The organism is Algoriphagus sp. A40 (assembly GCF_002002735.1).
Taxonomy (GTDB): Bacteria; Bacteroidota; Bacteroidia; order Cytophagales; family Cyclobacteriaceae; genus Algoriphagus.
Genome location: NZ_MUNY01000078.1, coordinates 171,890 through 287,232, shown reverse-complemented (window position 1 = coordinate 287,232; position 115,343 = coordinate 171,890). Strand labels below are relative to the sequence as shown.

The 115,343-nt window shown below is 43.2% G+C and carries 118 protein-coding genes, 1 tRNA gene and 1 pseudogene (2 of these 120 running past the window's edge); 35 read left to right on the top strand and 85 right to left on the bottom strand.

Features of this window, described 5'->3' with window-relative positions; genetic code table 11:
• The 19 genes and pseudogenes from B0E43_RS21240 to B0E43_RS21145 all read right to left on the bottom strand — a co-directional run.
• Positions 1–23, bottom strand: partial view of an efflux RND transporter periplasmic adaptor subunit gene (locus B0E43_RS21240; protein ID WP_077353388.1) — the start only. The gene continues 1,747 nt to the left of window position 1, outside the view; the window shows 23 of its 1,770 coding nt (coding positions 1–23); the start codon lies at positions 21–23; its stop codon lies off the left edge, out of view.
• Positions 24–29: 6 nt separating this feature from the next.
• Positions 30–1,487, bottom strand: coding sequence for a TolC family protein (locus B0E43_RS21235; RefSeq protein WP_077353387.1), 1,458 nt, complete (start codon positions 1,485–1,487; stop codon positions 30–32).
• Positions 1,477–5,322 carry an efflux RND transporter permease subunit gene (locus B0E43_RS21230; RefSeq protein ID WP_077353386.1) on the bottom strand — a complete coding sequence of 1,282 codons (3,846 nt, stop codon included), beginning with the start codon at positions 5,320–5,322 and terminating at the stop codon, positions 1,477–1,479. Before B0E43_RS21230 ends, B0E43_RS21235 begins: the two co-directional genes overlap by 11 nt.
• 89 nt (positions 5,323–5,411) lie before the next feature.
• Positions 5,412–5,825 (bottom strand): hypothetical protein, encoded by a 414-nt coding sequence (locus B0E43_RS21225; protein WP_217349192.1) that lies wholly within the window; start codon positions 5,823–5,825, stop codon positions 5,412–5,414.
• A gap of 170 nt (positions 5,826–5,995) precedes the next feature.
• Complete coding sequence (locus tag B0E43_RS31435) at positions 5,996–6,241, bottom strand: hypothetical protein (RefSeq protein WP_371454735.1); 246 nt, start codon at positions 6,239–6,241, stop codon at positions 5,996–5,998.
• 1,328 nt (positions 6,242–7,569) lie between these two features.
• Positions 7,570–8,475: an ArdC family protein gene (locus B0E43_RS21215; RefSeq protein ID WP_077353383.1), complete on the bottom strand. Its 906-nt coding sequence runs from the start codon at positions 8,473–8,475 to the stop codon at positions 7,570–7,572.
• 829 nt (positions 8,476–9,304) lie between these two features.
• Positions 9,305–11,257 carry a heavy metal translocating P-type ATPase gene (locus B0E43_RS21205; RefSeq protein WP_077353381.1) on the bottom strand — a complete coding sequence of 651 codons (1,953 nt, stop codon included), beginning with the start codon at positions 11,255–11,257 and terminating at the stop codon, positions 9,305–9,307.
• A 13-nt stretch (positions 11,258–11,270) separates the two neighbouring features.
• The gene (locus B0E43_RS21200) at positions 11,271–11,888 is read right to left on the bottom strand and encodes a hypothetical protein (protein ID WP_077353380.1); all 618 of its coding nucleotides are present in this window, start codon (positions 11,886–11,888) and stop codon (positions 11,271–11,273) included.
• Between the two features lie 14 nt (positions 11,889–11,902).
• Positions 11,903–12,217 (bottom strand): annotated as a pseudogene (locus B0E43_RS21195) (DUF3703 domain-containing protein).
• A gap of 163 nt (positions 12,218–12,380) precedes the next feature.
• Positions 12,381–12,797 carry a Fur family transcriptional regulator gene (locus B0E43_RS21190; RefSeq protein WP_077353379.1) on the bottom strand — a complete coding sequence of 139 codons (417 nt, stop codon included), beginning with the start codon at positions 12,795–12,797 and terminating at the stop codon, positions 12,381–12,383.
• 14 nt (positions 12,798–12,811) lie between these two features.
• Positions 12,812–14,014, bottom strand: coding sequence for an efflux RND transporter periplasmic adaptor subunit (locus B0E43_RS21185; RefSeq protein ID WP_077353378.1), 1,203 nt, complete (start codon positions 14,012–14,014; stop codon positions 12,812–12,814).
• 13 nt (positions 14,015–14,027) lie between these two features.
• Positions 14,028–18,404: a CusA/CzcA family heavy metal efflux RND transporter gene (locus tag B0E43_RS21180; RefSeq protein WP_077353377.1), complete on the bottom strand. Its 4,377-nt coding sequence runs from the start codon at positions 18,402–18,404 to the stop codon at positions 14,028–14,030.
• Between the two features lie 148 nt (positions 18,405–18,552).
• Entirely contained in the window at positions 18,553–18,984 is a 432-nt protein-coding gene (locus B0E43_RS21175; RefSeq protein WP_217349191.1) for a hypothetical protein, read from the bottom strand.
• A gap of 24 nt (positions 18,985–19,008) precedes the next feature.
• Positions 19,009–19,218 carry a GDCCVxC domain-containing (seleno)protein gene (locus B0E43_RS23225; protein ID WP_077353375.1) on the bottom strand — a complete coding sequence of 70 codons (210 nt, stop codon included), beginning with the start codon at positions 19,216–19,218 and terminating at the stop codon, positions 19,009–19,011.
• Positions 19,219–19,818, bottom strand: coding sequence for a mercuric transport protein MerTP (gene merTP / locus B0E43_RS21165; protein ID WP_077353374.1), 600 nt, complete (start codon positions 19,816–19,818; stop codon positions 19,219–19,221).
• Positions 19,815–20,183 carry a metalloregulator ArsR/SmtB family transcription factor gene (locus tag B0E43_RS21160; RefSeq protein WP_217349190.1) on the bottom strand — a complete coding sequence of 123 codons (369 nt, stop codon included), beginning with the start codon at positions 20,181–20,183 and terminating at the stop codon, positions 19,815–19,817. The genes merTP and B0E43_RS21160 overlap by 4 nt, the downstream gene beginning before the upstream one ends.
• A 98-nt stretch (positions 20,184–20,281) precedes the next feature.
• On the bottom strand, positions 20,282–21,508 hold the full coding sequence (locus B0E43_RS21155; protein ID WP_077353372.1) for a hypothetical protein: 1,227 nt from the start codon (positions 21,506–21,508) through the stop codon (positions 20,282–20,284).
• On the bottom strand, positions 21,505–21,945 hold the full coding sequence (locus tag B0E43_RS21150; RefSeq protein ID WP_077353371.1) for a Rieske (2Fe-2S) protein: 441 nt from the start codon (positions 21,943–21,945) through the stop codon (positions 21,505–21,507). Before B0E43_RS21150 ends, B0E43_RS21155 begins: the two co-directional genes overlap by 4 nt.
• A gap of 12 nt (positions 21,946–21,957) precedes the next feature.
• Positions 21,958–23,142 carry a di-heme oxidoredictase family protein gene (locus B0E43_RS21145; protein ID WP_077353370.1) on the bottom strand — a complete coding sequence of 395 codons (1,185 nt, stop codon included), beginning with the start codon at positions 23,140–23,142 and terminating at the stop codon, positions 21,958–21,960.
• 490 nt (positions 23,143–23,632) lie between these two features.
• Between B0E43_RS21145 and B0E43_RS21135 the strand changes: the two genes are divergently transcribed.
• The 8 genes from B0E43_RS21135 to B0E43_RS21100 all read left to right on the top strand — a co-directional run bounded on the left by B0E43_RS21135 (position 23,633) and on the right by B0E43_RS21100 (position 32,813).
• Positions 23,633–23,830, top strand: coding sequence for a helix-turn-helix transcriptional regulator (locus tag B0E43_RS21135; protein ID WP_077353368.1), 198 nt, complete (start codon positions 23,633–23,635; stop codon positions 23,828–23,830).
• Positions 23,823–26,819: a type I restriction endonuclease subunit R gene (locus B0E43_RS21130; protein ID WP_077353367.1), complete on the top strand. Its 2,997-nt coding sequence runs from the start codon at positions 23,823–23,825 to the stop codon at positions 26,817–26,819. The genes B0E43_RS21135 and B0E43_RS21130 overlap by 8 nt, the downstream gene beginning before the upstream one ends.
• Positions 26,812–27,861 (top strand): YhcG family protein, encoded by a 1,050-nt coding sequence (locus B0E43_RS21125; RefSeq protein WP_077353366.1) that lies wholly within the window; start codon positions 26,812–26,814, stop codon positions 27,859–27,861. Before B0E43_RS21130 ends, B0E43_RS21125 begins: the two co-directional genes overlap by 8 nt.
• A complete protein-coding gene (locus tag B0E43_RS21120; RefSeq protein WP_077353365.1) occupies positions 27,854–29,152 on the top strand; it encodes a restriction endonuclease subunit S in 1,299 nt (432 codons plus the stop codon). Before B0E43_RS21125 ends, B0E43_RS21120 begins: the two co-directional genes overlap by 8 nt.
• Positions 29,152–30,762 carry a type I restriction-modification system subunit M gene (locus B0E43_RS21115; protein WP_077353364.1) on the top strand — a complete coding sequence of 537 codons (1,611 nt, stop codon included), beginning with the start codon at positions 29,152–29,154 and terminating at the stop codon, positions 30,760–30,762. Before B0E43_RS21120 ends, B0E43_RS21115 begins: the two co-directional genes overlap by 1 nt.
• Positions 30,763–30,884: 122 nt before the next feature.
• Complete coding sequence (locus B0E43_RS21110; protein WP_077353363.1) at positions 30,885–31,232, top strand: hypothetical protein; 348 nt, start codon at positions 30,885–30,887, stop codon at positions 31,230–31,232.
• On the top strand, positions 31,229–32,161 hold the full coding sequence (locus B0E43_RS21105; RefSeq protein ID WP_077353362.1) for an MvdC/MvdD family ATP grasp protein: 933 nt from the start codon (positions 31,229–31,231) through the stop codon (positions 32,159–32,161). The genes B0E43_RS21110 and B0E43_RS21105 overlap by 4 nt, the downstream gene beginning before the upstream one ends.
• Entirely contained in the window at positions 32,148–32,813 is a 666-nt protein-coding gene (locus B0E43_RS21100) for a hypothetical protein (RefSeq protein WP_077353361.1), read from the top strand. Before B0E43_RS21105 ends, B0E43_RS21100 begins: the two co-directional genes overlap by 14 nt.
• 156 nt (positions 32,814–32,969) lie before the next feature.
• Here the strand turns inward: B0E43_RS21100 and B0E43_RS21095 are convergent, their stop codons facing one another.
• From B0E43_RS21095 to B0E43_RS20945, 33 genes are all read right to left on the bottom strand, one after another.
• Positions 32,970–33,191: a hypothetical protein gene (locus B0E43_RS21095; RefSeq protein WP_077353360.1), complete on the bottom strand. Its 222-nt coding sequence runs from the start codon at positions 33,189–33,191 to the stop codon at positions 32,970–32,972.
• Positions 33,192–33,439: 248 nt separating this feature from the next.
• Positions 33,440–33,703, bottom strand: a complete 264-nt coding sequence (locus B0E43_RS21090; RefSeq protein ID WP_077353359.1) for a hypothetical protein — start codon at positions 33,701–33,703, stop codon at positions 33,440–33,442.
• Positions 33,704–33,840: 137 nt separating this feature from the next.
• Positions 33,841–34,014, bottom strand: a complete 174-nt coding sequence (locus B0E43_RS23040) for a hypothetical protein (RefSeq protein WP_168171993.1) — start codon at positions 34,012–34,014, stop codon at positions 33,841–33,843.
• 1 nt (position 34,015) lies between these two features.
• Positions 34,016–36,133: a copper-translocating P-type ATPase gene (locus B0E43_RS21085; RefSeq protein ID WP_077353358.1), complete on the bottom strand. Its 2,118-nt coding sequence runs from the start codon at positions 36,131–36,133 to the stop codon at positions 34,016–34,018.
• Positions 36,130–36,687 carry a DUF2911 domain-containing protein gene (locus tag B0E43_RS21080; protein ID WP_077353357.1) on the bottom strand — a complete coding sequence of 186 codons (558 nt, stop codon included), beginning with the start codon at positions 36,685–36,687 and terminating at the stop codon, positions 36,130–36,132. Before B0E43_RS21080 ends, B0E43_RS21085 begins: the two co-directional genes overlap by 4 nt.
• 147 nt (positions 36,688–36,834) lie before the next feature.
• The gene (locus B0E43_RS21075) at positions 36,835–38,283 is read right to left on the bottom strand and encodes a multicopper oxidase family protein (protein WP_077353520.1); all 1,449 of its coding nucleotides are present in this window, start codon (positions 38,281–38,283) and stop codon (positions 36,835–36,837) included.
• A gap of 19 nt (positions 38,284–38,302) precedes the next feature.
• Positions 38,303–38,896, bottom strand: a complete 594-nt coding sequence (locus B0E43_RS23220; RefSeq protein ID WP_254423474.1) for a hypothetical protein — start codon at positions 38,894–38,896, stop codon at positions 38,303–38,305.
• A 1-nt stretch (position 38,897) separates the two neighbouring features.
• Positions 38,898–39,392 carry a hypothetical protein gene (locus B0E43_RS23115; RefSeq protein WP_217349189.1) on the bottom strand — a complete coding sequence of 165 codons (495 nt, stop codon included), beginning with the start codon at positions 39,390–39,392 and terminating at the stop codon, positions 38,898–38,900.
• Positions 39,393–39,478: 86 nt separating this feature from the next.
• Complete coding sequence (locus B0E43_RS21065) at positions 39,479–40,600, bottom strand: hypothetical protein (RefSeq protein ID WP_077353355.1); 1,122 nt, start codon at positions 40,598–40,600, stop codon at positions 39,479–39,481.
• A 39-nt stretch (positions 40,601–40,639) separates the two neighbouring features.
• Positions 40,640–41,305: a hypothetical protein gene (locus B0E43_RS21060; RefSeq protein WP_077353354.1), complete on the bottom strand. Its 666-nt coding sequence runs from the start codon at positions 41,303–41,305 to the stop codon at positions 40,640–40,642.
• Positions 41,283–42,209 carry a DUF4099 domain-containing protein gene (locus B0E43_RS21055; protein ID WP_077353353.1) on the bottom strand — a complete coding sequence of 309 codons (927 nt, stop codon included), beginning with the start codon at positions 42,207–42,209 and terminating at the stop codon, positions 41,283–41,285. The genes B0E43_RS21060 and B0E43_RS21055 overlap by 23 nt, the downstream gene beginning before the upstream one ends.
• Before the next feature lie 10 nt (positions 42,210–42,219).
• A complete protein-coding gene (locus tag B0E43_RS21050; protein ID WP_077353352.1) occupies positions 42,220–42,852 on the bottom strand; it encodes a M23 family metallopeptidase in 633 nt (210 codons plus the stop codon).
• A gap of 12 nt (positions 42,853–42,864) precedes the next feature.
• Positions 42,865–44,856 (bottom strand): type IV secretory system conjugative DNA transfer family protein, encoded by a 1,992-nt coding sequence (locus B0E43_RS21045; protein WP_077353351.1) that lies wholly within the window; start codon positions 44,854–44,856, stop codon positions 42,865–42,867.
• 32 nt (positions 44,857–44,888) lie between these two features.
• On the bottom strand, positions 44,889–45,725 hold the full coding sequence (gene traN / locus B0E43_RS21040; RefSeq protein ID WP_254423473.1) for a conjugative transposon protein TraN: 837 nt from the start codon (positions 45,723–45,725) through the stop codon (positions 44,889–44,891).
• 6 nt (positions 45,726–45,731) lie between these two features.
• Positions 45,732–46,955 carry a conjugative transposon protein TraM gene (traM, locus tag B0E43_RS21035; RefSeq protein WP_077353350.1) on the bottom strand — a complete coding sequence of 408 codons (1,224 nt, stop codon included), beginning with the start codon at positions 46,953–46,955 and terminating at the stop codon, positions 45,732–45,734.
• A complete protein-coding gene (locus B0E43_RS21030; protein WP_077353349.1) occupies positions 46,945–47,376 on the bottom strand; it encodes a hypothetical protein in 432 nt (143 codons plus the stop codon). The genes traM and B0E43_RS21030 overlap by 11 nt, the downstream gene beginning before the upstream one ends.
• Positions 47,354–47,962, bottom strand: coding sequence for a conjugative transposon protein TraK (traK, locus tag B0E43_RS21025; RefSeq protein WP_077353348.1), 609 nt, complete (start codon positions 47,960–47,962; stop codon positions 47,354–47,356). Before traK ends, B0E43_RS21030 begins: the two co-directional genes overlap by 23 nt.
• Positions 47,963–47,964: 2 nt before the next feature.
• Positions 47,965–49,119 (bottom strand): plasmid transfer protein, encoded by a 1,155-nt coding sequence (locus tag B0E43_RS21020; RefSeq protein ID WP_077353347.1) that lies wholly within the window; start codon positions 49,117–49,119, stop codon positions 47,965–47,967.
• Positions 49,116–49,898, bottom strand: a complete 783-nt coding sequence (locus B0E43_RS21015) for a hypothetical protein (protein WP_077353346.1) — start codon at positions 49,896–49,898, stop codon at positions 49,116–49,118. The genes B0E43_RS21020 and B0E43_RS21015 overlap by 4 nt, the downstream gene beginning before the upstream one ends.
• Positions 49,895–50,557 carry a hypothetical protein gene (locus B0E43_RS21010; protein WP_077353345.1) on the bottom strand — a complete coding sequence of 221 codons (663 nt, stop codon included), beginning with the start codon at positions 50,555–50,557 and terminating at the stop codon, positions 49,895–49,897. The genes B0E43_RS21015 and B0E43_RS21010 overlap by 4 nt, the downstream gene beginning before the upstream one ends.
• Positions 50,554–51,207, bottom strand: coding sequence for a hypothetical protein (locus B0E43_RS21005; RefSeq protein ID WP_077353344.1), 654 nt, complete (start codon positions 51,205–51,207; stop codon positions 50,554–50,556). Before B0E43_RS21005 ends, B0E43_RS21010 begins: the two co-directional genes overlap by 4 nt.
• Positions 51,204–51,866 carry a hypothetical protein gene (locus tag B0E43_RS21000; protein WP_077353343.1) on the bottom strand — a complete coding sequence of 221 codons (663 nt, stop codon included), beginning with the start codon at positions 51,864–51,866 and terminating at the stop codon, positions 51,204–51,206. Before B0E43_RS21000 ends, B0E43_RS21005 begins: the two co-directional genes overlap by 4 nt.
• An 11-nt stretch (positions 51,867–51,877) precedes the next feature.
• Positions 51,878–54,370, bottom strand: coding sequence for a TraG family conjugative transposon ATPase (locus B0E43_RS20995; protein ID WP_077353342.1), 2,493 nt, complete (start codon positions 54,368–54,370; stop codon positions 51,878–51,880).
• A 2-nt stretch (positions 54,371–54,372) separates the two neighbouring features.
• Entirely contained in the window at positions 54,373–54,654 is a 282-nt protein-coding gene (locus tag B0E43_RS20990; RefSeq protein ID WP_077353341.1) for a DUF4133 domain-containing protein, read from the bottom strand.
• Positions 54,654–54,959, bottom strand: a complete 306-nt coding sequence (locus B0E43_RS20985; protein WP_139352843.1) for a DUF4134 domain-containing protein — start codon at positions 54,957–54,959, stop codon at positions 54,654–54,656. The genes B0E43_RS20990 and B0E43_RS20985 overlap by 1 nt, the downstream gene beginning before the upstream one ends.
• Positions 54,960–55,015: 56 nt before the next feature.
• Entirely contained in the window at positions 55,016–55,345 is a 330-nt protein-coding gene (locus B0E43_RS20980; protein WP_077353340.1) for a DUF4134 family protein, read from the bottom strand.
• A complete protein-coding gene (locus B0E43_RS20975) occupies positions 55,342–55,734 on the bottom strand; it encodes a hypothetical protein (RefSeq protein ID WP_139352842.1) in 393 nt (130 codons plus the stop codon). The genes B0E43_RS20980 and B0E43_RS20975 overlap by 4 nt, the downstream gene beginning before the upstream one ends.
• A 2-nt stretch (positions 55,735–55,736) precedes the next feature.
• Positions 55,737–56,081 carry a hypothetical protein gene (locus B0E43_RS20970; protein WP_077353338.1) on the bottom strand — a complete coding sequence of 115 codons (345 nt, stop codon included), beginning with the start codon at positions 56,079–56,081 and terminating at the stop codon, positions 55,737–55,739.
• Complete coding sequence (locus tag B0E43_RS20965) at positions 56,060–56,737, bottom strand: ParA family protein (RefSeq protein WP_254423472.1); 678 nt, start codon at positions 56,735–56,737, stop codon at positions 56,060–56,062. The genes B0E43_RS20970 and B0E43_RS20965 overlap by 22 nt, the downstream gene beginning before the upstream one ends.
• The gene (locus tag B0E43_RS20960) at positions 56,721–58,049 is read right to left on the bottom strand and encodes a relaxase/mobilization nuclease domain-containing protein (protein WP_077353337.1); all 1,329 of its coding nucleotides are present in this window, start codon (positions 58,047–58,049) and stop codon (positions 56,721–56,723) included. The genes B0E43_RS20965 and B0E43_RS20960 overlap by 17 nt, the downstream gene beginning before the upstream one ends.
• Entirely contained in the window at positions 58,046–58,411 is a 366-nt protein-coding gene (locus B0E43_RS20955; protein ID WP_077353336.1) for a hypothetical protein, read from the bottom strand. Before B0E43_RS20955 ends, B0E43_RS20960 begins: the two co-directional genes overlap by 4 nt.
• A gap of 146 nt (positions 58,412–58,557) precedes the next feature.
• The gene (locus B0E43_RS31340; protein ID WP_077353335.1) at positions 58,558–59,484 is read right to left on the bottom strand and encodes a helix-turn-helix transcriptional regulator; all 927 of its coding nucleotides are present in this window, start codon (positions 59,482–59,484) and stop codon (positions 58,558–58,560) included.
• On the bottom strand, positions 59,481–60,050 hold the full coding sequence (locus B0E43_RS20945) for a GNAT family N-acetyltransferase (RefSeq protein WP_077353334.1): 570 nt from the start codon (positions 60,048–60,050) through the stop codon (positions 59,481–59,483). Before B0E43_RS20945 ends, B0E43_RS31340 begins: the two co-directional genes overlap by 4 nt.
• Before the next feature lie 688 nt (positions 60,051–60,738).
• Here B0E43_RS20945 and B0E43_RS20940 point away from each other — a divergent pair.
• The 3 genes from B0E43_RS20940 (at position 60,739) to B0E43_RS20930 (ending at position 62,238) form a co-directional block, all read left to right on the top strand.
• The gene (locus tag B0E43_RS20940; protein ID WP_077353333.1) at positions 60,739–61,146 is read left to right on the top strand and encodes a helix-turn-helix domain-containing protein; all 408 of its coding nucleotides are present in this window, start codon (positions 60,739–60,741) and stop codon (positions 61,144–61,146) included.
• Positions 61,147–61,214: 68 nt separating this feature from the next.
• Positions 61,215–61,961, top strand: coding sequence for a ParA family protein (locus B0E43_RS20935; protein ID WP_077353332.1), 747 nt, complete (start codon positions 61,215–61,217; stop codon positions 61,959–61,961).
• Positions 61,962–61,968: 7 nt separating this feature from the next.
• Positions 61,969–62,238, top strand: coding sequence for a hypothetical protein (locus tag B0E43_RS20930; RefSeq protein ID WP_254423471.1), 270 nt, complete (start codon positions 61,969–61,971; stop codon positions 62,236–62,238).
• A 51-nt stretch (positions 62,239–62,289) separates the two neighbouring features.
• Here the strand turns inward: B0E43_RS20930 and B0E43_RS20925 are convergent, their stop codons facing one another.
• From B0E43_RS20925 to B0E43_RS20890, 8 genes are all read right to left on the bottom strand, one after another.
• Positions 62,290–63,003 carry a hypothetical protein gene (locus B0E43_RS20925; RefSeq protein ID WP_139352841.1) on the bottom strand — a complete coding sequence of 238 codons (714 nt, stop codon included), beginning with the start codon at positions 63,001–63,003 and terminating at the stop codon, positions 62,290–62,292.
• Positions 63,004–63,115: 112 nt separating this feature from the next.
• On the bottom strand, positions 63,116–63,586 hold the full coding sequence (locus B0E43_RS20920; protein ID WP_077353330.1) for a RadC family protein: 471 nt from the start codon (positions 63,584–63,586) through the stop codon (positions 63,116–63,118).
• Between the two features lie 323 nt (positions 63,587–63,909).
• A complete protein-coding gene (locus B0E43_RS20915; protein WP_168171996.1) occupies positions 63,910–64,926 on the bottom strand; it encodes a toprim domain-containing protein in 1,017 nt (338 codons plus the stop codon).
• A 193-nt stretch (positions 64,927–65,119) separates the two neighbouring features.
• A complete protein-coding gene (locus B0E43_RS20910) occupies positions 65,120–66,142 on the bottom strand; it encodes an AAA family ATPase (RefSeq protein ID WP_077353328.1) in 1,023 nt (340 codons plus the stop codon).
• 277 nt (positions 66,143–66,419) lie between these two features.
• Positions 66,420–66,722, bottom strand: coding sequence for a hypothetical protein (locus B0E43_RS20905; RefSeq protein WP_077353327.1), 303 nt, complete (start codon positions 66,720–66,722; stop codon positions 66,420–66,422).
• 70 nt (positions 66,723–66,792) lie between these two features.
• On the bottom strand, positions 66,793–67,488 hold the full coding sequence (locus tag B0E43_RS20900) for a hypothetical protein (protein WP_077353326.1): 696 nt from the start codon (positions 67,486–67,488) through the stop codon (positions 66,793–66,795).
• A 2-nt stretch (positions 67,489–67,490) separates the two neighbouring features.
• Positions 67,491–68,747, bottom strand: a complete 1,257-nt coding sequence (locus B0E43_RS20895; RefSeq protein ID WP_077353325.1) for a tyrosine-type recombinase/integrase — start codon at positions 68,745–68,747, stop codon at positions 67,491–67,493.
• 183 nt (positions 68,748–68,930) lie between these two features.
• Positions 68,931–69,003, bottom strand: a tRNA-Met gene (locus B0E43_RS20890).
• A 66-nt stretch (positions 69,004–69,069) separates the two neighbouring features.
• Between B0E43_RS20890 and era the strand changes: the two genes are divergently transcribed.
• The 4 genes from era (at position 69,070) to B0E43_RS20870 (ending at position 72,236) form a co-directional block, all read left to right on the top strand.
• Positions 69,070–69,963, top strand: a complete 894-nt coding sequence (gene era, locus B0E43_RS20885; protein WP_077353324.1) for a GTPase Era — start codon at positions 69,070–69,072, stop codon at positions 69,961–69,963.
• Positions 69,964–69,965: 2 nt separating this feature from the next.
• Positions 69,966–71,279, top strand: coding sequence for a ribosome biogenesis GTPase Der (gene der, locus B0E43_RS20880; RefSeq protein WP_077353323.1), 1,314 nt, complete (start codon positions 69,966–69,968; stop codon positions 71,277–71,279).
• Positions 71,280–71,355: 76 nt separating this feature from the next.
• Positions 71,356–71,544 (top strand): hypothetical protein, encoded by a 189-nt coding sequence (locus B0E43_RS20875; protein ID WP_077353322.1) that lies wholly within the window; start codon positions 71,356–71,358, stop codon positions 71,542–71,544.
• 68 nt (positions 71,545–71,612) lie between these two features.
• Positions 71,613–72,236: a SprT-like domain-containing protein gene (locus B0E43_RS20870; RefSeq protein WP_077353321.1), complete on the top strand. Its 624-nt coding sequence runs from the start codon at positions 71,613–71,615 to the stop codon at positions 72,234–72,236.
• Between the two features lie 4 nt (positions 72,237–72,240).
• On the opposite strand, the gene scpB is transcribed toward B0E43_RS20870, so the two are convergent.
• The 4 genes from scpB to B0E43_RS20855 form a co-directional block, all read right to left on the bottom strand.
• A complete protein-coding gene (scpB, locus tag B0E43_RS20865) occupies positions 72,241–72,801 on the bottom strand; it encodes an SMC-Scp complex subunit ScpB (protein WP_077353320.1) in 561 nt (186 codons plus the stop codon).
• Between the two features lie 2 nt (positions 72,802–72,803).
• Positions 72,804–73,187: a TraR/DksA C4-type zinc finger protein gene (locus tag B0E43_RS20860; protein ID WP_077353319.1), complete on the bottom strand. Its 384-nt coding sequence runs from the start codon at positions 73,185–73,187 to the stop codon at positions 72,804–72,806.
• A gap of 265 nt (positions 73,188–73,452) precedes the next feature.
• Complete coding sequence (locus B0E43_RS23035; protein WP_168171995.1) at positions 73,453–73,623, bottom strand: hypothetical protein; 171 nt, start codon at positions 73,621–73,623, stop codon at positions 73,453–73,455.
• 63 nt (positions 73,624–73,686) lie between these two features.
• Positions 73,687–76,200 carry a lamin tail domain-containing protein gene (locus B0E43_RS20855; protein WP_077353318.1) on the bottom strand — a complete coding sequence of 838 codons (2,514 nt, stop codon included), beginning with the start codon at positions 76,198–76,200 and terminating at the stop codon, positions 73,687–73,689.
• Positions 76,201–76,358: 158 nt separating this feature from the next.
• Between B0E43_RS20855 and B0E43_RS20850 the strand changes: the two genes are divergently transcribed.
• Together B0E43_RS20850 and B0E43_RS20845 are read left to right on the top strand one after the other, a co-directional pair.
• Positions 76,359–77,348: an aspartate-semialdehyde dehydrogenase gene (locus B0E43_RS20850; RefSeq protein WP_077353317.1), complete on the top strand. Its 990-nt coding sequence runs from the start codon at positions 76,359–76,361 to the stop codon at positions 77,346–77,348.
• Positions 77,348–78,535, top strand: coding sequence for a class I SAM-dependent methyltransferase (locus B0E43_RS20845; protein ID WP_077353316.1), 1,188 nt, complete (start codon positions 77,348–77,350; stop codon positions 78,533–78,535). The genes B0E43_RS20850 and B0E43_RS20845 overlap by 1 nt, the downstream gene beginning before the upstream one ends.
• Before the next feature lie 12 nt (positions 78,536–78,547).
• On the opposite strand, the gene B0E43_RS20840 is transcribed toward B0E43_RS20845, so the two are convergent.
• Both B0E43_RS20840 and carB read right to left on the bottom strand, forming a co-directional pair.
• On the bottom strand, positions 78,548–78,805 hold the full coding sequence (locus tag B0E43_RS20840) for a DUF4834 family protein (RefSeq protein ID WP_077353315.1): 258 nt from the start codon (positions 78,803–78,805) through the stop codon (positions 78,548–78,550).
• Positions 78,806–78,831: 26 nt separating this feature from the next.
• Positions 78,832–81,651 (bottom strand): carbamoyl-phosphate synthase large subunit, encoded by a 2,820-nt coding sequence (gene carB / locus B0E43_RS20835; RefSeq protein ID WP_077353314.1) that lies wholly within the window; start codon positions 81,649–81,651, stop codon positions 78,832–78,834.
• Between the two features lie 180 nt (positions 81,652–81,831).
• On the opposite strand from carB, the gene B0E43_RS20830 reads away from it, so the two are divergent.
• Positions 81,832–82,506, top strand: a complete 675-nt coding sequence (locus tag B0E43_RS20830) for a peptidoglycan DD-metalloendopeptidase family protein (RefSeq protein WP_077353313.1) — start codon at positions 81,832–81,834, stop codon at positions 82,504–82,506.
• Between the two features lie 12 nt (positions 82,507–82,518).
• On the opposite strand, the gene B0E43_RS20825 is transcribed toward B0E43_RS20830, so the two are convergent.
• Both B0E43_RS20825 and B0E43_RS20820 read right to left on the bottom strand, forming a co-directional pair.
• The gene (locus tag B0E43_RS20825; protein WP_077353312.1) at positions 82,519–82,809 is read right to left on the bottom strand and encodes a hypothetical protein; all 291 of its coding nucleotides are present in this window, start codon (positions 82,807–82,809) and stop codon (positions 82,519–82,521) included.
• A 78-nt stretch (positions 82,810–82,887) separates the two neighbouring features.
• Positions 82,888–83,157, bottom strand: a complete 270-nt coding sequence (locus B0E43_RS20820; protein WP_077353311.1) for a hypothetical protein — start codon at positions 83,155–83,157, stop codon at positions 82,888–82,890.
• Positions 83,158–83,291: 134 nt separating this feature from the next.
• Here B0E43_RS20820 and B0E43_RS20815 point away from each other — a divergent pair, with 134 nt between their 5' ends.
• Together B0E43_RS20815 and B0E43_RS20810 are read left to right on the top strand one after the other, a co-directional pair.
• Entirely contained in the window at positions 83,292–83,546 is a 255-nt protein-coding gene (locus B0E43_RS20815) for a type II toxin-antitoxin system Phd/YefM family antitoxin (RefSeq protein WP_077353310.1), read from the top strand.
• Entirely contained in the window at positions 83,543–83,800 is a 258-nt protein-coding gene (locus B0E43_RS20810; RefSeq protein WP_077353309.1) for a Txe/YoeB family addiction module toxin, read from the top strand. Before B0E43_RS20815 ends, B0E43_RS20810 begins: the two co-directional genes overlap by 4 nt.
• A 77-nt stretch (positions 83,801–83,877) precedes the next feature.
• Here the strand turns inward: B0E43_RS20810 and xerD are convergent, their stop codons facing one another.
• Complete coding sequence (xerD, locus tag B0E43_RS20805; RefSeq protein WP_077353308.1) at positions 83,878–84,774, bottom strand: site-specific tyrosine recombinase XerD; 897 nt, start codon at positions 84,772–84,774, stop codon at positions 83,878–83,880.
• Positions 84,775–84,950: 176 nt separating this feature from the next.
• Between xerD and B0E43_RS20800 the strand changes: the two genes are divergently transcribed.
• The 3 genes from B0E43_RS20800 to B0E43_RS20790 are packed head-to-tail and all read left to right on the top strand — an operon-like array spanning position 84,951 to position 86,532.
• Positions 84,951–85,433, top strand: coding sequence for an RNA polymerase sigma factor (locus B0E43_RS20800; protein WP_077353307.1), 483 nt, complete (start codon positions 84,951–84,953; stop codon positions 85,431–85,433).
• A complete protein-coding gene (locus B0E43_RS20795; protein ID WP_077353306.1) occupies positions 85,430–85,759 on the top strand; it encodes a hypothetical protein in 330 nt (109 codons plus the stop codon). The genes B0E43_RS20800 and B0E43_RS20795 overlap by 4 nt, the downstream gene beginning before the upstream one ends.
• Positions 85,760–85,794: 35 nt before the next feature.
• Entirely contained in the window at positions 85,795–86,532 is a 738-nt protein-coding gene (locus tag B0E43_RS20790; protein WP_077353305.1) for a Spy/CpxP family protein refolding chaperone, read from the top strand.
• Positions 86,533–86,823: 291 nt separating this feature from the next.
• Here B0E43_RS20790 and B0E43_RS20785 read toward each other — a convergent pair whose 3' ends face one another.
• Positions 86,824–88,506, bottom strand: coding sequence for a DUF885 family protein (locus B0E43_RS20785; protein ID WP_077353304.1), 1,683 nt, complete (start codon positions 88,504–88,506; stop codon positions 86,824–86,826).
• 228 nt (positions 88,507–88,734) lie between these two features.
• Between B0E43_RS20785 and B0E43_RS20780 the strand changes: the two genes are divergently transcribed.
• Complete coding sequence (locus B0E43_RS20780) at positions 88,735–89,622, top strand: ABC transporter ATP-binding protein (RefSeq protein WP_077353303.1); 888 nt, start codon at positions 88,735–88,737, stop codon at positions 89,620–89,622.
• Between the two features lie 10 nt (positions 89,623–89,632).
• Positions 89,633–93,277: a M1 family aminopeptidase gene (locus B0E43_RS20775; RefSeq protein ID WP_077353302.1), complete on the top strand. Its 3,645-nt coding sequence runs from the start codon at positions 89,633–89,635 to the stop codon at positions 93,275–93,277.
• Positions 93,278–93,366: 89 nt separating this feature from the next.
• Here the strand turns inward: B0E43_RS20775 and B0E43_RS20770 are convergent, their stop codons facing one another.
• The 3 genes from B0E43_RS20770 to B0E43_RS20760 form a co-directional block, all read right to left on the bottom strand.
• Positions 93,367–93,591, bottom strand: a complete 225-nt coding sequence (locus tag B0E43_RS20770) for a hypothetical protein (RefSeq protein ID WP_077353301.1) — start codon at positions 93,589–93,591, stop codon at positions 93,367–93,369.
• A 17-nt stretch (positions 93,592–93,608) separates the two neighbouring features.
• A complete protein-coding gene (locus B0E43_RS20765) occupies positions 93,609–94,157 on the bottom strand; it encodes a hypothetical protein (protein ID WP_077353300.1) in 549 nt (182 codons plus the stop codon).
• Between the two features lie 210 nt (positions 94,158–94,367).
• A complete protein-coding gene (locus B0E43_RS20760; protein WP_077353299.1) occupies positions 94,368–95,228 on the bottom strand; it encodes an AraC family transcriptional regulator in 861 nt (286 codons plus the stop codon).
• 175 nt (positions 95,229–95,403) lie between these two features.
• On the opposite strand from B0E43_RS20760, the gene B0E43_RS20755 reads away from it, so the two are divergent.
• From B0E43_RS20755 to B0E43_RS20740, 4 genes are all read left to right on the top strand, one after another.
• Positions 95,404–96,294, top strand: a complete 891-nt coding sequence (locus tag B0E43_RS20755) for a dihydrodipicolinate synthase family protein (protein WP_077353298.1) — start codon at positions 95,404–95,406, stop codon at positions 96,292–96,294.
• A 70-nt stretch (positions 96,295–96,364) separates the two neighbouring features.
• Positions 96,365–97,810, top strand: coding sequence for an aldehyde dehydrogenase (NADP(+)) (locus B0E43_RS20750; RefSeq protein ID WP_077353297.1), 1,446 nt, complete (start codon positions 96,365–96,367; stop codon positions 97,808–97,810).
• Positions 97,811–97,950: 140 nt separating this feature from the next.
• Positions 97,951–98,955: a 4-hydroxyproline epimerase gene (locus B0E43_RS20745; protein WP_077353296.1), complete on the top strand. Its 1,005-nt coding sequence runs from the start codon at positions 97,951–97,953 to the stop codon at positions 98,953–98,955.
• 85 nt (positions 98,956–99,040) lie between these two features.
• The gene (locus B0E43_RS20740; RefSeq protein WP_077353515.1) at positions 99,041–100,288 is read left to right on the top strand and encodes an FAD-binding oxidoreductase; all 1,248 of its coding nucleotides are present in this window, start codon (positions 99,041–99,043) and stop codon (positions 100,286–100,288) included.
• Between the two features lie 117 nt (positions 100,289–100,405).
• Here the strand turns inward: B0E43_RS20740 and B0E43_RS20735 are convergent, their stop codons facing one another.
• Positions 100,406–100,936, bottom strand: a complete 531-nt coding sequence (locus tag B0E43_RS20735) for a DinB family protein (protein ID WP_077353295.1) — start codon at positions 100,934–100,936, stop codon at positions 100,406–100,408.
• Positions 100,937–101,012: 76 nt separating this feature from the next.
• Between B0E43_RS20735 and gldD the strand changes: the two genes are divergently transcribed.
• Positions 101,013–101,588: a gliding motility lipoprotein GldD gene (gene gldD, locus B0E43_RS20730; RefSeq protein WP_077353294.1), complete on the top strand. Its 576-nt coding sequence runs from the start codon at positions 101,013–101,015 to the stop codon at positions 101,586–101,588.
• Between the two features lie 137 nt (positions 101,589–101,725).
• Here gldD and B0E43_RS20725 read toward each other — a convergent pair whose 3' ends face one another.
• A complete protein-coding gene (locus tag B0E43_RS20725; RefSeq protein WP_077353293.1) occupies positions 101,726–103,501 on the bottom strand; it encodes a sodium:solute symporter family protein in 1,776 nt (591 codons plus the stop codon).
• Positions 103,502–103,667: 166 nt separating this feature from the next.
• Between B0E43_RS20725 and B0E43_RS20720 the strand changes: the two genes are divergently transcribed.
• On the top strand, positions 103,668–104,738 hold the full coding sequence (locus tag B0E43_RS20720; RefSeq protein WP_077353292.1) for a phosphotransferase enzyme family protein: 1,071 nt from the start codon (positions 103,668–103,670) through the stop codon (positions 104,736–104,738).
• 77 nt (positions 104,739–104,815) lie between these two features.
• Positions 104,816–106,909 (top strand): ATP-dependent DNA helicase RecG, encoded by a 2,094-nt coding sequence (gene recG, locus B0E43_RS20715; RefSeq protein WP_077353291.1) that lies wholly within the window; start codon positions 104,816–104,818, stop codon positions 106,907–106,909.
• Positions 106,910–106,914: 5 nt separating this feature from the next.
• On the opposite strand, the gene B0E43_RS20710 is transcribed toward recG, so the two are convergent.
• From B0E43_RS20710 to pdhA, 7 genes are all read right to left on the bottom strand, one after another.
• A complete protein-coding gene (locus B0E43_RS20710; protein ID WP_077353290.1) occupies positions 106,915–107,298 on the bottom strand; it encodes a hypothetical protein in 384 nt (127 codons plus the stop codon).
• A 6-nt stretch (positions 107,299–107,304) separates the two neighbouring features.
• Complete coding sequence (locus B0E43_RS20705; RefSeq protein WP_077353289.1) at positions 107,305–107,487, bottom strand: type II toxin-antitoxin system HicA family toxin; 183 nt, start codon at positions 107,485–107,487, stop codon at positions 107,305–107,307.
• A 90-nt stretch (positions 107,488–107,577) separates the two neighbouring features.
• Positions 107,578–107,913 carry a DUF6787 family protein gene (locus B0E43_RS20700; protein ID WP_077353288.1) on the bottom strand — a complete coding sequence of 112 codons (336 nt, stop codon included), beginning with the start codon at positions 107,911–107,913 and terminating at the stop codon, positions 107,578–107,580.
• A 121-nt stretch (positions 107,914–108,034) separates the two neighbouring features.
• The gene (locus tag B0E43_RS20695) at positions 108,035–109,360 is read right to left on the bottom strand and encodes an aspartate kinase (protein WP_077353287.1); all 1,326 of its coding nucleotides are present in this window, start codon (positions 109,358–109,360) and stop codon (positions 108,035–108,037) included.
• Positions 109,361–109,396: 36 nt separating this feature from the next.
• Positions 109,397–109,873, bottom strand: coding sequence for a 6,7-dimethyl-8-ribityllumazine synthase (ribH, locus tag B0E43_RS20690; RefSeq protein ID WP_077353286.1), 477 nt, complete (start codon positions 109,871–109,873; stop codon positions 109,397–109,399).
• A gap of 86 nt (positions 109,874–109,959) precedes the next feature.
• Positions 109,960–110,664, bottom strand: coding sequence for a tetratricopeptide repeat protein (locus B0E43_RS20685; RefSeq protein WP_077353285.1), 705 nt, complete (start codon positions 110,662–110,664; stop codon positions 109,960–109,962).
• A gap of 112 nt (positions 110,665–110,776) precedes the next feature.
• Entirely contained in the window at positions 110,777–111,796 is a 1,020-nt protein-coding gene (gene pdhA / locus B0E43_RS20680; protein WP_077353284.1) for a pyruvate dehydrogenase (acetyl-transferring) E1 component subunit alpha, read from the bottom strand.
• A gap of 89 nt (positions 111,797–111,885) precedes the next feature.
• Between pdhA and B0E43_RS20675 the strand changes: the two genes are divergently transcribed.
• Positions 111,886–112,986, top strand: a complete 1,101-nt coding sequence (locus B0E43_RS20675; protein WP_077353283.1) for a DNA replication/repair protein RecF — start codon at positions 111,886–111,888, stop codon at positions 112,984–112,986.
• Between the two features lie 26 nt (positions 112,987–113,012).
• Here the strand turns inward: B0E43_RS20675 and B0E43_RS20670 are convergent, their stop codons facing one another.
• The 3 genes from B0E43_RS20670 to B0E43_RS20660 all read right to left on the bottom strand — a co-directional run bounded on the left by B0E43_RS20670 (position 113,013) and on the right by B0E43_RS20660 (position 114,648).
• Positions 113,013–113,372 (bottom strand): type II toxin-antitoxin system HigA family antitoxin, encoded by a 360-nt coding sequence (locus tag B0E43_RS20670; protein ID WP_077353282.1) that lies wholly within the window; start codon positions 113,370–113,372, stop codon positions 113,013–113,015.
• Positions 113,350–113,667, bottom strand: coding sequence for a type II toxin-antitoxin system HigB family toxin (locus B0E43_RS20665; RefSeq protein ID WP_077353281.1), 318 nt, complete (start codon positions 113,665–113,667; stop codon positions 113,350–113,352). Before B0E43_RS20665 ends, B0E43_RS20670 begins: the two co-directional genes overlap by 23 nt.
• A gap of 75 nt (positions 113,668–113,742) precedes the next feature.
• A complete protein-coding gene (locus B0E43_RS20660; protein ID WP_077353280.1) occupies positions 113,743–114,648 on the bottom strand; it encodes a sugar phosphate nucleotidyltransferase in 906 nt (301 codons plus the stop codon).
• Positions 114,649–114,918: 270 nt separating this feature from the next.
• Here B0E43_RS20660 and B0E43_RS20655 point away from each other — a divergent pair, with 270 nt between their 5' ends.
• Both B0E43_RS20655 and B0E43_RS20650 read left to right on the top strand, forming a co-directional pair.
• Positions 114,919–115,257, top strand: a complete 339-nt coding sequence (locus B0E43_RS20655; protein WP_077353279.1) for a P-II family nitrogen regulator — start codon at positions 114,919–114,921, stop codon at positions 115,255–115,257.
• A 33-nt stretch (positions 115,258–115,290) separates the two neighbouring features.
• Positions 115,291–115,343: the beginning of an ammonium transporter gene (locus B0E43_RS20650; RefSeq protein ID WP_077353278.1), read on the top strand. 1,192 nt of this gene lie beyond the right edge of the window; only the first 53 of its 1,245 coding nucleotides appear in the window; its start codon is at positions 115,291–115,293; its stop codon lies off the right edge, out of view.

The window sequence follows — 115,343 nt, the reverse complement described above, 5'->3', positions numbered from 1 at the left end:
TTATTTTCAAGTAGATGTTTCATAGTAAATCACTGTTGAAAGGTGAGTGAAGTAGCAGCCAGAGCTTCCAGTTGCGCTAAGCTTTGCTGCTGTTGATTGAGTGCATTGATTCGCTTTTGCTGGTATTCCAAAAGCTGCTGGTTTGCCCGAAGGACTTCTTCAAGCCCGGTCGCATTGATGGTAAAAGAAGTTACCAAAAGCTGAATTTGCTGGTTGACCAGTAGGATTTGATCCTCATAAAGCCGAAGATTTCGCTCGCTTTCTTCCCAGCTTCTAAAAGCATTGGCCCATTCCATGGCAAGCAAATTCTCGGTTTTTTGGCGATCGAGTTGGGCGGATTCTTTCAAGAATTCAGTCTCCTTGATTTTGGAGTTGATCTTCTTGCGGTAAATCGGAAGTGTCATAGTGACCATAGGCATGACCATATTTTCACCGCCCATCGGCATGTCATTTTCCAGTCTGGGAGCAAAAGTCATGTAATTGACTCCTGCACCCAGCATGGGCCGGCCCTCTAGTTTTGCCATTTTGGCCTGCTGATCGTAGGCACCGATTTCGGCTTGATACATGGCGAGCATAGGGTTATTTTGGCGGATGCTGTCCAAAATCTCCTGTTTTTCCAAGCTTAACACTGCTTTTTCCAAATGAACCGGAAGATTGATTTCTGCCCGAATTTCCCGATTGAGCAGCTGGTTAAATTTGATATGCAGGGGTTCCAAATTGGCCTGAAGTTGCTCAATGGTGTTTTCCAACTCCCGGATTTGAAGTCGGATTTGCAGTACCGCATTCATCCCTGAAGCTGAACTTCCCATCGGAGCCGAGCTCATGGCCGGATTCATCGTACTGGTATTGGTCTTGGAACTTGATTCATTTCCACTCATTCCGCCCATCCCGCCAGTACTTCCTGCAGTAGTCGAGGAAATCGCAGGAGGTGGCATGGGTGGCGCAGGAGCCGATGCCGGAGAGGACGTACCGGCCTGAAACCGGATCAAGGCCAATTCCTCGTATTTTTTGAGGTATTCGAGATTTTCCTGAGAGATTTTGATTTCTTCTTTCAAGCTTATCAAGTCATACCAAGTGGATTTGACTTGAAAGAAAAGCTGATTTTTTTCCTCCAGGAAAAGCTGGTACTGGGCCTTGGACATTTGATTGGCTTCCTCCTTTTGGGTCCCAATCATCCCAAACCATGGGAACATCTGCATCAGGCGAAAATCAGCTGTCTGATTTCCCATAAAACGCTCCATAGGCTCGAAGAAAAACCCAGCCTGAAGCTCAGGATCAGGCAAACCAGGCTGATTCACCAGCTCTGCAGTTGCCTGATAGCGGGCATAGGATGCTTTCAGTCCCGGATTGTTTTCAGCAGCTTGGATGAGGTAGTCATCCAAGGTTTGAGCCTTAAGGGAGATGCTAAGCAGAAAAAATAGAAATCCCCCTAGCCCCCTTAAGAAGGGGGAATTGGTTCCGAGGACCTTTGAATCTTTAGTTTCCATAGTTGGATGAGTTTGATTCCCCGGAGAAAACCTGAGAATTGTTTTTCAATTTGCGCTCTGCCCACCAGCAGTATAGGGTAGGCACAATAAATACCGCTGTAATTTCCAAGATCATCCCACCCAATGATGGTATCGCCATGGGAACCATGATATCTGAACCCCGTCCTGTCGAAGTAAATACCGGAACCAAAGCCAACAAGGTGGTGGCTGTGGTCATCATACAGGGCAGTACCCGTCTTTTTCCTGCTTCCAGTACTGCAGTCCTAATCTCCTGTACGGTTGAAGGTTTGTTTTCCTGGAAGCTTTGATCCAAATAGGAGGCTACCACCACACCGTCATCTGTAGCGAGTCCAAACAAGGCAATAAAGCCCACCCAAACCGCCACGCTGAGATTGTACACCTTCATTTGGAAAAGATCACGAACATTGGTCCCAAAGAGACTGAAGTCCATAAACCAGTCCTGCCCGTAAAACCAAATCATCAGGAATCCACCGGAAAATGCCATGGCGATTCCTGTAAAGACAAATAGGGTAGTTGAAACCGCCTTAAACTGAAAATACAGAATCAGGAAAATCAGGATCAAACAAAGCGGAACTACGATAGCCAGGCGTTGTTCTGCCCGGACTTGGTTTTCGTAGGAACCTGAAAACTCAAATCGCACGCCGTTTGGAACTGTCAATTCACCGGAATCGATCTTTTCCTGGATGTAGCGCTTGGCATCCTCGACTACCGTCACTTCCGCAAAACCCGGCATTTTATCCAACAGCACATACCCAACCAAGAAAGTGTTTTCTCCCCGAATCATATCCGGTCCAGGTCGATAGGTGATGTTGGCCACTTGACCCAAGGGAATGTAATTGCCCATCGGGGTGGGGATCTGGAGATTTTGGATGGCCTCCGGGTCGTCCCGATACTCCCTCGCATAGCGCACCCGGATCGGAAAACGCTCCCGTCCTTCAACTGTGGTGCTGAGTTTCATCCCTCCTATGGCTGTTTCGATAAAGTCCTGGACATCGACCACATTCATACCATAGCGGGAGATTTGATCCCGGTCAATGTCGAGTTCGAGGTAAGGTTTTCCCACAATTCGGTCGGCAAAAACAGCTTCTTTTTTAACCGAAGGAACTTCCTTCAGGTATTTTTCCAGCTGTAATCCAAAGCTTTCAATAGTTTGTAGATCAGGCCCATATACTTTTATTCCCATCGGCGCACGCATGCCGGTTTGAAGCATCACGAGCCGGGTTTCGATGGGTTGAAGTTTGGGAGAGGAGGTGACTCCAGGCAGATTGATTACGCTGACAATCTCATTCCAGATATCATCGGGAGTCCGGATATGATCTCTCCACTGTCGGAAATACTCCCCGTCCTCATCTTCGATCAGATCAGCGACTTTGATCTGATTGGGAGTCATAGTAGCAGGGTCGTAGAAGCTTCCGTCTTTCAACTCATACTTTTCATCCAAGACCTTGAAGCGAAGCCGATTGCCGTTGATATCGGTGGCGTATTCCGACTTGTAATTGATCGTGTTTTCAAACATGGAAATTGGCGCCGGATCAATGGCGGTTTCGGCTCGACCAGCCTTCCCTACGATCATATCCACTTCAGGAATCGCGGTTACGAGCATGTCAAGCTTCTGCAAAACCTCCTTGTTTTCCTGAATTCCCGAATGCGGCATGGTCGTAGGCATCAAGAGAAAAGACCCCTCATTGAGTGAAGGCATGAATTCCTTGCCCAAACCCGGAAAAGTATGCGTCGCCCCAGACCAAAATCCGGTGCTTCGGATATTAACACCGACCAAGTCAAATGCTTTGGGCACAATGCCAAATACACGACCAAAGCCTAGCCAAACGCTGATTCCAAGTAGAATGACGACTAGTGGAAAAAGGAGAAAAGTGCCTTTATTAGCCAAACACCAGTTGAGGATTCGAGGATAGATTTTGATAAATCCCGAAAATCCTCCCAGGACTAATGCCAGCAGGAGAGCGATAAAGATAAAGTTGGTCAAGGTGCTTACCGAAACGCCCAATGGCATCCATTGCTCGGTGAGCAGCCAGGCCACAAAAACCAGCGTGACGGCAATAATCAGCAGGCTTTTTCGCTTTTCAACTTGATCTGGGAAATGGTAGGCCAGTGTATGCACCAGCCCATAGCTAAACAGCAACCAGCCCGCCCAACCCCAAAGGGTAAAGGCCACGATCGGACCCAAAATCACCAAGCCATAATTCAAAAAGCGGCCAATTTTCCCTTTGGCTTCCTTGATACTGAAAATCCAGTGGGAAAATGCCGGCATGATCAGCAAGGTGAAAATCACTGCAGCTACCAGTGCAAATGTTTTGGTGTAGGCCAGGGGCCCAAAGAGCTTTCCTTCTGCAGCCTGCAGGGTAAACACAGGTAAAAAGCTGATAATAGTGGTGCTGACAGCGGTCAAGATGGCTCCGGAAACTTCGGCTGAGGCTAGATAGACGGTTTTGAGTTTGGATTGCCCCTTTGGAGCGATTTCCAGGTGCCGAAGGATATTTTCATTCAAAATAATCCCCAAATCCACCATCGTTCCGATCGCAATCGCAATCCCGGAAAGTGCCACAATATTTGCATCCACGCCAAACTGCTTCATAAAGATGAAGCACATCAGTACCGCCATCGGAAGCAAAGCAGAGATCAACAAGGAAGCACGGAGATTGTACACCATCACAATGATGACTAGGATGGTAATTAAAATCTGCTGGTTGATCGCTTCGTACAGCGTGCCAAGTGTCTCGTAAATCAGTCCTGTACGGTCATAAAAAGGAACCAAGGTAACTTTGGAAACCGTGCCATCGGCCAATGTTTTGGTGGGAAGTCCCTGAGAAAGTTTTTCGATTTCGGCTTTGACTCCCTCGATCACTTTCAAGGGATTGTCTCCATATCGGGCGATGACAACGCCGCCAACCGCTTCAGCACCGCTTTTATCCAAAATCCCGGACATGTTTCGAGGCTGAGGGCCGATATTGACCTTGGCCACATCCTGGATACGGATGGGTACGTTGTTGGTGACTTTGACTACGGCTTTATCCAAGTCGGAAAGTTCCTCAACGTACCCTAAGCCCCGGATAAAGTAATCGACCCGGTTGACTTCGATGGTATTTGCCGACACGTCCAGATTGGATTTTCGCACCGCTTCCATCACATCCATGAGGGTCACTCCATGCGCTTTGAGTGCTGCAGGATCCACATCCACCTGGTATTCTTTTACATAGCCACCTACAGAAGCTACTTCGGCAACGCCTTCCACTGCGGTTAGGGCGTAGCGCACATAGTAATCCTGTATCGTTCGGAGTTCATGTAGGTCCCAGCCTCCAGTGGGATTGCCGTTTTCATCCCGACCTTCCAAGGTGTACCAAAAGACTTGTCCCAAAGCCGTAGCATCTGGGCCCAATTTGGGTTGGACGCCTTCTGGTAAAAGTCCTGAAGGAAGGGAATTGAGTTTTTCTAGGACTCGGGAACGGCTCCAGTAAAACTCGATGTCTTCCTCGAAAATGATGTAAATGCTTGAAAATCCGAAAGCAGAACTGGAACGAACGCTTTTTACTCCAGGAAGTCCAAGGAGCGAAGTAGTAAGCGGATAGGTGATTTGATCTTCGACATCCTGAGGAGATCTTCCCATCCATTCAGTAAAGACGATTTGTTGATTTTCCCCGATATCGGGAATGGCGTCAACAGGCACAGGATCACGTGGGAGAAATCCCACGTTCCAGTTGAAAGGTGCGGTGACTATTCCCCAGCCAATGATCAGGAGGAGGAAAAGAACCGTAACCAGTTTGTTTTCAAGAAAGTACTTGAGGATTCGGTTAATCATGATTCCAAGGTTTTAAACAGAAATTAATCCCTAAGCCTTTTGGCAAAGGGTTTACTATGGGCAAAATCGGATTTGCCCAAACCTTGGATTTAGATCAGATAGGTCTCGTAGAGGACATGAAGATCCTCAAAAGGTGGGGGAGAGTTGTAAAGGGGAAATTCCGGATTTTCCTGTTGTGAAACATCCATTCCAAAAATAAATACCTGAACAAGTGCCATTGCAAAGTTCAGGTCAAGTTTGATTTCAAACTTCTTCTGCTGAAAATCTTCGTCGACCTGAAGGTGTTCGGTGATGTTTTCGCAGCAGGAATTGGGGTCTTTCTGATTGTCCTGTCCTTTTTCACTGTGGTCCATGGGCATGGCCATTCCACAGTCAAGGTGTTTTTCACCGAATCCAAGCTCCGACTTCATCGCATGCCCCATGCAAAAATGCGTAGTCTTAGCCATCCCGACGGTGGAGAAGAGTACGAAGAAAGCAAGCAATATGGAAACGAAAGTTTTCACCGAGTCAAAGTACGGGATTTTGATTGATAAGTTCAAATTTGGAATTAAGACACAAGACAAAAGATTTGATTTCCATCATCTTGCGTCTTAGGTCTTGCAATTGCACATTCGCAATAAGCCCTGCTATCAACACCGCTTTCTTGATGTCTTAGGGTTCAAGAGTCTCTGTTTCAACTGTAAGCCTCAGCTCCTGACCTAGGATATCCATCCCCGATCTTCATGCAATAAAAAGGAGAAATCGTTTCGTAGTTTTTGAGATAAAAGGGTTTTCCTTGATCTTTCTCGATGGTGTAGCCGGTAGTTTTTACTTTTTCAATGACCTCAGCTTCGGATAAGTTCTCGCCTTCCACAGTTAAGATCTTGTTTGGATTGGCTGTGTCCACCGACCAGTTGGAGACTGTTTCGGCAGCGTTCAAGTGTGGAGTCACTGCAGCAATACAGCCACCGCATTTGATGTTGGTTTTGAATTATAGCGTTTTCATAGTTTATCTGTTTGGTGTCCAACGTCGGATGTGCGATATTTTAGATTTGATTAATTTTTCAATTTTTTAAATGGTTCAATTTTTCAAATCCTTTTGAAACCTTCCCACTTTACAACTTTCTTCTTTTCAGATTAGCCGTCACCGCATCAGCCAGAGGATGCTCGGATTTGGATTTGGGGGGCCGATGGAAAGAGTCCGCCATTAAGTCCTTTATAATTATCGGATCCAAAATCTGATCCTGGACATATTTTATATAAAAACATATTTACTTATTTACACCACAAACCCAAACCACTTTGATTCAAAACCGTAAAGTAGAAAGTTGAGTATCAAAGTATCAGATTATGTGGCCGACAATAAAATTTCTAGGAACAGTATTCATCAGCTTCATTGCAATGATTGGAGCATTGGGAGCAGAAAATCCATTTCCACTTTTTGCGGTTGCTTGGGGGATTTGGATAATTTATATCGTTAGCCTAAGGACAAAAAGAAAAAAGGAATTGGACAGAGAGCGGCTAATCCGGGAAATTTTGGATAAGCTTTAAAAGTCGTAAAATTTCAAATAGGTATTCCCTTTTCTCTTAATTCCCTCAAGCACGCTGCTAACTTCATTTCGTCTCCCTCGTCGAGTGATGAAATCGCCAACAAACACAATTCCTTTAGGCGGCATCCAGCTGCAAGTCGCTCATAGGGCAACTTCAAATTAGTGGCACAAATTCTCCGAATCTTCATTCGGATACGCCTTTCCAACGTCACCAACTCCTCCCTAAGACGCTCTTCTTCTAGTGTTAATTTTCTTGACAATTTCAAATCAATATTTTAAACAACTGATATCGCTATTGCAAGACCCCTTCTCTTTTTAAAAGTGACTAGATTTTCTAGGTTGAAGCAATGGAGATTTCTGATCAAAACTGAAAGCCTGTTAGTTTTCTAGATTCCACATCCATCTTTTGGCAGCCAATGTCCAATCTCCAATTCGATCACCATACTGCGAACGCCAATTAGTTGATCGGTGAAAATAAAAGAAAACATCTCCTTCTTCTATGCCGAACCTGTTGGTTAAGAAATACAGCCTGACTTGATTTAGAGTAGGTATCCCGCAACCTGATTTTTTTCGTTTTTTTGCTCCATTACTCATGGTCTTTCTGTTTTAGTGGAGCAATAAACTTCCTGTAAGAATTTCTCAATTTCTCAGAAGTACCACCGAAGGTGGTCAATTTTTAGAGGGTAGGTCAAATGAAAAAATGAGCAAAAAAGGGGGATTATTCCTCCCCCTCTAGATCAATTCCAAGGATGTAATTGGCTGCTTGATGTGCCTTTTGAGCAGCATAGATCAGCATTTTTGGATCTTCCTTTAGTGGCTTAAACCAGCCTTTCAAGTAGGCCAAAGAATTTTTGAAATTGGCATCCTTGATTCCGGCAAGAGCATTCAAAAAACTGGCTCCCATTTCGGCAATCAGTTCCTCTTTTGAATATTCTACTGAACCAAAGCCAACCAAAGCCGGTCTTTCTGCAAATCTTCCTAACCTGATCGAATGGCCTGTGCTATGTATCATTTCATGAAATAGAACAGAATAATATTGCTCGTCTCCTTTGAAGGATTCCTTTTCCGGCATATTGATAAAATCTCTGGAAGGGCTATAAAATGCCTCGTTTCCTTCATGGACAATATTCGGACAGGTGGCATAGCCTGAAATGATGGATTCGCAAGTTTCGATTGGGGAAAAAACCCTTTCCTCGGCACCTTCTAGGGTAAAATCAATTCCTTCTATTTGATCGATATTGAAAACCGTCCAGATAAAGGGGGTAAACTTTCTTCCAAAAAGGTCCTCGTTTTCTCCTTCTTCATTGGTTGCCTTCCCTTTTACAAACTTGGAAATCTTCCAGAATACGACTTTAGAACCTTTTTCATCCTTCTTGACATTTCCGCCGAGGTGTTTTGCCTGATTGTAGGTTAGGAAGTAGGGACTTTTGAATTTCTTGGAGATGGTGACCCAGGCCAGCCAAAGTGCATTGAATCCCAAATAAGGACGTTTCGAAGCATAATTCTTCGGAGAGTTTTTAGAACTCCAAACTTGTTCCCAAGTAAGGTTTTCATTTTGGATACCTTCGATGATTTCGTTGGTAACAGTATCCGCTAATTGGTTGAAATTTTCCCAAGCTTTCATGGTCGTAGAGTTTTAAAGTGTGACAGAAAAGGATTGATAAAGAGATTATTCAGTTGTTTATCAGCCACATAAAGCCCACTTATATCCAAGGATATTAGGAAGATCGACCCGACACTTATACCGAGATTTTTCCCGAGTTCAAAGGGTATTTTTTTGGAAGTGAAGGGCGATATGTGGGCGTGAAGTGACATTTTTTTTATCCACTGGTATTGAGGTTCTGACCGACATGCAAGCCAAGGAGTGTGGTTCTGCATAAGGCAAAAGCCTGGGATAAAAAACTGGGAGGCAGTCCGTAGGAGACCCTGTTTTTTAGATCAGGGCGGAGCGTAATTTTGACTGGTGCAGGTTCGCACTCAACCTTTGCATTGTCGTGTCATACACTGAAGACCGGGGGATTGAGAAGGAAAAAATGGAACGGAGCGCTCACCGACCGAAACGGACAAAAATCCCTATGTGCTCGGAAGAAAAATCGGAAAAGGCTTGCCCCCCCCTAAAACGAGGCTCAGGCTACGGCTTCACGAAACGGCCTTCCCGAGTCCCAGGCTTGCCGGGACTTAGGAGAAGGGTAAGTAGAGTGAAGCGGTAGCTGTGGGGAGTGAAAGCCCTTTCCTAGAGTAAAGAGAAAAGAGCTGTCATTTGAAAAATGGCGTGAATGAATCGAAACGAAAAGAGTGGGCGAAACGGGGAAAATGACTTATTGATGGAATTGAAAATCCATTTGAAAACGAGTCTTTAATTTCAACCGGTTGAAAAGGTAACCCAACCTTAGGAATACCAACCTTCAGCTAAAGAAAAATAGGATTGCAAGTACACCTGATTGAACTTTGGGTTAAGAGCGCTGTATTCTTACAGCGTTCAAAATTGCCAACAATGCCACTCCAACGTCGGCAAAGACTGCTTCCCACATGGTGGCCAGGCCTCCGGCTCCCAGAGCCAGCACAATGAGCTTAACTCCAAAAGCCAGGCTGATATTTTGCCATACGATTCGTTTTGTCTGTTTGCCCAACTGAATGGCAGTTGCAATTTTTGAGGGCTGGTCAGTCTGAATAACCACATCGGCTGTCTCAATGGCTGCATCACTACCCAAACCACCCATTGCAATTCCCACATCGGCCAGGGCAAGGACAGGAGCATCGTTGATGCCATCACCCACAAAAGCAATGACCCGGCTGGCATCTTTTTTCAGTTCTTCTACCTTTTCCACCTTTTGCTCAGGCAGCAGATCACCAAAGGCTTTATCTATTCCGAGTGATTTTGCCACTTGCTGTGTCACTGCATCCTTGTCTCCTGACAGCATGATCAGTTCCCGAACTCCTAATTTGTGTAGTTCATTGATGGCCTGAGCAGCATCTTCTTTGAGTTCATCCGCGATCACCAGATATCCTGCATATTTTTGGTCTACTGCTACATGGATAACAGTATTGACTTCTCCGGCTGCATCGGCATGGGTAACAATCCCTTCCTTATCCAGCAGTTTTTGATTGCCGATCAGCACATGCTTGCCATTTACAATTCCTTTCAGTCCGTGCCCGGCAATTTCCTCCTGTTGTTCGGGTTCTGAAATTTCTCCTCCTTGCTTTTTAGCATACTCTGTAATGGCTTTTGCGATGGGATGGGTGGATTTGCTTTCCATTGCTGCTGTCAGACTAAGCCAATCTAGGGTAATTCCCTCCATGGTCACGGCTTTCTGAACTTCAAACACTCCCTTGGTAAGTGTGCCTGTTTTGTCCATCACCACGGTAGTAACGCTGGTCATGAGGTCAAGAAAATTGGAACCTTTGAACAGTATGCCTTTTCGGGAGGCTGCACCAATCCCTCCGAAATAACCCAGTGGGATAGAAACGACCAACGCACAGGGGCATGAGATCACCAAAAAGATCAAGGCCCGGTAAAGCCATGCTTCAAACACATAGTCTTCCACAAAAAAATAAGGCAGGAAGGCCAAGCCTATGGCCAGAAAGGTGACAATGGGTGTATAGACCCGCGCAAACTTTCGGATGAACTGTTCAGTTTTTGCCTTGCGTGAGGTGGCGTTCTGGACTAGTTCAAGGATTCGTGCAATTGAACTTTCATTGAACCGTCTGATAACTTTCAATTCAATCAGCCTATCGAGATTCACCATTCCAGCCAGTACATTTTCTCCTTTGTTGAAGGTCGCAGGTTTGCTTTCGCCGGTCAAGGCGGAGGTATTGAAACTGCCTTTTTCACTGATCATTTCCCCATCGAGGGGTACTTTTTCTCCAGGTTTAACCTGGATGGTTTCCCCAATTTGTACTTCCTCGGGGTGTAAGACCACAGTTTGGCCACCTCTAAAAACCGAAGCCGAATCGGGGCGGATGTCTAACAGGGCTTTGATGTTTCGCTTGGCCCGGTTCACAGCCGCATCCTGAAACAACTCACCGATGGCATAGAAAAGCATCACCGCCACCGCCTCGGGATATTCGCCTATGGCAAACGCCCCCAATGTGGCAATGCCCATTAGGAAAAATTCAGTAAACACATCACCTTTTATGATGGACTTCCAGCCTTTGACCAACACCGGCCATCCCACGGGCAAATAGGCCAGCACATACCAGCCAATGCGGATACCTCCCTGGAAAATTGCAGGCTGTCCCAACTGGTCAGCGGCAATTCCAGCAAGTAGCATGACAAAGCTCAGCATACCACTACCCCACGTCTGCAGGAAAGTTGGTGAGGTTTTTTCCTCTTCCTTTTTTGGTTTGCCTGGATGCTGGTTAGTGCTGCAGCAGGCTTTATCGTCTAAGTGATTTGTATTTGTCATCGTCTAATCTGTTTTAATCTGTGAAAAAGGAAATGATGCCAGTGAGAATAAGTATGCCACCGGAAATCAGTCCTGCATTATGTTCCAATTTGTGCCAGTTGAATCGGTGCAGCCCTTTTTGGGCCAGGTAAACCCAAAAAGTAATCCCTAACACGGAAACAATGGTGTAGAGCAGTCCCACAGCTAGGATCATTGGAAAGCCATGAGTTCCTGCCATAAGGAAGTAGGCTTCAATTTCCAGGCAGGGCGAAAGAAACATGGTAAATACCAGCAAAGTCACAACCTGCGCTGCTCCTGCTTTTTCCAGCTTTTGTTTTTCAGCAATGTGAAAGTGGTGGTGACGGTGGTGTTGAATGACAAAATATAAGCCGATGGCTATAAGCAATCCAGGAATGACCCAACGGGTGTAAGTGTGTAGGTTTTCAGAAAGTGACAAGCTGAATAAACCCAAAAACACTCCTAACAAAAAGGTACTCAGCGAGTGAGCCAAAGCTGCCATCGCCGCAATGCGAACCGTCTTGATTCCCTCCCATCCAAATTTTTCTTTCAGGGCCAGCACCGGCAGCCAATGGCTGGGAATCAGTCCGTGAAGGAGACTGAGCATAATGGTACCGGTGAGTAGAGCGGTCATTGTTTAGGACTTTTTTATTTTTTAAACTGATTTATTATTCCCTTCAGATCTGCTGGTATTTCCATAGGCAAGAGAGGCGGAACATTGGCGTCCCCAGTATTACCTACATGTATTTTCCCTACAAAGGATTTTACTCCACCTACAAAGTGCCGGAGAATCTGACCCCGTATTTCCTTCCAGTCTTTGATTTTTTAACCAAACCGAAGCATGAGCCAATGCACTTCAGACTGCCGGTAAGGATAGGGCTGACCAAGGATGTGTGCCCTTTCAAGATGCTGCCAAGCTTCCTGTAAAAACCACTTCCCCAGTTTATCCCGATATGCATCCAGTTATTTTTGATATTGTGGCTTTAAGCCTTTTGGCATGGTGGTATTAAATTTCATATGATCCTATTCATCCTAAATTGTGAGGTTTTCCATGTTGCATGGTTTCATTTCATTGGATGTTTGACTTAAAATTACTCTTAAACCCAATGCATAGTACTTGTAATATTCATCCTGCACATTTCCCACAAATCCCCTTTACTACCAAGTTGGCTTCTTCTCCTTTGAACATGCTTGGCAGTTCAATTTCCGGGATTTTATACTTGGGCAAACAGAAGGTTTCGCTACACACCCGACAATGAAAATGCACATGCAGGTCCCTTTCGATATTACACTCGCATCCCTCTTCGCATAGGGCGTATTTAGGAGCTCCCGTACCGTCATCGATACTGTGTACCAGTCTATTTTCCTGAAAGGTTTTCAGGGTACGGAATAGCGTCACCCGGTCTGACTTTTCAAATGCCTTTTCCAAGTCGGAAAGGCTGATGGCCGTCTCTTGACCTGCCAGTGCTTCCAACACCAACAGCCTCATGGCTGTTGGTCGGATGTCTTTCTGATTGAGTCTATCTTCGAGTTCTTTGATCATAAGGATGATTCATTTTAATGTCCGTGTCCTTCTCCTTCTTCTTCGGTATTTTTGGCTTTAGCCAACAAGGTGAAAGCACCTTTGGTGACCACTTGAAGGGCACTTAGGTCCTTTGCTGCATCGGCCAAAGAAATCTGGGTATAGCCATCTTCTGTATATCCTTTGATGACTTCCATCATTTCAAAATCATGAACGGTTGCACCGTTTTCTGTTTTTTCTCCCGTATAGGCAAAGACATATTGTTTTCCACCAAACCGAACGATTCCTTCCTCTTTGATAGCCAATACTTCGTTGCTGTCGGTTTCGATCCTTGCAGCTATATACATTCCCGGTTTCAGATCTTCGTGCATCTTTTCTAAGTGGCCATGTACAGTCACCGATCGGTCTTCCCGCACTCCGCTACCTATCAGAAATACTTCTGCTTCCCGCCATTCTTCAGGAGAATTCGCCAATGCAAAGCGGATTCGTTGTCCTTCCTGCACTCTGGGGATGTCGTTTTCATACACGGTAAGTTCCACATGCAGGTCTTCGGCATTAGTAATGTCCATGATCACATCTTGTGGGTTGATGTATTTGCCTACATTGGTATAAATCTCCCGAACGGCACCGTTAACCGGAGCGAAAATATTTACAGAAGCCGAGATATTTCCTTCACGGATTTTTGCCGGATTGAAGCCAATGAGCTTCAATCGTTCTTCCATAGTTTTTATCCGGGCTTCATTAGCCAGAAAGTCACTTTTGGCTTGCTGAAATGTTTTACCAGAGGCTACTTTTTCATCAAACAGCTCCTTCTGACGGTCAAATTCGGCTTTCAGAAATTCCTGTTTGGCCAGACTCTCCAGGTATTCCTGTTGAAACTGGATGAACTCCGGATTTTCAATGACCACCAATAACTGGCCTTTTTTCACCTTGGTACCAGGCAGCATTTCGGTATATTTCACAAAGCCTCCATAGGGCATATTGATAGAAATGTTGCTCTGTGGTGGTACGTCAATCATCCCATTCACCCGCAATTCTGAACCGATTACTTTCTTTTCGGCAGTTCCAATTTCAATCTTCGCTTGGTCATATTGCGCTTGGGTAAGTTCCACTGTGTTCTCACTTTCTATATGATTCACCTCAATGGCTTCCTCATTTTGTAGTCCGCAAGACGCAATGGTCAGTCCCAAAAGAACCGCCATTGATATTATTTTGATGTAATTGAATATATTTTTCATAGTTGATTTCCTTTTATTGAACACCTGAAATGAACTCGATCTGGATAATGGTTTGGTTGTATTGGTTGAGAATCTCCAGGTAATTAAACTGGACTGTCAATGCCCGGTTAAGTCCCTGAATGTATTCCACGTAGCCGATTTCCCCGTTTTCAAATCCTTTTTGAGCCTGTTTGAGAATTAGCTCTGCCTGCGGCAGGGCGTTTTGCTCGTAGTAATCAAGGCTGGTCTGAAATTTTTGGTACTGCTGAATGAGTGAACTTAGCCTGCCTTGCAGTTGGTTAGTCACTGCTTGCAGCCGCGCTTCGCTTTCCTGCTTTTTCAATTCGGCCGCTTTGATGGCCGATGCTTGGGACTTTGCCCCAAAAATGGGGATGGCCATTCCCACTTGAAAACCGGTAAACCGGTCGCTGGAGGTGAAATTGACCGGGTTGCCATCCAAATCCTGATTGGGTCCATTGAGGGACTGGTTGAAATACCCTGCCGAAAGGTCGGGTAAGAACTTTGCCTTCTCCACCGATTTTTCTTTTTCGGCTACTTCCATCTGTTGGCGAAACCAGGCAAGTGTAGGGTTGTTGGCAATTCCTTGTGTATCGAGAAGTACATTGCTTTCCCTTGCTTCCAGATAACCCATGGCGATATCCCCTATGCTATCCAGATTAAGCAAGGTTTGAAGCTGTGTCCGGTGGATTTCGATATCCGACTGGTTTTGCTGAAGCATGGCCTTGAGTTCTGCTACTTGGGACTCCGCAGTTGCTTTTTCCAGCAAGTTCGTTTCTCCGGTTTGATAACGAAGATCTGCTGCCCGTACGAATCGCTGGTAAATTCTGTCCTGTTCTAACAATAACTGCCTTTTGCTTTTTTCCAACCACATCAAATACCAGGAAACCTTTACTTGCTGAACCAGTTCGTTTTGGGTAGCCGAACGCATCCATTCACTCGCTTCAATCCGAGCTTTGGCCAATTTCTTTTGATTGGCATAAACCGTAGGAAACTCCATGGATTGGGAGATGTTGAACTGGTTGTCATTGTTGTAAATGCTGTTGTACTGTCCGTGAGTGAGGCTAAAATTGGTTTTAGCCATATTCCAGCTGGCTCCTTTCAGCTCCCTTTCCTGCTGGGTTTGCAAGTCTGCTGCTTTCAGGGTTGGATTGTTTTGGATAGCAACTTGTATGGCTTTATCCAATGATTGATAACTAACTAGAGAATCCTGCGCATTGGCTTTAGGTATCTGAATACAAAGCAAGCCGATAACCAAAAGTGGAACTACTGCCCCGGGTTTCACCTTTATCCCTCTTTCAAAATAATAGTACAGGATAGGCAGCACAACCAAGGTCAGGAAGGTAGCCGTAATCAAACCCCCGATCACCACAGTAGCCAATGGACGCTGTACTTCTGCTCCACCGGATTGGGAAAGCGCCATCGGCAGAAAACCCAAAGAAGCCACGGCAGCCGTCATGATTACAGGTCGCAAACGCACACTCGTGCCTTTGTAAATCCGTTCGAAAATATCTGAGACGCCTTCCTTTTTCAGGTGATTGAACTCACTGATGAGCACAATCCCATTCAAAACAGCTACGCCAAATAACGCAATGAACCCAACCCCGGCAGAAATACTGAAAGGCAAATCTCTCAGCCACAAGGCAAAGATGCCCCCGATGGAAGAAAGTGGGATTGCTGTAAAAATGAGAATACCCTGCTTAAATGAGCCAAAAGTGAAATAAAGTAAGACGAAAATCAGAAGCAAAGCCAAAGGAACCGCAAAAGAGAGTCTTTCTCGAGCTTCTATCAAATTTTCAAACTGCCCACCGTAAGAAACGGTGTAGCCGGGTGCAAATACGACTGTCTCTTCAATTTTCTGCTGAAGCTCTGTTACTATGCTTTCGACATCCCGGTTACGTACATTGAATGCTACAATGATCCGTCTGCGGGTGTCGTCTCGCTGGATTTGGTAGGGACCTTCCTGAATTTCCACTTCGGCCACCTGATATAGCGGTATTTGGTGTCCATCCTTCCTAGCGATGTAAAGGTTCTGAACAGACTCTACATCTTCCCGATTGGTCTTATCCAATCGGACCACCAGATCAAAGCGTCTTTCGTTTTCATAAACCAGCCCTGCAGACGCTCCGGCAAAGGCAGCCTGTACCGAGCGGTTTACATCCCGGATGGTCAGACCGTATTTGGCCAATTGATCACGTTTGTAATTAATGACAATTTGCGGAACACCGGTTACCTCTTCTATATACAAATCCTGAGCTCCTTCCACACTGGATGCCAGCCGTCCAATCTGTTCGGCATATTCCGAAAGCTCATTGAGATCCTCTCCGTATATCTTAACCGCTACATCCTGCCGAACCCCAGTCATGAGTTCGTTAAAGCGCATCTGGATGGGTTGCTGAAATCCGAAAGTAACTCCCGGAATGACCTCCAGAGCTTCGGCCATTTTATTGGCCAGCTCTTCCCGGTTGGTGGCTGAGACCCATTCACTTTTGTCTTTTAAGATCACCATCATATCGGCTGCTTCCACTGGCATGGGATCGGTAGGGATTTCACCCGCACCAATTTTTGATACCACTTGATTCACTTCAGGAAATTGTTCAAGAAGGATTTTTTCTGCCTGAGTAGTAGCTTGAATCGTGTTTTGCAAAGAACTTCCCGTAATTACCCTGGTTTCTACGGCAAAGTCCCCTTCCTCCAAAGTCGGAATAAACTCACCTCCCATATTGGAAAATACCCAAAGTGAAACCAAGAAAAACCCCAATGCAAGGCTTAGTATCAAAGGTCTTTTGTGCATAGTCCAGCGAATGGCCGGATCATACAAACGGTGAAAGAAAGCCATGATCTTGTCCGAAATATTCGGTTTGTATTCGGTCTTTTTACTCAGAAAAAGAGCTGACATCATTGGTATATAAGTCAGCGAAAGAATAAAAGCTCCAAGAATTGCAAAGCTGACCGTCTTTGCCATGGGGCCAAACATTTTACCTTCCACACCAACTAAAGCCAGGATTGGGAGGTACACGATTAGGATGATGATTTCCCCAAATGCAGCTGAATTTCTGATTTTACTGGCCGACTGATAAACTTCCTCATCCATTTCATTCTGCGTTAGTTTTCTTCCAAGCTTTAATAAACCTAGGTGATGCAATGTGGCTTCCACAATGATCACAGCCCCATCTACGATGAGTCCGAAGTCAATAGCCCCAAGACTCATTAGATTACCCGAAACGCCAAAGAGGTTCATCATCCCAAAGGCAAAAACCAAGGCAAGTGGAATAACAGAGGCTACAATTAATCCAGCTCGGAGATTTCCCAAGAGAAGTAGAAGGACGAAAATCACGATCAAAGCCCCTTCAGTTAGGTTTGTAGTCACTGTACCAATAGCAGTATTGATCAATTTCGTCCGATCTAGAAAAGGCTCGATGGTAATTCCTTCAGGTAAAGTTTTGCTTATCTCTGCGATTCGCTTTTTTACATTTTCAACGACCTCTGCAGAATTTTCCCCTTTCAGCATCATCACGATTGCACTCACCACTTCCCCTTCACCATCACGAGTAGTTGCTCCATACCGAACAGCACTACCTAGTTGAACTTTGGCTACATCTTTTATGAGGACTGGAATTCCATCTTCATTGCTATTGACAAGCATGTTTCTGATGTCGTCCAAGTCGCCCACCAGGCCTTCACTTCGGATAAAATAGGCGCTGAGGTTTTTTTCAATGTAAGCTCCTCCGGTATTCTCGTTGTTTTCTTCCAATGCCCGGAAAATATCGGCAATGGAAACGTTCATGGCCTTGAGCCTATCCGGGTCTATGGCGATTTCATATTGTTTAAGGTAACCGCCAAAGCTGCTTACATCAGCAACCCCCGGAGTACCGAGTAATTGCCTTCGGACAATCCAGTCCTGTATCGTACGAAGTTCACGGGCATCGTATTGATCTTCGTAACCCTTTTCTGTTCCCACCACATATTGATAAATTTCTCCCAGCCCGGTAGTGATGGGAGCCATGCCCGGCTGACCTACTCCCGGAGGGATTTGGGCTTGTACATCGGTCAGCCTTTCACTTACCTGCTGACGAGCCCAATACACATCCACATTTTCTTTAAAAACGATGGTCACCACAGACAAACCGAAGCGGGAAAAGGAACGAATCTCCTCCAACTCCGGGATGGTGGCCATGGTAATTTCGATGGGGAATGTAATTAAACGTTCCACCTCCTCAGCTGCCAGAGATGGGGAGGTAGTGATGACCTGAACCTGATTGTTTGTGATATCCGGTACGGCATCAATGGGAAGTCTCGAAAGGGAGTAGCCTCCCCAAATGAACAAACCAAGCGTAAGCAGGCCTATGATCAGTTTGTTTTTGACTGAAAATTGAATGATTTTATCCAGCATTTTTTAGCATTTATTAATCTGATTTTTTGGATAGACAGGGCAGAAAATGCCCTTGAATTTGGAGCTAGGGGAGTAAATTGAAAATGCAAGATCACTTCCAAGCGACCGCTTGGAAATAATAACTACTTCAACTTAAATGTCCGGAAAATCAGGCCTTGGGCGGCTGGAATGGGGATTCGGGGTGTTCAGAACAGAGCGAGAAGCTGTAAAAACCTGTCTGAGTAAGAGTGAAAAAGGATTGGGTGGGTATCTCCACTTTTTCCATTAAAGGGGTAATAAAAATGGAGCCATGGGAACACTGATGCTGGTCATGGAAGGGTAAGTTCTTGTCATGCTCGTCATCATGGTGGTGGTCTTCTTCATTTTGACCGTCTCCATAATGGAAATCAAGAAATTCCAGAAATGAAGTTCCATCGTGTTCAGACTGCTCCTCGTAGTGTTCAAAAAGTACTGGAAGCTTTGGCAACTCACAGCATACATCCATAGTAGGCCCCAATGCCTGCATCAGGAACAGAAAACCTAACGATATGGAAAGAATGAATTTCATTTGCCTGCAAAGGAACACAATAATAGGACGCAAGGGTATTGCAAATCGAACAAGATTTTAGCAGCAGCTACCGGCATTTTCCTGTATTGGCGGACATTTGACCGTTCCATAACTGCAATACACACAACAATCTCCTTCTTTTGGTTTTAGCACCTTGAGGCAGTTTTCACATTCATAGAAATACTGACAGGCGTCAGTGGGCATGGTTTCTTCCTTCTGATGGCCACAATTAGGGCAGGTGATGGTTGATTCTAATATGATTTCCATTTATTTCTCTGTTTTATTGGTCACGGAATATCCCGTTGAGTTGATGGCTTGTTGTATTTCCTGAATACCTGTTTTTGTATTGTCAAATTCTACAACGGCATTGCCCAATTCATAAGAAGCAGCTACTCTTAGGATACCATCGAGCTTATTTACTTCGTGCTCGACATGAGTTGCACAGCCCTGACATGTCATTCCTTTGATTTCAAAATTTACGGTCTGTATATCGGACTTCTCTACGATGACCAGTTGCTTGTCGGCTTTGGGGTAGAAAATGTGAGCATAGAGCGGAAATGTTAACATCAGGGCTGCAAAAACCGTGATTATTGATAAGAACTTTTTTGTCTGCCAAAAGCTTGGTTTCTCATCATCTTCACATGCACATTCGATGTCTTCTGCTTTCCTGGCTTTAAGCTTCTGGTACCAGGCAAATCCCAACACAATCACGGTGATACTTACAAAAAAAGGCCGTGCTGGATCCAGCCAGGAGAAAGTGGACGCGATCCCGCTCGCACCGGCCACTAGAGCAAGCACCGGGGTGATACAGCAAAGGGAACTCACTAAAGCGGCTATAAGGCCGCTGGTTAAAAGGGACTTTTTCATAGCGTGGTAATTGAATTTGGGAGGTTAAACAAATCGAGCACTGAAGAAATGATTCGCTGACTTTGCGCTTCTACTGAATAAAAAATGGTTTGTCCCGATTTTTTAGTAGTCACGATTCCTGCATCCTTCAGCTTTTTCAAATGCTGGGAGACGGCCGGAACTGTCATACCCAAAATGTCTGATAAGTCGCACGGACAAAGTTCATTTTCCTGATTCAGGAGGTACAGGATTTTGATGCGAACCGCATTACCGGCAAGATTCAGTACAACTGCCAGTTCTAAAAAACCTTCCCCCTTGCTTTTCAAGTCTTCCCTGCACCTATTGATCTGGTCGCTATCGGCAAAGACACGGATGCATGTATTCATAACTTTGTATTTAAGCATTTGCTTAACAAAGGTATGGAGTGGAACTTATTTAAGCAAAGCCTTAAATACTTAAATTACCCCTTTGGAATACAATGCAGTTAAAAGTAGCTTGACAACCCAAATTGCACTCCCCCGATTTTAGCCGGTGGATTTCCCAAGATATCCTGTTGTTGCATGTACCGGTAGTTAAGTCGGATGACGGTTTGTGATACCGGTCTGAAACTGATTGCCGGAACTACTGCCCACAAATCATCAGAAATATTTCCTCCGGTTTCCTCGAAACTTCCCACGTTCCAGTCAACATATTCCAGTCGGCAGGCCAGACTGAATACTGCTTTATCAAAACCAGCCAGTTTTCCTCTCAGGATAGGTTGTACAATGTCTACGAACCCTCCCTTTTGCCGTTCACCAAATTGCTGACTATAAGTCTCAGGTACATCAACCATTACCCAGGCCCATTCGCCAACCAAATAGGTTTTTGTAGCCGAAATGGTAGTGTTGAAATCCACGGCTAATACATCCAGGCGTCTTTTGGCATCCAGAACGAGACCATCTGTCTCAAATCGGTTATAAATCTCGCCCATGTAGGAAAGTCCTAATTCTCCCACCTTGTTGTTTCTGACTGCTATTTTGCCCGTGAACAGGGGTTGCCCATTGCTGCTTTCTTCAAAGCGCAGGGCATTTTCTTTTGCTGCCGGAAGGAAAGTTTTGTTTTGATTATTACTGATGATGCTGTCGTCGAAGCCATTGGTCAGGTAGGCTTCATACCCAAAAGCCCAGGCCTTTGAATAATACTTGCCATATAGACCAAAACCAACATTGCTCCAGGTGGCTGGAAGCATTTCAGTCATGGCAATTGGCCGATCCACAAATTCCCATTTTGGACCATCATGATTTTGGTTGAACGCACCGATGGGATTCATTACTACTCCACCTCGGAGGTTAATTAGAGGATGGAAAATTAAATCCAATGCAGCAAATTCGATGGATATTTGTTTTCCGCCTTCCTCCAACTCAATCTCAGAGAGAAACTTGATTTTCCTGTGAATCGAAGAGGCCACAAAAAGAGTAAAGCGGGGGATACGAAAACTGTGGCCCTCAGTGATTCCATCTTGGCCCATGTATTGATAATCGGCCTCAACGTACCCGCCAATGGAAGCCGGTAAATTTCCTAATTGAAGAAAAGGACGATTGTATACTGCATCCATGTTCATGGTTTGGGTACCTGAAGTATCGACCGGTATTCTTTTTAACAGGGTACTGTCGATCTGGGCATTTGCAACCATGGCAAACAAGAAGACAGGAAGGAATAAATATTTTTTCATTTCAAGTCGATCTTTAAGATGTTTGCTTCAATTTGAACCGGAAAGGTTCGCAAGGGGTCGTCTGCCGGGCCATTTTGCACCATACCGGTATTAGTGAATTCACTACCATGGGCAGGACATTGGAGCCGGTCGCCAAACACCTGAAGTTCTGTGCCTTGATGGGTACACCTCATCCATAATGCTTGGTAGGCAGTCTCAGACAGCCGGAAAACCGCAATCGGGTATTGAAGTGATTCGTGATGCGCTATCACACTTGGCCGGAAGCTGGATTGATCATCCTTCGAATTCACGAAAGCATCCAGCGGAACTACCATATAATCTCCCTCAAGGCTAGCCTGAAAATACTTGGTACCGGCACACGAGGATAAACCGGAAATTCCCGCCATGATGCCAAAGCACCCCCATCCACAGGTTTTGATAAACTCATTTCTATTCATGGATTTGGAAGGTTATAAGGATTCAAGAAAACGGATCAAAGCAGCTTTATCATCGGCAGAGAGCGACTCAAACTTGGCACGGCTTGAATTTGCCTCACCTCCGTGCAGTAAAATTGCCTCCTCAATGCTGCTGGCCCGGCCATCGTGCATGAGAAAGTAGCTGCCTCCTTGGGAATTTGGAGAAAGACCCAAACCCCAAAGGGGAGGTGTCCGCCATTCGAAAGTTTCAGCAGAGCCTTCGGTTACACCGTCATCCAATCCCGGCCCCATATCATGCAACAACAGGTCTGTATAGGGAAAAAAGGTTTTATTGGACAAAGCTACAATATCAGAGGTTGGGGTGGTCCATTCTGGGGTGTGGCAATCCCCACATTGGATTTGGGAAAACAAAGTCTTACCCTGAATTATTTGTTGGTCATTTTGTGAGCGCTGGATAGGTGCTTTTAGTGTACGGAGGTAAAAAACCACATCCCTGACGGTCTGGTCGCTCACTTCCTGATCCACTTCCAATCCTGAAAAAGGGTCAACTGGTTCAAATGTAGAAGTGATGCCCATGTCCTGGTTGTACGCTGATACGGTCTGCTGGAGCAGATCGATGGTAGCTGCCTTTTTGCCAAAGCGCCCCATATAGCGCCCATTTGCATCTTGATGAAACCACTTAGGAACAAAATAAGCGGGAGGATTTACATAGTTGGGCACCCCGGAAATTCCGTCTCCATCAAGATCATAAGGGTCTGCATTAGTCAGGATCTGCTCATCTGTAAGGGCTGACAGCAAACCCAAGCCCGTGACGGCAGGTGGGGTTAGCTTCATAAATGGTGTTCCTTCCGGAAGTATTTCCGGTGTGTATCCTGGTATAGCTCTATTTTGGAGTTGAGGACCTCCGATAAGCAGGTTGGGAGGCGTATTTGGAGCCGTCTGACCAAAGCGTGTCAGTGTAGTAAACGGATGGCCTTTTCCATCACCAGCATGGCAACTACCACAGGAAGTAGCCACAAATGTAGGCCCCAGACCTGTTCCGGAGGAAAATACCTCATCATTGAAGGCAAAATCCCCGGCCAGAAATCGGGCTTGCTCGCTTGAGTTTAGCCCATCAATTGGGCCGTCTAGAATTTCATCCACTGCCGGTGGCTCGGGAATGATATTTTCACAGGCGAAGGCCAGACAGCCTAGTAGTATCAGAATCAGCTTCTTCACATTCTTATTATTAGAATGGTAAAAGTAATAAGTTAGACTGATCTAACATATATCTTTTATGATAAAAACTTTATTTTCTGAGTAGAATTTTTCCCAGGTTCTTGTGTGACAGTCAGTTGTTTTGATGGTGCGCAGTTATCTGTCCGATAACTTGACGGCTTTATTGGTTAATCGCTTGCACTTGGGGAGGAGGCTCATGCTACGGCTTCACAAAACGGCCTTCCCGAGTCCCAGGCTTGCCGGGACTCGGGAGAAGGGTAAGTGGAATGAAGCGGTAGCCGTGGGGAGTGAAAGCCCTTTCCTAGAGTGGAGAGAAAAGAGCTGTCATTTGGAAAATGGCACGAATGAATCGGAACGAAAGGAGTGGGCGAAACGGGGGGGGAATTTTTTGGTAATCCTTATTCTTAAGTTTACCACCAATAGAAAACATCTTAAAAAACGAGATAATTAAGATTTTCAGGCTATTTTGAACTTCTAATTTTATGCGGATATGAACCGAATAAAGGAAGTACTTGAGGAGAAAGGAATTAAGCAGGTCTGGTTGGCAGAGAAGCTCGGGAAGAGCTACAACATGGTCAATAGTTACGTCCAAAATCGTCAGCAGCCCAGACTAGAAGTACTTTTTGAAATCGCCAGAATTTTGGAAGTGAAACCCAAAGATTTATTGAAGGAGGATCTGAATGACTAAAGAAAATCAAATAGAATTGGATCTGATCAGGCAGCTGATCGATCTAAAATACGTCCACCGTCCAGACATTATCGACCGGAAAAGCCTGGAAAAGAACTTCAAAATCAAGTTTGAAGCACTCAATCGAATCCAACTTACCGACAGTGAATTTTTAAGATTACGAGAGGAAATTATCCAGCCGGATGTGTTTTCGGCTTCCAAACTTCTTCGTGAAAGACAGTATTTCCAAAGGGAAGATGGTACCGGACTTCACTACACCTTGGTCAACATCAAAGACTGGTGTAAAAATGATTTCGAGGTAGTCAGTCAGCTTCGGATCAATACCGAAAACAGCCAGCATCGCTATGATGTGATTTTGCTGATCAACGGCCTCCCGATTGTCCAGATAGAATTGAAAAAGCTGGACATTTCTCCACGAAAAGCCATGCAGCAAATCGTCGAATATAAAACTGAGCCTGGAAGTGGCTACAGCAATTCGTTGATGTGTTTTATGCAGCTGTTTATCGTCAGTAACCGCAGCAATACCTACTATTTTGCAAACAACAAAAACCAACATTTCGCCTTCAATGCGGACGAGCAATTTTTGCCTATCTATCAGCTTGCCGATGAAAACAACAAGAAAATCACCCACCTCCAGGATTTCACGGCAAAGTTTCTGACCAAATGCACCTTGGCTGAGATGATCAGCAAATACATGGTATTGGTAGAAAGTGAAAAGAAAATGCTGGTCATGAGACCCTACCAGATTTATGCGGTCAAAGCCATCATGGATTGTATTCAGCAGAATCGAGGAAATGGCTATGTCTGGCACACCACCGGAAGTGGTAAAACACTGACTTCTTTCAAAACTTCTACCCTACTCAAGGACAATCCGGATATTGAAAAGTGTCTGTTTGTGGTGGATCGAAAGGATCTTGATCGGCAGACAAGGGAAGAATTCAACAAATTCCAGGAAGGAAGTGTAGAAGAAAACACCAACACCGAAACCTTAGTGTCAAGGTTGCTATCTACTAACTATTCGGACAAAGTCATTGTAACTACGATTCAGAAACTTGGACTTGCCTTAGACGGCACCTACAAACGAAACTACAAGGAACGGCTGGAACCCCTCAGGGAAAAGCGGATCGCGTTTATTTTTGATGAGTGCCATCGCTCCCAGTTCGGAGAAAATCACAAAGCCATCAAGGATTTCTTTCCTAATTCTCAGCTTTTCGGATTTACGGGTACTCCAATTTTTGATCAAAATGCGACTTATAAAGTCAGGGAAGATCAATACGAATCCTACAAAACGACCGAGTCAATCTTTGAAAAGCAGCTTCACGCCTATACCATAACCCACGCCATAGACGATAGGAATGTCCTGCGATTTCATATCGACTATTTCAAGGGAAAAGGAGATCAAAATCCCAAGCCAGGGGAAGCGATATCCCAACAGAAAATTGTCGAGGCCATCCTTGACAAACACGATGCAGCCACTAATCAGCGGAAATTCAATGCGGTTTTTGCCACAGCATCCATTAATAACGCCATCGAATACTTTCATTTATTTAAAGAGATTCAGAAAAAAAGGACTGCTGCAGATCCGAATTTTGCCCCGCTGAATATTGCATGTGTTTTCTCTCCTCCTGCACAGCTTTTGGCTCAAAACGGAGATCAAAAAAATGCCGCCGATATCCGACAGCTCCAAGAAGATCTTGCTCAGGAAAAGGAAGACAATCAGCAGAATCCGGAGGAGAAAAAAGCTGCTCTGATGGAAATCATTGCCGACTACAATAAGCAATTTGGCACAAATCATAAGATCACCGAGTTTGATTTGTACTATCAGGATGTGCAGAGCCGAATCAAAAATCAGAAATACAGCAACAAGGATTTCCCGCACAAAAACAAGATCGACATCACCATTGTCGTGGATATGTTGCTCACAGGTTTTGACTCCAAGTATCTCAATACCCTGTATGTGGACAAAAACCTAAAGCACCATGGTTTGATTCAGGCATTTTCCCGAACCAACCGAGTGTTGAATGATACCAAGCCTTACGGGAATGTGCTGGATTTTCGGTCCCAGCAGGAAGCAGTCAACCAAGCCATTACCCTTTTCTGCGGGGAAGACGTAGGCAAAGCCAAAGAAATCTGGATGGTAGATCCTGCTCCGGTTGTCATTGATCATTACCAAAAAGCGGTAGAAGCCTTGGGCGACTTTATGCAAGAACACGATCTGGTCAACGAGCCTAAGGAAGTGTACAACCTTCGGGGGGATGCGGCCAAGATTGCCTTTGTCAAAAACTTCAAAGAAGTACAGCGACTCAAAACCCAACTCGATCAATATACCGATCTGGATGAGGAACAAAAAGCAACCATAGAGGCCATTCTTCCCAAGGATTACTTGCAGGAATTCAGAAGCTCCTACCTGGAGACTGCCAAGCAGCTCCGGGAAATCCAGCAAAAAGAAGGAGAGGATGCACCGGAGGATATCCAGCAACTGGACTTTGAATTTGTGCTGTTTGCCTCGGCCGTGATTGATTATGATTACATCATGGGGCTGATCGCGGAAAGCACCCAGCAGAAGCCTTCCAAGCAGAAAATGACCAAGTCCCAGGTGATCAGTTTGCTCCGATCCAATTCCAATTTGATGGATGAGGAGGAAGACTTAACAGACTATATCGAAAATCAGGTGGATTGGAGTACTGGACAAACTACCGATGAACTCAAGCAAAACTTTGAGAAATTCAAAGTAGAAAAGTACCACAAGGAATTGGCTGCCATAGCCCAAACTCACGGTTTGCAGACTGCTGACTTGAAAGCCTTTGTGGAACAGATCATGAACCGGATGATTTTTGATGGGGAAAAACTCACCGATTTACTGGAACCGCTGGAACTGGGTTGGAAACAGCGAAGCAAAGCCGAGGCTGCTTTGATGAACGACTTGGTGCCCCAATTAAAAAAACTGGCCGAAGGCCGTGAAATATCAGGACTGGCAGCTTATGAGTAAAGAAATTTCTACACCCCAAGGAAACTCAGACCTTCTCTTTGGCGAAATCAAACTGCTCATTGATCAGAGCCGGAGACAGGTGGCCCAAACGGTCAATTCAGCCATAAGTGTGCTTTACTGGCAGGTAGGTAAGCGACTTCAAAAAGAGGTCCTTCAGCATCAACGGGCAGAATACGGAAAAGAAATCATCAACTCCTTGTCACATCAATTGGTACAAGAATATGGAAAAGGATGGAGCAAGCGACAAATCCACTATTGCCTACGCTTTGCTGAAGTTTTCCCGGAGGAGGAGATTGTGCACACAGTGTGTGCACAATTGAGCTGGTCACATATCCGGCAGATCATTCCCATGGACACCGACGTGAAACGCATGTTTTACATCGAAATCTGCAAACTGGAACGATGGAGCGTGCGCGACCTACAGGAAAAGATAGACTCCATGCTCTATGAGCGAACAGCCATCAGTAAAAAACCGGAGGAAACAATCAAATCCTCTTTGGAAAAACTGAAAAATCAGGACCCGATCAATCCGGATTTAGTCTTTCGGGATCCATACTTTCTTGACTTTCTGGGATTGAGTGACACGTATTCCGAAAAGGACCTGGAAGACTCCATTCTAAGTGAACTTCAAAAATTCATTGGAGAATTGGGTTCAGATTTTGCATTTCTAGCCCGCCAAAAGCGAATCAGCATCGATCAGGTCGATTATTATATCGACCTTCTGTTTTACCATCGAAGGCTAAAAAGCCTCGTGGCCATAGATCTTAAGCTTGGCCACTTCAAGGCCGAATACAAAGGACAGATGGAGCTGTACCTTCGCTGGCTGGAAAAACATGAAACCCTGGAAGGCGAAAATCCACCCATAGGTCTGATTCTCTGCGCCTCCAAAAATCAGGAACATATCGAGCTGCTACAGCTGGACAGAGGAAATATCAAGGTCGCAGAATACCTGGTTCACTTACCCCCTATCAAAGTCCTCGAACAGAAACTGCACCAAGCCATAGAAATCGCCCAGAATAAACTGAATAAAGAAGATGAGTGATAGCTTAATTAATTCTGTGGAAACCAAACCGAAACTGGCACCAAAACTTCGTTTTCCTGAGTTTGAGAAGGATGGGGATTGGGAAGAAAAAACTTTAGGAGAAGTTGCAGAGCGTATAGAAGATAAAGTCAATGGTAAACAGCTAACTACTGCTAGTATTAGTGCGGGAATAGGCTTCGTGTCTCAAGCTGAAAAATTTAGCCGCGATATATCTGGAGATCAGTACAAAAATTACATTGTCCTAAACGAAGGTGAATTTTCATATAACAAAGGAAATTCAAAAAGATTTCCACAAGGTTGTATATATAAATTGAAAGAGTTCAAACAAGTAGCTGTTCCAAATGCATTTATCAGCTTTAGGTTTAAGCCAAATTTCATTGGGGATTTCTTTCAAGGTTATTTTGACAATAACTATCACGGTAGGCAACTTCAACAGTTCATTACAAGTGGTGCAAGAATGGATGGGCTTCTGAATATTAGGGCGAAAGATTTCTTCAGTATTGTTTTACCAACTCCCTCCAAACCCGAACAAGAAAAAATTGCTGGTTGCCTTTCTTCCCTGGATGAAATGATTAATGCCAACAAAGAGAAGTTGGAAGCCCTCAAAGCCCACAAAAAAGGGTTGATGCAAAATCTTTTTCCACAGGAAGGACAAACCATTCCGACCTATCGGTTTCCAGAATTTGAAAATTATGGGGAGTGGATGGAGAAAAAGTTAGGAGAATTATTAGAATTCAAGAACGGTATTAATGCTTCAAAAGAGCAATACGGCAAAGGCATTAAGTTTATAAACGTAATGGATATTTTAAGTAATGAACTTATCACCTATGAAAAGATTATTGGTTCAGTAGATGTCAGTAAGGAAATAGTGGAAAAGTTTTCCGTAGAATATGGAGATATACTCTTTCAAAGAAGTTCCGAAACTCAAGAAGAAGTAGGATCCGCTAACGTCTATATTGATAACAATAAAACTGCAACTTTCGGTGGATTTGTAATCCGAGGAAAAAAGATTGGACATTATGACCCATTATTTTTAAACGTCCTCCTAAAAACCAAAGAAGTTAGAAATAGCATTTCTTCAAGAGCAGGTGGTAGTACTCGTTATAATGTAGGCCAGGAAGTATTATCTACCACCAAAATCTTGATTCCTCTTATAGAGGAACAAAATAGAATCGCTTCTTGTCTTTCATCTTTGGATGATTTGATAAAATCCCAGACTAAGAAAATTGAGCAATTGCATAACCACAAAAAAGGCTTGATGCAGGGGTTATTTCCAAAAAATTTAGATTAATGACACAAAAAGAACAACAGCAACTGGGGCAAACCCTTTGGAAAATAGCAGACGACCTGAGAGGTTCCATGAATGCGGATGACTTCCGGGATTACATGCTTTCCTTTTTGTTTTTGAGATACCTCTCCCACAACTATTCTGAATCAGCCAAAAAAGAACTCGGATCAGACTATCCCATCTTGTCGGAGGAAGACAAGCGAACTCCCCTATCCGTTTGGTACGAATCCAATGAGGAGGACATTCCCGACTTTGAAAAACAAATGCGGAAAAAAATCCACTATGTGATCAAGCCGGAGCACCTTTGGAGCAATATCACGGAACTCGCCCGTACGCATTCCGGAGATTTGTTAGTGACTCTTGAGAATGGATTCCGCTATATCGAAAATGAATCCTTTGACAATTCATTCCAGGGATTGTTTTCGGAGATCAATCTGAATTCCGAAAAGCTGGGAAAAACTCCGACAGAGCGAAATAAAAAACTGTGCAGCATCATCCAGAAAATCGCTGAAGGAATTGCGGACTTTTCTACCGATTCCGATGCGTTGGGAGATGCCTATGAATATCTGATCGGTCAGTTTGCAGCAGGTTCGGGTAAAAAGGCTGGGGAGTTCTATACCCCTCAGCAGATCTCCACGATTCTTTCGGAGATCGTCGCATTAGATAGCCAAGAACCGGCTACAGGAAAAAAGCAAAAATTAGATAAGGTGCTGGATTTCGCCTGTGGCTCTGGCTCGCTTCTATTGAATGTCAGAAAACGAATCAAAGAAAATGGCGGAACTGTAGGCAAGATCTACGGGCAGGAAAACAATATCACCACCTACAACTTGGCCCGAATGAACATGCTTCTTCATGGCATGAAGGACACCGAGTTTGAGATTTTCCACGGGGACACCCTGATCAATCAATGGGATGTCCTAAACGAGGTAAATCCGGCGAAAAAGACGGAATTCGATGCCATCGTTGCTAATCCACCCTTTAGCTTGCGATGGGAACCCAATGATACTTTGGCAGAGGATTTCAGATTTAAGAGTCACGGCTTGGCTCCCAAGTCAGCAGCGGATTTTTCTTTTTTGTTGCATGGGTTTCATTTTCTGTCCAAAGAAGGAACCATGGCTATAATCCTTCCTCACGGGGTACTGTTCCGGGGAGGAGCTGAAGAGCGGATCCGAACCAAACTGCTTCAGGATAATCATATCGATGCTGTCATTGGTTTGCCTTCCAATCTCTTTTACTCGACGGGAATCCCGGTTTGTATCCTGGTACTGAAAAAATGTAAGAAGCAAGATGATGTATTATTTATCAATGCAGCAGATCATTTTGAAAAAGGAAAACGCCAAAACTCCCTGAATGAAAAGCATATCCAAGACATTATTGAAACCTACAAATTCAGAAAAGAGAAAGACCGATACTCAAGAAAAGTCTCCATGAAGGAGATTGAGCAAAACGGCTTCAATCTCAATATTTCCAGATATGTAAGCACCTCTCAGGAAGAGGAGCAGATTGATCTGCGGGCCGTTCACGCCAAATTGGCCCAACTCGACAAGAAAATCGAAGCCGCACAAAAAGCCCACAATGAGTTTTTGAGGGAATTGGGGTTGGCGGGGATATGATTTTCCACCTGACTATAATCACGGTATTTTAAAAAAGATTAAAACCAATAAAAATCCAGGATCTAATTCAATCCTTTCTAAATATATTAAGATCAATATCTTGCCTAAGAAAAAAGGACCTTATGAAACCACTAATACTAAAATTTGCTGAAAACAATGGTGAAGCAGATCTTGATTACTCTATTATCGAGTATTCAAAAACCCAAAATCTTTCTGTATTAACTGGCACTAATATTCCCGCTATTTCTCAAGTAGCACTGGGAACCCAAACTCACACAAGAGTTTCAAGTGAAGGTACTGACAATGACTATGATGGTCACCGGGGATTAAATTCCTTGCTCGAAACAAGTACTAAAAGCCTGTCAAACTCTGAAACCACTGACAGTGATTTTGACTTGGGCAACCTTAGGAACCTATTGGACACTAACACCCTAACAAAAATGTCTGAATCCAGCGACTCAGACAGATGATCCTCATAATTACACATAAGGAAGACTACACAGCTGACTTTTTAATTGAAAAGCTCAATAGAAAGAAAATTGAGTACTACAGATTAAATTGTGAAGACATTTTTTCTACACTATACTCCATAAATCCTCTTTCAAGCAATCCCTTGAATATTGTTGGGAATTCGAAATTTGATTCAGTGTGGTTCAGACGATTTAAGCTTCCTGCATTTGACGAGATCAACTCACAAGAACGATTATACTTACTTAAAGATTTTGAAACACTATTCAGTAATATTTTTGAAATTCTTTCTCCTAAAGTTTGGATTAGTAAACCAGAAAAAATTTATAGGGCAGAAAACAAATTACTTCAATTAACTGAAGCTCGAAATACCGGGTTTCATATTCCTGAGACACTAGTCACCAACAATCATCTCGAATTTCTAAATTTTTACAACAATCACGAAAAAAAGCTAATAATAAAGCCAATACGTCAAGGCAGAATAGAAATGACCGATGGATTTAAAAACATTTTCACAAATATTATCCAACCCGAAATAATTGAAAATATTCATGATTTTGACCTAACCCCGTGCATATTCCAAAAGCAAATCAAAAAACAGTATGAATTAAGAATTACAGTAGTAAAAAATAAACTATTTACGGTAAAAATAGACTCTCAGTCTAATCAAAACACTTCAATTGACTGGAGAAAAGAAAAGGTTCCGCTAATCCCGTTTACACTACCAACTGAAATAGGACTAAAATGTATCGAGCTTGTTGAAAAATTAGGACTTTCGTTTGGTGCTATTGATATGATTTACGATATAGATGGCAGATACGTCTTTTTAGAAGTTAATCCAAACGGTCAATGGGCTTGGATTGAATTGGAAACTGGTTTACCAATTTCAGACGCCATAATTTCACTTCTTTCTGGTAATGAAAATGATTAAAGACTATTTAAAGTATATAGGGTTTTGGAAAGTGCCTCAGGAATCTCCTCCAACTAAAGAGGAGTTCAAAAAGGAGAAAAAAATATCAATTGCTGAAAGGAAACTGGCGTATCTTAAGGAAATGGAGGCCAATCACATTGAGAGAAGAAATACAATTGAAACAAAAAATTCACAACTGATTGGACAAGCCAGTATTGTATCATCAGTTTTTTTCTTATTCATATCTCTACTTATAGACAGTTTCTCAGAAGTAAACTTGCTGGGTAGGATTATTCTATCTGTCATTTTCCTCGTAGTGCTGATACACTATTTATATGCTGTGATCCAAGCTACAAAGACCCTTGAAATAAACAGATATCAGTACCCAAACAGAAGCACTTCTACAATATCAAACAATAAAAAAGAAATAGATTTCATCAATGAAGAAATTCACGACCTAATATATATTGTAAATAAATCATCTGAACTTGACAACCAAAAAGGAGACAATTTACTATTTGCAGCAAGATGCTTTCAGATAGCAAATATCGGTTTTGGAATTTTGACGATCTGTATAATTATTATGACGTTTTTCATTCCGAATTCCTCAAAACAATCCAACGAAAAACCAAAAGTGGATGATCAAGTTTGTGCCACAACCACTAAACAATAAGCACTGGATCTTTCCTAATAGCGAATGCAAAATGGTGCTAAAGGAGAGCCCAAATCAAAAGTGTCCCTCTCGAAAACACTCCGGGTAGAGGGGTTCAATCTGCTCCAGATTTCCCACCGTCTAGCGATCATAAAAAAAAGCCCCGAAGGGCTTTTCTCAAGATTCTTCCGAATCCGATTCTTTGACAGAAACGTAAACTGTGTGGGTTTTTCCGTACTGATCCGGTTCTTTTAGCTTGGCGACATTGAACTTGACGAAGGTTTCGCCTTCGTACTCGAAGGTGTGGTTTTGAAGCTCGGCCATATTCAGGCTCACTTCCACAATGTCCATGTTTTCGACTTGCTTTCCTTTACCGATGTACTTTTTTGAGAATGCCATAGTATTTTGGTTTTAGTTAAAATTTATGCAGGTCATTTAGGATGGCCGGGAAAGTGAGAAAAAATTAGAATTTAAAAACTGGGAGGTAGTCCGTAGGAAACCCTGTTTTTAGGGAATTCTGCTGAAAGCCCCAATTTTTTGAAACCGACAGGCCGTCCGACCTTTGTGCATACAATTGGATAAAACCGGAATAGGGCATGTTAATACTTCGAGGATAAGGCAAGATGAAAAGACGGAATTAGCCAGAATCAATTGAGAGTAATCTCCTCAGCAAGTGGTACAGAAACCTCTCCTGGAGGTAAAGCTTCATAGTCAAATTGTCGATAGACTTCCCCATCAGCCAAAACATTCACGGTAGCCGAAAGTGGCTGGAAAGAATCATCGGTTTCTCCTCCCAAGTGAACGGCATTAAAAACTAAGCCCAGGCTATGGATCGGGGCTGAGGAGGTGGCTGAAATGGTTGGGACTTCTGGCTCAAAAGAAATCGTATAGGTATTGCCTTGTTCGATCACCTAGGTCCAGTTGAGCTCAGTCGGCTGATCCAACACTGGAGCGACAAAAGTAGATGTGCCGCTCAGCATTCTATGAACCGAAAAGGTCACCAAATTCCAGAGCAACTTTGTCAACCACTTACACACTTATCGGGACGCTACCGTATTTGTCCGTTTACAGCAATGGCCCGTTTCTCTTTGACTGAAAAATTGACAAGGGTATCCTTTACATACAAGTCGTATCGAACTACTTTTTGTGCGAAAAGCGAGTTGGTTACCAATAGCACAACAGGTATTAACAACAACTTCATATAAATAATACTTTTTATCATTTCAGGAATTTGATTTATTTAGTTTTAATAGGCTTGCATTAACAGCTACTACAATGGTACTGGCACTCATTAACACTGCACCCAAAGCAGGGCTTAATACAAAGTTTGGATAGAGCACACCTGCGGCAAGGGGTATAGCGATAATATTATATCCTACCGCCCAAATAAGGTTCTGTATCATTTTCTGATAAGTGCGTTTTCCAAAATCTATCATTTTTGCGACATCTCTTGGGTCGCTATTTACCAGAATGATATCAGCAGTTTCAGCGGCCACATCGGTACCAGAACCCACAGCTATTCCCACATCTGCCTGTGCCAATGCAGGGGCATCATTTACCCCATCTCCCGTCATTGCTACAATTTCACCTTTGGTTTGGAATTCCTTGATCTTCTCTTGTTTAGTGTGGGGTAGCACATTGGCAAAATAACCGTCCATTCCCAACTCATTACTTACTGCCGCTGCTATCTTTTCGTTATCGCCAGTAAGCAAAAACGATTTGATGTTCATTGTCTTTAATTTATTGATCGCTTGTTGCGACCCTTCCCGTATGGTATCCGCGAGGGTAATAATGCCAACGACTTCCTCGTCAATTAGCAAAAAGTTCACTGTTTCGGCATCTTGATTGATATCCTTTGGGATTTCAGGATAGGCTAAGCTCTTATCTTTGAAATAATTTGGTCCGGCCGCTACCACAGACTTACCCTTAACGGTTCCAGATACACCAATTCCCTGCATCAACTGGAAATTCTCAGATTTCCACAACTCGAGATTTTTGTCTTTTAGAGTTTGGAGTACACCTTTTGCAATATGGTGTTCTGAATTTTGCTGGACTGCTGCTGCGTATTGGATGATATCATCCCCAGTATATTTATCTGTCAGCGGAATCGTTTTTTGGACCCTGTGAGATCCTTGCGTCAGGGTTCCTGTCTTGTCAAAAATGATTACGGATAATTTCCTGGTGGTTTCAAAAGCAGTCCTGTTTCTGATCAAGAGACCATTTGTGGCAGAAAGGGTTGTAGAGATAGCAACTACTAATGGGATAGCAACCCCCAAAGCATGTGGGCAAGCGGTAACCATTACCGTTACCATTCTTTCTAATGCAAAGGCTAAATCGCCACTGTTGCTATACCAAAAAACAAAAGTCCCGACTCCAACAGCGATTGCAATAAAGGTCAGCCATTTGGCAACCCGATCTGCAAGATTTTGGGTGTTGGATTTTGCTGCCTGCGCATCCTGCACCAAACTGATTACCTTATTGAGATAGCTGTCTTTTCCGACTCCCGTAGCTTTGATCTTTAAAACGCCATCACCATTTATGGAGCCTGCAATTACTTTCGCTTCCACTTGTTTTTTCACAGGGACACTTTCGCCGGTGAGCATACTTTCGTTCACAGATGAAGAGCCTTCAATTACCAATCCATCAGCGGCAATTTTTTCTCCCGGCTTTATGATTACCGTATCGCCATTAACAAGTTCATCCAACTTTATTTTAACCGCTTCACCATTGCGTTCAATAGTCACATCATTGGGCAGTAATGCCACCAAAGACTGTAATGCTTTTGAGGCGGCCATTTGGGAACGCATCTCCAGCCAATGTCCCAGGAGCATAATGACAATCAAAGTGGCAAGCTCCCAAAAGAAATCCATGCCGGGAAATCCAAGAGCCACAGCCATACTGTAGAAATATGCCACCGAAATAGCCAGAGCGACCAAGGTCATCATCCCGATGGCTTTGGATTTTATTTCGCCAACCATTCCTTTTAAAAATGGCATCCCGCCATAAATATAAATGGCGGTACCCAATGCCATTAATACGTACCTATCTCCTGGGAAGGCAATGCTGAATCCTAGCCATTGCTGTATCATATGAGATAGCAGCAAGATGGGAATGGTAAGAATTAAACTTACCCAGAACCGTTTGATGAAATCACTTGTTTGATGCCCTTCGTGTTTGTTATAGTCTTTTTGGGAATGGTTTGAATGGTTTTGGGCTGCATTTTCATGATGGGAATGTTCTGAATTATTTCCTAAAGGCACCAAATCCATCCCACAAATAGGGCATTTGCCGGGTTCGTCTTTAAGCACCTGAAGGTGCATCGGACACGTATATTTTCTCACTTCTCAGCGTTTTTGAAATCAAACGAAACGCTCACAAACTCCCAACTTATCTCTATTTTGCCTTGGTTTTCATTTGTTTTAACTACCTGATATTGTAAGGATTCAGTGAGATTATCATTCTTTTTTGGTTGGACTTTTATCCTCATCAGATCGTTCTCCGAATTGTAATCATCCGCCAAATGCATATCCCAATCTTTACTAAGTATAAGTATCCACTCCTCCTCATTTGGAATTGTGAAAAACCCATACTTTCCTTTAGCAATTAGTTGATTGTTGATTGTTACATCTTCCGAAAATTCAATCCACGTAGCTTTGTGAGCACCAGTTGCCCAAACTTGTCCATAAGCGACCAGACCATTCCATATAACTCGCCCTCTTACGCTTGGCGAACCATAGTCTATATGAATATGGTTATCTCCAATCATTGCCATAGTTGATGTACGTGGACTTTTGGATTTTACAGTAGTATCTTTCTCTGTCTGATGATGTTCGTGTTGAGCTACCGCTATTAATGGTGAGAAAGCGATTAGGAATAGTATGAATAAGTTTTTCATTTATATTTTAGTTTAATTTTTCAAGGTTATACCATTTATTATCCTCTAGGGAACCTAAATAGATTTTCAATTATTTTAATAATACAGGTTTGGATTGATTTTCAAGAAAGTCAATTAGCATTTAATTTTGACGTCAAAATTTGTGTTTTATATGACTTCAAAGTTTAGCATCATTCCATCATCCTCATGTTCCAGATTATGACAATGAACCACAAACTTACCTTTATGCTCAAATTTCAGAATTACTAGTACCTTTTCCTTTGGTGCTACCAGAACAGTATCCTTCCATCCACTTTCCTGAGGCAAAATCGTGTTCCTGCCTCCTTTACGTGACAATATTTGAAAATGAACACCATGGACGTGCATAGGATGGGCTTCATCACCGGCAGTATTATCAAATTCCCAAATCTCAGTGGAGCCTAAATTCACGATTTCATCAATCCTGTCAGAGTCAAACACTTTTCCGTTGATTTGATGCATACCTAGACTGTTGTGGCCCATTCTCATGGTAATTTTAAAAGGTCTCGTTTTAGTCGATCCTGATAGTTTAGTAAAAGGCAAAAGTGTAGTGGGTAAAATAAAATCGTCATTTTCAATACCAGTCACATTGAAGCTCAAAATTTTGTAGGCCTGATCTCCCTGTGCTTCACCCATTCCTGAGAATTCCTCATTTTCGAGGTATATCATTTCACCCAATTTTACACCGGAAAAATCGACCAAAACATCAGCTCTTTCACCCGGGCCAAGCAATAGATTTTTCATGCTTTCAGGTTGTGGTAGCATGCTACCGTCTGAACCTATCACACAAAAATCCGATCCATTACTTAAAACTAGATTGTAAATTCTGGCGGTGGAACCGTTGAGAATTCTAAATCGGTAAAAGCGCGTTGAGACCTCCAGGAAAGGCTTGTTGGTTCCGTTTACCAAAATTGTCTCGCCCAGGAAACCTGTCATTACCTCTCCCATAGTTGGGTTATAGGTTATGCCACCGCTGGAATTAAGACGCTTGTCCTGGATTATTAACGGAACTTCATAAGTACCACTGGGGAGATTGAGTGCTTTTTCTTCTTCGCTTTCTACGATAAACAAGCCGGCCAATCCTTCGGTGACTTGCTTGCCTGTAAGGCCATGCAGATGCGGATGGTACCAGTTTGTCCCGGCCTGTTGGTTTACCCTAAATTGAAAATTAAAGGAGCCGTTGGGCATTATCCTATGATCCGGGTGACCATCCATAGCGGCTGGGATCACTAAACCATGCCAATGAATATTGGTGTGTTCTGACAGTTTATTTGTAAAATTAAGGTTTACATTCTGACCTTTTTGGACTCTAATCGTAGGCCCCAACAGTCCAAATCCGTATCCCAATACCGGTACTTCCCCACCATTTGCCAAGGTTTCCATACCAACTTGAGCACTCAGAGCTGAAGTAGCGTTGATTGTCTGAGGAACCTTCAATAGATTATTAAATACTCCGTCCAAAACATTTGGAGCTTCTCCTTCCATACCATGATCCATGCATGAAGTCAAAAGACTTGATCCTGCCGCAATGGCAACTGTACCCAATCCCATTCTTTTTAGAAATTCACTTCTGTTCATATCGGCTCCAAGATTGGGATTAATTAATTTTTTCAACTGTACTTCCAAAAGTCATCATAATTGACCCATAATATGGATTCTTGATAGAGCTTTCTTTACTAAGCCAGTTTGCACCTTTCCCACTGTTGTACATGAGACATTTTTGGTAATAAATGGTTGGTCCAGTTGTAGAAAGCTTCATCAACTCATACATCGGTTGTGAAAGACCTGAAGAATAAATGCGTTGATCATTAGCATGGGTGGACTCGCTCCATTTCAAACCAATTGAAAATTGAGGATTGGTAATCAATGGCGGAATAGGACTATTGGAAGTACAATGGCAAGCGTACTCCGAACATTTTCCGTTACACCCTTCTGAATCTTTTTCAGAATGACCCATAGCGCGGCAATTCTTGGTTTCAGAATCATATTTGCTGTCACAAGACTCGGTCTTGGAGCTATCGGCTTTTTCGCTGACAAATATTTCGTAAGGATTCTTGCAACATTCATCAATTTTTATCCGACTCCAAAGTTTGAAATCCTTACTAACTATGACGTCATGAAATTGATAGTCGTAGGTAATTGAAATGTTGTTGCACCCTAAATTTTTACAGACCAACATATCCTTTACCAAACTATTGAAAATTAATTTCCTCAGCAAGTGGCACAGAAACCTCTCCGGGAGACAAGGACTCATACTCAAACTGTCGATAGGCTTCCCCATCAGCCAAAACATTAACGGTCGCTGAAAGTGGCTGGAAAGAATCATCGGTTTCTCCTCCCAAGTGAACAGCATTGAAAACTAAGCCTAAGCTATGGATCGGCGCTGAAGATGTGGCTAAAATGGTTGGGACTTCTGGCTCAAAAGAAAGTGTGTAGGTATTGCCTTGTTCGATCACTTGAGTCCAGGTGAGTTCGGTCGGCTGATCCAACACAGGAGGGACAAAAGTAGATGTGCCGCTCAGCATACTGTGAACTGAAAAGGTCACCAGATAGTCGGTGTAATTCCCCTCCATTTCTACTTCAATGGTGACATTTTTCTCAACTAATTTAGGCTCTTCATCCTCCGAAGAACAGCTAAAAGAAAAAACAGCTACAGCGAGTACAAAGAGGTAATTCAAATTTCTCATGGCGTAAAATGGTTTAGTTTAAAGATTAGGAATTCACAAAAGCAAAAGATCATTAATGAGTAAGGCAAGGGTTTTTGTTGGCATCCTCACCTACCCATTTCCTGAGTCTGTGAAGGTAAAACGTTCAATTTCTTGAAATCCATGTCATAAAACTGGATTTTCTTAAACTGAGGAACGGCATCAATCAATACCGGCTGCCCGGTCTCCAAAGTGGCCATTTGGGTATTTCCCCTGCCTAGGCTGGAAATAAGGATTTCCTTTTCCAGAGGATTTACCAGCTCTTTGATCGGGAATCTGCTCAGTTCAGATTCCAAGTTGAAGCCATAGTTCTGGAAGAATTTTTTGAAGGCATAATTTCCATCCTCGGTCATTTGTTCAAAATCCAGCTTGATCCAAATGTTCTCATTTCTCTTTGGGGCTTCCACCGATACTTCATTGCCTTCCCGATCAAACTCAAAAATGGTATGGGACTTGGATTCGTGGAGAATCTTGAAGCCTTTGATATCCTGCTCTGGATTAGGATTTTTTAGAATAGCCTCTTTTGCTTCCAAGGCTAGGTTTAAATTGTCATATAGATTATGGGATGCTTCATGCTGATTGGTTGATCTATCAAAGTAGGAGTAGGAAAGATACACTTTGCCTTCAGGAATGGAGGAAAAGTCCTTGCCGGTTGCCCCATCATAGGATCTCAACAAATAGCCTTTTGCATAGAGGTCGTATGAACCGTGGACATTGACCTTATTTTTCACATTCTCGGCGATGATCTTGGAAGCTTCCTCTGTGCTGGATACCATCATTTCCTTCCCCCTTATTCCCGCATCGTCAATAAAGCTCAAATTAAACTTGTCTGTCAGGATGGCCTTCTTCAAAACAGAAGCTCCTCTGAGCAAATTATAGGCTTCCTTTGCTGTCACGTCATTTCCCTTTCCATACGAAAATGTGTTCTGGATCTGGTCGTTTAGGGTGACTTTTACGCTATCCAAAAAATAATGGTAGGGCTTAGAAGATCTCGAAAAATTCAGCTCATAATTAACCTTGTCCTTTCCCAGGCTGCCATCCTTTTGCCTGGTATTAAAATCGGCTGAAACTCCGATTTTAAAGAACTCCTGTCGCTCAGAAACTTTAGCTTCCAAGGCAGCATTTAACGAAGTGCCAAAGCCAAGGAATTTCAGATTCTTTTTGAGGAATTCAAGATTATTATTCTCCATAATTTTGAGTGACAAGTCTTTAAATATAGCAAAACCGTATTAATCGAGGTCTTTCCAATGCAGTTGGTTTAACTGATAAAAGGACTCAACTCCATTTTTCTTAGGTTTAAATGTCCGGACGGTTTGAACGATCGCTTGCGAAATGCAGTAGGTTCGAAGTGAAAAGGTGAAAATCGATTCAGTCGAGACTTTATTCCTTTTTTGGTCTTTAAGCTGAACCCATTCATCAGACAAATAATACCTGCATTCACGACCATAAACTAGATCCTGAGCCTTACAATCCATCACCCTTCCCAAAATCGAGGCACTAAAAACCGTATTAATCTTGGCCTTTTTTGAGACCTTTTTGAATGCTTGGTTCAATAAGCTTAAGTCAAACTCAGCCCCAGCGATCACAAAGCCAGCTTCATCAAATGAAATTCTGGCTTTGAATTGATTGGCAAAGCAGATCAGGGAAGCATAAGAGTCAGAGACAAAAATTGACCGAGAATCTTCTGAAAGATTAAGGACAGAGATTCCTCTGGATGCCTGTCTATTTCGGTAAAGACTCAGTATTTCACAATCCACTTTCCTGCTTTGCTCATCAAAGAAGTCAAATACGATCTGGCCCGATTTATCCTGTTTGGCAAATTTGGAAAAAAGACCTTGGATAGCCTTATCCACCCCTTTGTAGCTCAAAATATCAAAGGTCTCTGTCAAAGCCATTGTCTTGTTCGGAGCGTTTTCTTGGGTTCTTTCCTTCTTCCGTATCGAAGCTGTTTTGTCGTTTGATGGCATTGATATCGAATTCATCCCTAAGGGCTTTTGGGAGTGAGGAATCAGCCGAAATCTTGGAATATTCCTCCTTGATGTTGTTCAAATCACGGATTGCATCCCTGTCATTTGGATTTCTAGCAATCCGTCGCTCTACCTGCTTTTGAACCTCCTTGATAGCCTGAAGGTATCCTTCGCTATAGGCTTTTTCTTCCTTACTTTCCTTTCCGAGCAATTTCTGAACACCGGTAATCAGCAGGTAGGACAAGCCTCCATCCAGCAAAACCGAAAGGACTAAACCGGATTTATTTGATCTGAGGCCTTTTGGAGCAGCCGGTGAAAGTTGAAACGCTGTTCCATCTTCCAACAGTACCGTTTCCCCTTCCTTGTATTTCTTTTTTTGCTGTGGATCGAGTTCCAGCCCATTGACCGATTGAGGGGCTTTGATGTCTCGGGGATTGTAGGATAGAAATTGTTTGGTTCGCTTATCGTACTCGATGATTTCAGTCTGAATGTTACCTTCTTTGTCCACATAGCTTTTCTTGATGTTGGCCAATTCTTTCCGGACCAGCTGATTCCGCTCAGTTTCATTCAAATTGGGATGTCGGTTCGGTTCCATGTAAACCGGATCAATCCGCAAGGCAGGATTCCCATCATCACCCCTTACAATGGAAAGTCTAGCCGGTAATTTATCGATGTAAATATCCTTCCCTTTCAGGTCGGTCAATTCCACGATATCGGTCATTCCTCCATTTTTCAAGGCGTTTACTTCCTTTTCAGGAATTGTAAATTTCCCGTTTCTGATGACTCCAAAAATCTCCAGATCCTTCATCGGTAATCCATTTTGGCTTTTCATGTTGCTTGCTTTATGGTTTTGATAAATAAGTGATTGCCTCTTCTTTGGTCGATAGTCTTGAGATCAATTGAATGAATAAGACTGGATTGACATATTCATTTCCCTTTTTGATGGTCAGGTGTAGATGATCTCCCGTAGCTCTTCCCGTTTTTCCGGAAATCCCTAGGATCGTGCCCGGTAGGACACCCTCGCCCTCATCTACATATGATTGAGAAAGGTGACCGTAGATCGATTCATAGTTACCATGTTGGACTTTGACAAAAATTCCCAAAAGTGGATCGTTGCCCACCGACACAACAGTTCCATGGAGCATGGAAAGAACCTTTGAACGCATGGTTTTTAGATCGATTCCCCGATGAAATTTCGTTTGTCCGGAAAATGGATCGGAGCGGTAGCCAAACTCTGAAGTCAGAAAAAAATCCTCTAAGGGAAGGGACGCCAATACAATCTCCTCCCCTTTTTCAATTGGAAGTTCTTGTTTGGAAAAAGAATGAATTTCAGACCTCTTAGCCTCCTCCTTGAATTCAGCGGACTTTATCACGTTCACTGAAGCCAGTTCCTTTCGAAATTCTATGGAATTGAATTGGGAAAATGCCTGATGAGCGACAAAAAGAAGAAGTATGATCGATAGGTTCCTTTGCATGATTCCAATGACTTAATCTAGGATTGCCATTTCCCGGTGCTTTTCTATAATCTCGGTAACCTGGCGGTGGATTTTCTCAAAGTGCTTTGTCAGGATCTCTTCTTTCTTGCCTTGGAAATCATAGAATTTCGGAGTGGCTCGATAGGAATTTTCTTCCTGACTGATCTCCCTCATATCCAAATTGACTCGACAATGAACATTGGAGGTTTTGTATTTCCCGTCAAACTGAGTCCCTTCCGTTGCGATAATTCCAGCTATTTCCCCGGTGTGCATGGACGCTATTTTACCCGCAGGAATCAGTGGATCATATCGCTCACTATACGAAATCGAAGTTTTATCCCGATCAATCGAAACACTCTGCCCCAATTGCTTTCGCTTTCCAAACATCATCTCCAACCAAGAAAGCGTGTCCTTATGGCGGACTGAGCCACATAAGACATTCCCTATCACCGAGGTCATGGTCGAAGCGGTATCCTTTCCCTGAAGCTGGTTTAATTGGGGCAGTTCCTGCAAGCCGAGCAAAACCGCTACTTTATTGCTTCGGGCTGTAGAAATCAGGTTTTCGATTTTATGGATGTAAAAAGTCGGCGCTTCATCCGCTATCAATGCGGTTGGCAGATTCCCTTTGGTATTGATCAATCGGGTCAGCCGATTGATGATCACCGAATAGCAAGTACCTGTGATACTCTGAGTTTCGGTACTGTTGGCAAGGACTAGAATGGATGGAGAATTGGGATCCGAGATTTTAAGGTCGAAATCATCCCCGCTGAAGACCCAAGCAGTTTCTTTCGTATTCAGTCTGGAAAGAAAAATCTTCAAGGTTCCGACCTGTCCTTCCAACTGTTTATAAACCTTCTTTTCAAAGGCACTTCGGAAGGGAGACACCATGGATCTGAGTTCGGGATATTTGGTCAGACAGTTAAAAATATCCTCATAGTCTCTGTTGAGAAAATCCAGCACATGGGCGAATGTGGAATATTTGCCTTCCTCATATCGAGACACAAAAAAGATACAGGCGGAGAGAAAGTTGATGGCCGATTGCTCGAAAAACTTATCTGCTCCTCCTGTGGAATCGGATTTTTGAAGGGATTGAAAAATAGCTTCTGCTGTTTCCGAAGCATTGGCCACCGTCTTCAAATACCTTCTGTTGATCGGATTGATCCTCCTGGAATATTCTACCTCATCCAGATTGATCACATGGAATTTGAAATTGGGGTTTTTCTTTTTGTCCTGAGCTTTCAGGTAGTGGAAGAAGGCAATCTGTGCCAAGTCGGGAAACTTAAAATCGTACAGACACATGGTGAATCCCTTTCCAATCATCTGCCGAATAAAAGGATTGATCACCCCAAATGACTTCCCCGAACCTGGGGTTCCGATCACGAAAGTCCCTCTGAAAGGATTGACCAAGTTGATCCAACCTTTTCGGACTTTCCCCCTGAAATAGAACTTCATGGGAATGTTGACCGAATAGGGGGTTTCGATTTTTTTGGTGTCTTGCATGAAGGACTCCCCTTCGATATTCCACTCATCCTTTCCCAGACCTGATTTGATCAGTTTCGACACATTGTCCAATGAGGTATGAATTAAAACAGCCCCTATAAATAAACACAGACTGTATCCGAGGTCTTGAATGGAAGTGAAGTCCATCACCAAAAATGAATCTTCCAGCGTGTAGAGATGGATCGAACCAAAGAATAGCATCAACCCGGTAGCCAAAGGAATAATGATCTGATTTCTCGGATTTAAATCCAGGTTCTTTCTGGCAACTGTACCGATGGCTGAAAGGCAAATGGCTATCAAAATGGCCACTTTGCCAAGAAGCACATTACTGTAAATCTTCAGGTTTTGCAGCTTTTCAAAAAGAGGAAAAAGAAACCTTCCCATCCCATCCATGGCCAACAACTGTGGGGCATAGACAAACATCAGAATGTCCATAAACACCATCAGGTAAACAATGAATTGAAAGGTTGCGTGAAGGCTTTTTAATTCTCTTTTCTCATTCATGGCATGGACTTAGTTGAGCGGAAAAATCATTTTTATAAGGTGTCTGCCGCCAAAAGGTCCGCGTACTTGATCTCCAAGGAAAGCGTCCTTCCGCTGATTTGGGATTCGGAAAGCTCGATGGTGAACACCTTGGAATTGGGGAAGGTGAACTTTTTGAACACGTAGATATTACGGTATTTCTTTTCAAAGCTCTCCGGGGTGAAAAGCTGGTATTCCGGCTCTATATCAATGGATTGGACATTGGTTGCTTTGGTGATTCGCTTATCCTCGATCTTAAATCTCAGTTGGTCCAGGTCAAATTTGAGATTGGTCTTGTTGATAAAGGAGATGTCCAAAAAGATATAATCGTCCACCGTGTAAATACTGTTCACCTGACCGGAAACCCCATACTGGCTGCTTTTGGTGATGTTGTCCTTCTCCTTCCTTTTAAATGCCTCTATTGAAAAATACCGAAGCTCTTGGTCGCTCATGGGTATTTTACCGACCTCCAAGGGACTGGTATTGATAGGAAGAATTTCGATTTGAGTCTTCAGCTGGCGCTCATCATGGGCATACCATAAATCGTACTGCGCGATAAACTTCTGCCCGATAATAGTAACCACTCCCAAAGACTTATTGTATCCATTGAGGTTGGAAACACTGTCTCGGATAGCTTTTACCCGAAACACATTCTCCAATGGAATATCCCCAATCATATTGTCGGTCGAGATATCCACGTATTGGATGGGTTCGGGAGAAAGAAAGTGAAGGGAGATTTCCTCGTCGATATAGATCTTGGGAAGTTGGCTTTTCAACAGCGTGCCGTTCTGCTGGGCATAGGCCGAAATGGATACTGCCCAAAGGATAAGAGTTAATATTTTCCGTGTCATGTCAGATCAGTTTTGTTTTTGGATCATTTTTCCGTTTTCCTGCAATTCGTGGGTATCGATCAGATAGACAGAGGTTCCATATTTGATATTGGCCTTGTTCTTTTTGATGGATTTTGAAACGGCTTGGGAAGTTGAGGTGAACATTCGTTGGAGTGCAGACATGTACAGTTGGCTCAATTCGTCTGAGTTTGGCTGCATCGTCAGATTCATTCCTCCTGTGGTATTTCCTCCGAGTTCTTTGGAAAATTCCCGGAAGGCACTGGCTGGAACATAAAGCCCTTCCATCCCATCCACGTCATAGATGGAGAGTTTAATCGGGAAGATTTGATCATTGATCATAATCGAAGAAATGGTCAGCTTCACTCGCTGAGCTTCATATCCGGAAATCAATGCATAGAGGTAAGTTCCTCTGCCCACAATGGCATTTCCGATCAGGATATCATCTAAAAGTCGGATTCTCAATCTGGCCCCAAGGGTACCACTCTTGATATCCTGATCAATGATTGCTTCGATGAACTTTCCTTTTTTTTCTCTGGTGACGGTATTGAATAAAGTAGCGGCACCCTCTGACTTCTGAACTCGATAAACTTCGTTTTCGGTCTCATTTGCTACTTGCTGGCTTTCCATTTCTTTTTGCTGTAGCTCTTGATAGGCCGGATCATTTGCTTTGGAAATGGAGTCTATCACAGCCATCTGCGCTTTGAAAAGATCCATGGGATCTTCGTATCTGTTGGCGGGAACTTGGGTCTTTTTCCCTTCCAGCTGATTGATGGCATTCAACAATTCTTCATCTTCCTTGGAAAAGCTTTGCCGTCTGGAAGGTTGTGGCAAAACAGATGGGAAACCATTGGCGGCATCGGGTTTTCCCGAATACAGACCTGCGCTTTTTAAAGCGTTGTCTATTGAATCCAGCAGCCTTTTTTCCTCCTCGTTATATAGCGTTTTGATTTGGCTAGATTCTTCTACCTCGAGTTCCAAGCCTTTGATAGCCGTATATCCATCATTTGCCCTTTTATAGGTTTCTCTCGAAGCATCCAGTTTGGAATCAAGCGGTTTTTTCTGGATCTGTTCCGACACTTTGCCGATCTCGGATTGGATTCCACTGATACCCTGAACAGGATCAGCCGGATTGTCTTTGCTGAAGGATTTATACCCGTAAAACAGCAAACACAAAAACGGGAGCATGATAATCGGCAGGATGTATCTGGGTTGTTTGAAGTCAATTTTCATTGGAGTGGTTATTAAAGTATTTCAGTTGCTCACTTGCTTTTTCCAGATAGGTGGAATCTGTTTTGGAGATGGAATCCTGAGCGATAATCCGCTCTATATCAGACTTTAACTCCGACATTTTCGCAGCTCTAAGGGTCAGATCCTGCAATGCTGAAAATTCGTCTGATAGCTCTCCCGGAATGGCCTTTAGCTCTTTTTTGAAATTTCCAGCCTGATTCTCTGGGTTAGGCTTCAGTACAAAAAAGGTGAGTATGAAAGAGGCTACGATGAAAAGGAGCAGGACACAAAAAATGATTTTGGCATGTCGATCCATCAACCGCTTCAACTGGCCATTTACCCCTGCCAGGTGAGGATAAAGCTCATTTTTAAGCTCTTGGAATAGGGTAGTATCCCGATCCTTAGAAGGTGTTTTTCGAAACATTGCTCAGGTCTTTATTTTCAATGGTTTTCCAGTTTGTGATCAATACCCCATGGCTGTTATTTTCACTTCTAGGGATATCGATCAGTTCCCCCTCTGTGATAATCGATCGGGTGATCGTGGCACTTCTTCGATCAATCTTTTGCTTGCCGTAATACCGGAATCTATTCTGATCCAAGACAATCGAATCCGTCTGGATAGAAAGCACCGAACTTGAGGAAAGAATGGAATTGAAGTAGCCCTTTTCTTTCAGGTTATTGTATTGGCCAACTCCGGTCTCATCCACGAAATACATAGCACGGCTCATTTGATATTCTATGTGCTTATCGTCGGGAGTCAGGTTGAAAAAAAGGCTATGGAACAAGTCCACGGCTGCTTTGTACTCAGCGGGCCTGTTCATTTGCATATTAGCCTGCTTCGCTAAAATGGGTATATCATTGTCAAGGATATAAATGGACTGCCTAGCATTGACTACCTGTTTATAGGCGTAAACCGAAACAAAACCGGAGATAAGGATTGAGGTAATCAGGCTTCCCAAGGAAAGAACTGTTGCCAATCTGATTTTGGATTCAATGTTTTGGATGATCATAGTTAGATTAGTTTAGCTCTTGAAATGGATTTTGAAGCAGAAGATCCCATCCTTCCGGCGGTGGTTGCTGCTGAGGAGATTCCTGAAGTAGAAATGATCCAAGTGGAAATCGAGGGCACTGTAGTGATGGCAATGGCGCTGACAAAAAATGCTACAATCACCAGCCCAAAACTCAAAAAACCATTGGACGCCAGCCAAGCCATTTTTTCAAGCCGATCTGCTCCCCCACCTGTTGAAAGCAAATACTCGTATTTATCAATCTCTACCTCCAAGGCATATTGCTGAAGTCTTCCTGTGATGTAAAGGATCAAATAGGCTACTCCTACATAGAGGTTGACAGAAACAAACCTGGCTATCCAAGTCGTAAACGCATCCCGAAAGGCTGGAAGAATACTCACCACCACTGAAAAGGGGCCGAGTATTACCAATACCGTCGAGTAGATGATCTGTAACATGAAAATGATATAGACACAAACCCTCAGAATCCAGATGGCCAACAATTCAATGATTTGGGTAGCGAGCAGTTGAAGGCTGGTTTGCATCCTAATCCGCATTTGGACAATAGGAGCTAGGATCTGATCGGAGAAAAATCCTTTTACCCCATCCACAATCACCGTCCCCAAATCTTTATCGGATTCTTGCGCCTGTTCTGATGCCATCTCGGTTACTGCCTGATATTCCACCAGCTGATCGGCCATTTCGATCATATAGGCCGCCCGGTCAAGTCGCAAGGCATTGTTGGTGTCATTTTGAGTTCCAAAAAGCGCTTCCGTTTTGGCGGCGATCAAATCGGTAGGAAAAGCGATGATCTGACAGAAAATTGGCCACCACATCAAAAGAATTACCAAAGCAAATGGCCTCAGGAGGGGCATAATTTCAAGCTTCTTGTCCCCTGCCATCATTTCGTAGCATTTCAGACTGAAAAAAATCAGCATGAAAATACAGGCCAAGGTCTGAGCGTCTCTCATGAAAGGGTCGGAGTGAGCAAAGCCATAATCCCTCATTTCTTCAAAGAAGGTCATCACTCCCCGGTCGTAAATGCTGTTTCCCTGCAAATAGCTTATGGTCTCCTTGTACTGGTCATGGTTGGCCGATTGTGCAAATCCGGAGATTGATACCCCAAGGAAAATAGAAAGTCCTGTGATCAGTCTTTTCATCTTATCACTTGGGTTTGGTTAGCAATTTTCTTGGCTCTGTCCTCCTCGTTTTTTGGATCTGAAAGGATAATCTCTCCGCTGATTTTCCGCTGGCTCAACTTTCGGAAGGCAAGCATATTGGAAGACATATCCAGCTTGTATTGCCACTTTTTAAGGACATCCCTCATTTCAAGCATGATTCTGTGGTACATCAGAATCCGTTGCCCTCTTTCCATATCCAAAGTTTTTGCGAAATCATATCGCTCCGAAAGCGAAGCCATGTTGTCTAAATACCATTGGAAAGCACCATGATCAGTCATGTACTGGATTACTTCTGTAGGAACGCCCTGAAAAGCTGTGGCTTCAGGATTTTCCAAAGGCTTCAGCTCTCGCTTATAATAAAATTGGTATAGCGGATCTGTTGATGAAAAAGCACCTGAAATACGGGCCATTTCAGCTGTTGCCAAGTTCTTGACCGTATCAGAGTGCTGCTTGTAGTAGTTCGATGAAATCTGCATGGCCGCTGCCAACCCTAGCCTTTGAGTCTGTTCTCCCCTTGGAGATAAAGGCCTTCTGTCCAAATCCGGGTAATTGGGATGCAAGCCCCAGGTGATATACCAAATCGGATTGGTTGGAATTCCGAGCAATCTGTTGGGTTCAGGATAGAATTTATCCTCATCCCATTGCTTAAAGACCATCCGTTCCTGCTGAGCGACAATCGCTCTATCATGAATTGGAGTCTGTCCGTAGCTGTGGATACAAACAGAAAAAAGGATCAAAAATGAGAGAGCACGCTTCATCGGGTAAGGATTTTCTGTTTGATGATGATTTCATTGATCAATCCCAAATCACGATTGATATAAGCTTGGTAGGGATTGAGAGATCGGATTATCCCATTGGTCTTGGCCCAATAGATGCTGTTCTTTGCAGCCAGTACCAAGGCAAGAATTACCTGTAATTCCTTCTGAACTGAATCGAGAAGCTCATCCCGGACATTGTAATTCATCAGGAGATTATCGCCTTCTTTGAGAATCAGGGAAGAAACTTCCGTGGCCAGATTGAGACTTCGTTTTTTCGCCTGAACCGTATACTCTTCCACAAAAAGAAAAAGGATGGGATTATCGCCCGCAAACTGGAAAGCCTCTGCGGAAATGGAACTGATATCCAAGACCGTTTCAGCGATCATCCTCACCTGAATTGCATCCTTGAACCCTTCATTAATTTGGGTCAGGGAGTTGACAATCATGGTTTGAACCAGTGCCAGGCTGGATGAATTGAGAATGATATCATCGGTGTTTTGCCTGATGATATTCAAGGTTTGGTGATACCCTATTTCACTTGCATTTCGTACCGCAGCATTGGCATTGACTATCGAAAAATGGGCCTTGTCGAATACCACGGTCTGGGCATAAGATTCAACAGCCACAATACACATGAAAAGAAAAAGGAGATTTTTCATCGGGTTAGGGTTTTGGCGTTTTGAATAATTTCTTCTACCAAAGCCATTTCCGTTGCCACATACTGTAGGTAAGGATTGACTCCTCGCTTCCTTTCCAGATAATGTTGAAGTGATTTGGAAACGGTGTAGGAAAGTCCATTGATCTCTCTCAGCTCGTCCAGAATGTGCTGGAAAAGGATTCTTCTTTCCGAAACTTTCATCTGGTTGACCACTCCGATACTTGCCGAAAGGCCAAAGAGGTAATTCAAAAGTGAATAGGATCTTTCGACGAAAACCTTTTCAGACTCTACCGCAAAAAGTACCAGTTCCGGATTTTGACTACAGTAGAAAACGATTTGCTGTTGGTTATCAATAATAGAGTTGACTAAAGGATCAGCCGCTGCACCGATTCCAAAAGCATCGATAACTATCGAGAGTTTGGCGAATCTGTCTTGAACGGCTCGGTATTTCTCCTTTACCGACTTGAGCAAATTGGTATTGACCTCCTCATTGACCGCGTTCCTCCCTTGATTCTCTTTCGCCTCTTTTTGAAGGTTGTATTCAGACTTGGATTCCTCGACTAGCTGGTGGAGAAGGGCCACATTGGTTTGGGCAAAACTTATCCCAAGAGTTGCCAAAAAAACGAAAGGTAAAAGCCAAAAATATTTCATGGTTGCAGGGTTTTGGCTTTTCTGGCTATATCCTGCGCAAGCTGGATATCCACGTTGATGTAACTTTGAAAAGGATTTAAGACCCGCACAAACCCTTTCATCTGAGCGAAATACATGGCTCGATACATCCCATAAGAGTAGGATCGCAGGATTACCATTTCAGTCAAAATCTGATTGATCAGCTTTGATCGTTCTCCTGCATCCATGAGGTTATTTTCTCCTCCCTTCAACACAAAAGAACTAACCTCCAAAGCCAAAGAAGTTGCCCTTTGCTGAAATAGGGTAGCATTCCGTTCGGCAAACAGGAGTAAAGCTGGATTCTCTCCGGCCAAGTCCACCACTTGGCTGAGGTCACTTGAAATCCCGGTGGCTATTCGCGCAATTTCCTGCACATTGGAAAGGTTGGTCAAAATCGAACTGACCTCAGAAAGTCCCTTGTAGATTTTGTCCTGCATAGTGTTGACAATGGTCAGGTTTCCGGTAATCGCCAGCTGTCCCCGTTCAATCAAAGTCAGCCTTTCATTGGTGGCATTAAGCTGAGAATTGATCACCGCAGAATGTGCAGCCGTTGCTCCCGCTACCGCAGGATCTATATAGACCGTCTGCCCAAAAGCAGATCCCGAGAGGATCACAAATACCAGTATGTTCAAGCTTTTCATCTTTGTTAGGGTTAAAAAGTGGCAATTAGTGTTTCTCTTATCGGGGCCCCTTGCTTGTTGACCTCTCCGAAAAACTCATGGAGTGAAAGCTCAGAAACTTTGAAATCCTCGACAAAAGCGTCCAGTCCCTTTTGGTATCCTCCAAAAGATTGGATATAGGTTTCTATTGCTGATTTTTCGGGCTTCTCCGTAGTATAGGTCAGGTATTGGTACAAGGACACTTCCACCCCATACACCTCACCGGCAGATCCTCGTCGGATATATACTTCCTTGAATCTTCCTCTGCCCTCGTGATTATCCAGCTGATTGATCGTGAAAATCTTTTTCCTTTCATTTTCATTGATGGAAAGCAGGGAGGCGATTTGAGAATAATTGTCTTTGAATTTGGTCTGATCCAAGAGACAAATCGTATCCGAATTGTTGATGATACTGCCTTTGACTACCGGATTTCCGATGATATCTCCCAGCTCCTGAGTTACCACTATAGCTTCACCCCAAAACTTCCGGACTGTTTTATAGAGATATAAAATATAGCCTGCCATGAGCGGGGAGGCTACGGCCTTCCAAGCCTCTTCGATGATGAGTGCTTTCCGGTATTTGGTTCGAAACCTCATTTTCTGGATGAATACATCCATGATTATGAGTGTGACAATCGGGAAAAGAACCTTGTGTTCCTTGATGCTGTCAATCTCGAAAACCACGAAAGATTCGGTAAACAAGGACTGGTCAACTTCCTCATTGAGCAGGTTTTCAAACTCACCTCCTTTGTAAAACTTCTTGAGGACAAAGCGGAACTCCTCGAGCTCAAACCCAATGCTTTCACGCTCTTTGATTTCGGGGATTTTTTCGAGGGCGAATTCATAAAAGCTGTTGAAGCAAAGCCGGTCGATTGTGCTTTCCTTGGAGAAAAAAGAGGAATAATAGGCCGAAATGGTACTGGAAATAACATCTGCTTCAACCTGAGAAACTGTTCCTTCCGCTGTCTTCCACAATAGAGAAATAAGGGTCAGGAGATAGTCTTTCTTCTCGATGTTGTACTCTTCTTCAGTGATGGAAAAAGGGTTGGTGGTTATTGGCTTTTCCTCAGTGTAAGTGATGTATTTCCCTTGGTAGTATTGGCAAAGTCCGGAATAAGAGTGTCCCGTATCGACAATGACCACATCCATCAGCCATTTTGGATTGGGCCGCTTATTCCACATGCAGTACTGTTCGATCAAGGCATTCATAAAGAATGATTTCCCCGAACCGGAAGGCCCAAGTACAAATTTATTTCGATTGTTAATCCGATTGGTTTGCATCGGCAAATCAGCCGGATCAATCTTCAAAGGGACTCCCTGTCTATCTGTAAATCGGATCTGGAAACCGCTTATCTCATCCTTATTCAGGGACTCCTTTAAGAAAAAACATAATGCAGCATCGGAGGTGGTCAGGAAGTAATCGTAAACTTTCAACTCAGCGGTATTACAGGGAAGCAGTGTCCTGAAAAGCTCCAGTTGGTTATAGGAATTCTTGTTGGCCACAATACCTTGTTGAAAAAGCGAGGACTCTACATAATTACAAGCTCCTTGGATATGCTCCTTCTTAGCGGAAACAACCACATTGAAATGACAATTGACCAAAAGCTGATTGTGTCTGGCCACGTCTTCCAATAACCTGTCGATATCTTCCACACAGATGTTGTTGGCTGGATCGAGAATCCCTGAATGACGCTTCCGCTTCAATTCCAACTTGTTCAGTGTGGATCTCTGCTCAATTATTTCAATTACCTGGTTATAAACTATCGTCTGAAAATTAGGGACATCGAAAAGGAAGGCCATATTATCCACCGGAAACCCCTTAAGGCTATCCTTGTCGTTACGCTCCGAATGGGTAGTTACCTTTTCCGGAAGTTCAACCTTGTCGGTATCTACCAAAGTGATCGACCGAAAAGCTCTTTCTCCGCTTTCCACTTGGCTTTCTTCAGCAAGCAGGTTGTCCAGCACAATCTTTTCCTCATGGAAATTCATACTGAGAATCCTTTTCACATAGCGGTCAGTCTCAATTTTTGAGAGTGCTTCTGTCTTGATTCCCCCACGTTCAAAAAGGTCGGTCACCTTTCCCAGTGTCTGAATAAAGTCCATTACTGACTTTTGGCTGTATCTGCCTTTTGCCCGTTTGGTAATAACCAAAAATGTCTTGAGCGAAGTGTATGGCCGCCCTTGGAAATGGTCATCATACTTCTGCTGTAAGTATTCTGTGGAGAATTTTTCGCTGTAGGTCTTTCTGGAAAAAATGTCCTGTTTTTGGATCAGATGCCCTTCACCAAGTATTTTGATCAGGTTGGTGTATAGCTGATGAAAGGAATCGTACTTGGAAGAATCCGCTGAATATTGCAGGACAGGATTGTCCAACCCAAGGATGACACCAAAGTCACCCTTCAGATTGAATAAACAATGAAAACCATGGATCTGATCTTCAATCCCCAGATAGGGAAGCTTAAATTCATTCCGTTTTTTCCCAAACATGATTACTTTGATTTTAAGGATGTAGCGATCTGAAATACCCCTTTGTACCTTGTTTTGCTATGCAGGCCTTTTTTCTGTTGCTGAGAGGTGATGAAAAGTCCGGTTGTCATGACTGATAGGGTAATCACCCCGCCTAAAACCATACTGGTTAAGCTTCCGATTAATCCTCCTGAGACGACAGCGATGACTAAGGAAGCGACTCCCCATCCGATGTATTTTCCCTGAAAGCCCCGATATATAAGAGGCTTTTGAAGCCCCTTATATATCGGAAATTGCTTAGCCATCAGACACCGAAAAACGCTTTGATGATCACACTCACCAAGACTAAAAACAGGCAGGAACCGCCCCATCCCATCAATTCTTTATTGATGTCCTGATCGCCGGAATTCCATTTGATGTAAACTCTTACCCCTCCGATCAGCCCTACTACCGCTCCAATTACCAGACAAAGACTGGCCACGGGATCCACATAGGCGAGTAGAGACGATTCTGCTGCGACAATTCCCTGAACACCTTGGGCTCTGGCGGTTGTAGTTGCAAGCGTCACAAACAATGCGCTTGAGATCATTTTTTTGGTTCTGTTGAACATGATTTTAATAGTTTAAGTGAGAAAATATTGACTGTTGATTTTGCTTCTTCGGGGTGTCAAGTCAGTGGCACAGCATACAATCCGCTGAGAAAAAAGCCCATAGTGGCCAAGAATAGACAGGCTCCGAACCAACTGACTACCTGAACATCGATCTGATGCCTTCCTATTTGCCAGTTGTTGTAAACCCGAAGTCCGCCAAGCAATCCTGAGACTGCGCCCACGACAAATGAGAGTCTGGAAAGAGCGACATAGAAACTTTTCATGTCGGTCTCCACTTCCTGAAATTTTGAGACTCCCGGAGGGGATTGGCCATAAGTCTCCGATCCCGACAAAAAGAGAATGAGGGAAAGGATAGAGAGTATGATTAACCAATTAAATAGCTTCATGAGAACACGACTTTCTTTTTCATTTCAATACTGCCTTCCTTGGCCAGGACAAAGAGGGAATTGAGCGTGGTCACCCCTCCGGTAGATTTGACAGGACTGGGATCATTGATTTCAAATTCGATTTCCTCTGAATCCTCCTCGCTGTTGACCCATACTTCAGTCTGGGAAGCCGATTCTGTTTTGGGCTTCTCAGGATCAATCACCGGATCATTGTCCTCGATCACTGTTGGACTTTCGTCAAACTCATTGAGGTCCGTCTGGAATGTGTAGGCATTCCCTGCCGACACTTCTGAAAGTTGTGGTTTGCGCAAAACATCGATGACGACATTTACCGCATAGTACACCACATAGAAAAGGGATAGATATAGGAAGAAGTCTGTCCAGTTCATGGCTATAGTTTTTGTATGGATTGTTTGATTTCATTGACCAGTTCTGGATTGTTTTCCAGAAAGTCCCAGCACAGGAAATTCACGAAAGAGGTCACGTCCACTCCAAAAGTGGGACTGAGTAGTTTCAGGACTTCTTCTGTTCGAGCGTCCATCCTAATTAGCCTTTTGGAATCTCCATTTATTTCAAAATTCTTTATGACTTCTATCAGCTCTTGGATTCCTGGGCTTACGGTTTTGGCTGTCACTTTTCTTTTGGACTTTACCGAAGGCTTCACCTCATTTTCAGGCAATACCAGATCTGCCCTTACCCCTTGGACAAGTTTGCTTATGTAGTCTCCGTTTGCCATGGCTGATCTGCTTCTATATGGTCATCAAATAATTTGTTGAAAATGGGATCCAGGATAGGCACGAGTGATTCCGGAGTGTAAGAGGTTGTCAGTCTTTGAAAGTCTATCCGATCTGATACCGGGGAGGTCAACTCACCAAATTGACCAAGTGCCTGATTGACGCTTTCCAAGGTTTCGTACTTGACAGATGTTTTGACCCTATTGGGGATCAGGATGATTCGGCTCTCAGGATTCACCTTTTTGACCACGTAGCAAAACTCAAAAGTGCTCGTGACGCTGTATTCATCGTAGCAAAATGGGCAGATGATCAATTCAGATTCCTTGAGTACCGGCACCAGGTTGTCGTCATCCATTCTCCCGGCAAGATCAATGACGGTGAGAATTTTGGGATCCTGGGTGGCTCTTTTCCGAATAGACTTGAATCCCGGAATATTCGATAGCTCGACTTCATACAGCTTCTCATTTTCCAAGAGATCCGAGTTGAGATACTTGTTGTAAAGCGATTGCTGAAAGTCCATATCAAAGACTTTCACCTTTCTTTTCCTTTTCTGGACGGCAAAATTTGAAAACAGCACCGCGAGAGTACTTTTTCCCACTCCGCCTTTTTGGTTTGCGAATAGAATGATCATGGCTATCTCTTTATCTGGTGATTTCATTGTCTCCCTTGCGCTTTTTGCTTCTTTTCCTGCCGTGCACCGCTTCATCATCGATGTCATTGGCGATTTGGAGTACAGGGGCCAAGTCAAAAATCCCTTGGCTCCGTCCCTCTCGATGGGCTTCGCTTTCTTGGAAGTATTGCCGTAATGCCAGCTGCTGCTCGGCAGAAAGAATGTCGGTGGCAGCGATATCTCCTTGGGCTGTTTTCAGGTAAGAATTCCCATCTCTATTTTCCAGCTTCAAAGCTTGGTGCTCCAAGCCTTGCCGAACGGTCGAGAAATCATTGAGGGCAGATTGGAGCTTTACTTTTGCTTCGATCAAATCGATCGGCTTTTCCTTGCTTGGTTGCTGGGATTGATAGGATTTACGCTCACCTTCCTGTTCAAAAAATCGCTGAATCGGAAATACCTCACTTCCCTTAAAAATGATCTTGTTGGCATGATCAATCAGGGAATAACCGTAAGGCCTTTTTCCATTTTTGCCATGAAATACAAGCTGAACTCCAAATTTGTCCCGGATAAAATCTCCTAAATCCGAGCGATACCCGGTTTGGTTTCCTTTTTTTCCACCGGGTTTCGGTTCAAAAAGACTAGTGGGTTGGGTTTGATAAACCTTGGAATACCGATCCAAAATCGCCTTCAGCTGTTTGGCACGATCCTTATCCAATTGATAGGACTGTATCTTTTGGTTGAACTCTGAATCAGGAATCTGACCTTGAACAGAACCATACTTGATCAATTCGATCTGCTCGCCCTTTTCCCGCACTTTGAATCCCAAATTTTCGAGGATTAGGAATCCTTGAGATTTGGTACTGAAGCTATACTCCATCAAACTATCAGCAGCCTTCACTGCTTCATGCTTGGGATTGAGCCTCATGATCTCATTGATTGCTTCTTGTGCCCTTAGCTTTTCAAAAGAATCACTGATCTTTTTGCCTTCCCTGTCGATCCTCGATGACACAATGTGGACATGGTTATTTGCCGTGTCCTTGTGAAAAACGATCAAAAAGGGATTGTTCCCATAGCCCATTTTATCAATCCATTCATGGGCTATATCAGTCAGCTCTTCTTTGGAATACTCTCTGCCCTTGCAGCTGATCATGGCATGAAACTGCTTGTCCTTGACCAGTGTATTTCTGTTCGAATGAGCTATCAGGTAATTTTTCACCTCATTCGGGCCCACATCTTTGGTGTCTTGCAAATACCCGAAATTCCGGAGCCTGGTTAGCTCTCCCTTTTCATTTTGGGTTTTGTTCGTGTTGTAGGTTACCCCATTGAATGAACTTGTGCTGGAAAGAATTTTAACCCTCATTTGATCGCCTGATAAATCTGTTTCAAAAACTTGTTCATGAAATCCCGATGCTCAAGATGCTTGGCCATCTGTATGGTGTGATTCAGAAAAATCTCTGGGGAAATTTTGTCTCGATAGGTATTGGCGTGCTTGGCCAGCTGGTTGATATTATTGTTCACCCTGGCCTGTTCGGCAACCACCTTATCGATTGCATTTAGGATTCCCTTGGTGTCAATGATCTTGACCGTTTCAGAGCTTAGTTTCATTCTGATCAAGTGGCTCAATGACACTCCAAGGGATCTGCTTTCTTCCTTCAATCGGGCAAAAATATCCGGCTTTAATCGGACAGATACCCAAGAGAGATTTTCTCTTTTCTCCTTCATGGCTACATGTTGATGGGAGTAAAGAATTGGATTCCTCAGGCGAAAAAAAATACCTAAAACTGCGTAAATGCGATAAATAGGCATATTTGCGTATAGAGAAATCCCTATACGCAGATATACTTAGTCAAAGGGTAAATACCCTAAAATCAGGATGATGAATAGGAATTCAGGGCGTTGATCAGCTCAACTCGGTTTTTGCTGTCAGCCTTTTTAAAAATCGCCTGAAGGTGTTTGTTGACTGTTCTTTCTGAAATAAAAAGTACCTGGGCTATTTCTTTGCTGGTTAAGCCTTGGGCTACTTTCTCAGCCACTTCGCATTCTCTTTTGGTTAAGCCCAATTCAGCACACCGTTGGCCGAAAAATGCACTGGGATCAACCGGTAGTCTCAGGTCGGAATCATTGAGTTTTGCGAAGACCTTTCTGTTTTCGAAGATCATCTTTCGTATAAACAAAAAGGTAATAATGATGAAGCCAACATTTGTGCAAATCACTTCCACAAATTGGGAAGCATCGACATAGCTAAAAACTGGCAGTAATACCCATGGCACCGCTGCTGAATAAGTAAGAATCGCTTCCAGTGAATTTTGTGATCCTTCAAATTTCTTTTTGATACTCAGAAAAATGATCACGATCAGGTAAATCGCATAAACCAAAGGGATCGCCAAACCATACCAAATGGTTGCCGGAAGATCATCCAGTAATGGAAGACCAATACAAAAGAACAGCAGGAATGGCGCTATCAAGAATATCCAAACGCCAATGCGCGCATTCCACTTCAAATCATCCAGTTCGAAAACCCGATAAAAATAGTATGGGAAATATGCCCCCATCACAAATCCGGTCCCATAGGCAAGATTGATCTGCAAATTGATATCAATCGGAAGCTCGGGATCTGGAAATAAACCTCCGGCAATATTGTAAATGATCAAGAGACCCAGGAGAATCAAATAGTATTGACGATTCTTTTCAGCGGGATTTTGCAGGTACAAAACCAGCTGAGAAACAAAAAATAGCACCTCACATACGACAAAAATAAATGTCGCCAGGTGCATGTCAGTTCCAAACACTGTCATAGCAAATCCTTTCTGTAGAAGTAAAACGGGAAACCAAATTGAGCGAATGATGCATAAACTGAGAACCCGAAATTTTCATACCATTTAAAATTGCGTTCTGTCGAAGTCTCCAAGCAAACCGGGAGCTTCTTGTTTTCAGCTATAGTAAGAACTGACTTGAGCAGCTTGGAACCCTCTCCTTTACCTTGGTTTTCCGGCTCTACACCGATAAACCAAACATAGAGAAATGGCTCTTTGGGCTGGACTGCTTCTATGCTGGATTCCCGTTTGAGGACCCTTGAAATTCTTGAAATTCCGATTCCCTGAAGCGCAAGTTTCAGATCCCAAACCCAAAGATTGAAAGGCTTTCGCTTTCGGTCAGAATACTTGATCAAGACACAAGATTTTCCGCTTTCGGATATATACACCTCTCCGTTTTCCAGACAGTTTGCCAAACTGTATTCCATCAGAATTCTCCTGGAAGCGGCCGATTTCCCGACTACAAAATCCACGGATTTATTGCCTTCAAAAGAATTTACTAAGATGTTAATGATTTTTTCTCGATCCTGTTCAATGAATTTTCTCATGGTTCAGTCATTTTAAATTTTACCGAGTTGCGAGGTTAAATCCCTCCATTTTGGATGATTCTGAGGAGAATCATCGGAATGGCAAGTGCGTGTTTGTGAAAAAAATTCGGCAGAATTTGTGTCACAAATACACAACTTGCAAGGAACACGCAAAAGGTTCTTCAACACATTTTTTCATTTTCACATGCTGAAAAAGCAAGATCAATTCTTCGACATCCCTCAAGGCCATCGATTTCCCACTACCGGGAAAAGGTGCCAAAATTTTTGGCTTTAGATAAAATGTGGCTCATTAATTAAACCAGAAGTAATCCTCACATCAATAGAACAAGGATATCGATATAATCCCTATATCGGTATTGTCCTATATATAGCTATACAGATATGTAGATATATAGAAAACCAATAATCACATTTCAAAATACATTTGTAAGTATATATTTGTAATAAGTGATCTGCATGAAATCGGCAAAAGGGAAAAAGGATTCTATCCAATTTCAAGATAGTTTTTGCTTGTGGTTGGCCCTGTGTTTAAGAAATCAAAGAATGAAGAAGTCTTGTAGATTATCCCAATTGAGCAATCCGAAAAGACCAATGGATAATTCCTTTTGAATATGTCCAAATATAAAAATATATGGTTTTGCTATATTATTGAAAAAATTAATCGTTTTAAAATCAGAATCATTCCGAAATGACTGAAAATCAACGCCTAAAAATCATCAGGAAATTCTTGAAGGAAACCCAAGAAGATTTCGGGGCTTCCTTGGGATTGACTCAGGCTGGATATTCTGACATAGAACGAGGCAAGAACAACGTCTCGGGTAAAATAAAGATCCTTCTCAAAAGGGAACACAACATCAACCTCCGATGGCTAGAGACCGGAGAAGGTGAAATGTTTATTGCGACCATCGAGGATCGTGAAATGGATTCGGACAAACTTGGCAGCGAACAGCACTTCTTTGAGCGGCTCCAAACCGAAATCGAGAGACTTCAAAATGAGGTAAAACGACTCTCTGCTGAAAATAACTCATACAACGAATTGGTAAGATCGAAGAACTTGATCATCGAGAACTTGGAGTCCAGAATCAATCAAAAGTAAATACGTTTTTATATAAATACTTTTTTATGGAAACACATTTTCATATCTTTAGTTAAACCAACTGAGCTATGAAGACTATCTCCATTATGAATCACAAGGGAGGAACGGGCAAAACCACCTCCTCTATCAACATCGGTGCTGGGCTTGCCAAAAAAGGTCTCAAAGTATTGTTATTGGATATCGATTCCCAAGCGAATCTGACTGAGGGATTGGGAAAAGGGGATCCGGAATTATCTGTTTATGATTCCATCCGGGAGAATAAAAAGTTACCGATCCTAAATGTCTCCGAAAACCTGGACTTGGTTCCCTCCTCCATCGATCTGTTGGGTGCTGAAATGGAGATCGTATCCAAAATTGGAAGAGAGCAAATCCTCCATAAACTCATAAAGCCAATCCGCACAGAATACGACTACATCATCATTGACTGTCCACCTTCAGTTGGGCTATTGACCGTCAATGCCATGGTAGCAAGTGACACCATTCTCCTACCACTTCAAGGCGAGTACTTTGCCTACAAAGGAGTGGATCGGCTTCTTGGGATAGTGAAGGAAGTCCGGGACAACCTAAATGACAAATTGGAAATCGGAGGAGTGTTCATTACCCAAATCAATCCAAACCGAATCCTAACCAAAACCATTGTAGAGAAACTCACCGAGGATCTCCAGGATAAAGTGTTCGATACCAAAATCCGGATCAATGTTGCCTTAGCTGAAGCCCAACTCCAAAGTCAAACCATTTTCGACTATGCACCTGAGTCCAATGGGGCCAAGGATTATGAAATGCTGGTCGAGGAAATTCTAAACAGATTAAACTGAGCAACAAATGGCTAAGAAGCTAAATGACCCAAGCAAGGGCAATAAAAACCTCGGCACCAAACAGCGAGGAATCGGAGTGCTGATCAATCCCGAACCAGAAATCCAGCAAAAAGAAAAAGTATCAAGCAAAGAGTTCGACACCGAAGATGTAAAGATCTATTCCCTCCGAATTCCTACCGCCATGTTTGACAAGCTCAAATATGAAATCGGCCGAGAATCAAAATTATCAATGCGAGATATGATTTTAAAGGCGGTGGCTGAGCATTATGGAATTTAGCGAAATGGTATTCAATTCTTCAAAAAAAATACTAGAACCGGATTGTTGGTATCATGTTTTTATTTCATTCCAAACGATTCTATCCAATGCTCTGCACTTCTTATCTAATGTAAAAGAAACTCGTCTTTGAAGTGTCTCTATGTGTTTTATAATCGATTTATGGTTTTTAATAAAGTGTCCTTGAATATGTAGACTTGGAACTTGAAAATTGAATTGATAGGATCGTTTACTTTTCTTCAGAAGGGTTGCTACTACCATATGATGTTCAAAATCATTTTTTCCCCTGTGAGCAAGAAAACTATCGCGGATTGATATTAGTGTGGAGTGAAAAGTCTTCGATCTGTTGCTAACTATATATTTTTCAGGCTCTAGTGAACTGTATCCATCATCTGATTTTTTGAAACATCGTGAATAGCGCATTATAGCTTGAGTCCAAAGTGCTGAAACAATTAAATCATCAAGTTTCTCAAATTTCTCCGTCAGTATCACAGCCTTTTTTATAGAATCAACTGCTATTTGCAGATCATTAATTATCAGCTGGTACGATATGATGGGCATTCTTAATTTTGCATCTTCACCAATAGTCCAAAGTTGCGCATCTGTCTCTGACTTTATAATATCTAGTACCTGTTTCTCAAGCTCTTGGTTCATTTTTTTCAAATTGTTGCCAGCATCTCTATGAATCTCACACTCTTTTTCATTATCGCATTTATCTGCTGTGCTCAAAGCTGATTCTTTGGCTGATCCTTTTGTCAAATTAAGCAATTGGGTGATTTGATCAAGAGGGAAAACCACATTTTAGTTGGAAACTGACAAATAGTGCCTGTGAATTGTTGCTATCCTGACAATTTTAATCCAGCAACAAGAAAAAAGGAAGCTAAAGCTCCCCTTCATCTGCGAAAGAAAAGTATCCTTCTGAACTTAGAATCACATGATCCACAATGGGAAGATCCAAAGCTCGACCGATTTCTACCAGTCTTCGAGTCAGTCTTCTATCCTGTTCGGATGGTTGTAGATTTCCACTGGGATGGTTATGACTTAAGATTAGGGATGATGCGTTCGCTTTCAATCCAGCAGCAAAGACCACTTTAGGATCTACCACAGTTCCAGCAGTTCCACCGGTACTGATAGTGCAAATACCCAATACTCGGTTTCCTCTGCTCAAAAGCATCACTTGAAACTGCTCAATGTACTCCAGCGCGTCAGAATTCCAGAATTTCAACAAGACATCATAAACTTGCCTAGAGCAAGTAACTTTTGGACGTTGGCTTGCTTTGATTTTTGGCCGATATGACAGTGTAATTTCTGCGACTTCATTGAAGTGGAATGATTGAGTTAAGGATTCCATAATTTTTTTGAGTTTTGGTGAAACATGAATTATGGAATGACCTCAGCCCTGTTCCGAGCAAGGCCAAGAGGAAAAGGAATAAACCAGCTGAGAATTGCGGGTGAGCTTTATGCCGGAAGCTCTTGGCCACCCTGAGGATAAAGGGCTAACTTATTCCGGAATTCAGGTTCACCTACTCATCTCTTTGTAAAAAATGAAAAAGGGTTTGGCGATGCCAAGAAACAATTCAGGGAAAAATGGGCATTAGAGAGTTGCTAAAGCAATAACAAAATGACTTTTTGGATGAAAATGAAGATTAGGGAAAGATTTTGAACGCCTCCTTTTCACCGGGCCATTATTCCAACCAAAAACGCATTCAAATCCTCATAATTAGAATAAATCTCCCTTTGGTCGAAAATATCCACCTTCATTTTCAAAATCTCCTCTACTTTTGACTCCTCTATTTTTAGGTTGACTATCAACTGTCCAAGTTTGTCCTTTCGACTTCTCAATGCAGTCAAATCCCAATCAGTAGTCAATCCATTTTGAAGACAATATTGGTACAGTTTAGCAACCTTGATAAAGCCATTAGTATAGGTCTCCCCGGTAGCGTCGTTATCTAAGTAGAGTTCTACTTTCTGTCTTTCCTTCAAAATATCAAGCATTAGCCGCAGACTAAGATTGGCTGTACTGTTTAAAATGATGGCTTTGAAATCTGTAGCTTCGGAATGATTCATATAGCTCAAGAAGTCAAACCAGCCTTCAAAAACTTTGATGCTTTTAGCGGCCCCAAAAATCTGAATCGAAATGCCTCCTCCGAGAATATTTCCCTTAAAAATGGAGGATCGGAGTACCCATCCGCCCGATTCATTCGGAAAACCAACTGCGAAATATCGCTTTCCCTTATTCCGCCAATGCACCTCTTTACCAAAGGGTGCAATATCTTGAAGATCAATTCCCCTTCTTTGAATGTATTGAATCAATGCATCATGGCTGATCTCGCAAACTTTCTCTACCACTATCTTCGGAGCGATCTCTGGTTTTTGTCTTGGAAGAAATTCTCTAACCGGAACGGATCCAGAAAGACTTTCCACTGACTCGAAGAAGGTTTTGTTTTCAAATTCCTGAACCGCAGCGATAATATCTCCCCCTTTTCCAGCGGCATGATCATACCACACATTGGCTTTGTCATCCACTGCAATCGAGCCAGTTCTCTGTTCCATAAAGCCGAAAAAATATTCCTTTCCGTGGATGCCTTCGTACTTAAGAAATCCGGATTTGACCAGGCTATGGAAATAATCGAGCACCGGGAATTCCTGTTTGATCTTGGTAGCGGCTTGTTTTACCTCTGAGTAGTTCATAATATTTACATTTTTATATAAATACATCTATACATAAATAATGCATCTTATTGATTTAAAGGAGTCTTGTCTTTCCTTTTGTCGTGAATTGTCGGACTACCTGCAAAAAGAAAAAGAGGGGGTAAAGGCAAGTGGAAATCGTACTACTCGCACACCTCGTACCCCTCGTACAGTTCGATTTTTACGATTGAGGTTACTCGTCCAACTCAAGTTGCTTGAGCCATTTCCTTACAGCTCCTTCTGACACTCCGAGTTCCTGAGCTATGTTCACATTGGTATGGCCTTCATTTTTGAGTTCCAAGGCCTTGGTCTTCATTTGAGATTTATCGACCGGATTCAACTGCTTTAGATGATCCGACTCTTTTCCAAACTGGAGGAAGCGAAATGAACTGAAATTTGAGTCTTTGCCGATTTTACAGACCAGGACATTTTCGGAGGGATATTTAAAAGCACCATACCTGACTTTAATCTGCTTCAAGTATTTAATGGAAGGGTCTTTTTGACTTTCACCCACAGCGAAACAAGAATCAATCAGATTAATAAAGCTCTTGCTTCCCTGAATGTCGTTTCTACTGATCGGAGCAAACAAATTCCTTTTTGGAGTATGGGCAATGAGCAAAATCGACCACCCGTGAATCTTCTTCAGATTGTTTAGCCTTATTAAAAAAGGAGTGGTGTTTCTGGCCTTCTCATTATCTGAAATCACACAAGACAGATTGTCGATTACGAGGATTTTTGCCCCGGACTTGGAAGCCTGAACCTCTATCTCTTTAAAAAGGAAGCTCTCATATTCTTCAAAAGCCTCATCAAATCCATATGGATTGATTTCTGCTCTCAGGAAAAGGTCACTGAATTCGAAATGATCAAACAGTATATCCCTTTCCTTGTCATACTGAGCATATCTCATTTCAAATTGCTTGGCAGTCAATTCCAGGTCAAAGTAGATGACTTTGGACGCTTTAAGCTCCATCTCCAATCCTAGGGTTGGAACTCCTTTGGATACACTGTCGATGATTTGTACAGCAAGCAAAGACTTACCTTGATTGGTATCAGCGAAGAGTATGCATAGCTCTTCCTCATACCAAAACGGGCCAAAGATCTTTTTGGGAATAGGCTTAGTCTTGGCTTCATCCATCCATTCATTGGCGGATTTGATGATTAGGAAGTCACCGGAACGCGAATCGTTCGTGTTTGTATTGTGATTTATTGAGGTCATATTTTTTAGGCAATAAGGTTTCGATTAGCATTTTGGCGTAAATGCTATTTTTAAATTCTTCGTAAACTTTTAGGATTTATCCGACTAGATATAAGGACTTATCGCGAGCGAAGTCAGGGTATGAAAAGTTCATTAAACCACCTTGCCTTGGTTGATTTTGATCAAAAGAATGTTCAACTTGGAGCATGTTTTTAATTTTGAGACGGTTAAAAGCAAACCAAGGAACTGCCTATTGCGCATTTTCAACAAAAGGAAAGGATGGCCATCCTTTCCTTTTTTAATTCTCAAACTCCCCCGCAAAAAACCTATCCACCTCTCTCTGGTGAATAAACCGTCGTTTCCCTCGGTACATAGAGCGAAACTCCTGGCCTTTGGATTCGGAAACTGACTCCATTTTTGAAATGGAATAATGAGATTTCACCCCCGTTGCCTCCATGAATTCTTGGAGTGACAACCATTCATCTTTAACGGATTTACTAGCTGGATGAATGCTCGAGATTTTCTCTTCCAGATTCTTGAATTTCTCTTCCAGCCATTTTTGGCTAACAGCCGCAAACGGAATAAAAGTGTCTTGATTCATATTGATTTGAGTTTGATTTACTCAAATATAGAGAAAAAATATAATTTCGGTCACTGGTGTCCGTTTTTTTTCAATGATTCAAATCCATTGGATTGAGTCGATAATAATGAAGCATTTCGGAATCAAAGCGATCATCCATCCATTTTTTTAAATCTGCAATATTCTGATTATCATCAATTACCGCCATCCTAAATTGAAGCCTATTTACCTCCGGCCAATTAAATGATTTATAAATCCTGAAAAAATCGAATACCCGTCTGACTTCTTCAATTTCCATGAATCGCTGAAAAAGTGCTAGATCAAGATGCTTTAAACCTGACAAAAACCGGGTAGGACCGGCAGCATTTAACAAATCAATCAAGTCTTGATCAATTTCTGCAAGAATCTCTATCAATTCCTTTTCCTCAAAAACTTGATCAAAATAATCAATGACTTTCTCTAAGGCAGTATTCTCGAAGACCTCATTTACCACCATAGAAGGTGTAAACTCAACCGCCAAGACATCCTCAAAATAGTCTCTAAGCAGTTCAATGTGCTTTACTTCGTCTTCAATTAGACTGATCACATCTCTATTGAAATTGCTAAGGATAGAGGACTCACCACCATTTTCATTCACAAATCGTATTCCCAACCTTGATGCAAATTTGGTTTTCGCATTCTTGTACCTTACCATGACATATAAAGGAAAGCTAGCAGATGATTTTCCAATCTTCTCAAGTTCCTTCCCGTGGTAATGTTTGATTGCCAGTTTAGTTTTCTTTTGCATACTTATCGCTGAATGAAGGAAAGGATTCTCTTATAGGTTTCCAGGGTTCTTCTTTCGGTATAATATTTCTTAAGAACCGAGCCGGGCGAATGCCCAAATATCATTCTAATATCGTTATCATCCATCCCCAGTCGGTCAGTCCAGGTTCCGAAGGTCTTTCTTCCTACCTTATTGGAAAGCACATCCGAGAATTTAATTTTCTCTGCAAGGACTTTCAGGTTTTGGTTAAACTTCTGCTCTGAAATAGCCACGCCTGCAGGAAACAGATAATCTCCACCTTCTTGAAAGTACTTATTTACTATCCGTTTTGCGGTTTCATTGAGAGGGATCCAAAATTCCTCCCCGTTCTTTTTTCTCTCCCCTTGAAGCACCAAGTGTTCTGGATTTTCTTTCAACAAGTTCCAATCAAATCCACTTTCAGAACGAATTGCAATCAAATCATTATAGTATAGTGCTGTATTGCACAACAAAAGAAAAAGATCCCTGGTGATTTCAAGTCTTCTCTCTTCAGGAGAAAATTTCATTTCAGACAGCAGTTCATACTGTTTATCATTAACATAGATGATTTTATCAGGCCTTTTGGTTGACTCGACATCCAGTCTTTCAAATATTCGCTTCTTAAAAAGAATCCCATACTGGTCACAATACTCTCGATAGATCACCTTCAGACGATCCACATATTTGGCAACCGTGGTGTCGGAATTAATATCCGTTGATTCGCTCCGCAAGAAATCAATAAACCCCAAGACAAAAGCCTCATCCAAATCAGCCATCACAGCCTGGCTTTTATAGCTATCAACCAAATTCTTTAAGGTCACATATACCTTTCTCGTTCCTTCAGCTTTCTTTTTGGTTGCTCCAAATTTGAGAGAGTAATCGATATAGGATGAAATTTTATCACTAGCCCCAGGAGCAATTGTTCCATTAACACCTTTAATTCTTTTGCCTTGGTGTTTTACCAGATATATGTTCTTCAGTTTATCAGCGGTCAGAACCTCACTCCGCTTATAAAAATCCTGGATGATTTCTTTGAGATGATGAATTTCCCTTGCAATTACCCGATTGTGAAAATCAGCATACAGATATTGACTATTGACCCATTTTAATGGTTTGCCCGACCAAGCATTTTTTGGAATCTTTTCAAGGTTGAGATTAATGTAGTGTCTCCCTTTACGATTAATGCACAAATAGATCGCTTCACCGTCGGGCGACTTTTTACTTTTCGGATTTAAAACCGCGGAAATTTTGAAATCTATCATGGTTCAAAATATCGAAAAAATTCAAGGCGGACAAGAAGGGGGACAAATTGGGGGACAAAAAGGGGGACAAAAAGGGGGACAAAATCATTAGAATTTATCAGAATAAAATAGATTCGAAATAGTTCTAATTGCCTGAAAAACAAAAAACTCCGAACAATTTTTACATTGTTCGGAGTCTAAAAGTAGCGGGAACAGGACTCGAACCTGTGACCTTCGGGTTATGAGCCCGACGAGCTACCAACTGCTCCATCCCGCGATATTGTGATGCAAAGGTAAGGACAAACTCTCAAAAATCAAGTACCTTTGCAAAAAAAATAAAAAAATGACCGCTCAAAACCATAAAGCTGGCTTCATCAACATCGTGGGTAAACCCAATGTGGGCAAGTCCACTCTTATGAATATCCTTGTGGGTGAGCGGCTTTCCATTGTTTCTTCCAAAGCTCAGACCACCCGCCACCGGATTTTGGGCCTGATAAATACAGATGAATATCAGATCGTTTTTTCTGATACTCCTGGGATGCTTAAGCCAAAGTATGAGCTTCACAAGAATATGATGAGCTTTGTCAACCTATCTCTGGAGGATGCGGATGTGATCGTATTTGTCTCTGATCTCTATGAAACCGACGAAGAAATCGAGGAAATAATCACCAAGATCAACGCCTCCGGAGTCCCGGTTTTGCTTGTAATCAACAAAATTGACCTAGCCAAAGAAGGTCAACTTGAAGAAGTCACAGCCTATTGGACTTCCCGAATAAAATCCGAAACTGTCATCCCAATTTCCGCTCTGGAAAAATTCAATACCGAACGGATTCTCCAGGAAATTGTAGATCGGCTACCAGTTCATCCTCCTTTTTATGACAAAGAGGAACTAACTGACCGCCCTGAGCGGTTCTTTGCCTCTGAGATCATTCGCGAAAAGATTTTCAACAATTACAAAAAAGAAATCCCTTACAGCACGGAAGTGGCCATTGAGGATTTTTATGAAGAAGAGACGATCATCAAAATCCGCGCGACCATTTATTGCGAGAGAGACAGCCAAAAAGGCATTATCATCGGTGATAAAGGTAAAATGCTGAAGAAAGTCGGAATTGAGTCCAGAACGGAACTGGAGAAATTTTTCGGAAAAAAGGTCTTTCTCGAAACCTTTGTAAAGGTGGAGCAGGACTGGAGAAAAAATAAATTGAAACTTAAAAAATTTGGGTACGACCCAACCTGATCATGGCAAATATAGTAGCAATAGTAGGTAGACCTAATGTGGGTAAGTCCACACTTTTCAATCGATTGGTAGAAGAGCGCAAGGCTATCGAAGACAACATGAGCGGGGTCACCCGAGACCGCCATTATGGACATGCCCAATGGGCCGGAAAGTTTTTTTCCGTTATTGATACCGGAGGATATGTGACTGGATCGGATGATGTATTTGAAGCAGAGATCAGAAAGCAGGTGAAACTTGCCATCGAAGAAGCTGATGTCATCCTTTTTGTAGTGGATTGCCTGGACGGATTGACGGATTTGGACACCGAATTCGCCAATGAACTCAGGGGCACCAAAAAACCCATCTTCATTGTTGCAAACAAAGCTGACAACCGCGAAAAGGCCATGATGGCTCATGAATTTTATTCACTGGGGATCAGCGACTTTGAAATTTATCCGATTGCCTCAGCAAGTGGAAGCGGTACCGGCGAACTCCTGGATGAAGTGATCAAGCATTTCGAAGACGAAGGAATCGAAGATCCGGATGCAGGCATTCCAAAAATCTCAATCCTCGGCCGTCCAAATGTTGGTAAGTCTTCATTTTTGAATGCCTTGCTAGGACAGGAGCGCTCCATAGTGACTGATGAAGCCGGGACAACCCGCGATGCAATCCATACCAGGTATAAACTATATGGGCAAGACTTCATCATCACTGACACGGCCGGGATCAGAAAGAAGGCCAAAGTAAAAGAGGACGTGGAGTTTTTCTCCGTGATGCGTTCCCTCAGAACATTGGAGGAATCGGATGTAGTTATCGTCATGATCGATGCCACGCGAGGCCTCGAAGCTCAGGACATCAACCTGATTTCCCTTGCTATCAAAAACAATAAAGGAATCATGATCATGGTGAATAAGTGGGATTTGATCGAAAAAGATCATAAGACCATGAAAACTATCAAGGACGACATGATCGACCGACTGGGAGAAAACAAATGGATACCGATTATTTTCACCTCGGTAATGGACAAACAGCGGATTTTCCAGGCAATTGAATTGGCTGTAAAAGTTTATGAAAATAAGACCCGACGTGTCCCTACTTCCAAATTGAATGATGTCCTCCTCCAGGAAATTGAAAAATATCCGCCACCGGCATGGAAGGGAAAATACATCAAAATCAAATATGTCACTCAATTGCCAACCAAAAACCCTGTATTTGCATTTTTCTGCAACCTCCCTCAATATATCAAGGACCCCTATACCCGATATCTTGAAAACCGTATCCGGGAAAATTTTGATTTCGAGGGAGTTCCGGTCAAAATAGTTTATAAAAACAAATAAAAAATATTTGATCAGTACTTGTGCAAATGCAAATAATACTAGTACCTTTGCACCGTAATTAAGAAAACCATAACAAATGAAAAAGGTATTTGCAATTTTCGCAATCGCTGGCTTGATCGCTACTGCATCTTGCGGTAACAAGACAACTGAAGAAACTACAGTTGAAGAAACTGTTGTAGTTGAAGAAACTCCAGTTGTTGAAACTCCTGCTGTAGACACTACTGCAGTTGCTGCTGACACTACTGCTGCTACTCCAGCTCAGTAATCAATCCCGATTAAAAGGAAAGAAATTAAGAGTCCCGAATTCGGGACTCTTTTTTTATTTTTAGGGCAATGAATCCCACCGATCAACTCAGGAAAATTTTTGAAAAACATTTGCCACTTCCTGCTGTTGCCTATTGCCTAGATCTTTGGCAAAAAATTCCATTCTCCTTTAAAGTCCAAAAACCAAGAATCACCAAACTAGGGGATTTTCGCTATCGCAAAGACCGAAAAATCCAGACCATCACCATCAACTCTGACCTAAATTCCTATCAGTTCCTACTGACATACATTCACGAGGTCGCGCATTTACATGCTTTTGAAAAATATGGATTTGGACTTTCCCCTCATGGCAATGAATGGAAAAAGGAATTCCAAACCCTGATCGGACCAGTTTTAAATGACGATGTTTTCCCGAGGGATATCCTGATTCCTTTAAGGCATCACATGCAGAATCCCTCGGCGAGTTCCTCAAGAGATCTTTTTCTGATGAAAGAAATGAGTAAGTACGATCTGATTTCTGAATCGAGGGAAGAAGAAATCTTTTTGTCAGATTTGATGCCCGGAAGGCAATTCATCCTTTCAGGCAGAAAATTCCAAAAAGGAGAAACACGCAGGACTAGGGTTCTATGTGAGGAAGTAGGATCTGGGAGAAAATACCTAGTCTCAAGATTGGCCAAAGTTAAGCCAGTCTGAAAGGTTATTCCCGCTCCTCCCCGATTTGATTTTCGGGTTGGGAAAAATCCTTGGGTTGAGGCAAATCTTTGATCGAATTAATCCCAAAGTACTCCATGAATTTTTCAGAAGTCCCGTAAATCAAAGGCTTCCCAACACCTTCTGATTTTCCTTTGATTTCAATAAGCTCTTTTTCCAGGAGCTTTTGAACAGAATAATCACTGTTTACACCCCTAATCTGTTCGATTTCACCTTTTGTAATCGGTTGCTTGTAGGCAATAATAGAAAGTGTCTCCAATTGGGCCGTCGACAGCCTTTTTTGAGACTGCTGCCGCAATAAAATACTGATACTGACTTGGTAGGCTGGTTTGGTCAAAAATTGGTATCCACCCCCCAAATGCTCCAAAGAAAAGGCAAAATCCTCTTGATTGAATTTCTTTCTCAAATCATAGATAGCCGATTCGATGTGATCAAGCGGCACCTCAGTACCAAACATTTCATTCAGGCACTTTGAAATCTCCAAAACCGCCAAGGGCTCCGGGGCACAAAAAATCAAAGCTTCAATATGCCGGTGAAGAAATTCCACACTTACTTCTTGGCGAGTTTGGCTTCTATGGAATGCATGGTATGTGGCACGGCTTTAAGTCTCTCCTTTGAAATTAACTTACCGGTATCCACACAGATTCCATAGGTTCCGTTTTTGATCCGTATGAGGGCATTTTCCAGGTTGATCACAAACTTTTGCTGGCGGGCGGCTAGCTGACTCAGACTTTCTCTTTCCAAGGTATCTGCACCGTCTTCAAGAAGCTTGGATGTAGAAGCGGTATAATCCGTACCACTGTCATTTTTCTTACTGAGACTTTCTTTCAATGAGGACAACTCTTCTTTTGCAACAGCAAGTTTCTGAAGGATGATCCCTTCAAATTCTTTCAATTCCTCCTGAGAATATGCGGTTTTTTCTTCCAAGCTCATGATAAATGAAGGGTTAAATTTAGTATTGGGACGGATTTTTAAGGGTTTGGTTCCCTAAAATACGCTGGACTTTGGGATTTGCAAAAATTAAAAAACTTGGTTTTTGAAAAGTCCATATCAAAAAAAGTCAATCATTGATCCCGATATTCACTATTCATTCATAATCAATCAATTATAATCCACCCTTGGTTTACTGATACAGAAAATGGAAAAAGAATTTTCAACTATATCGTTTATGGAATCTTTCCAAAATAAAAAAAAGCCGTCAGGCGACGGCTTTCTCAGTCTGGAGAATTTTTTCCAACCTCCTATTCAAAACCAACTCATCGGCTTCGATGCTATACCGCATTCTCAAATATTGCTGAACTTCTTTCATATTCTTCCCTTCTCGAAGTACTAACTCCTGCAGGGCGATGGTAATAATATCTCGGTTCATGGGTTTAAATAATTGAAACTCAAAATACTGAAAATTTGAGTTTTAACCCATAAAAAAGTGAAATTAAAGACGCGTAGCCACCACAATCGTTTTTTTTATCAAACTGGTTTTGCCACCAGGCTCGTATAGCTCTGCCACAAGCACATAATAACCCGCTCTGACCTGTTTGCCTGAAGCATCTGTTCCCGTCCAAGTCAAAAGTCCACTGGTCCCCAGCAGCTGATTTTGGGCTAAAGTCTGGATCAATTGCCCCCCTGAAGAGTAGATTTTAAATGTGCCGACCCAACCCGACTGATCCAACTGGTAGCTTATGCTGGTAAAAGCCGGCCCAGAACTTCCCTCCGGATCAAAGACTTCAGGCTCAATTCTGATTAATTCTGCTTCAAATTCTCCGGAAATTTCCTGTGAGTTTTTCCGGCCAGGGGTTGCAAACTCTTCATTTCCGGAGGCCGATTGCCAGTTTGATCTCTGTGAAGTAGGAGTTGTGGGAGAAATCCTCTCCAACGAGACTCCTTTTGGATCACTGAGAAGCGGATGATGGAGATCTTCGTCATAAGAAAAGCTTTCCTCTATTTGCCCCTGGGCGGAAATCAAATAAACAGTTCCGCCCGAAATGGGATAGCTTGGCAAAGAGGAGATTGAGAGAAAATTTCCCTGGGAAGATTTGGGATAGGCCAATCGCAGAGAACTGGGGTCAGTCGTAATAGTAAGGTAGCCTTCCGGCTCCAAAATCAATCCCGGAATTCCGAAAACCTTTACCTGGTCTGGATTTTCCCCATCCACTGAATTTGCCAAAGCCCAGCCTTCCAGGCTCAGGTATTTTTGGCTGATGTTTATTATTTCTACAAATTTTGGATCTCCGGTTCGGGGATTAAAAAGCAGCTCATTGATGATCAAGTCACCCTTTTCAGGAATCGAAGGAAGTACAAGATTGATTTCTTGATCCGGAAGTGGATTTCCATGGCAATCAAAAAGCCCATTCATCTTAACGGAATAGACAAGGTTGGATTCAGCTGGGGATTTGAGCAAAATCAGAATATCAATTCCTGTCAAATAAATTAAACTGTCAATTTCCTGATTAGGCGAAATTGAAAGATTCTCTTTTTTCAATTTGGGCAAAATCGGATTGGAAAACAGAAGAATAATCACCGTGGAATCACTGAAAAACGCAGAAACCAATTTCGGCTGAGCAATTTCAGGATCGGGATCAAAAATGGAGTTTTGAGTCCCTGGAGTCCCTCTCAGTGGATTTAGTGAAGGTTTCAACAAACCTGAATTGTCACAGTGGAAATTCGGGTTTGGCACCTCCAAACTATATCCACCATTTGCAAATTCACCTCCTCCCCAAGTCGAGGTGGTAAATGAGACTTGATCAATATTGACACCTTTCGAAGATTTTATGGTAACCTGATCACCGGAATTAAGTAAAGTTGCCCAGTTTTTTACCTGAAGCACCTGCCCGTATTCTATAAACTGTGAAGCTGAGCTCTCGGGAGCCAAAATCAGGTATTCACCTGGTTTAAGCCAAAATTCTCCCAAAGCAGTTTCCAATTTGGAGTTTGAAAGACGGACTCCATCAAGCCTAAATTCATTTTCTCCAGCATGAAAAAGCTCAATGAATTCCACGTTTGGGAGGTCCTGACCGGCTCTTGGCGCTGGCATTAGCTCATTTATTACCAATGCCTTCTCCGAAATCGAGGTGGGATCAAAGAATGTAAAAGTGACCGTGGTGTCCCGTAGAAAATTCCCTTCCAAATCAGGAATCTGGCTAATCGAAATTTGATGATCTTCTCCCTGCTCAAGCAATTCGGAAAAAGTAAGCACAACCAGCGAATCCTTCAGCAATTCAGCTTTTTCCGGATTTTCACCATTCAGACCATAGGCCAAAGGTATTGTCGAAAACACTGGGTCGACCTTTTCTGAAAACCGAATGAGAAGTGAGTTTTCACTATATCCTTTCACTTCATGGACTTTGGGCTGAGTTTCGTCCTTGACTAAATCCCCAAATTGAAAGTCATCCATGATCCACCTTGCGGCACTTCCAGAACCAGGCCCATATCGAATTTCCAAAACTAAAACAGCTTTTGTGGCAGATTTTAAACCTTCGGGAATCTGAATACCAAATTTTCTGAATTCCTGATTTTCATTTGAAAATTCAGCATCAAGGCCAATTTGGACAGGTTCCGAAAACTCTCCATCCAGATTTTCTCCCCAAGAATAAAAAACCAAAACCGGGCGATTTCCACTTCCGATTTGGATCGATTTTGCATAAAACTCCACTTCTGGATTTTGGAAATCACCGGGACTCAAGCGAATCCAAATTTTCCCGTTAAACGTGCTAATAGGCTGCACCGCAAGAGCTTTGCTACCGGCTTTCCCCAATCCTGAAACCTGAAAAACCCGTGAGGATGTGGCGTTGACTTCATTTCCATACCACCCGGGCAGAAACTCAAGCGGATAACTTAAGGACTGAAAATCAGATTCAAAATCCTGATTCTGTGCAAAAATATTTTGGACTCCCCCAAAAAACCAGAGGAGAAAAAGCCAAAATGCCATTTTGAAAAAGTGACTCTTCATTAAAAAATGTTTTAAAAAGTCTTACCTAAATATATAAAAACGGAGACTTTCTGTCTAATCTTTTACTAAAAACAATAGAAAATTTTCAACCACAATCCTGAAAATGAACGCTTAGTCCTTACTTTTGCAGACCAAAATCAATTTAAACCTATTATCCAATGAAACTGGCTGTAGTAGGTGCTACCGGACTGGTTGGTACCGAAATCCTCGAAGTGCTCGCTGAGCACAATTTCCCTTATGACGAATTACTATTGGTGGCTTCCGAGCGATCAGTGGGTAAACAGATCGAGTATAAGGGTAAAAAACACACGGTAATCGGTCTTGCTGATGCCGTAGCAGCCAAACCTGAAATTGCAATTTTCTCAGCAGGTGGAAGTACTTCTCTAGAGTGGGCTCCAAAATTTGCTGAAGCTGGCACTTTCGTCATCGACAATTCTTCTGCCTGGAGAATGGATCCAAGCAAAAAGCTGGTAGTCCCGGAAATCAACGCCAAAGAAATCACTGCAACTGATAAAATCATTGCCAATCCAAATTGCTCCACCATTCAGATGGTGTTGGCATTGGAGCCTCTGCGTCAGCGCTATGGCATCAAGCGAGTTGTAGTCTCTACCTACCAGTCGGTGACCGGAACAGGCAAAGCCGCGGTTGATCAAATGATGGCAGAGCGTGCAGGAACTACTCCTGACATGGTCTATCCTCACAAGATCGATATGAACGTCCTTCCGCACATTGACGTGTTCCAGCCAAACGGCTACACCAAGGAAGAGATGAAAATGATCAACGAAACCAAGAAAATCTTCAGCGACGATACCATTCAAGTGACTTCTACCACTGTGCGAATCCCAACTATGGGCGGTCACTCTGAGGCTGTAAACGTGGAATTCAAACAAGATTTTGATCTGGCCGAAGTTAGAAGTCTTTTGGAATCAGCTCCAGGCGTAATCGTACAGGATGATCCAACCAACTTCATCTATCCAATGCCTATCACAGCACATAAGAAAGACGAAGTATTCGTTGGACGTCTCAGAAGAGATGAATCTCAAGCTAACACCCTAAACATGTGGATTGTGGCTGACAACCTTAGAAAAGGTGCTGCGACCAATGCCGTTCAGATTGCAGAATACCTTTTGGAAAAAGGACTTGTTTAATGGATTTCAGCGAGTTTCATAGCGCTGAATTTAGACAATTTGTGCAGGATCATCTCAGTGAGGATCCTGCACTTTTGCTTTTAAAATATCGGGGAAAGGTCACTTTTGACCTGAAAGAAGCAGCTCAGCAGATTTCTGCCCGGCAAAAAGCCGCCAAAAAACTTCCAGAATGGGTGGCCGATCCCCGCATTATTTTTCCTGCTTCGATTTCCCTAGAACAAAGTTCCTCAGAGGAAACTGCCAGATTCAAAGCAAAGAAGCTATCCGGCAAACTGATGATTGACCTGACAGGAGGATTTGGAGTGGACAGTTTTTACCTGAGTCCAACCTTCGAAAAAGCGATCTATTGTGAGCAAAACGAAGAATTGGCAGCAATTGCCCGGCATAATTTAGAGATCCTTTCTCCAGGAAAATTTGAAATCATCTCCGGTGACGGATTGGAATTTTTGAGAAATACAGATTTGAAATTCGATCTCATCTATGCCGATCCAGCGCGCAGGGGTAGCGGAAATCAAAAGCTTTACAAAATTCAGGATTGCCAGCCCGATGTGGTGGGTTCATGGGATTTGATAAAAAGTAAAGCTGACAAAATTCTTCTCAAGCTTTCCCCAATGCTAGACATTTCACAGGCGTTATCTGAACTGCCTGAAATTCAAAAAATCACCGTCGTTTCAGTTAAAAATGAGGTGAAAGAGGTTTTACTTTTTTGGGAAAGTGACAATTTAACAGGCGGAAAGAAAATTGAAGTCAGGGATTTGGGCAGTGATTTTCCAGCTTTTGGATATCAGTTTGAAGAGGAGGAAAAAGCTATTTCGATCCTAGGAGAAGCTGAAAAATACCTTGTCGAACCCATAAGTGGGATATTGAAAGCAGGGGCTTTTAAGCTTTTTGGCGAACGATTTGGATTGAAAAAACTGGAGAAAAACAGTCACCTCTACACCTCAGATTCCATTCCTTCTGAAATTCCAGGTCGGGTTTTCGAAGTCATCCAAGAAATTTCTCCCAAAAAGCAGGAAATCAAAACACTTTTCCCCTCGGGCAAAGTCAATGTAATCTGCCGAAACTATGTCATCGGAGCCGAAGACCTGAAAAAGAAGCTGGGCTTGAAAGACGGTGGTGAGGATTTTTTGATTGGCACCAAAACAGGAAGTGGGTTTAAGGTTTTTTGGTGCAAAAGAGTAAAATAAAAAAGTGAAGGATTACTCCTTCACTTCTTCGTAATCGACGTATTCGCCGCCTTCAATATTTTTTTTCCTCTTTTCCAGTTCCTCTTTCGGAATAAAATCCACATTCACCGCATCTTTTGGTCTTGAAGCGCGCTGTTGGGCTCTCTGTTGCTCCATAGCGGCTTCGTTGACCTGCTTGGCAAACTTGGCCAGCTTGGATCGGATAAAATAGCGGATGAGTTGACCCAAAAGCCAACCCACCCCTAGAAGTATTACAAGAAATTTTACCAAAGTTTTTCAGATTTAGGGAAATCAGATTATCTACTTAGATAGAGGTTTCGCTCTGAGTAGATCTTCAGGAAATAATCATCCATCAAGTCGTCAATAAAATAAATCGATTCACCGGTGGATTTCATTTCAGGACCGAGTTCCTTGTTGACATTCGGAAATTTGTGGAAAGAAAATACAGGTTCTTTGATTGCATAACCCTTTTTCACGGGTTTGAATTCAAAATCCGTTACCTTTTTCTCACCCAACATCACCTTTACGGCATAATTCACATAAGGTTCCTGATAGGCTTTACATATAAACGGTACAGTTCTGGAAGCGCGTGGATTGGCTTCAATGATGTAAACCTTGTCATTCTTTATCGCAAACTGAATATTGATCAGACCGACCGTCTTCAATGCCAAAGCGATTTTTTGGGTGTGAACCTCAATTTGTCGCATGACCAGGTCGCCCAAGTTGTATGGAGGCAATACCGCGTACGAATCTCCAGAGTGAATACCTGCTGGTTCGATATGCTGCATGATACCGATGATATAGACGTTTTCACCGTCACAAATCGCATCGGCCTCTGCTTCAATCGCATTCTCGAGGAAGTGGTCAAGCAGAATTTCATTGTTTGGAATATCTCTCAGGACATTGACGACATGCTGCTCGAGCTCTTTTTCGTTGATCACAATCTTCATCCCTTGTCCACCGAGCACATAGCTTGGGCGAACCAACAGCGGGAAGCCGATGGTCTTGCAAAGCTCCAAGGCTTCGTCTGTATTGTGGATGGTACCAAACTCAGGATAAGGGATGCCCAAGTCTTTGAGCAGCGTGGAGAATCGACCTCTATCTTCAGCCAAGTCAAGCGCCTCAAAGCTTGTTCCGATGATCTTGATTCCGTATTTATCAAGCTTTTCAGCCAACTTCAAAGCCGTTTGACCGCCTAACTGCACAATAACTCCAATTGGATTTTCCTGTAGGATGATTTCGTAGATATGCTCCCAGAATACCGGTTCGAAGTAAAGTTTGTCGGCAATATCGAAGTCAGTGGATACTGTCTCAGGGTTACAGTTGATCATGATGGTCTCGTAGCCGCATTCTTTTGCAGCCAAGACTCCATGGACGCAAGAGTAGTCAAACTCAATACCTTGGCCGACGCGGTTAGGACCTGAACCCAAGACCACGACTTTCTTCCTGTCGGATCTTACGGATTCATTTTCCTCTCCAAATGTGGAATAATAATAAGGAGTCTGTGCTTCAAACTCAGCAGCGCAAGTATCTACGAGTTTGTACACCCGTTTGATCCCCATTTCGTCGTATCGCTTGTTGAACACTTCACTCTCCAAGCAATCCAGCAGATGTGCAATCTGTCGGTCAGCGTAGCCCATCTTCTTGGCGCGCTCCATCACTTCCTTAGGAATCGTCCCAATCTTATATTTCTCGACTTCCGCTTCGAAATGGATCAGTTCCTCGATCTGTCTCAGGAACCACTTGTCGATCTTGGTCAGGTCGTGGATCGTGCGGAAAGAAATACCCAGCTTGAAGGCGTCATATATGTGGAACAGCCTGTTCCAGCTAGGATTGGCCAGCGAGTATAGAATCTGCGCCTGATCTTTCAGCTCTTTGCCGTCAGCCCCCAGACCGTTTCTTTTGATTTCGAGTGATTGACAGGCTTTCTGAAGTGCTTCTTGGAAGTTGCGGCCGATGCCCATGACTTCACCCACAGCTTTCATCGAAAGTCCCAGGCGACGGTCAGAGCCTTTGAATTTATCAAAGTTCCAGCGAGGCACTTTCACGATCACGTAGTCGATCGCAGGCTCAAAAAATGCCGAGGTTGTCCCGGTAATCGTATTGGTCAGTTCATCCAGATTGTATCCGATGGCCAATTTCGCTGCAACTTTTGCAATAGGATATCCTGTAGCCTTGGATGCCAAAGCTGAGGATCGGGAAACCCGTGGGTTGATCTCGATTCCGATGATGGTCTTATTATCCGGGCTTACCGCAAACTGGACGTTACATCCACCTGCGAAATTCCCGATGCCTTTCATCATCTTGATGGCCTGATTTCGCAGCTCTTGATACACCGTATCAGGAAGTGTCATGGCCGGAGCTACCGTGATGGAGTCGCCTGTGTGTACACCACAAGGGTCAAAGTTTTCGATTGAACAAATCACGATCATGTTTCCAATCGAATCCTGCATCACCTCCAGCTCGTATTCTTTCCAGCCCATGATGCTTTGCTCGATGAGCACTTCGTGGGTTGGTGAAGCCTGCAAACCTACGGTCAGGGCCTTTTCGAAGTCTTCTTCTTTCTCCACAAAACCTCCTCCAGTACCACCTAGGGTATATGAGGGACGGATAACCAACGGAAATCCGATTTCCTGGGCGATTTCTTTGCCTTGCAAAAAGGAAGTAGCCGTATCTCCGATACAGACGCCAACTCCCAACTCCTCCATCAGAGCCTTAAATTTCTCACGGTTTTCAGCAGTCTCGATTGCGTCAATATCCACTCCGATCATTCTTACCCCGAAGTTTTGCCAGATTCCAGCTTTATCACAGTCGATAGCTAGATTCAAAGCCGTTTGTCCACCCATAGTCGGAAGGACAGCATCGATATCCGGATGTTCGGTCAGGATTTTCTTGATGGATTTCTTTTCCAGAGGAAGCAAATACACATTGTCGGCAGTCACAGGATCGGTCATGATCGTGGCCGGATTGGAGTTGATAAGCGTCACGATAACGCCTTCTTCACGAAGTGAGCGAGCTGCCTGAGAGCCTGCATAGTCAAATTCGCAAGCTTGGCCGATGACGATGGGACCTGAACCGATGATGAGAACGTGCTTGATGCTACTGTCTTTTGGCATTTCGAGGTGGGATAGGGAGAGAGAAATTACTTACGTCCAAATTGGCGCAAAATTAGAAAAATAATCCGAAGGGGGAAGGATAAACTCAGAGAAATGGGGAAAGAGATTGGAGAAAAGTGAAATTCACCCATCCGGGTACAGATATCGAAATTATTCTTTTTGAATCTATATTTTCACAGAATGAATTGGATTGATTTTGAGTTTTCACCGATTATGGGCGAAAAGCTCACCGCAAAAAATACCCTAAAACTTGATTTTACTGCCGCAAACAGCGAATTGAAATTCCTAAATCTCGTTGATACTGAAGAATTTGACCGATATGTTTTCGGAAAGCTGAAAGGGAAAAACAAAAAATACGGGATCGGAGGCTATCTGGAAAACCGTGCGATTTACAGTCGAAGTGAAGTTTTTGCCACAACAGAAGCCGATTTTAGAAATATCCACCTAGGAATTGACATTTGGACCAAAGCCGGGGTTTCGGTTTATGCTCCAATGGATGGAAAAGTCCACAGCTTCCAAGACAATGTTGGTTTTGGAAATTACGGCCCAACGATCATATTGGAGCATGACCTTGCAGGGAAAAAGTTGTTTTCGCTGTATGGTCATCTCTTTCGAAGTGATCTGGAAAATTTAGAAATAGGAAAAGAAATTAAATCAGGAGATCTACTCTGCAATGTCGGACCCTACCCGGAAAATGGAGATTGGCCTCCACATTTGCACTTTCAGTTGATGTGGGATTTGGGAGAAAATAGTGGAGATTATCCCGGGGTTGCGGCAGAAAAGGATTTGGAGTTTTATCGAAAAAACTGCCCTGATCCTAACTTGATTCTGAAATTCAATATCGACTCGATTTGAGTATTGGCTGAATTAACATCCGCAGTTCTTTGCCAAAAAGTCAACTCCCTTTCCCACACCTGATCGGATCACGCCCGATATGGACGCAAAATTCCAGTAGTCGGAACCTCCGTCTTTGTCTGATTTGCTGAAGCCAGAGTTTTCGGAAACTACGGTGTTATCAGAAACGATTTCTCCTGTTTTGGTCTCAATCAAGGCTATTCTTAGGATTGCGCTTACCTCCATGTCAGGTTCTGGAGCGAGATCGTATGCCTCCTGGTCGGTCTGATATGACCAGCCTTCTCCCTCCCGAGTAGGCCCCAATGAAAGTCCGAGAAGATAAGTATATCCTAATTCGGATTCGATTTTAGCCCGTTGGCTGGGATCGTTCAGATCTTTGATTCAAGACTTGAGCAATTCATAATCGAGTTGGTCATAAAGCTCAATTTTTGTAAAGCCTTTTCCCCTCAAATCACTTAAAATCTGCCTTTCCAGCTGGTTTTTCTCAGCGACACTAAGCAGCTGAAAGCTGGGTTCCCATGCTAACGGAAGCAATAGAATCCCATCATTTGGATTCAGACAAACCGAGCAAGAGCGAGAAGTATAGATTTTGGAAGTGGTGCAGGAGGCGAAAATGGATAAAGAGACTAAAAAGTGGATAAGCTTTTTCATGCTATGAATTTTAAAATATTAATACGATAAAAGATGTTTTAGGCTCAGTGATTTCCAAGCGGTTAAAATTAGACTTTTAGATTTTCCTTTTTACATTAATATGTACATATATTTGTACATAAATAACAAAACTCATGATTACGACCACATTGTCTGATTTCAGGAACGACATCAAAAAATATTTTGATCGTGTCACTCAAAACTTTGAAACGCTCATCATAAATCGTGGAAAAGACAATGGCGTGGTCATCATGTCTTTAGCAGAATACAATTCCCTTCAAGCCACCCAACACGAATTATCTTCTCGTGAAAATGAAAAAAGATTAGACTCCGCAATTGAAAAACTAAAATCCGGTAAATCATTTACCAAAGATCTGATTGAGGAATGAAGTTGATTTTTGTGGATGAGTCTTGGGAGGACTATCTTTTTTGGCAAAAAACCGACAGGAAAAAACTAAAGCGAATCAATGATTTATTGAAGGATATTTCAAGAAATCCATTTGACGGAATCGGCAAACCTGAGCCTCTTAAGCATAAATATTCTGGATTTTGGTCTAGGAGAATTGACGAGGAGCACCGACTCATTTACCAAGTCAAAGGGGATGAGATTTTGATTGCTAAATGTAGATTTCATTACGATTAGGCAAAAACTTTTATTCGACCATGTGCATTTCGTGTTTTTAAAAATCCGAAATCCAATTTCCGAAATCCGAAATCAAATCATTTCCTCGGATGAAAATCTGTCAGCACCTGCCTTAAATAATCTCGATCCAAATGGGTGTAAATCTCCGTTGTAGTGATGCTTTCATGACCAAGCATTTCCTGCACAGCTCTCAGATCCGCTCCCCCTTCGATCAGGTGTGTTGCAAAGGAATGCCGGAAAGTATGCGGACTAATATTTTTTTTAATCCCGGCTTGCTCAGCCGTCTTTTTGATAATCAGGAAAATCATTACCCGTGTAAGTTTCTGTCCCCGACGGTTTAGGAAAACAAACTCTTCATGGCCTTTGGTTGGCGTCTGATGCACTCGAACTTGCTCCTGATAGATCTTGAGGTACTTCAGTGCATCTTTTCCGATCGGAACCAGTCGCTCCTTGTTTCCTTTTCCCACAATCTTCAGAAAGCCAATTTCCGAGAAGATTTGGCTCTTTTTCAGCTCGGTCAATTCAGATACCCGAAGTCCGGAACTGTAAAGCATTTCCAGCATGGCCCGGTTGCGATGGCCTTCGGTTTCTCCAAGCGGAATCGCTTCCAGCAGTTTTTCGATTTCCTGAAAGCTGAGCGTGTCCGGAAGTTTCCGCCCAAGCTTTGGCGCTTCGAGTAGTTGGGCCGGATCCTCTTTGATCTTGTCCTCATACATCAAAAAGCGATAAAAAGCTTTGATTCCCGAAATAATCCGGGCTTGTGAAAAAGCCGAAATCTCCAACTTGGCCAAGGCATTGACAAAACGGCGAAGGTGCTCCAATTCCATTTCCAAGGGGCCTTTCCCGGAAAATTCGGCTGCGGCAAAAGCAGCAAGCTTTTCAACGTCTCTGGTGTAAGCTTCGATAGAATTTTCACTAAGAGAACGCTCCAGCTTCAGATGGTGTCGGAATTGGCGGATTAGTTGGGGCCACATAGTAGTCTAAATCAACTCTCCAAGGGTTTCAAAACCCTTGGAGAGTTGGGATCATATTTGTAAGGTTGTAAAGTTGTAAGGTTACTGCAACCTTACAACCTTGTTACCTCACAACTTTCCAACTTTTTTTAATCCTTGTCATATAAATCCTCAGACAATCCGATTAAGTAGTGTAAATGAACCGAACCCAACTCGAAACTTTACTTCGACAGCACCACCGAGAGGCTTACTTATGGGCTCGTCAGTGCTGTGGATTTGATGGAGAATTGGCAAAAGACGTCGTCCAGCAGGTTTATTTGAAAGTTTTGGAAGGAAAGGCAAAGCTGAAAGACGGGCAGTTTCCCAAAACCTGGCTTTTTTCGATCATCCGATTTACAGCGATTGATGAATTGCGAAAAGCCGGAAAGTGGAGCAGTCTTGAAAGTGAGGCAGAGTTGGTCTGGGAGGATGCAGAAGCAGAGGAAGACAACTATGAAAGACTTGTCAGGAGGCTACCAAAAATGCAGCAGGAAGTCATGCTGATGGTCTTTTACCATGACATGACCCTTGACCAAACCGCCGAAGTGATGCAATTGCACATTGGCACAGTGAGAACCCACTACGATCGCGGAAAGAAAAGACTCAAGGAATGGATCGAAAAAACGAGAGTAGAAAAATGAAACGACACGAAGAAGATCAAGAGATACAGGCCTTTTTCCAAGCAATGATCGAAAAAGACCTGGAAATTCAGGAACCTGATTTTCCTGAATTCAAAAAATCAAAATCCATCAATTGGTGGATTCCGATGGGAATTGCCGCATCAATGGTCACAGGATTTTTCCTTTTCGGAGAAAAAGAAACTCCTGCGCCTCCTACCCCGATAGACGAGGTGGTGATCATCACCTTGGAACAAGGTCCCGATCAGGAGATGCAATTCAGCATCGAGCATACCAACGAGATGGACATGTGGGAATCTCCAACTGCCTCCCTCCTCACTGAATACTAGCTAAACCAACTATTCCAATTCAAAAATCCAGAACTATGAAAAAAATACTCTTTATCTACCTGTTTTGCTTGGCCGGATTTGCCCATGGGCAACAGGAAAAAGCATATGTGACAATAGCTGATCCAAACATCTTCAAAGATAAAATCTACACGACCACAAATCTGATGGAAGTGAAAGATGACATCGAGCTGACTGACGCACAAGTGGCCAAGATCAAAAAACTGCACGCGGACAATTCCGGGTCCTTTTCTACGCTAAAATGGGATTTGGATGATGCCACGGCTAAGCTTAAAAAGATACTGGATCAGCCCAAAATCGATCTAGCGGCAGCTTCCAAACAAATGGACGAAGTCCTCAGGCTGGAAAACCAGATGAAAAAGACGCAGCTCAACACCATGGTTTCGATCAAAAACGAGCTGACTCCCGAGCAAATCAGCAAACTGGAAGAACGCAAGGTTTATAAAATTGCAACAGCGTCCTCAATCTCTGGCAACCAAGTCCAAGTGATTTCAGGCACAGGTACTGCCTCAGTCAATGGTTTATCGATCGCATCTTCTCCAAAGATCGCTGTGAGTGTAGCTGGGAATGGAGAGCAACCACTTTACTATATCGAAACCAAATCCGGATTAAAAAAAGTAGTCTCCTTTGAATCTATAAACCCCGATGACATCGAAAGCATGTCAGTTTTCAAAGGAGAACAAGCCATTGAAAAATATGGAAAAGCAGGAGAAAACGGAGTGATCGTGATCAAATTGAAGAACACCCCGGATTGAATCTAATCCTATGAGATACAATAAGGGAGGCGAAAGCTTCCCTTTTTTATTAAGATTTTTTATTCCGGAACTCCCTCCAAGATTTCCAGGAATAATAATATACCAACTAAAAAATCCCCACAATAAATGCCAATTGAACTCCTACAAAAAGTAAATACCCAATAGTTTCTAAGTAATTCATAAAATCAAAATTTGAAAAAAGATAAAACTAATTTTTCATTTCATATGCCTGATGGTTCCAAAATTTAACTCCTCCAAGGGAATGGTCCCCTTGGAGGAGTGACCCCAATTTCAATCCAAAAACCTCCAGCTTGCCTTATGGTTTTTGTCCAAAGGTTTACCGGTAACCTTGGACCTCAGAATCTCGATCGGCATGGCGTTTTGGGTCATGATCAGGTCGTGAAATTCCTTCTCAGGCATTTTGCCGGAGTCGACCATTTCTTTTCTCATCGAATAGATCTCCAAAGCTCCGATCATGTATGCGATTTGATAGAGTGGCCCATAGCTTCCCTCAAATGAACGGCGTACTTCCGCTTCGGCATTGGCATATTCGTGACCTACTTTATCAACCAGTAGATCGATGCATTCCTGCGGAGTCATTTTGCCCAAGTGATAATTCAGTGAGAAAATGATTCTTGCACAGCGGTGCATTCTCCAAAAAAGCATCCCCACTTTGTCTTTGGCATCTCTTGGGAAATTCCGATCCCAAAGCACAAACTCCCAATAAAGCGCCCAGCCTTCGGTCCAAAACGGAGTACCAAACATACGTCGGTGCGTCATGTAGCGCTGGTTCATAAACTGCTGCAAATGGTGGCCTGGGATCAACTCATGCTGGACTGTCGCACGGGAAAAGTGTGGGTTGTTGCCTCGCATGGACATCATTTTTTCCTCATGGCTCATTTCAGAAGTCGGATAAGAAATTTGAATCACTTCTCCTCCTAGGAAAAATGGACTTACCCGCTGTCTTTCGGCCGAAATCATGGTCGTTCTCCAGGTTTCTTTTGCCAAGGATGGAACAGTGATCCAGTCATTCTTTTCCATAATTTCGATCGCTTCCTCCCCCAATCTGGCCACTTCCTCCGGCCAGGCACCAGCAGGCAGGTAAGTGTTTTTCACCATTTCCAAAGCCGCCTTCCAGTCATCTCCGAAACCGAGTTCATTGGAAGCTTCCAACATTTCCTTTTCGCACCAGGCGAACTGCTTTTCTGCTTCGACAATCAACTCTTCCGGAGAATAGGCGATCATTTCGAAGGCAAGCTGCTTTTCCAATGCTTCTCTTCCGATCGGTTTTCCGATGATCCCGCTGCCGTCGTCTTTCACTGAGTTAGTGTAGTGCTCACGCAATCCTTTGGCATAAGCCTTCATGTTTTCGTCCAGTTTTTTCCAAGGCTCAGGCATCCACCAGGTAAATTCCGGATCGTAATCAAAGTAAAAATCATAAGCTTCTTTTGTCGCTTTGCTTAGGCTTTCGACGGCTGAAGCAGCAAGATCTGCCTTCTGCCAGCTGTCGTATTTTGGGGAATTGGCCAAGGATTTAAGTTGAGCATCCACAGATTTTGCAACCTGATTCCAGCTGGCTGCCAATTCCTGTGAATTGGGCTGTTTGGCTCGCCTGCGGGCAATGACGAATTCCTCTAAGAGTTTTCCGAAAGCAACAACCGACTGCACTTCCGTGAACGCTCTTTTGTCTAGGTCCAAAGTGGCCAGCTCCTTTTCAAGGTAATTGCGAAAAAGGACATAGTCGATTTTTCCGTCCTCAGACAATGCTCCATAATTCTGGGCTTGCAAAGAAGAAAGATAATCCTTGTTGAAGGACTCCATTCGAGTGAAATACTCTGTGGAAAGTCGGTTGGTGTAAATTCGGGACAAAGCTCCGCGATCCGCCTGATAGGCTTGGATCATGGATACCAGCTCAGTGGCTTTGGCTAAACCGGCCGAACAAATCAACAAAAGGAAAAGAATAAGTTTTTTCATAGGTGGGGTAGGTTGGCAATACGGAATCTTAGTTAGAGATTTTTTTCTAAAAGCCTGTGACCACCTGAGGAAATTCTGCTTCCAAAACTCATCACCTGCAATTATCCTTTTTTAAGAAATACCTTTTAAATCAAATGCTTATATTCAAAAAGATAAAATTTGGAAATACGCATTTTTCCCGAAATAAACCTCTAGAAGCCCCAATCTAATACACTTCAACCCACGTCCATGGAATTGATCATAAACAACCTCTCCAAAACCTACTCCAACGGAGTAAAAGCACTCAACAACATATCGCTCACAGTTCCTCAAGGCATGTTTGGCCTGCTAGGACCCAATGGCGCAGGTAAATCCACCCTGATGCGAACTATCGCTACACTTCAGGATGCTGACTTTGGCACGATCATGCTCGACGGAATTGATGTCTTGAAAGACAAACAAGCTGTCCGGGAAAGACTCGGTTATTTGCCGCAGGATTTTGGATTGTATCCGAGGATCAGTGCCGAGACCATGCTGGATCATATCGCCCAGATGAAAGGAATCGGAAATAAAACTGAGCGAAAAGATCTGGTTGCGTCGCTTTTGCAGAAAGTAAACCTCTTCAAAGACCGGAAAAAAGGACTGGGAACCTTCTCCGGAGGGATGCGACAGCGTTTTGGAATTGCCCAAGCACTGGTGGGGAATCCTTCCTTGATCATCGTAGATGAACCCACAGCCGGTCTGGATCCATCTGAGCGAAACCGCTTTTACAATCTCCTGTCTGAAATCGGAGAAAATACGATTGTGATCCTATCGACCCACATCGTCGAGGATGTGAACACGCTTTGCTCCAATATGGCCATCATTTGTTTTGGAGAAGTGCTGATGCAGGGCAAACCAAAAGAAGGCCTAGCCATGGTGCAGGGAAAAATCTTCCGCAAGGTCATTGACAAATCGGAACTGGACCAATACCGCAAGGATTTCCATGTGATCTCTACCAAGTTGATCGAGGGAAGACTCAGCTTGAGAATCGAAAGCGAAGAGGCTCCCGGCAATGGTTTTGAGGCAGTCCCAGCAGATCTAGAGGATGTTTATTTCAGTTTTATTTCCAGAAAAGTAGATCCTATAACCATTTAAGCACCGCGCAATGTTTAAGGATATCTTTCTTTTCGAGCTGAAATACAGGTTTGGCCGTCCGGCGACTTGGATTTACTTCGCCCTGCTGCTTGTAGTAGCCCTTCTTTTAATCGGATTTGGGAATACTCCTGCCTCCGAAAAAGTCTATCACAACTCCCCGATCGTCATTGCCAACCTTTTGGTTTTGGTTTCACTGTTCGGGATTTTGATTGCCTCAGCAGTCATGGGAGTTCCGCTTTACCGTGATTTGGAGCATAAAACGGGCACTTTCCTTTTCAGCTACCCGATTTCCAAGTTTGGCTATTTCATGGGCAGGTTTTGGGGTTCCTTCGTGGCACTGCTCTTTATTTCACTGGGTGCACTGATTGGTATTTATCTGGGAAGTTTGCTGGGACCGCTTTTCGGAACGGATGCTGAGCGATATGGCCCCAATTCCCTGATCAATTACCTGCATCCCTGGCTGACTTTGGTGGTGCCCAACCTTTGGCTGGCAGGGTCTATATTCTTTGCCCTAATCATTTTCACACGGAATATCCGCTCAATCTATTCAGGAGGAATTGTGATTTTTATTGGGTATTTGTTGTCCAATTTTCTTGCTCAGGATATTGAAAACAAGGATTTGGTTCAGCTTATTGATCCATTTGCCTTAAATTCATTTGACCTTCAGACCCGCTACCTCACCCCTTTTGAGCAAAACAGTTTTCTCCTTTCGGTAACGGGAAACCTCCTGCTCAACAGGATTATTTGGGTGACAGTCGGAATTATCTTCTTCATTGCATCGTATTTCAGATTCAGTTTCACCTATTTTTTCCAAACCAGTCAAAAGAAACTCAAGGAGAAAAAAGATTCTGAACCTGCTCCAGTTGGCCTTTTGAAGCGCTTGGTTCCGGATTTTTCTTCGGATTACCAGTGGAGAAGCTTCATCACATTGACCAAAATCGAAATTCAAAATGTCTTGAAAGATGTGTATTTCCGGTCGATTTTGTTGGGTGGAATGATCTTTCTCGTATTGGATTTTTGGATCGGAAACACCATTTACAGCGTTTCAAATTTCCCCTCCACCTCCTTCCTGATGGAATATAAAGGGTACGATTACCTGATTTTTGTGTTCATCATTTTGGTGTTTTTCACCGGAGAGGCACTTCACCGGGACAAATCGACTGGATATTCCGTGATCAATGACACGTTTCCAGTCAAAGACGGAGTGGTAATCGCTTCCAAGTTTTTCGGGATGGGATTCATTTGTCTGGTTTTGACCTCACTGCCAATTGTAGTTGGGCTTTTGATCCAAACACTTAAAGGCTATTTCGATTACGATTTACCAGTTTATCTGATCGACAGCTACCTGATCTCTCTTCCGGACTTTCTGCAGATGGTGATGCTGGTTTTTGCAGTTCATCTGGTGGTCAACAACAAATTTGCCGGACATGCCGCCGCGATTGGAATTTGGCTGGTGATGATCATCTTGAGGGACTTTGCAGATTACAATTTCAACCTGTTCTTCTTCAGCTACAAACCCAGCTACACCTGGAGCGATATGAATGGACTCGGGCACTTTGCCGAAGCCCTGATCTGGTTCAACATTTACTGGACAGCTTGGGGAATTTTTCTGGTGCTGTTTTTCAGCATATTCTTCAGCAGGGGTACAGAGGATTCCTGGAAAAGTCGTCTGAAAACTGCCAAATCCAGGTTGAGTGATCCTGCTCCAAAGCTTTCCTTTGCGTTATTGATTCTGGCACTCCTTTCCGGAGGTTATATCTACCAACAAGTTGTGTATGAAAACGGCTACCTGACATCGGATGAAGGCGATGAACGTTTGGTAGCTTACGAGGAGCAATTGAAAAAATACGAGCGGATACCCCAGCCCAAAATCACCAAGGTCAACATCAAAGCCGACCTTTTTCCAATGGAAAGGGAGGCCCACTTTGAAGCAAAGATCCAATTGGTAAATAAAACAGACAGTCCAGTTGATTCGATTCATTTCAACAGCACTGATTTGAGCGATTTCAAAGTCGTACTTGACGGGGACACGCTTCCCTACCGTTTTCCATTAACATACAAGCCTCGAAAGTTTCAGGTTCTTGGGAAAAAGCCTGAACGGGAATGGTATAAAATCACCGCCTTGCCGCAGCCCATGATGCCTGGGGATACCCTCGAATTGGTTATCGTAAGTCAAAAAAACTTTAAGGGATTTCCAAATTCCGGCTTTGGAAGGGATATTGTCTACAACGGGACTTTCTATAGCGGTGGTATTCCTGAAATTGGCTACAGTGAAGGCGCCGAAATGTCAAGCGATGAGGACCGAAAGAAATATGGACTCCCTCCCAAGCCGGAAGATTATCCGGAGCATCGGGATCCCTATGGAGAGAGAACCTTGCTGTTTTCCGATGATGCTGATTTCATCCGGTTTGAAGCGGTGGTGAGTACGATTCCTTCTCAGATTGCGGTGGCACCGGGATATTTGCAAAAGGAATGGGAAGAAAATGGACGGCGTTATTTCCATTACATCCAAGACACCCCGATTCAGTCCTTTTTCACGTTTGTGTCTGCGGAATATGAGGTTTTGAAAGGTGAGGCGGCATTGCCAGACGGACGTAAAGTGAATCTCGAAATCTTTCACGATGAAAAGCACCAATATAACCTGGATCGATTCCTTGGAGCTTACCAGGATGGAATCACCTATTTCTCTGAAACCTATGGGGATTTCCAATTCCGCCAAATGAGATTACTGGAATTCCCCAGATATTCCACCTTTGCACAATCCTTTCCCAACACCGTCCCATTTGCTGAAAGTTTTGGATGGGTGGCAGATTTCAAAGATCCGGATGACTTTGACTACGTCTACTATGTGACCGCGCATGAGTTGGCACACCAGTGGTGGGGGCATCAGATTACCCCAAATTATACCCGTGGATCCAATTTGATTTCTGAAGCATTGGCAGAATATTCCGCTCTGATCCTTACCCAAAGAAGATACGGGAAAGACAACATGAAGCGGTTTCTCAAAGAGGAATTGGACAATTACCTTTCCGGCCGATCCACTGAAGGAAAAAAGGAAAACACCTTCATCAACTGTAACCGGGCTTATCAATGGTATTACAAAGGCAGCTTGATCCTATATGGACTTCAGGATCTCATCGGCCAAGACGCGATGGATTCTGCATTGCGGGCCTTCAATCGGGAATTTGGCTTGAAGGAAACTCCACCCTTCCCTGGAAGTTATGATCTATACCGACATCTCGAAGCTGTAACTCCTGACAGTCTCAAGTATTACTTGGACGATACCTGGAACAAAATCACCCTCTATGACAACAAAGCTGAGGAGGTGCAGGCCAATCGGATCACCGATGGTGAATATGAAATCACCCTGAAAGTGAAATCTCAAAAGCTCTACGCCGATGAAACCGGGAAAGAAGAAAATGCACAGTATGAGGCCGATTTTATTGATATCGGAGTTTTCGCAGCAGAGGATAAAGATGAAAACGGACGAACCCGGGTTAATCCTCTTTATATCCAAAAGCATAAAATCAAGCCCGGAGAGTCCACGATTACATTCAAAGTCAAAGGTGAACCCGTAAAAGCGGGAATCGATCCGTACAATAAATTGATTGACCGATTACCAGATGACAATACGATTTCAGTTACAATCCAATAAAAAGAGCCCCTCGGGGCTCTTTTTGAATATCCTCAGAACATTAGATCAAAAAAATAAAGAGCCGGATCCGAAAATCCGACTCTTACACTTTATCCTATTTTTTTGCCGTTATTCTTCAAAATCGCGACCAGTATAAGGATAAATACTGCGGCACCACCTGCTACGATAAGCCAGGTTTGCTCGTACCAAACCGGTTCAGGATTGAGATCAATTTTGATGTCAAGATCTTTGTCCTGTGCCAAAACTGAATTAATCAGTGCCAACCCGGAAAATAGTGCAGTGGCTAAAAAGCCAAAAGTCTTAGAAGCTTTCATTTTGGGATCGGTAGAAATTATTTAAATCTGATATTATAGGTCATTGCAAGACCGATACTCTGGATATCAATGGTGGTCTCAGGCCTAACAATATGATTGTAGTAAGCAAAAACGTTCCATGTGTAATTGTGGTAACCTAACATCGGTCTCACATAGCCACCGCCTTTATTTTCTGAAGTAACGCCCGAGAGAAAAGTATAGCCTATATCAGTCCCCACAAATATACCCTCGGGTTTTGGATAGTACCGGAGCATCAAACCCAAGGGAATGGCTCCAAAGCCATCATTCATTCCCTGAAATTCAGGGGTATCGGACTTCTCAAAATATTTGGAATACCCAGTGGCAATACCAACACCAAAATTGTTGGTTCTTAAAAACTGGGCGGCAACATCCAACCCAAATACAAATGAGGAATGATCAGCCACAGGACCTGAGGGTGCCGCGATCAGTGCACCTACTTTCAACCAGGAATTGGTTTGATTGATATCCTCAAGATTTCGTTCTGTTTGCGCAACAGCGTTTAAACTTAAAAGCAGAGCAAAAGAGGCGAAGTAAATTTTTTTCATGATTTCTATTGATTTCTATCTAGGAATCCAAACCGAGTGCCTTGATTCAAAAAACCTTTTTTCGCAGAGGAAAAGTCCTGAAAAACACTCAATACTAGTTAGTTGGATAGATTTTATGGAAAATTTTAAAAAAACAATAATCCTCAACCTGCTTCCTGAAAGGGTACACTTTTCCCCAAAAAGGGGAGCTGGAAGTAAAAATAGCTTCCTCTATTTTCGGAATTCCCGGGGTGACTTGCCCAGGATGGCTTTGAATGAGCGGTTGAAATAGGATAAATTTTCAAATCCCACCTTGAACGCAATCTCAGAAATCCCAAGATCTGTTTCCTCAAGCAGCTTTTGGGCTTCATTGATCCGGAGCTGAAGGACATATTGTGTGAAAGTCTTCCGGGTCCGAAGTTTAAAAAAACGGCAAAAAGCCTCCTTACTTAGATTTGCCTTTTCGGCAGTTTCTTCAAGCGTGATCTGTCCAAAGCGGTTTTCCAGCAAAAATTGCATCACTTGATCCATCCTTTTACCATCCCGTTCCGAAAGGCCCCGCATCAGAGTCGGACGATTTAGAGCAAGGAGATTTTCACCTGAGCGGTCCAAAATGGACAACAGCTTTATTGCTAACTGAAACCGGATCAAGCCAGAACTTCCGGGGAAATCCTCAAAAATCTCCAAAATTTCGTTTTTGCTTTCTCCAAAAATCTGAAAGCACGAGCCCGTGAAATCCTTGAATTTGCGGAGAGACTGCAAATCCTCCAATTCGCCAAGAGCCTTGCCCAAAACTGCGAAATCAAAAAAAATCGTATTCCCGGAGGAATTCAGTTCACTTTCCACCTCAAAATATTCCGGATCACTCCGAAAGACATGCGGGGCATTTTCACCCAGAAAGTATACATCTCCTGCCTGAAACCTTCCCACAAAATCCCCGCTGAAAAATTGCCCTTTTCCCTCCAAAATCACTGTCAACTGCAACTGGGGATGCTGGTGAAGCTTGTCGTAAAAATGCCTTCCCCGGTCCTCCTGAAATCGGACAAACTCCTGCTGGGATTTTGGAATCTGGAAGGAAATAACTTTTGCCATGGATCAAAACTAGTATCAAATTATATAATAATAAAAGCTAAAATTTTATAAATGATCAATATAGTATCAATATGTATTAATCCTGTGAAAGATTACCAAAGTAGTCTCTCTTAATTTTGAATCAATAATCATTACTTAAATCCTCAGTCTTCTCTGTGGTTAAATTCAAAAAACTATGAATTGGAAAGGCGTATTCCCGGCTGTTACAACCAAATTTCACGCAGACGGAAGTCTGGACATGGATCTTTTCTTCAAAAATCTGGATTTCCAGTTGGAATCCGGAGTCCACGGAATCATCCTTGGCGGCACGTTGGGTGAAAGCTCAGTATTGTCGCAGGAAGAGAAAATCACCCTCACTGCGGAGACTGTAAAATACATCAAGGGCAAAGTACCTGTGATACTCAATATCGCTGAAGGAGCTACTCAGGATGCACTTTTCTGGGCTAAGAAAGCAGAAGAATTGGGTGCTTCCGGCCTCATGATCTTGCCTCCGATGCGCTATGCCGCAGACGCTAGAGAGGTGGTGACTTACTTCAAAACTGTCGCCAACTCCACCAAACTTCCAATGATGATCTACAACAATCCGGTGGATTACAAGACTTTGGTGACCTTGGATATGTTTGCCGAGCTCGCTGAATGTCCGAATATCCAAGCCGTAAAAGAATCTACCCGAGATATTTCCAACGTCACACGAATGATCAACCGCTTCGGCGATCGGTTTCAGATCCTATGTGGAGTTGATACTTTGGCAATGGAAGAATTGCTGATGGGCGCTGTAGGATGGGTAGCCGGACTGGTTTGTGCTTTTCCAAAGGAAACTGTGACGATCTACAACCTGGTCCAGAAAGGTGAAAATGAAAAAGCTCGGGAAATCTACCGTTGGTTTTTGCCATTGTTGGAACTGGACATTCATCCTAAACTCGTCCAATACATCAAGCTTGCCGAGCAGCATTGTGGCATCGGTTCAGAGCACGTACGAGCCCCAAGATTAACCTTGATCGGGGAAGAAAGAGAAAGAATCGAAGGAATCATTACCGAAGGCTTGGCAAAAAGACCGAAATTGTGAGGAAGACGGAAGAACACTTCGGTCTCCAATCTAATTTTCCAATCTTTCAATTTTCCAATCTTTAAATCTGATGAACTTCGACCCAATCTTCACCGCCGCTCAAGAAGCCTTTCTTTTCTATAAAAATGTACCCGGAAAAGAAAAGGGGGCGTTTTTAGAAACCTTGGCGGAAATACTTGAATCCAATCGCGCTGAGATTGTGCCTTTGGCTGTCAAAGAATCAAACCTCCCTGAGGGCCGGATCAATGGAGAATTAGGCAGAACAACGGGTCAGATCCGGCTTTTTGCCAACATGGTCAAAGAAGGAAGTTGGGTAGAAGCTACAATTGATCCCGCTGATCCAAGTCGGACACCACTTCCAAAAGCGGATATCCGTAGATTTCTGACTCCCCTTGGTCCTGTAATCGTATTTGGTGCAAGCAATTTTCCCCTCGCATTTTCTACAGCAGGCGGAGATACCATTTCAGCATTGGCTGCTGGTTGTCCGGTAATTTATAAGGCACACCCTGCCCATCCTGAAACTTCCAAAAAAGTAGCGGATTGCATCCATCAGGCGATTTTGAAGGCTGGTTTTCCATCTGCCCTTTTCACGCATATTGAAGGCGGAATCGCCGAAGGGCAAGCTTTGGTGAAGCATCCGATTGCAAAAGCTGTGGCATTTACAGGTTCGCATGTAGGAGGCAAGGCACTTTTCGACTTGGCCAATCAGCGTGAAGAACCGATTCCGGTTTATGCAGAAATGGGTTCTGTAAACCCTATTTTCACTTTCCCGAAAAAACTGGAAAAGGAAAATGATGCCTTGGCTAAGGCATTTATCGCTTCCCTCACTTTGGGAGTTGGCCAGTTTTGTACCAACCCGGGTTTGATTTTCGTCCCAGAGGCACAGGCAAAAGAATTTGAAAAAGCCATCACTACCGAGCTTAATGATATCGCCTCTGCTCCGATGCTACATCCGGGAATAGCCCAGGCCTATTACGATTCGATCCAATATTTTCAATCAAGAGAGGAACTTCGTTGGGTGAAAGTTGCTGACCCTAAGCACCTGATCAACGGGAGCACTGCACTGGCTGAAATCAAAGCTTCCAGTTGGCTCAAAGATCCGGTTTTCCAAAAAGAAGTATTCGGAGCCTTTGCCATGATGGTTGTTTACCAAAGCCAGGATGAACTTCTGGAAATCACCAAAAAACTCCATGGCCAACTGACCATCACGGTTTGGGCTGATGCTGAGGAACTTCAAAATCAGCTTTTCCTTCTCAACCTTTTGGAAGAAAAATGTGGCCGTTTGCTCTTTAAAGGCGTACCGACCGGAGTTGAAGTCGGATTTGCGATGCAGCATGGCGGACCTTATCCCTCCACCACCTCAGCCCATGGCACCTCTGTTGGAGCCCATGCAATTAAGCGTTTTGCAAGGCCGATTGCCTTTCAGGATATGCCGCAGGATTTGCTTCCAGATGCTTTGCGGGATGATAATCCGCTTGGGATTTGGAGATTGGTTAACGGCGGATTTACGAAGTAAGAACTTGGATTTTTGATTTACGAATTACGATTTACGAGCAGATGATAAAAAGTGACGCTAATTCCCAATACATAGTTTTCGCTAAAACTTTCCAACCTTAAAACTCAATCTTCCAATTTTAGAATCTTTCAATCTCTTCAATGCCCTCACGTCACACGTTTAGCTGTATCGATGCCCATACCTGCGGTAACCCCGTCCGGGTCGTTTCAGGCGGAGTCCCATTTCTGAAAGGCAACAACATGCTGGAAAAACGCCAGTACTTTCTGGAAAATCTGGACTGGATCCGCACCGGATTGATGTTTGAACCCCGTGGCCATGACATGATGTCTGGCTCCATGCTTTTCCCTCCACACGACCCTGAAAACGACTTCGCGGTACTCTTCATCGAGACTTCGGGCTGTCTTCCCATGTGTGGACACGGGACTATCGGCACAATCACCATTGCCATCGAAGAAGGCTTGATTCATCCGAAAACGCCCGGCTTTCTGAGAATGGAAGCACCAGCCGGACTCGTACTTATTGAGTACAAGCAGGAGGGAAAAAAGGTCAAATCTGTCAAACTGACCAATGTGAAAAGCTTTCTGGCGGCTGAAAATCTGGAAATCGAAATCGAAGAACTTGGCAAATTGAGAGTAGATGTAGCCTATGGTGGAAATTTCTACTGCATTGTCGATCCACAGGAAAATTTCCCCGGTATTGAGAATTACAAAGCGGAGCAATTGATCTCGATGGCAAGAAATCTTCGCCAAAAAATGAACGAGAAATACGAGTTTGTTCATCCTGAACACGATAAGATTCGAGGACTTTCGCATGTTCTTTGGACCGGAAAAACTCTGGATCCAACCAGCACAGCGCGAAATGCAGTTTTCTATGGCGACAAAGCTATTGATCGCTCGCCTTGCGGGACTGGCACCTCAGCCCGAATGGCTCAATGGTTTGCCAAAGGCTGGCTGAAACCGGGTGATGAATTTGTCCACGAAAGCTTCATCGGCTCCAAGTTTATTGGCCGAATCGAGGAAGTAACCGAAATCGCCGGCAAGCCCGCCATCATTCCGAGTATCGAAGGCTGGGCAAAAGTTTTTGGATACAACACCATCATCCTGGACGACGATGACCCATACGTCCATGGATTCCAAGTGATTTGAAAGAGGCAAGATTCAAGAGCCAAGAACCAAGATGGTTTCCAGGCTCAATTTCTTGTCTCTTGGTTCTTTGTTCTTGCTTCTAATAATGAAACCAACTCTCATCATCGGCGGTGGAATCGTCGGTTTGTTTTCAGCCTACTTTCTCAACAAAGAAGGAATCGAAGTTACGGTCATTGACCGAACGGACCTTCGGGAGAATTGCTCCACCGGCAATGCCGGAATGATTGTGCCCAGCCACATCATCCCATTGGCCGCTCCGGGGATGATCAGTAAGGGAATTTCCTGGATGTTTTCTTCCAAAAGTCCCTTTTATATTCATCCTCGCCTAGATATGAAACTGGCCAAGTGGTGTTTTCTTTTCTTCAGAGCCGCCAACGAAACCCAGGTCAAAAAAGCAATCCCTTTCTTAAAAAATCTCAGTCTACTCAGTAAAGCACTCTATCTGGATTTTAAAGTCGAACATCCGGAGGCAGCTTTGGCCTTGCAGGAAAAAGGGTTGATGATGGCCTACCAGACTGAATCTGTAGAAAAGGAAGAAATTGAATTTGCCCACTTGGCAAGGAAATATGGACTGGAAGCCGATATTCTTTCACCTGCCGATATCCGAAAGGTGGAACCCAACCTCGAGCTCAAAGCCCGTGGAGCGGTACTTTTTCCAGGTGACGCGCATTTGGATCCGGGTGCTTTATATGGATTTTTGAAAAAACACCTTGCGGAAAAAGGGGTGAAATTCCTCACCAATTCTCAGGTTTTGGATTTTGAAAAATCAAATTCAAAGGTTCAAGCCGTTATCACTGATCAGGGTAAAATCGAGACAGATAAAATCTTGCTCTGCGGAGGTTCTTGGTCAGGCGAATTAGCAGAAATGCTGGGTTTTTCCCTTCCCATGATGGGAGGAAAAGGATACTCTTTTCTGCAAGAAAACAATCCCGAAATCAAGCAAGCCACCATTTTGACCGAGCAAAAAGTAGCTGTAAGTCCGTATGGAGGAACCATCCGATTCGGCGGCACGATGGAGATAGCCGGAACTGACCAAACCATCAACAAAAATCGAGTGAAGGGAATCTTTGAATCCATCAACCGATACTATCCTGACTTTAAAGCCAAGTTTCCCGAGGAGAGCAAGATTTGGAAAGGTCTCCGCCCCTGCTCTCCGGACGGTTTGCCCTATATCGGTTTTGCACCCGGACATGAAAATGTCCTGGTTGGCAGCGGCCATTCGATGATGGGGATTTCCCTGGCACCTGCCACCGGAAAAATCCTGGCTGAACTTCATCTACAAAAAGACACTTCGATCGAAATCCAAGGCTTCGAAGTGGGCAGATATTCTTAAAATTTTGGATTGGGTCAACTAAACGAAAGGCAGCGGGGAGTCCCGCTGTTTTTTTTTACCAAAAACAATGGGCAACGGAATCAACTCCATTGCCCAATTTCAAAATTTCAGTTCGGATTAAAAGCCCACAAAAGCAGGAGGCTCAACTCCATTGGCACGGAGGTAAGCGATGGCAGAACCTCTGTGATGGGTGCTGTGGTCGATTAGAAGCGCCTCGATTTGTCTCCGGCTCACTGTACTTCCAAAGACTTCGATTTTTTCAGCAGCATCTGCATCACTCAGAGCCTTGACGCTAGCAGCGCCGTAGTCATACGCTTCAGCAACAAATTTAGCCAAATCAGCTCTTGAAGCGGTCTTTACATCCAGTTCCGGGCCATTTGCCGCACCTTTAAGATAGCCTTGGGAAATGCCCACAATGGCCATCCCGATGTGGTGAATTTGTTCCTTGAAGGTCATTGCTCCCGGGTCTGTCCTGTAATCCATGCCTGAATCCGGCATTTTTGCCAATACATCCAAGGTGAACTTTTTGCTGTTTTCCCATTTGGCCAGAAATTCCTCTTTGGTCGTTTGGGCTTGGACCATACTGGCGAAAAGCATCAATGTCACAGAAAAAAAAGCTGCGAAGGTAAGTTTAATTGTCTTTTTCATGGGTAAGTGATTTTGGTTTGTGGTTAAAGTTCCATTATTCCGAATTCAATTCAAATGGAAAGTCTAATTTTGATCCATGAAGAACTTGTTGGCTTTGCCTCTGATCCTGATCGGTTTGACAGCTTGTGAAAACACCTGGCTCCCCAAGCCTACCGGCTACAACAAAATTGACCTCCCCAATCACTCCTTCGAAAAACTCTCCGGAGACTATCCTTATGAGCTGGATTTTTCAGCAGCCAGCCAGGTTGAGCCCGATTCCTTTAACCTGGCGGAAAAAGCTTGGATCAATCTGAATTACAAAGATTTTGGAGCGAAAGTACACCTGACCTACAAAAAAATCGGCGAAGGAAATGCCGAGTTTGAGACCTTATCCAATGACGCCTTTAAGCTCACAGCCAAGCATCAAATCAAGGCATATGGGATAGAAGAAGGAGTTTTAATCACTCCAAATGGATATACCGCAGTAGTGGCTGAACTTTCGGGTGAAGTCCCAACCCAATTCCAATTTTTTGTGACGGATTCTACCCACCACTTTCTTCGTGGCGCTTTGTATTTCAACACAGCAATGAAAAACGACTCATTGGCACCGGTTATTGAATACATCAAAATCGACATGACTCACTTAATGAACTCGGTGAAGTTTATAGACTGAGACCTTGCGAAATTACTTTTAGGGAAATCAAGCCCATTTCCCGGAAAAGAAAAAATCCTGCTCCAAATTGAATCGGGGCAGGATTTTAATTTTTTAGAGAATAAAACCGAAGTGATTATTTCTCAGCTATTTTCCAATCAATGAAGATTTTTCCAAGATTTGATAATAATGCCTCCGCCTAGGAGCGCAATCACTGCCGCAATGGTCCCTCCAACCACATTACCATAGATATAGAACCCCGTGGAAAAAAGTGCTGCATATACCATTACTGTACCTACCAACATCAGTCCGATTTCTTTTGGCAATTGACCTTGTTCCTGCTTTTCAGCCGGATATCTGTCAAGAACCTTCTTCCACCCATAAGCAGCAGGGGTTACTTTTCTATAAAAAGAAAGCAGCACCTCGTCTTTTTCAGGCTTGGTTAGGAACGTAACCAATAGCCAGCCCACAGTGGTGATAGAAACGGAGTAAACCAATTTCAAATACATCTGATTTTCAGGTATTGCGATCCAACCCACCTTTGGGTTGATCACTTCAAAGAAAATAGCAACCACAAAAGAAATAGCCATTGCGGAAATCTCTGTGTAAGCGTTTATTCTCCACCAAAACCAGCGAAGGATGAAGATCATACCTGTTCCCGCACCGATTTGAAGCAAAATATTAAATGCATCCAAAGCCGAAGAAAGGGCCAATGCCAAAATAGCTGACAATACCATCAAACCTACAGTTGAGATTCTACCTACTGCTACTAATTGCTTGTCTGTTGCTTCTGGCTTTACAAATCTCAGGTAAAAGTCATTGACAATGTAGCTGGATCCCCAGTTGAGGTGAGTGGAAAGTGTGGACATCACCGCTGCAATCAATGATGCTAAAACAATACCGACCATCCCTGTGGGAAGAAAACTTAACATCGCTGGATAGGCCAGATCATCACCAATCTTATCCGCCGGAATGTGAGGAAATGCGACTTGCAGGTCAGCTATTGTCGGGAAAACCACCAAAGAAGCCAAAGCAACAATGATCCATGGCCAAGGTCTCAGCGCATAGTGTGCAATGTTGAAAAACAAGGTAGCACCGATGGCATTTTTCTCATCTTTCGCAGAAAGCATCCGCTGTGCGATGTATCCACCTCCTCCAGGCTCGGCGCCCGGATACCAAGTAGCCCACCACTGGATAGCGATTGGCATAAGGAAAAGTGGAATATACATATTTGGATTACTGAAATCCGGCATAAAATCGAGCTTAGTGGCAACCACCTCATGAGATAGAAGTTGACTCAAAGAACCGATTTCCGGAAGGTCAAGGATATAATAGGCAGCTCCGAAGGACCCAATCATCGCAATAAAAAACTGGAAGAAGTCTGTCAACAAAACTCCTTTCAATCCGCCAAAGGAACTGTACACTACCGTCACAATGGAGGCAATCAACAGGGTCTGGACAGGGGAAAGTCCCAACATCACCCCGCCGATTTTAATGGCAGCGAGGGAAACAGTCGCCATAATCACCACATTGAAAAACACACCCAAATAAATTGCACGGAAGGCTCTTAGAAAAGCGGCTCCTTTGCCGGAATAGCGCATTTCATAAAACTCCAAGTCGGTTGTGGCTTCAGATCTTCTCCAAAGCTTGGCATATACAAACACGGTTAACATCCCTGTAAGAAGAAATGCCCACCATGCCCAGTTGCCGGCAACACCGTTTTTTCGAACAATGTCGGTCACCAAGTTTGGAGTGTCCGCCGAAAACGTGGTTGCTACCATGGATACCCCGAGTAGCCACCAGGGCATATTTCGACCAGAAAGGAAAAACTCTTTAGCTGAACTGCCCGCTGTTTTTGCAGAGAATAGTCCAATCACAAGAGAGATAACAAAGAAGGCTGCAATGATGCCCCAATCTAAGGCAGTTACATTCATAGGGTTTGGCTTTAAACTGGCGTACAATTAACGAAATTTTTTCTTAATGGGGTAAAGTCTTTTTTAATATTTTTGAAAAATATGGACGAAAATAGCGTTCCTTTTTCATTTTACTTTTCAAGCAATCAAAATCAGCAAATTTTCTTTTCTTCCCTATTTTCGCATAATGAATTCTGAACTGACCACAACTCTCTCCCGATTTTATTCAATCCTTGAAAATCAGCCAATTACTATCAATCCATTGGGCGAAGGATTGATTCATGAGACTTTATTGGTGGAAAACGGTACAAATAAATGGGTACTTCAGGGATTTAATGAGGCTGTTTTTAATTTCCCTGAGCGGATAGATCATAATCTTTCCTTATTGAGTGAGCATTCCAAAACTCATGCGTTACCATTTTTGCTACCATTACCTATACTCAACCACCAAGGAAATGGGCTAACTGAAATAGATGGGAGAAAATACCGCCTTTTCGATTTTGTCAAAGGGAAGACCCTCCAGCAAATCGAAAATCCCAATCAAGCATACATCGCTGCGCATGCATACGGTGATTTTGCCAGCTGGAGCAGGGATATCAGTGGGGAAAAAATGTTTGAAACTATCCCCAATTTCCACCGGCTTGACCTCCGATACCAGAAGCTTAAAGAAGTTAGCCATGAAATCACTTCTCTTTCAATTGAAGAAATTGAAATCCTTAACTTCTACCTCAATCAATTTCCCCTTATCGAATGGTATCTGGATCAATTGACCAAGCTTTCCATGAGGATCACTCACAACGATACCAAAATCAATAACCTGATTTTCTCTGAGGATTTGTCCAAAGTGGAAGCCTTGATTGATCTGGATACACTGATGGGAGGATTTCTGATGTATGACTTCGGAGATTTGGTCCGCACTGTGGCCTGCAGTTTGCCGGAAACCTCAACCAACTGGGAGGAAATCTGCGTTCTTCCCGGGATTTTCGAAGAATTGCTCAAGGGTTACTGGGAAGGTGTGAAGGAAATTGCTTCACCTGAAGAAACCAAATCCATTCTGTTTGGCGGGGAAATCATGACACTGATTATGGGACTTCGCTTTTTTACCGACCATCTTCAGGGAAATATTTACTACCGGGTCAGCTATCCTGAACAAAACTTCCACCGGGCGAAAAATCAGATGATTTTACTCCAAAGCCAGCAGGAAAATAGAGAAAAGTTAAAGGGGATTTGGGAAATGGTCACTGAATTCAAATTTTGAAAACAGACAATTGATTTCAAACCTTTGGGTTTTGACCTGTCAGGATCTTAATTTGCTTTTTCCAAAAACCAGCACACTTGTCAGGAATTTTTGATACCCGAATCGAATACCTCAAAGGCGTCGGCCCCCAAAAGGCCGAATTGCTGAAAAAAGAGCTGAATATTTTTACCTATGGGGATATGCTTCAGCACTATCCCTTCCGCTACGAAGACCGCACCAAATTCTTTAAAATCAGGGAACAGTCTGAGGAACTGGAAAATGTCCAGGTCATCGCCAGAATCAAAAAGATTGAACTTGTAGGAACCGGAGGAAAGAAACGTCTGGTTGCCCATGTTTTTGACGATACCGGGGAAATGGAAATGACCTGGTTCAAGGGAATTCAATGGGTTCAGAAAAAACTTCTTCCCGGCGCGGCGTACATTTTCTTGGGAAAACCTGCCCAGTATGGGAGAAAATGGAGCATGGCTCATCCCGAAATGGAACCTGTGACTGCTGCCAATGAAAAACGGAACAATTTTCAGCCAGTCTATTCCACGACCGAAAAACTCAGGGTTAGATTTCTTGATTCAAGAGGGATTTCAAGGATTTTGGAGCAATTGGTTCCCCAGGTTTATTCCCAAATACCGGAGACACTTTCACCCGAAATCCTGCATCAATACCAATTGATCGGCAAGCAGGAATCCATCCGACAGATCCATTTTCCTACAGCTCCTGAATTACTTCAGCGAGCGAGAAAGCGCCTGAAATTTGAGGAGTTTTTTTATTTGCAGCTCCGTTTGCTGATGATGAAAGTGACAAGGACCGAAAAATCCAGGGGACAGATTTTAGCAAACACAGAACTGCTGACGGATTTTTACAAAAACCACATTCCCTTTGAACTCACCGGCGCTCAGAAACGGGTAATCCGGGAGGCCTTTGCGGATATGAAATCAGGCAAACAGATGAACCGACTGATTCAGGGTGATGTGGGTAGCGGCAAGACTATGGTGGCTTTTATCTGCATGCTGATTGCCATCAGTTCCGGTGCGCAGGCCTGCCTTATGGCGCCAACCGAGATTTTGGCCAATCAGCATTACGAAGGCCTGAAGAAATTTGCCGACATGATGGGGTTGAAGATCGCATTGCTGACCGGCTCAGCGAAGAAATCTGCCCGAAAAATAATTCACGAGGAATTGCTCAACGGTGATTTGAAAATCCTCATCGGAACCCATGCTTTGCTCGAAGATGTGGTGCAGTTCCAAAACCTCGGCCTGGCCATAGTCGATGAACAACACCGATTTGGCGTAGCACAACGGGCCAAGCTTTGGGCGAAAAATGAAGAATTCCTTCCACATGTCTTGGTGATGACGGCCACGCCAATTCCCAGGACACTGGCCATGACCCTATATGGCGACTTGGATGTGTCAGTCATAGACGAACTACCGGCAGGCCGAAAACCCATTCAAACTGTGCATCGCTACGACAAGGATCGCTTAAAAGTCTTTGGGTTTATCAATGAAGAAGTCAAAAAGGGTAGACAGGTTTATATTGTTTATCCACTCATCGAGGAGTCAGAAACCATGGATTTGAAAAATCTGATGGATGGGTATGAAAGCATTGCGAGAGCTTTTCCACAATATCCTCTCAGCATCGTCCATGGGGGTATGAAATCCGACGCGAAGGATTATGAAATGCAGCGCTTCATCAAAGGCGAAACCAAGATCATGGTCGCGACCACTGTCATAGAAGTAGGTGTAAACGTCCCCAATGCCTCAGTCATGATCATCGAAAATGCCGAACGCTTTGGGCTATCTCAACTTCATCAGCTCAGGGGTCGCGTAGGACGTGGGGCGGAGCAGAGTTATTGTGTATTGATGAGCAAATACGAACTGTCCAAGGATTCAAGAGTTCGATTGGAAACGATGGTAAGGACCAATGATGGGTTCGAAATTGCCGACGTGGATTTGAGGTTGAGGGGACCCGGAGATATGATGGGGACACAGCAGAGCGGGATTACGGACTTGCTGATTGCTGATCTGAGCAAAGATGCGCCGATCCTGACTTTGGCGAGGGATGCCGCCCAACAACTTTTAGCCAATGATCCAGAGTTCCTTCAGCAGGATAATGCCCCAATTCTAAGACAGGTGAAGCAACAGAAGACGACAGCGGTGAATTGGAGTAGGATTTCTTGAATTTTTTACTCGCCTACAAAAACGCTAACTCCCTTCAATTCTTTCGCTAATCGGTGTAGCGTGTCTTCAATTTTTTTTGCCTGCTCAGCCGATGGGCTTTTTACTCCAGAGGAATATTGTCTTAAAAGACTTGGATTCATTCCAGCCTGAATAGCCACTTTACTAATATTTAGGTAGTCAAACTGTTGGAAAAGAGAATACATGTCATACAAATGATTGAATTGAACTGAGGCAGGATCAAGGTTTTCAAAATCCCAAAGTAAAGCTTTGATTTTTTCCTCAAGCTCATTAACGGATTCGGCGACCTCAGTTATTAAATTATCACGGTATTCAACCCTACCCCACAGCTTTTTTTCCGCCTTTTCGATAATCAAATCAATTGTTTCCATACCAGTCTATTTTAGTCCAGCTTGCTTTAGAATTGCATTTAATGTCCCTTTTGGAATATCTCCACCATGTATTGGAACTGTAACTTTACCTTTTTTACTTAGATGCTCAAGTTGTAAATGACTTCCTTTTTGGTTTTTCTCAAACCAGCCATCTTCTTTCAAGATCTTAAGCAAGTCTTTTACTTTCACAATGAAATGTAGCAAAAATGCTACCGAATTACAAGCAAGATAGATTTAGTCTATTTAGAAGGAAATACAAAAAAAAACGCTTTTAGCTGATTACTTTTTCCGGGAAAAAACTCCCGCAATTCTTTTAAAAATTTGCTTTTCCTTTTCCCAGAAAAACTTGAATTGCCCAAAAATAAACCCATAAATCAGCAGGAAAATCTGATAAAGCGGAAGAACCAGCAGCAGGTATAAAACGGTATTCAGGAATCCTTGGCCTCCGCCCCGCTCCACTCCAAAGAAGTTCAGAATTGGGTTTTTGATAAACAAAATGGTAAATCCGGTAAACGCAAATACCACCAAAACCATCACCACTTGGAAAAGGCTTTCCAGTTTCCATTTGGTTTGCAATCGCTGAAGAAATCCGGGAGTCTCGTTCTGTTCTGGCATGTTGCAAAAGTATGCAGAATGATTCTAAAGAAAAGAGCCGGACAAAATATCCGGCTCAAACTTTTGAAATTGAAAATCTCAGATCCATTCACATAAATCTGAAAGGTAATTTGACAATCTTTCAATTATTCCAGGTAAATACTCCATCATTCAGGCTCTTCAAGGCCTGCACTTTGTATTTCGCATCAACCAGAATTGATACATTATGGCGGCTTCCTCCATAAGAAACCATTCTAACAGGAATGTCCACCAAAGAATCCATCACGGATTTAATCGCTCCTTTGGTTTCGGAAACCATATTGCCGACGATACAGATGATGGCTTGATTTTGATCAACTTCCACAGTGCCCAAGGTCTGAAGTTCGGCCATGATCTGATCCAAATGGCTCAAGTCATCGATTGTCACAGAAACCGCCACTTCTGAGGTAGTGATCATGTCGATCGGAGTCTTATACTTTTCAAAAACTTCGAAAATCCTTCTCAAGAAACCGTAAGCCAAAAGCATTCGGCTTGATTTTATCTTTACCGCAGTGATGCCGTCTTTTGCTGCGATTGCTTTGACTCCTGTCGTTTCTACTTTCTCTTTGATAAGAGTTCCGTGAGCACTAGGCTCCATGGTATTGAGCAATCTCACCGGAACATTGTACAATTGAGCTGGCCAGATAGATGCCGGATGGAGGATTTTTGCTCCGAAATAGGCCAACTCAGCAGCTTCATCAAATGAAAGCTCAGCGATCGGACGGGTTCTATCAACGATCCGAGGATCATTGTTGTGCATGCCATCGATGTCTGTCCAAATCTCACAAACCGAAGCCTTGATAGCTGCTGCAATCAGGGACGCAGTGTAATCACTTCCGCCTCGCTTCAGATTATCGACTTCATTTTTATGGTTTTTGCAGATATAGCCTTGGGTGATGAAAAGTCTTCCATCAGGATTTTTTGCCAAAATTGCCGTGAGCTTCTCAGAAATCTTGCCCAATTCAGGTTCGGAATTCTCATCAATGCTCATGAAGTCCAATGCAGGAAGGAAAACCGCAGGGATTTCCAATTCCTCCAGAAGGGTATAAAACAACTTTGTTGAAAGCAATTCTCCCTGTGCAAGGATGTCCCGATTAATGGCCTCATTAAAGGAGATTTTCAGCAGAATATTCAGGAATTCAAAGTGCTCCCGGATGATTTCTTCCGCTTTTGCCTTGGTAAATTCCTTTTTCAGCAATGCCGGATAAAAGGCCAAGTAATGGGCATGAAGCGTATCAATGCGCCCCTTTGCTAGGGCTTTATCCCCAGCTGCCAATGCCTCGCCGATTCCTACCAAGGCATTGGTGGTACCGGAAAGTGCGGACAATACCACAATAGTAGGTTCATCGCCTCGGGTAATCAGGTCTTTCACCTGATGCATTCGCTCAGGGCGGCCCACAGAGGTGCCCCCGAATTTCATGATTTTCATAGGGTCTAATTAATTATAGGAAAATAGGTTTCTGAATTAAAATCCAAGCATTTTGATGGCGGTGATCGCTGCTTCGTCTCCCTTGTTGCCGTGCTTTCCTCCAGCTCTGTCCATCGCCTGCTTTTGGGTATTAGGAGTCAAGACTCCAAAGATCACGGGCTTGTTGTATTTCAAGCTAACATTGGTGATCCCGTGTGCTACTGCATCACAGATAAAGTCAAAGTGGCGCGTTTCGCCCTGAATGACGCAACCCAAACAAAGTACGGCGTCGATGCTTTCATCCTGAGCGCACCACTGGGCACTCAAGGTGAGTTCGAATGAACCCGGTACATTTTTGCGGATGATGTTTTCTTTTTTTGCTCCATGCTGAAGCAAAGTCTGGTAGGCACCTGAATAAAGTGCTTCAGTCACCTCTTCATTCCATTCTGAAACGATTATTGCGAATTTTTTGGAACTGATGTCCTGAATGTTTTTGGAGCTGTGCTCACTTAGGCTTTTGAGGGAAGTTGCCATGAAATTTTAATTTGGGAATGGATTGAACAAAAAAAGAGTAAGACCTCAGGGCCTTACTCTTCTAATTGATGCGGTAAACACCGGCATTACTTAGCGGCAAGGCCTTCTAAGCGAGCTTTGTGTTTTCGTGCAGCGGCATATTCAAATGACTCGTAGTATTTTTCCTCGATCTCAGTGTAGGTAGCAACCGCTTCTGCAACCTTACCTGCCTCTTCCTGAGCCACGGCTAGTTTCGCCAGATATTTAGGAGTAGTGTATTTATTTTCGTTGGTACGGGCTGCTTTGGTGTAGCTTGAAATTGCTTCATCAAGGTTTCCCAGCTCAAGGTTGGCATCACCCACAAGGGAATAAGCTTTGGACTGAACCAGGTAATCATCAGAAGAGAAATCCTCCAAATGAGTCAGTGCATCCTGGAAGTTTTTCTGAGAAAGGTAGATAGAACCTAAGTAGAAGTGTGCCAAATTGGCCGCATCAGTTCTTGGATATTCTTCCACAATGCTCAATAAGCCTTTATTGATGCCGTCACCGTTCAATGCAAAATCGACACTGTCCTGCTCAAAGAAATAGACCGCCTGAAACATTTCAGCCTGAGCCTTTTCATTCTGATTTTGGTTGTTGATCTGGAAGAAAAGAATTCCACCGATCAGGATTACGGCCGCAGCCAATACTCCGCCAAGTACTTTACTATTGTGCTTCAAAAAAGCCTCGCCTCTTCCGATTCGCTCTGCGAGTACTTCCGGGTTTTCAAGTACTTCGTTTTGGTTTGCTTTTTTAGATTGCTTAGTCGCCATGTTACTCAAATTTCGGTCGCAAATATACGGTTTTTATCAAATACACAAGTCCTCACAAAAAAGCCATGAAATCGGAAAGACTTCATGGCTTTCAATAGATTCAAACTTGGTTTTATTCCATTACAAATGGATAATCTTCCTGGACATAGACGTCTTTGAATGCGTCCATTCCATCAGGCAGCGGAGACTCTTCAGCAAATTTTACCGCATCATCCACCTGCTTTTTGACTTTCTTCACAATTGCATCTATTTCCTCTTCAGTGAGGATCTTGTTTTCTCTGATTGTGGCCAACACCTGCTCGATCGGATCACGCTGCTTGTATTCCTCTACCTCCTCTTTGGTACGGTATTTTTGAGGATCTGACATCGAGTGCCCTTTGTATCGGTAGGTTCTAAACTCCAACAAGGTCGGGCCATCGCCTCTTCTTGCTCTTTCCGCAGCTTCAGACACCGCTTCGTGGATCGCCTCCACGTTCATTCCATCTACAGGGAAAGAAGGGATATCGTAAGCCTCACCTATCTTATAGAGCTCAGTTACATTGGAAGTTCTTGCCACAGAAGTCCCCATGGCATATCCGTTGTTTTCGATTACGAAAATCACCGGGGTTTTATACAGCATCGCCAAGTTCAATGATTCGTGAACTGCACCCTGACGGACTGCGCCATCTCCCATGTAGCAGATAGCAAGGTTTTTTGTCCCCTTGTATTTTTCAGCAAAGCCCAGTCCCAAACCCATCGGCACCTGCGCACCTACGATTCCGTGACCCCCTGCAAAATTTCTTTCTTTGTCAAAAATGTGCATCGATCCGCCCTTTCCTTTGGTGGTGCCGGTGGCTTTGCCAAACAATTCTGCCATGATAGCACCCGGATCAGTACCCAATCCAAGTGGGTGAGCATGACATCTGTAGGCGGTAATCCACTTATCATCTTTGGTCAAAGCACTGATTGAACCAGAAGCACATGCCTCCTGGCCGATATACAAGTGACAGAATCCCCGGATTTTTTGCTGACCGTAAAGTTGCCCCGCTTTCTCCTCAAAACGTCTCATTAAGAGCATGCTTTCATACCAAAAGCTGTACGTCTCCTTTGAATATTTTACTTTTGACTTGGTCGCTGCAGTTTTCTTTGCCATATCGTAATGATCAAAATATGCTATTTTAGGCCCCAAATATAGCAATCCCGACCTAAAAATCAGGCCACCGCCAAAATAATTCCCGCTACATGCATCTGGAGTCCATTGATTTAATCCAGTTTAAAAACCACCTCAAAACCAACCTGAAGTTTAGCCCGGAGCTGAATTGCATTACCGGACTGAACGGCAGCGGGAAAACCAATATCCTGGATGCAATCCACTACCTGTCCCTGACCAAAAGTGCAGTGCAGAGCAGTGATACCCTGAACATCTCTCATGGGCAGGACTTTTTTGCGATCAAAGGGAATTTTCAAATCGAAGAAAAGTCACTTGAAGTCCGCTGCACTTTTGAAGCAGGAAAAAAGAAATTGGTCTATCAAAATGGCAAAGCGCTGGACAAAACCAGCGAGCATGTCGGGATGATTCCTTTGGTTTTGATCGCACCGGACGACACCGAACTGATCAAAGGAGGAAGCGAAGGTAGGCGGAAGTTTTTTGACGGATTGATTTCCCAGCTGGATCATCCTTATCTCGATCAACTGATCCGATACCACCACTTTCTCAAGCAGCGGAATGCTTTGCTAAAGCAGTTTGCAGAAACTGGAAGAAGGGATTTGACTTTGCTTGGAAGCTACGACCAAGAGCTTATTCGCCTGAGTATGATTTTGGCAAACCGAAGAGCGGAATTATTAGAACAGATGTCATTCCTTCTTCAGGATCATTACTCTGAGATCTCCAATGGCACCGAAGAAGTTTCCGTAAGCTATCAAACCGAAGCGTTGAGACCCGATTTTTCAGCATATTTTCAGAGTCTGCGGCAAAAGGATCTCGCCACCAAAAACAGCAATGCCGGAATTCACAAAGACGGTTACGACTTCATGATCGGGGAACACTCCATCCGGAAGATTGGAAGCCAAGGTCAGCAAAAGTCCTTTATCATCGCCCTGAAACTGGCGCAGTTTCAGATTTTTGAGGAGTACAAAGGTGAAAAACCGCTGCTCTTACTCGATGATATTTTTGACAAACTGGATGATGAGCGAATCGCCAAACTGATGGAATTGATCTCCAAAGGTACATTTGGGCAGATCTTCCTGACCGATGCGAGACCAGAGCGATCCAAAAAGATCTTGGGAAAACTGGACGCGGAAGTGAAGTTTTTCGAAGTGGAAAAAGGGGAGGTTAAAAAGTAAAAAAGAGGCCTAAGCCTCTTTCCGATTTAATATTCCCTAATCAAGATCTCAGCAGAGATTTTCAGTTTCTCATTGAGCTTGCGGATCATAGCTAGACTCAGTTTTCGCTTTCCGGAGAGGATTTCCGATTTTCTAGACCGTGCGCCAAGAATATCAGAAAGTTCAGACTCAGAGATTCCCAATTGATCCAAGCGAAACTTGATTGCCTCTATTGGGTGAGGTTTTGGAATTGGAAAATGGTCGTTTTCATATTCCTTAATTAAAATCGATAATACTTCCAGTTCATCGGACTTATTAGAATTTGGAACCAGATCTATTTGCAATAGATCGTAAGCACGCTCCAAGGCGTCCTCATACTCGTTGTTATTTTTTATTGGCTTTAGCATATCTGATGATTTTTGAGTCTATTCTGTCGTATACCTGATGAGTTCCAAACCACACGATGAAAACAATTTTCAATCGGTATTCAATGTCCACAATCAATCGAAATGAATTACCGTGGATATTGAAAATCACTCTTTTGTCCGAGAAAATCGAAGCATTTTGAAATTGCGATTTCAATTCATTTGGATTATGCCAATCTGCGGAAACTGCCTCTTCATACCAAGCCAAGAGACTTTGCTTTGCCTTCGGATAGTTAACCCACCATTCCTTTAGAGTCATGACAGCAATAACCCGCATTATCAAATTTACTTAAATGTTACCGTTTTGGTTACGATTTGATTGAAATAAAAAAGAGGCCGAAGCCTCTTTCTCTTATTTCCACATATCTGCTGGATATTCTCCTTCTTGATGCAGTCTTTTCAGTGCCTCGATCACCACTGGCCGGTCCTCGGTATAAGTCACCCCAAACCAAGTCTTTCCTCCCGGAAGAATCTCAAAAGCCGCTTTTTTCGCCTTTATCAGGTTGTTGGCGACTGTTGGGATATAAAATTCGGACTTCAGATTGCTCAGGTTGGCGGGAAGAAATTCATTCCACATCTGCTCGATGTCAGCGAAAACGTCCTGATGGAAGCCCCAAAAATTCATACTTACCGGCGTATTTTCAGCGATTTCCAATACTTCTCCTTCTCCACGGCTCACAATCTTTTCCCCTTCCCGGGCAATGGAAGTTCTCTCAACCATGCCGATAAGTTGACCCTTTTCATTGGTTTCACAGACTCCGCGGCTTACTGTACCGTTTTCAGAAAGGACATTCTGGATCGCATAGCCAACCATGGCGTGAAGGTCAGGGCGAACTTCGCTGGAAAGAAATTTCCCCAAAACCTCAAACGCTTCTTTTCCATAAAAATCATCGGCATTGATGACTGCGAAAGGCTCCTTGATGGCATCTTTTGCACAAAGTACCGCATGTGCTGTTCCGAAAGGTTTCACTCTTTCTGCTTGCTTCAATTCGTCAGGAACAAAACTGTCTAGGGACTGAATCACCCAATCCACTTCAATCTTGCCTTCGAGTTTGGGCATAAATTTTTCTTTGGCCACTTCGAGAATCTCCTGTCTTACGATAAAGACCACCTTGCCAAATCCGGCACGGATGGCATCAAAAATCGAGTATTCCAGGATGGTTTCCCCGCTGGGGCCAAATCCGTCAATTTGTTTGTTTCCTCCGTATCGGCTGCCTATTCCGGCGGCCAATACCAAAAGCGTTGGTTTTTTAGTCATGGGCGTATTTAAAAACGGTCACAAAATTAAGTTTTTATCCTCCGTAGGCAAATCGAATATTTTTAATTCTATTTGGTTCATATTAACCCCTATTGTCCACATTATTTGAATCTTTTTTCAACCTTTAGAATCATTTCAACACCATTTTTGATTTTTAAAACATTTTTTTATTCATAATTGGTTATTTTTTTATCCTGTTTTTTACTTTGGCGCAATATTTATCTTACTTTCATGCTGATATCACAAAAAACCACTTAACCTATTGTGAAAATGAAAAAAATAGAAGCGATCATCCGCACCTCTCGCTTTGATCAGATCCACACTTGCATTTCCAAACTGGGAGTCAACTTTCTCTCTTTTTATGAAATCAAGGGGATGGGATTTGAACATGCCCGCCAGGAAATGTACCGTGGGGTGGCCTACGAACCAACTTATATCCCCCGCACGAAACTGGAAATCGTAGTGCCGGACGATCTCTCTCCTGCTGTGATCCAATGCATCCTAACCGAGGGAAAAACAGGAGAGATAGGTGATGGGAAAATCTTTGTCTATGATGTCCAGGAAGCCTATCGAATCCGAAATAACGAAACCGGAGAAGCTGCACTTTAAGATCAATTCCAAACCACCTCACCTAATAAACTTATGGAAGAAATACCTGTAACTGACCTCTTCACGGTCAACAACCTCTGGATGAT

Excerpts from the sequence above, each read along its gene's own strand:
- B0E43_RS21235 (WP_077353387.1), bottom strand. The coding sequence starts at position 1,487 with ATGGAAACTAAAGATTCAAAGGTCCTCGGAACCAATTCCCCCTTCTTA.
- B0E43_RS21230 (WP_077353386.1), bottom strand. The coding sequence starts at position 5,322 with ATGATTAACCGAATCCTCAAGTACTTTCTTGAAAACAAACTGGTTACG.
- B0E43_RS21215 (WP_077353383.1), bottom strand. The coding sequence starts at position 8,475 with ATGAAAGCTTGGGAAAATTTCAACCAATTAGCGGATACTGTTACCAAC.
- B0E43_RS21205 (WP_077353381.1), bottom strand. The coding sequence starts at position 11,257 with ATGACAAATACAAATCACTTAGACGATAAAGCCTGCTGCAGCACTAAC.
- B0E43_RS21200 (WP_077353380.1), bottom strand. The coding sequence starts at position 11,888 with ATGACCGCTCTACTCACCGGTACCATTATGCTCAGTCTCCTTCACGGA.
- B0E43_RS21190 (WP_077353379.1), bottom strand. The coding sequence starts at position 12,797 with ATGATCAAAGAACTCGAAGATAGACTCAATCAGAAAGACATCCGACCA.
- B0E43_RS21185 (WP_077353378.1), bottom strand. The coding sequence starts at position 14,014 with ATGAAAAATATATTCAATTACATCAAAATAATATCAATGGCGGTTCTT.
- B0E43_RS21180 (WP_077353377.1), bottom strand. The coding sequence starts at position 18,404 with ATGCTGGATAAAATCATTCAATTTTCAGTCAAAAACAAACTGATCATA.
- B0E43_RS23225 (WP_077353375.1), bottom strand. The coding sequence starts at position 19,218 with ATGGAAATCATATTAGAATCAACCATCACCTGCCCTAATTGTGGCCAT.
- merTP (WP_077353374.1), bottom strand. The coding sequence starts at position 19,818 with ATGAAAAAGTCCCTTTTAACCAGCGGCCTTATAGCCGCTTTAGTGAGT.
- B0E43_RS21160 (WP_217349190.1), bottom strand. The coding sequence starts at position 20,183 with ATGAATACATGCATCCGTGTCTTTGCCGATAGCGACCAGATCAATAGG.
- B0E43_RS21155 (WP_077353372.1), bottom strand. The coding sequence starts at position 21,508 with ATGAAAAAATATTTATTCCTTCCTGTCTTCTTGTTTGCCATGGTTGCA.
- B0E43_RS21150 (WP_077353371.1), bottom strand. The coding sequence starts at position 21,945 with ATGAATAGAAATGAGTTTATCAAAACCTGTGGATGGGGGTGCTTTGGC.
- B0E43_RS21135 (WP_077353368.1), top strand. The coding sequence starts at position 23,633 with ATGAACCGAATAAAGGAAGTACTTGAGGAGAAAGGAATTAAGCAGGTC.
- B0E43_RS21130 (WP_077353367.1), top strand. The coding sequence starts at position 23,823 with ATGACTAAAGAAAATCAAATAGAATTGGATCTGATCAGGCAGCTGATC.
- B0E43_RS21125 (WP_077353366.1), top strand. The coding sequence starts at position 26,812 with ATGAGTAAAGAAATTTCTACACCCCAAGGAAACTCAGACCTTCTCTTT.
- B0E43_RS21120 (WP_077353365.1), top strand. The coding sequence starts at position 27,854 with ATGAGTGATAGCTTAATTAATTCTGTGGAAACCAAACCGAAACTGGCA.
- B0E43_RS21115 (WP_077353364.1), top strand. The coding sequence starts at position 29,152 with ATGACACAAAAAGAACAACAGCAACTGGGGCAAACCCTTTGGAAAATA.
- B0E43_RS21110 (WP_077353363.1), top strand. The coding sequence starts at position 30,885 with ATGAAACCACTAATACTAAAATTTGCTGAAAACAATGGTGAAGCAGAT.
- B0E43_RS21105 (WP_077353362.1), top strand. The coding sequence starts at position 31,229 with ATGATCCTCATAATTACACATAAGGAAGACTACACAGCTGACTTTTTA.
- B0E43_RS21100 (WP_077353361.1), top strand. The coding sequence starts at position 32,148 with ATGAAAATGATTAAAGACTATTTAAAGTATATAGGGTTTTGGAAAGTG.
- B0E43_RS21095 (WP_077353360.1), bottom strand. The coding sequence starts at position 33,191 with ATGGCATTCTCAAAAAAGTACATCGGTAAAGGAAAGCAAGTCGAAAAC.
- B0E43_RS23040 (WP_168171993.1), bottom strand. The coding sequence starts at position 34,014 with ATGATAAAAAGTATTATTTATATGAAGTTGTTGTTAATACCTGTTGTG.
- B0E43_RS21080 (WP_077353357.1), bottom strand. The coding sequence starts at position 36,687 with ATGAAAAACTTATTCATACTATTCCTAATCGCTTTCTCACCATTAATA.
- B0E43_RS21075 (WP_077353520.1), bottom strand. The coding sequence starts at position 38,283 with ATGAACAGAAGTGAATTTCTAAAAAGAATGGGATTGGGTACAGTTGCC.
- B0E43_RS23115 (WP_217349189.1), bottom strand. The coding sequence starts at position 39,392 with ATGAGAAATTTGAATTACCTCTTTGTACTCGCTGTAGCTGTTTTTTCT.
- B0E43_RS21065 (WP_077353355.1), bottom strand. The coding sequence starts at position 40,600 with ATGGAGAATAATAATCTTGAATTCCTCAAAAAGAATCTGAAATTCCTT.
- B0E43_RS21060 (WP_077353354.1), bottom strand. The coding sequence starts at position 41,305 with ATGGCTTTGACAGAGACCTTTGATATTTTGAGCTACAAAGGGGTGGAT.
- B0E43_RS21055 (WP_077353353.1), bottom strand. The coding sequence starts at position 42,209 with ATGAAAAGCCAAAATGGATTACCGATGAAGGATCTGGAGATTTTTGGA.
- B0E43_RS21050 (WP_077353352.1), bottom strand. The coding sequence starts at position 42,852 with ATGCAAAGGAACCTATCGATCATACTTCTTCTTTTTGTCGCTCATCAG.
- B0E43_RS21045 (WP_077353351.1), bottom strand. The coding sequence starts at position 44,856 with ATGAATGAGAAAAGAGAATTAAAAAGCCTTCACGCAACCTTTCAATTC.
- traN (WP_254423473.1), bottom strand. The coding sequence starts at position 45,725 with ATGACACGGAAAATATTAACTCTTATCCTTTGGGCAGTATCCATTTCG.
- traM (WP_077353350.1), bottom strand. The coding sequence starts at position 46,955 with ATGAAAATTGACTTCAAACAACCCAGATACATCCTGCCGATTATCATG.
- B0E43_RS21030 (WP_077353349.1), bottom strand. The coding sequence starts at position 47,376 with ATGTTTCGAAAAACACCTTCTAAGGATCGGGATACTACCCTATTCCAA.
- traK (WP_077353348.1), bottom strand. The coding sequence starts at position 47,962 with ATGATCATCCAAAACATTGAATCCAAAATCAGATTGGCAACAGTTCTT.
- B0E43_RS21020 (WP_077353347.1), bottom strand. The coding sequence starts at position 49,119 with ATGAAAAGACTGATCACAGGACTTTCTATTTTCCTTGGGGTATCAATC.
- B0E43_RS21015 (WP_077353346.1), bottom strand. The coding sequence starts at position 49,898 with ATGAAGCGTGCTCTCTCATTTTTGATCCTTTTTTCTGTTTGTATCCAC.
- B0E43_RS21010 (WP_077353345.1), bottom strand. The coding sequence starts at position 50,557 with ATGAAAAATCTCCTTTTTCTTTTCATGTGTATTGTGGCTGTTGAATCT.
- B0E43_RS21005 (WP_077353344.1), bottom strand. The coding sequence starts at position 51,207 with ATGAAATATTTTTGGCTTTTACCTTTCGTTTTTTTGGCAACTCTTGGG.
- B0E43_RS21000 (WP_077353343.1), bottom strand. The coding sequence starts at position 51,866 with ATGAAAAGCTTGAACATACTGGTATTTGTGATCCTCTCGGGATCTGCT.
- B0E43_RS20995 (WP_077353342.1), bottom strand. The coding sequence starts at position 54,370 with ATGTTTGGGAAAAAACGGAATGAATTTAAGCTTCCCTATCTGGGGATT.
- B0E43_RS20990 (WP_077353341.1), bottom strand. The coding sequence starts at position 54,654 with ATGGCTAAGCAATTTCCGATATATAAGGGGCTTCAAAAGCCTCTTATA.
- B0E43_RS20985 (WP_139352843.1), bottom strand. The coding sequence starts at position 54,959 with ATGTTCAACAGAACCAAAAAAATGATCTCAAGCGCATTGTTTGTGACG.
- B0E43_RS20980 (WP_077353340.1), bottom strand. The coding sequence starts at position 55,345 with ATGAAGCTATTTAATTGGTTAATCATACTCTCTATCCTTTCCCTCATT.
- B0E43_RS20975 (WP_139352842.1), bottom strand. The coding sequence starts at position 55,734 with ATGAACTGGACAGACTTCTTCCTATATCTATCCCTTTTCTATGTGGTG.
- B0E43_RS20970 (WP_077353338.1), bottom strand. The coding sequence starts at position 56,081 with ATGGCAAACGGAGACTACATAAGCAAACTTGTCCAAGGGGTAAGGGCA.
- B0E43_RS20965 (WP_254423472.1), bottom strand. The coding sequence starts at position 56,737 with ATGAAATCACCAGATAAAGAGATAGCCATGATCATTCTATTCGCAAAC.
- B0E43_RS20960 (WP_077353337.1), bottom strand. The coding sequence starts at position 58,049 with ATGAGGGTTAAAATTCTTTCCAGCACAAGTTCATTCAATGGGGTAACC.
- B0E43_RS20955 (WP_077353336.1), bottom strand. The coding sequence starts at position 58,411 with ATGAAGGAGAAAAGAGAAAATCTCTCTTGGGTATCTGTCCGATTAAAG.
- B0E43_RS31340 (WP_077353335.1), bottom strand. The coding sequence starts at position 59,484 with ATGACAGTGTTTGGAACTGACATGCACCTGGCGACATTTATTTTTGTC.
- B0E43_RS20945 (WP_077353334.1), bottom strand. The coding sequence starts at position 60,050 with ATGAGAAAATTCATTGAACAGGATCGAGAAAAAATCATTAACATCTTA.
- B0E43_RS20940 (WP_077353333.1), top strand. The coding sequence starts at position 60,739 with ATGACTGAAAATCAACGCCTAAAAATCATCAGGAAATTCTTGAAGGAA.
- B0E43_RS20935 (WP_077353332.1), top strand. The coding sequence starts at position 61,215 with ATGAAGACTATCTCCATTATGAATCACAAGGGAGGAACGGGCAAAACC.
- B0E43_RS20930 (WP_254423471.1), top strand. The coding sequence starts at position 61,969 with ATGGCTAAGAAGCTAAATGACCCAAGCAAGGGCAATAAAAACCTCGGC.
- B0E43_RS20920 (WP_077353330.1), bottom strand. The coding sequence starts at position 63,586 with ATGGAATCCTTAACTCAATCATTCCACTTCAATGAAGTCGCAGAAATT.
- B0E43_RS20915 (WP_168171996.1), bottom strand. The coding sequence starts at position 64,926 with ATGAACTACTCAGAGGTAAAACAAGCCGCTACCAAGATCAAACAGGAA.
- B0E43_RS20910 (WP_077353328.1), bottom strand. The coding sequence starts at position 66,142 with ATGACCTCAATAAATCACAATACAAACACGAACGATTCGCGTTCCGGT.
- B0E43_RS20905 (WP_077353327.1), bottom strand. The coding sequence starts at position 66,722 with ATGAATCAAGACACTTTTATTCCGTTTGCGGCTGTTAGCCAAAAATGG.
- B0E43_RS20900 (WP_077353326.1), bottom strand. The coding sequence starts at position 67,488 with ATGCAAAAGAAAACTAAACTGGCAATCAAACATTACCACGGGAAGGAA.
- B0E43_RS20895 (WP_077353325.1), bottom strand. The coding sequence starts at position 68,747 with ATGATAGATTTCAAAATTTCCGCGGTTTTAAATCCGAAAAGTAAAAAG.
- era (WP_077353324.1), top strand. The coding sequence starts at position 69,070 with ATGACCGCTCAAAACCATAAAGCTGGCTTCATCAACATCGTGGGTAAA.
- der (WP_077353323.1), top strand. The coding sequence starts at position 69,966 with ATGGCAAATATAGTAGCAATAGTAGGTAGACCTAATGTGGGTAAGTCC.
- B0E43_RS20875 (WP_077353322.1), top strand. The coding sequence starts at position 71,356 with ATGAAAAAGGTATTTGCAATTTTCGCAATCGCTGGCTTGATCGCTACT.
- B0E43_RS20870 (WP_077353321.1), top strand. The coding sequence starts at position 71,613 with ATGAATCCCACCGATCAACTCAGGAAAATTTTTGAAAAACATTTGCCA.
- B0E43_RS20860 (WP_077353319.1), bottom strand. The coding sequence starts at position 73,187 with ATGAGCTTGGAAGAAAAAACCGCATATTCTCAGGAGGAATTGAAAGAA.
- B0E43_RS23035 (WP_168171995.1), bottom strand. The coding sequence starts at position 73,623 with ATGAACCGAGATATTATTACCATCGCCCTGCAGGAGTTAGTACTTCGA.
- B0E43_RS20855 (WP_077353318.1), bottom strand. The coding sequence starts at position 76,200 with ATGAAGAGTCACTTTTTCAAAATGGCATTTTGGCTTTTTCTCCTCTGG.
- B0E43_RS20850 (WP_077353317.1), top strand. The coding sequence starts at position 76,359 with ATGAAACTGGCTGTAGTAGGTGCTACCGGACTGGTTGGTACCGAAATC.
- B0E43_RS20845 (WP_077353316.1), top strand. The coding sequence starts at position 77,348 with ATGGATTTCAGCGAGTTTCATAGCGCTGAATTTAGACAATTTGTGCAG.
- carB (WP_077353314.1), bottom strand. The coding sequence starts at position 81,651 with ATGCCAAAAGACAGTAGCATCAAGCACGTTCTCATCATCGGTTCAGGT.
- B0E43_RS20830 (WP_077353313.1), top strand. The coding sequence starts at position 81,832 with ATGAATTGGATTGATTTTGAGTTTTCACCGATTATGGGCGAAAAGCTC.
- B0E43_RS20820 (WP_077353311.1), bottom strand. The coding sequence starts at position 83,157 with ATGAAAAAGCTTATCCACTTTTTAGTCTCTTTATCCATTTTCGCCTCC.
- B0E43_RS20815 (WP_077353310.1), top strand. The coding sequence starts at position 83,292 with ATGATTACGACCACATTGTCTGATTTCAGGAACGACATCAAAAAATAT.
- B0E43_RS20810 (WP_077353309.1), top strand. The coding sequence starts at position 83,543 with ATGAAGTTGATTTTTGTGGATGAGTCTTGGGAGGACTATCTTTTTTGG.
- xerD (WP_077353308.1), bottom strand. The coding sequence starts at position 84,774 with ATGTGGCCCCAACTAATCCGCCAATTCCGACACCATCTGAAGCTGGAG.
- B0E43_RS20800 (WP_077353307.1), top strand. The coding sequence starts at position 84,951 with ATGAACCGAACCCAACTCGAAACTTTACTTCGACAGCACCACCGAGAG.
- B0E43_RS20795 (WP_077353306.1), top strand. The coding sequence starts at position 85,430 with ATGAAACGACACGAAGAAGATCAAGAGATACAGGCCTTTTTCCAAGCA.
- B0E43_RS20790 (WP_077353305.1), top strand. The coding sequence starts at position 85,795 with ATGAAAAAAATACTCTTTATCTACCTGTTTTGCTTGGCCGGATTTGCC.
- B0E43_RS20785 (WP_077353304.1), bottom strand. The coding sequence starts at position 88,506 with ATGAAAAAACTTATTCTTTTCCTTTTGTTGATTTGTTCGGCCGGTTTA.
- B0E43_RS20780 (WP_077353303.1), top strand. The coding sequence starts at position 88,735 with ATGGAATTGATCATAAACAACCTCTCCAAAACCTACTCCAACGGAGTA.
- B0E43_RS20775 (WP_077353302.1), top strand. The coding sequence starts at position 89,633 with ATGTTTAAGGATATCTTTCTTTTCGAGCTGAAATACAGGTTTGGCCGT.
- B0E43_RS20770 (WP_077353301.1), bottom strand. The coding sequence starts at position 93,591 with ATGAAAGCTTCTAAGACTTTTGGCTTTTTAGCCACTGCACTATTTTCC.
- B0E43_RS20765 (WP_077353300.1), bottom strand. The coding sequence starts at position 94,157 with ATGAAAAAAATTTACTTCGCCTCTTTTGCTCTGCTTTTAAGTTTAAAC.
- B0E43_RS20760 (WP_077353299.1), bottom strand. The coding sequence starts at position 95,228 with ATGGCAAAAGTTATTTCCTTCCAGATTCCAAAATCCCAGCAGGAGTTT.
- B0E43_RS20755 (WP_077353298.1), top strand. The coding sequence starts at position 95,404 with ATGAATTGGAAAGGCGTATTCCCGGCTGTTACAACCAAATTTCACGCA.
- B0E43_RS20750 (WP_077353297.1), top strand. The coding sequence starts at position 96,365 with ATGAACTTCGACCCAATCTTCACCGCCGCTCAAGAAGCCTTTCTTTTC.
- B0E43_RS20745 (WP_077353296.1), top strand. The coding sequence starts at position 97,951 with ATGCCCTCACGTCACACGTTTAGCTGTATCGATGCCCATACCTGCGGT.
- B0E43_RS20740 (WP_077353515.1), top strand. The coding sequence starts at position 99,041 with ATGAAACCAACTCTCATCATCGGCGGTGGAATCGTCGGTTTGTTTTCA.
- B0E43_RS20735 (WP_077353295.1), bottom strand. The coding sequence starts at position 100,936 with ATGAAAAAGACAATTAAACTTACCTTCGCAGCTTTTTTTTCTGTGACA.
- gldD (WP_077353294.1), top strand. The coding sequence starts at position 101,013 with ATGAAGAACTTGTTGGCTTTGCCTCTGATCCTGATCGGTTTGACAGCT.
- B0E43_RS20725 (WP_077353293.1), bottom strand. The coding sequence starts at position 103,501 with ATGAATGTAACTGCCTTAGATTGGGGCATCATTGCAGCCTTCTTTGTT.
- B0E43_RS20720 (WP_077353292.1), top strand. The coding sequence starts at position 103,668 with ATGAATTCTGAACTGACCACAACTCTCTCCCGATTTTATTCAATCCTT.
- B0E43_RS20710 (WP_077353290.1), bottom strand. The coding sequence starts at position 107,298 with ATGGAAACAATTGATTTGATTATCGAAAAGGCGGAAAAAAAGCTGTGG.
- B0E43_RS20700 (WP_077353288.1), bottom strand. The coding sequence starts at position 107,913 with ATGCCAGAACAGAACGAGACTCCCGGATTTCTTCAGCGATTGCAAACC.
- B0E43_RS20695 (WP_077353287.1), bottom strand. The coding sequence starts at position 109,360 with ATGAAAATCATGAAATTCGGGGGCACCTCTGTGGGCCGCCCTGAGCGA.
- ribH (WP_077353286.1), bottom strand. The coding sequence starts at position 109,873 with ATGGCAACTTCCCTCAAAAGCCTAAGTGAGCACAGCTCCAAAAACATT.
- B0E43_RS20685 (WP_077353285.1), bottom strand. The coding sequence starts at position 110,664 with ATGGCGACTAAGCAATCTAAAAAAGCAAACCAAAACGAAGTACTTGAA.
- pdhA (WP_077353284.1), bottom strand. The coding sequence starts at position 111,796 with ATGGCAAAGAAAACTGCAGCGACCAAGTCAAAAGTAAAATATTCAAAG.
- B0E43_RS20675 (WP_077353283.1), top strand. The coding sequence starts at position 111,886 with ATGCATCTGGAGTCCATTGATTTAATCCAGTTTAAAAACCACCTCAAA.
- B0E43_RS20670 (WP_077353282.1), bottom strand. The coding sequence starts at position 113,372 with ATGCTAAAGCCAATAAAAAATAACAACGAGTATGAGGACGCCTTGGAG.
- B0E43_RS20665 (WP_077353281.1), bottom strand. The coding sequence starts at position 113,667 with ATGCGGGTTATTGCTGTCATGACTCTAAAGGAATGGTGGGTTAACTAT.
- B0E43_RS20660 (WP_077353280.1), bottom strand. The coding sequence starts at position 114,648 with ATGACTAAAAAACCAACGCTTTTGGTATTGGCCGCCGGAATAGGCAGC.
- B0E43_RS20655 (WP_077353279.1), top strand. The coding sequence starts at position 114,919 with ATGAAAAAAATAGAAGCGATCATCCGCACCTCTCGCTTTGATCAGATC.